Raw genomic sequence first — 110,557 nt, 5'->3', positions numbered from 1 at the left:
GATGATTGGCGACCGCCAGCAGGGGGTGTTTGCGCTGGCGGTGCGTCGCGTGTCCTCTAGTCGTTGATTCTCACCTGCGCGTTTCGCGCGGTCTCGTTCGGGAGGCGGCTAATGGATGAGTTGCATCGGTGTCTCGCCCTGACGTTCGACGTATTGCGTGGATGCGCAGTCGAACCAAAGCAGACAGCGTCCTTCCCACTCGCCATTTCGTTGTTTTTCCACCGATAGCACGGCGTCGGGTTCGCTCTGCCGGTCGTATTTGCCGGCCTGGTGTTCAAGCTCCTTGCGCTTGTTGCGCCAGACGACAATCAGGTTGTCGACCTGATCGATGATCGCTCCCGAGCCCTTGACGTCCATCTTCCCTGGCGCTTCGTTCTCGTTAGGTCCCTTGCGCGCATGGGCGACGAGGTGGATGTGGATGGAGTGGTCGCGTGCTGTCGTGCAGAGTGAATCCACAAATCGCTTCTGGCCCGTGTAGTCGTCTTCGGCCAGACCGCACTTCATCAAGGAGTCGATGACCATGTGCCGAACTGCACGTTGATCTGCGCAGTAGCGGACGACTCCCAGCATTTTCTCGGGGTGAACACTGCCCAACTGGTCGTAAAGCAGAAGGTCGTCGCCGGTGAAATCGTGAAAGCGAGTGATGAAGTCCGACGAAGGCTTCGGCCCTCCCGATGCCTGCCGTACCATTCGTGCGAGCGTCACGACCGGCTTCATTTCGAGAGAAGCAATGCAGACGCGCTCTCCCTGAGCCACGAGTGAGGTCGCCGTTTGGCCGAGCGCGAGGCTCTTCCCGTGGCCATTGATGCCTGACCACAGAGTTACCTCGCCGGGCCGGAAGCGCAGCTTGTCCGCCAGCTTGGGCCACGGCGGCGTTGCCCCGCGCGGCAGGTCCGGGTCGTGAAAGTAGCGATCGACCTCGTCCCGAAAATTCCTTGCCGGAACGACCTTGTGGTCGTGATCGGTGTCGCGGAGGTATTTCGAAAAGTCGATGACATCGCGATCGGTGACGAATTGCGTCATGCAGCCTCCCGTTGGAAAAGTGGGCCTGCACCAAACTCGCGCGGTTGGCCACATTCTTTGTGCCAGACCAGTCCGAGATCGTCGGGCAGCCAGTCGATTACTGACAGGCTGGTGGTCGTGGCGTAATCGCTCATGCGCTGGCAGAGCCTCACGACCGCGCCAGAGTAGTGTTTCGCGATGACCAAGACGTCCAGCGCGATGAACGGTCGCAGGTCGAGACGCTCGATGGGCGCCTTGTAATTGACGCCCACTTCGCAACCGCGAAGTCGGCCGCCGTCGCCAAAGAAGACGAACTGGATCGGGGGGCGCAGTCCTTCAATGCGGAGCTGGATCAGACTTTGGATGTTGACGATTTCGTTCCCGATGCTCATTTCACAGACCTCCCGCGAAGTAGTCGTTTCGAAGACCCCCGGTTTCTTCCACCTTGCCCACCCAAGCGGCATTGAATCCGCGCCATCCACGCTCGCAGCAGATGCGCAGCGCGTCTTCAAGGGTGACTTTCGCCCGCGTTGCCTCGCGCTCAATGCCCGCGATAGCGGTCATGCTGGGCGGAGCTTTCTGCTGCTTGCGCAGCGCGAGCCAGTCGTCGATCAACTCCTGGGGGACGCCTTTATCGCGGAGATGATGTGGAGCATCGAACGTTGTCGCGAGAGCGTTGATGCTCTTGCGGGCTGGCGTTTCATTACGTTTCATAACGGATTGGGTCGCATCGGCGCTATCCGTTGCGTGCATCGGTGCGACCCCTTCATCCTGCTTCTTGGGACCCGTCGCATGGGCACGAGCCGTCGCATCAGAGCTACCCGCGGTATCGGTGTTAGCCGTCACCCGTTCGACCGCAATCCGGTAGTGGCGGGTGGCGCCGGGATGGCCGCCGTATTGGTTCTTTTCGACGATGAGCAGGCCCTTTTCGATCAGGCTGTGCGTCACACGTCTAGCCTGCGACCGGCTGAGGCGGCACTTCTTTGCGATGGCACTCATTGAGGGCCAAGACTGCCCGATGTCGTTGCTCCAGTCCGCGAGTGCGAGGCAAACCAGAAGCTCGGATCCGGACACAGGAGCCAGATCCCAGATGGCTGAGAGGACTTTGATGGACATCTTCAGATTCCCGCTAAATCAGCCGCTTCGCGGACGAGGCGCAGGTACTCCTCGGGGCTAGTGGCTTCGTGCTTTGCATTGCTCTTGAGCAGTTCATAGCGCTCGTAGTCCGGAGCATGGCGCTCCAGTTCGCACGGGCCGTTCAGCTTGGTGACCTGAGCCATCTCGCTGGCGTTCTTTTGCGCGGACCCGCGACTCGTTTTCGTGGGCTGCATTGCGGCGAGGGCCATCACTGCTCCAGGCCGCTAGATGCCGCAGAGGAACTCTGTTCCATGGCGCGGCGCCATTCGGCGGCGGCCTCAACGCTGATGAGCGTGCGTGCGCCGACCTTCATGATGCGAGGGCCGCGCCCTTGCTTCAGCAGCTTGTAGAAGAAGACTTTGGTAAAACAGTGGGCCGCGCAGAACTGCGCGACCGAGAATGCGCATTGCGTCGCGCTCACTTGGGTGGGGGGGGAGTGCATTTGAGTGCTCCTGTGTGTATGGAGCACCCAGTTTCGAAACCGCGTATGTGCGGATCAAAACTCGTCAAAGAACTTTCGTTGTTCCGAAAAGCCTTGCTAGGACTGGAATTGGTCGCGCGGCGCTAGGTCCGACGCATATGTCTGTCTATAGGGTGGTCCGCGGGGACCAGTTATTTGCGTGCCTTCTTCGAGCGATGACCCCGAGGGCCGCAGATTCCCGCAGGCAGCATCTTCTCGATCGAACTGACCGATGGAGAGCCTCGTTCGGACTCGAAGCTAAAGCGTTGAGCCTTGGCGAGGATTCGTTCGGCTAGCTTCGTGCGAGAGTCGTCCGCGTGTTTCAATTCGTGGGCGATGTGTTGAACCCATTTTTCAAAGGCAAGGCGCGCGTTCCGTCCAGCGTTGAGGCGAGGTTCGTTACCTCGCCATTCATAAGATTCGGCCACAAGTTGGACGTTCGGATCCTCGACGCCGACGAGGCGGTGGTACCAGTTTTGATAATCTGCCAGCCGCGCTTGGTGAGCGCGATTCTCCGGTTCTGTCATTCCAACCGTCGACTGGTGCGACAAAGCCGAGACAAAAGTACGAAGTTCCTCACGGAATTGCGATTCGGACTCTAAGCTCGCCATCTCATTCTTGAGCTCTTGCAGCAGAGCGCGGGATGCCTGTTGCTCTGATGGAGGCAGAGCTGAAGTCGGGTTGCGTAGTGCGTAGCATTCGGCTGCAAGCTGTTGCCATCGATTCATCGCCTTGAAGGGATTTTCTTCGCACGCTTCCTCCCCCGAAGGCAGATCCTTTGCCGCTTGGGTAGTCTGCGCGGTCGCTGGTGTCACGACGTGGCGGTCCGTATTGACGACAGCTTCGAGTTCGGTCGTTGGAATTCGCAGATGGGAGCGATTCACCCGCGGCGATGCAGGCCCTGCAGTCAGCAGCGATATACCGGGTGCAGATTCGTACGGAACCTCCCATCGAGTGCCGGCGAGCGTTACGCTCCCATGCAGCATCAGTGTCTCGATCTGAGTAGTCGTGAGCCAACGAGCGACCCCGTCGGTAATGACCGGTGTATGGTTCCACGAGGGCTCAAGCGCCGAGCCATCCTGGAGATGCCAGATCAGTTCACCCTCTCCCGGTGACAGCCACGTCGGAATGACGGCGCCAACGCGCAGGGAGCCGTCGGCTGCCAACCCCATGACTTGCTCTTCGGTGAATTGTTGGTTCATCTGAGAACTTACTTGATCTGCGAACTGTGTGAGCGTAAGCCACTGAAAAGTCATTCTAAATTACCTTTATCTTTGCGAGCTGGAGGACGGTGTTTTCACGAATCAGGTGTCCGTAGTGGCGTTGAATCATCGCCACGCTGGTCCCTGCAATCCGTGCAACGGTCAATAAGTCCATTCCAGTTGCGACCATCTCGCTGATTGCCGCGTGGCGAAGGCTGTAGAAGACCGTATCGTCGGGCAACTCCGCCCGATTTCGCGCGATTTGCATCTCGTCGCGCCAGTAGTAGCGCGTCCAAGCCTGACCGTCCGCACGCGCGACCAGAGGTGCGGAGGCTGCGCGTCCGTGTGCCAGTTCCGTCAGCAGTTGTAGCGCATCCGGTGAAATGGGGATCGTCCTCCGTCCGGTCTTCCCCTCGATAGTCAGGAGGCCCGTCGGGTCGAGATCGCCGACCCTAGCACTAGCAATTTCGCCGATTCGTGCGGCGGTGAGCAGCGCCGCTTTGATGAGGTTCTGCAACTCGGGCGGAGAGGCTTCGAGGAGCCGCCTGCGCTCCTCGCGTGTCAGGAAGCGTTCGCGTCGTCTGCCGACACGTTCGAACGACTTCACGCGGTCCCATTGCGCCGTCGAACCGACGAGGCCCATTCGGTAGGCGAGATTGAGTGCTGCTTTCAGGGATGCGAGGTAGCGGTTTGCGCTGTCTTTCGCGCGGCGGCTGACGTCAGGGTCGTCCTCGTCCTCGTCGTTTGCTTCTGCCAGGCCGTTACGCCAGTCGGTGATATGGCTGGCTCGGAGTGCGTGTAACGGGATCTTGCCGATCGGCTTCCCGTACACAGTCCTTCGAAATCGCCCTTCGGCATCCTTGGCGGTACTTTCGCCTTTTTCCCGGCGTCGATCTTCGACATACCGCCTACACGCCTCAGTGACGTTGACGACCTCGGGAGATCCTACCCGGCACTGATCGAACCAGTTGCGCGCTTCTCGCGCGGCAGTGTCGTAGTCGGGTTGAGGTCCGAGTGCTTTATAATTCTGGTTTCCAGATTCGTCGCGCCACCGAGCTACCCAAGTCCCGGTGCCATCGGCGAGTTTGCGGAAGCCGAGGTATGCCCCTGTTTCGATGCGCGCCCAGTATGGTTCGCGCCGTGGTTCGAGGGCCTTACGGTCGGTCGATTTTTGAATGCCCCTAGTCATGCGAGTCTTCCGTACGGAAATGGTACGGAAAACTACCATGAACATGCGGAAACGACCATTTATATTGTTTCTGTAAAATCAAGGGTTTAAGTTTGTGAGTTAACTGCGATTAACCGTCTCCCTTTCCTTCACACGGCAGGGGTCACTGGTTCGATCCCAGTACCGCCCACCAACAGGAAACCCCGCGCACTGGCCCGGGGTTTTTTGTTTTCCGGAAAGCCATACGCGCAAGCCTGGAGTCAGTCCGATGTCCGTCCGCACCCGTTTCGCCCCGAGCCCCACTGGTTTCCTGCACATTGGTGGCGCGCGCACCGCGCTGTTCTGCTGGGCCTATGCGCGACGCCACGGCGGGCAGTTCATTCTGCGCATCGAGGACACGGATCTGGAGCGCTCCACGCCGGAAGCGGTGCAGGCCATTCTCGACGGCATGCAGTGGCTCGGGCTGGACGCCGACGAAGGGCCGTTCTATCAGACCAAACGCTTTGATCGCTACAAGGAGGTCATTGCGCAGATGCTCGAGGCCGGTACGGCCTATTACTGCTACACCACGCCCGCAGAGCTCGACGCGATGCGCGAGGCGCAACGCGCGCGCGGCGAGAAGCCGCGCTATGACGGCAGCTGGCGTCCCGAAGAGGGCAAGACCCTGCCGACGCCGCCGGAAGGCGTGAAGCCGGTCGTACGCTTCCGCAATCCGCGTGACGGCGTCGTGGCGTGGGATGACCTCGTGAAGGGGCGCATCGAGTTTGCCAACGAGGAGCTCGACGACCTCATCATCGCGCGCGGCGATGGCACGCCGACCTACAACTTCTGTGTGGTCGTCGACGATCTGGACATGCGCATTACGCAAGTCATCCGTGGCGACGACCACGTCAACAACACGCCGCGTCAGATCAACATCCTCAAGGCGCTGGGTGCCGAGGTGCCGCAGTATGCGCACCTGTCGATGATTCTCGGTGACGACGGCACCAAGCTCTCAAAGCGCCACGGCGCGGTCAGCGTCATGCAGTACGACGAAGACGGCTATCTGCCCGAGGCCGTCATCAACTACCTCGCACGCCTGGGCTGGAGCCATGGCGACGAGGAGATCTTCTCGCGCGGGCAGTTCGTCGAGTGGTTCGATCTGGATCACATCACGCCGTCGGCTGCGCAGTTCAACACCGAGAAACTGAATTGGCTCAACGCGCATTACATCAAGCAGGCCGACCCGGTTTATCTCGCGGGCGAAGTTGCCGCACGTCTGGCTCGACGCGAAGTGAATCCGGAAACCGGGCCGAAGCTCGAGGCGGTCGTTGCGCTTTACCGCGAGCGTGCCACCACGCTCAACGAACTGACCGACGCGGCCGAGCTGTACTGCGTTGAAATCCATCCGGACGCCGATGTGCTGGAGAAGCACCTGACGGACGCCGCGCGCACGGCGCTGGCAAGTCTCGCTAAACGCTTCGAGACGGCCGAATGGACTGCCGAGGCGCTGTCGGCCGCGATCAAGGACACCATGGCCGAGCACGGCCTGAAAATGCCGCAGGTGGCGATTCCGCTGCGCGTGGCGACCCTCGGCGTGCCGCAGACGCCGGCCATTGATGCCGTGCTGGTGGTGCTCGGCCGCGAGCGCACGCTCGCGCGCATGCGCCGCTACATGTGAGGCTTCAGTCGGCGTCCGCGGGGCGCCGACCGGCCGGGCGCAGGACGTAACGCGCCGGGTCCATGGCTTCGACCAACTCGCGTTCCAGCGGCAGCGGCTCGCCGTCCAACTGGCTTGCGAGCATTTCCGCGACCAGCGCGGACCACACGAGGCCGCGTGCGCCAAACCCGGACACCGCGTATAGCGCACGGTGACGCGGCACGCTGGCGAGTGTGCCGCCATGCGGCTGCGAGGCGTCCGGCACGGCGCCTACGATGGGCAGTCGGTCGGGTGAGGCGGGTCGGAAACCGACGCGGCCGCCAATCACTTCGGCCGTAAAGCCGGGCAGCATTGCCTCGAGCTTGTCGCGATTTTCGGCGTGGTCAGCCTCGCGCACCTCCGTGTCGTCGTCATCCACTGAGAACGTCGCGCCGACTGCGCGCAGGCCGTCTATGGCCGGGCTGACGTAGCCGCCACGGCAAACCATCACGTCGGGCGCCGAGCCGGGGGCTGCATCGAGCAGGCTGACCTGACCGCGGGCGGCCGCCACGGGAAGTGCCGATGCCTGCGCGATGCGCGTGATCGTTGCGCCGTTGGCGAGAATCGCGACCGGCGCGCGGGCGACCTCGCGGCCGTTTGCGTCGCGCGCGATCCATTCGCTGCCGGTGTCTTCCAGTGCAGCAACTTCGCAGGCAAAGTGGGTGGCAAGGTGCTCCGGCCAGGCGTCTAGGTTGGCGGCGCACAGGCTGGGCGGATTCACCCAGGCGCCTTGCGCAAACCACCATCCGCCGATGGCCAGAGGCCAGCCGGCGATCATCGAGGCCTCGTCACGGTCGACGAAACGCAGGACTTCCTGTGGCTCTTCGAGCGCGGCAACGACCTCGCGCTGCTTTGTCTGCTGCTTCTCGTCGCGCGCCAGATGCAGCACGCCACAGCGTGCCCAGCGAACCGGCAAAGCCAGCGCCGACAGCCGTTGCAGGTGACGCAGCCCATACAGCGCTCCGGCACGTGTGATGCGGCTCATGCGGTTGTCGTCGCGGCTGGGCAGGGCGCGCAGTACGCCGGCGTGATTGCCGGAGGCGCCTTGGGCGGGGCCGTCGGCGGCGTCGATCAGTGTGATGCGCCAGCCGCGTTCGAGCAGACGGTTTGCAATGGCGGTGCCGGCCAGTCCGGCGCCGATCACGATGGCCTCGCGCTGGGGCGCCGGCTTGGCTGTGCCGTGCCTGAAGCGGCCGGCCAGCATCTGGCCCTTGGCTGCAAAGCCGCGGCGTAGTACGCAGTCGAAGCCGGCCGCGACCAGCGAGCGCCGCAGGACGCCGCGTGCGGACCAGGTTGCCAGCGTGGCGTCAGGCGCCGCGAGATGAGCAAGGTGGCCAAACAGTTCGTCCGACCACATCTCCGGGTTGTGAGCCGCCGAGAAGCCGTCGAGATAGAAGGCATCGGCTTGCGTGTGAAGCTGCGGCAGCAGCTGACAGGCGTCGCCGAACAGCAGCGTCAGGATCACGCGCCCCTCGTCAAGATGCAGGCGGTGGAAGCCGGGTGTCAGTGGCGGCCACTGCGTAAGTAGTTCGGCCGACAGGGCTTCAAAGTCGCGGTGGAGGGCGTGCGCGCTGGCGAGGTCGTCGCGCGAAAAGGGGTGCAGTTCGGCCGAGACGAAGTGCAGGCGCTGACAGCGCGCCGGGTCGTCGCGCCAAGCCGCCCACGTGGCGAGGAAGTTCAGGCCGAGGCCGAAGCCGGTTTCGACAATGGTGAAGGTTTCGCGGTTCTTCCAGCGCTCCGGCAGATTGCTGCCGGCCACAAATACCTTGCGCGCCTGCTCCAGCCCGCCGCAGTTGGAGTGGTAGATGTCCTGATAGGTCTCGGACCACGGCGTGCCGTCGTCGCGAAAGCTCAGGCGGGCGGGGGTGAGGCGGGGCATGTCGTAAGGGTGAAATCAAACGGCCGCCCGGAGGCGGCCGTTTTGCTCAGTCGGCCTGCGGCCGCATCTGCGGGAACAGGATGACATCGCGGATCGAGGCGGCGTCGGTCAGCAGCATCACGAGGCGGTCGATGCCGATGCCGCAGCCGGCAGTCGGAGGCAGGCCGTATTCCAGCGCGCGCACGAAGTCGGCGTCGTAGTACATGGCCTCTTCGTCACCGGCCTCCTTGGCTTTGACCTGCTCGAGGAAACGCGCGGCCTGGTCCTCGGCGTCGTTGAGCTCGGAGAAGCCGTTGGCGATCTCGCGGCCGACGATGAACAGCTCGAAGCGCTCGGTGATCTCGGGGTTGGCGTCGTTGCGGCGCGCCAGCGGCGAGACTTCGGCCGGGTAGTCGATGATGAAGGTCGGCTCCCACAGCTGGGCTTCGGCGCATTCCTCGAACAGAGAGAGCTGCAGCGATCCAAGGCCGGCGTGGGCATGCGGCTCGACCTTGAAGTCGGCGAGCTTGGCGCGCAGCCAGGCGGCGTCATTGAGCTGGGCGTCGGTGAAGCCGGGGTTGTACTTGTGGATGGCCTCGACGATGGTCAGGCGCGCGAAGGGGCGCGACAGATCGAGTTCCTTGCCCTGATAGACGAAGGTCTCGGTGCCCAGCGCTTCGCGCGCCGAGTGGCGGATCAGGCCTTCGGTGAAGTCCATCAGCGTGCGGTAGTTCGCGTACGCCTCGTAGAACTCCATCATCGTGAATTCAGGGTTATGACGCGGCGAGAGGCCTTCGTTGCGGAAGTTGCGGTTGATCTCGAAAACGCGCTCGAAACCGCCCACCACCAGACGCTTCAGATACAGCTCGGGCGCGATGCGCAGGAACATTTCCATGTCCAGCGCGTTGTGGTGGGTGACGAAGGGCTTGGCCGCGGCGCCGCCGGGGATGGGGTGCATCATCGGCGTTTCGACTTCGAGGAAGTTGTGACTCGTCATGTAGTTGCGGATCGACTGCACCATGCGGCTGCGCGCCACGAAGGTGAAGCGCGTCTGCTCGTTCATGATCAGATCGACGTAGCGCTGGCGATATTTCTGCTCGACGTCTGTGAGGCCGTGAAACTTGTCCGGCAGCGGACGGATGCTCTTGGTGAGCAGGCGGATTTCGGAGCACTTCACGGTCAGCTCGCCGGTACGCGTCTTGAACAGCGTGCCCACCGCGCCGACGATGTCGCCGATATCCCAGTGGCGGAACTCGTCGTAAAGCTCCTCGCCGACGGCGTCACGCGCGACGTAGCACTGGATGCGCCCGGAAACGTCCTGAATGGTGATGAAACTGGCCTTGCCCATGACGCGCTTGAGCATCACGCGACCGGCCACGCGCACTTCGACCGGCGTGGCTTCGAGCGCTGCCACATCCTTGTCGCCGTAGGCCTCGTCGAGTTTCGCGGCAAGATTCTCGCGCGAGAAGTCGTTCGGGAAGGCGCGACCGGACTGGCGCCACGCAGCGAGTTTCTCGCGGCGCTCGGCGATGATGTGGTTTTCGTCCTGTTGCGGGGCGGGGGCGTTGGTCTCGTCAGTCATGTATTCGGGTGCTCGATTCGTGTGCGGGGCAACATGCCCCGAATTTGTGCGCGATGTCAGCCACCTGCAAGCCGTTCGCAGCACAATGCTGCCGGAACGACGCCGCAGCGGCTGTCGCGAGGCCGCAGATTGTGGCATGGCCGCACGTGCCGGGCAAATGCCGCGCGACATGCCGCCCGATCCGTCCGGCTTTGCGTTTGCGGCAGGTCGGCATAAAGCGGGCTTCAGGATTTGTGTGATCGATCCGTTATGCAGCGAGGTGGCCTGCACAGAGCCACACAGTCGGGGAGGGGGAGAACCGATGGAGCGTTTAGCGCGCCTGTATGAGTCGATCGAGCAGACCTTCTGGTACACGCTGTCCAGAAAGCTCTCGAGCATATTTCTGCTGTTCGTCATCGATCTGGTCTACGTCGCCATCTACTGGCAGATCAAGAGCGTCGTCGGCGCCCAGCTGGCCGCCGGCGAGGTCTCGCCCGACGTAGCCGCCAGTGTGATGTCGGCCCTGCAGGCCGGGCTTGTGGCGTTTGCGGTGGTGACGTTGGTCGCTCTGGCGATCACGCTGGGACAGGTTCTCTATCTGCGTCATCTGATCGTGCGGCCGGTGCGCGAGATCACGCTGATCTTCGACGAGATTGCGCGTGGAGAAGGCGACTTCTCGCAGGATCTGCCGCTGCGCACGCATGACGAATTCCGTGAGCTGGCGCTGGCCTATAACCGCTTTGCCGAAAAGATGCGGGCGCTGATCAGCGAAGTGCGCGGCATGAGCGTGACGATTGCGGCCGAGGGCGTGCAGGTCAAGACGCGCGTGGACCAGTCGGCGGGCGATGCGCAGGCCCAGGGCCAGATGACCGACACGGTATTCAAGGTCAGCACGCGCTCCACCGAGGCCATCAACAGCGTGACCGAGGGCGCACAGCAGATCTCGTTGTCGACGAACGCAAACCTGGGCAGTGCGCGCAACTCACTCGACGAGATGCGCGACATCGCCGGCAAGATTGCGGCCGTCAGCGACAAGGTGCAGCACTTCAACCGCACCGTCGATGATCTGTCAGCGCGCTCCGAGAGCGTGCGCAAGATCGCTTCGCTGATCCGCGAGGTTGCCGAGCAGACCAACCTGCTGGCACTCAATGCCGCCATTGAGGCGGCGCGGGCGGGTGAGGCTGGTCGCGGCTTCGCGGTCGTGGCCGACGAGGTGCGCAAGCTTGCCGAGCGCGTCAATCAAGCCACCGGCGAAATCGAGGGCAACATCAACGGTGTGATCGAGCTGGTCGGCACGACACGCGCCGAGAACGCCGTCATTTCCGAGTCGGTGGCGCAGACGCGCGACGTAGTCGAACGTTCGGCCGGGCAGTTCGAGCAGATGGTGGGTGACTTCGAGGCCACCGGCAGCCAGTTGCAGCAGATCGCCGCAGCGATGGAATCGCTGTCGGTGACCAATGATGAAGTGCACCGCAACGTCACCGGCATTCACGAGCTGTCCGGCAAGGTGGTGAGCAACATGGCGGCCTCGGAAGAGGGCACACGGCGCCTGTCCAAGGCCACCGAAGAGGTGCAGGAACTGGTCTCACGTTTCCGTATCGGGCGCGGCGCCTTCGAGCACGCGGTCGAGCGTGCGCGCGATTTCCGTGACCATGTCCGACACGAGCTTGATCAGATGCAGCAGGCCGGCATCAACGTCTTCGACCGCAGCTATCAGCCGGTGCCGAATACCGAGCCGCAGAAGTACAAGGTCGTGTGGGGCGACGAATTCACGCGCCGCTGTCAGCAGTTGCTGGAGACCTGCCTGGCCTCGATTCCGGGCTGCGCCTTTGCTGTGGCGGTGAACACCGACGGCTATCTGTCGGCCCACAACCTGAAGTTTTCGCAGCCGCTGACAGGCGACCCCAAGATCGATCTGGTCGGCAACCGGACCTGTCGCAAGTTCACCAACCCGGCCGAAACGCGCGCTGCGACCAATACGCGGCCACTGCTGCTGCAGACCTATCAGCGCGATACGGGTGAGGTGTTGTGCGACGTGATCATGCCGATCGACGTCGGTGGTCGCGTGTGGGGCAATGTGCGGGTCGGCATGCCGGCGTCCGTGTTGGTCACGAACTGAGGCTGCGCCGGGGCGCTTTGCGCGCCCCGGGCAAGGTCGAGGTCAGTCAGGCGAGGGCGCCGCTGGCCTCGGCCTCAGTGCTCAGGAGACTTTCTGTTCCGGCAAGACAATGTTCACTTCGAGTACATCGCAGTTGTCCTGCTTTTCGAGGTGTACCTTGATGTCGTCCAGATCCACTGAAACGTACTTCGAAATCACTTCGAGCAACTCGCGCTGCAGCGCCGGCAAAAAGTCGGCCGAGGCGGAGGCCCCGTTGCGTTCATGCGCAATCAGCACCGACAGACGGTTCTTGGCGATCGAGGCCGTCTTCTTCTTTTCGCCGAAGAGTTTGGCAAGGAAAGACATGTTACTTGCCTCCGAACAGGCGCTGCATGAGGCCAGGCCGGACGTAATCGACGAAGCGCAACGGGCGCTCTTCACCAAGGAAACGCGCCACCACGTCGGTGTAGGCCTCGGACACATCCGTGCCCTTGAGGTGGATGGCCGGCGTGCCCTGGTTGGAGGCATGCAGCACCGATTCCGATTCCGGAATCACGCCGATCAGCGGCACGCGCAGCAGCTCCTGCACGTCCTTGTACGACAGCATTTCACCGTCTTCCACGCGCTTGGATGAATAGCGCGTGACCAGCAGGTGCTCCTTGACCGGCTCGCGGCCTTCAGCGGCGCGGCGCGACTTGGATTGCAGAATGCCGAGAATGCGGTCCGAGTCGCGCACCGACGAGACTTCCGGGTTGGTCGTGACGATGGCCTCATCGGCGAAGGTCAGCGCCAGCACGGCGCCGCGTTCGATGCCGGCGGGCGAATCGCACACCACGTAGTCGAAGCCCATGTGCTCGAGCTCCTTGAGCACCTTCTCCACGCCTTCCTCGGTCAGCGCGTCTTTGTCGCGCGTCTGCGAGGCCGGCAGGATGAACAGGTTCTCGCAGTTCTTGTCCTTGATCAGGCCTTGATTGAGCTTGGCCTCGCCATTGATGACGTTGACCAGGTCATACACCACGCGACGCTCGCAGCCCATGATCAGGTCGAGGTTGCGCAGGCCGACGTCAAAGTCGATGACGGCGGTCTTGAAGCCGCGCAGCGCGAGGCCGGAGGCGAAAGCGGCACTGGTGGTGGTCTTACCCACACCACCCTTGCCGGAGGTTACGACGACGACTCGAGTCACGTTGATTCCTTCCAGATGTCTGGCTGCATCAGTCGAGTTGCAGCGGTTCGATGTTCAAAGTGTTTCCCTTGTCCCCGGCGGTCATGCGCACGAGCGCCGGCTTGCCGGCGATCGCAGCCGGAAGGCCCTGATCGAAGGTGCGGTACACCCCTGCGATCGAGACGATTTCCGGGCCGAAATTGGTGGCCATGATACGCGCACGGTCGTTGCCCTGGGCGCCGGCCAGCGCTCGTCCGCGTAAGGGACCGTAACAGTGGATGCTGCCGTCGGCGATGACTTCGGCGCCGTTGCTCATGCCGGCCAGCAGCACCAGGTCGCCGCCGCGCGCATACACCTGCTGACCCGAGCGCACCGGGCGGTCTACGAACATGGTTGCAGCGTTGCCGGCAGCGCTGGCGCGCGCGGGTTCGGGCGCCGGCGCCGGCGCGGGCTTGGGGCGCGGCGGCGGTTCGGCAGGGGCCGGGCGCGCTGCGGCGCCGGCTTGCGTGCTGATGGCCGCGTTGAGTTGCGCGAGCCCCGCCTGGCGGGCTGCAGCAAGGTATTGCTCGGGCAATTTGCAGACGCCGATCGGCTGCAGCTGGAAGCGGCGGAACAGACTCAGCAGACCGGCCCAATCGATGCGCTCGGGCGCGTCACCAAGGTCGGAAAAGTCGAGAATGGCGGCCTCGCCCGCGAAGAAATCCGGACGTCCGCCGAGCATCTTGTGCAGATCGTCGGCGAGCATGTCGGGGCGCGTTTCACGCAGCACGGCCACGGTCGCCCCGATCGATGCATTGCGGAATTCGATGGAGCGGCGGGATGGCGGGGTTTTCGACATGGGAAGCGGTGGCCGTAAAAGCTTGCGAGTCTAATGACGGGGGCAGATTCGGGCAAGGGTGCCCGAGCTGCGCGGTTCAGTGCAGAGTCGGTGCCTGGCCGTCGTCGTCGGCGAGCAGTGCTTCAATGTCGTCTGCATCATAGCGGTAGGTGTGGTTGCCCATGTCGTCATGCACGACGACTTCACCGTGCTCCTCGAGGATGGACTGCAGTTCGTCCCGGCCCAGGCTGCGCAGCATGTCGTCGACGCGGGCGGCGTCGCGCGGCCAATGGTGAATCACCGGGCGCGGCTCATACACCCTTACATCCTCTTCGGCGAACAGACGGCCAAGCAGCTGTTCGGCGTCGAGGCCGAGCAGTTCTTCCGGTTTCACGGTCGAGGCCAGGTGGTGCACTCGGTTCCAGCCGTCCGCATCGCGTTCGTCGGCGCCGGGCAGCTTCTGCAGGAACAGGCCGGCCGCCGTGTTGCCGTCGCAGGCCAGCCACAGCCCGGCAGGCTGTTGCTCCGACTGCGTCAGATAGTGCTCGAACACTTCGGCGATGCTCGCGCCTTCCAGCGGCACCAGGCTGCGGTAGGGCTCGCGCATGCTTTCCATGTCGAGCGAGAGCTGCATGCGGCCGTCGCCGACGAGGGCCTGCAAGCCGTCTCCGGTGATCGGCCCGTCGACCTTGGCCATCGCGCGCAGATTCAGGGTTTCCGGGCAATCGACGACGAGCAGTCGCAGCGGCCCCTCGCCGTGAATCTGGAAGGTGATGCGGCCGGGCTGCTTGAGGTTGCTGCCGACGATGACCGACACCACGCACATCTGTCCGAGCAGGGTCGCGACTTCCGGTGCGTAGCCACGGTCGGCCTGCAGCGCCTGCCAGACGTCGTCGAGGCGCACCACTGCGCCGCGGATATCGAGTTTCTCGAGCAGGAAGCGTTGAACCTGCGAGGCGGGCTTGTTCACGTTCAGTCTCCGCGTTGCGCCAGCGCGACGTCGAAGCGCATCGGGTCGAAGCCGATCAGCAATTCGCCGTCGGGCGTCTCCAGCACCGGGCGGCGGATCACGCTGGTGTTGGCCATCATCAGCGCAATCGCGCCGGCTTCGTCGGCGATCGACTGCTGCTTGGGGCTGAGCTTGCGCCAGGTCGTGCCGCGCGTATTCACCAGCGCCTGCCAGCCCTCGGTCTGCGCGCACCAGCGCGCCAGCGTGGCGGCGTCGATGCCGACCTTCTTGTAGTCATGGAATTCATAGGCGATACCGGCTTCGTCGAGCCAGGTGAAGGCCTTCTTCATCGTGTCGCAGTTCTTGATGCCGTAGATGCGAACGCTCATGGTGTTCCCCTGATATGGATGCCGATTTTACTTGTCACCGCGCAGTGCGCGCGCCAGTGCGTCGGCCATCGCGCCCTCGGGCTTGCGTTCCTGCTTGCGCTGAGCTTGCGGGCGCTGCGGCTGGGGTTGCGGTTTCTTGGGTGCTGCCTCGCGCGGTCTGTCGGCCGGTTTTGCTGCGACTTTGGCGACAGCCGGCGCTTCGGCCAGCTTCATGGTCAGCGCGATGCGCTTGCGTGGCAGGTCGACCTCGACCACCTTGACCTTCACCACATCGCCGGCCTTGACCACGCTGTGCGGGTCGCGCACGAAGCGGTCGGACAGCATCGAGACGTGCACGAGGCCGTCCTGATGCACGCCGATATCCACAAAGGCGCCGAAGTTGGTGACGTTGGTGACCACGCCTTCGAGCAGCATGCCGGGTTCGAGATCCGACACCTTCTCAATGCCGTCGCGGAATTTGGCGGTACGGAATTCCGGGCGCGGATCGCGGCCGGGCTTTTCAAGCTCGACCAGGATGTCGCGCACGGTCGGTTCGCCGAAGCGCTCGTCGGTGAATTCGGCAGGTTTGAGCTCGCGCAGACGCTGCGTATTGCCCATGACCTCGCGCACGCTGGCCTGCACGCGGGCGAGAATGCGCTCGACCAGCGGATAGGCTTCCGGGTGCACGGCAGAGGCGTCGAGCGGGTCGGCGCCGTCGCGGATGCGCAGGAAGCCGGCGGCTTGTTCGAAGGTCTTGCGGCCAAGGCGCGCCACGTCGAGCAGACTCTTGCGCGAGCGGAAGGGGCCGTTGGCGTCACGGTGTGCCACCAGATTTTCGGCCAGCGCCGGGTTGAGGCCCGAGATACGCGCCAGCAGCGGCGCGGAGGCGGTGTTCAGATCAACGCCAACGGCGTTTACGCAGTCTTCCACCACGGCGTCGAGCATCTTCGCCAAGCGGCTCTGGTTCACGTCGTGCTGGTACTGGCCGACGCCGATGGATTTGGGGTCGATCTTGACCAGTTCGGCGAGCGGATCCTGCAGGCGGCGGGCGATCGACACCGCGCCACGCAGCGAAACGTCCAGCCCCGGGAATTCGCGCGCAGCGAGTTCCGAAGCCGAATACACCGAAGCGCCGGCCTCCGACACCATGATGCGGGTGACGGGCAGCTCGGGGTGACGCTGCATCAGCTCGGCGACAAGCTGGTCGGTTTCACGCGAGGCCGTGCCGTTGCCGATGGCGATGAGTTCCACGCCATACACGCGGATCATTTCGAGCAGGGCGGCAATCGCCGGCTCACGGTGGCGGCGCGGCTCGAAGGGATAGACGGTTTCGGTGGCGACCAGCTTGCCGGTGGCGTCGACCACGGCCACTTTCACGCCGGTGCGGATGCCGGGGTCCAGGCCCATGGTCGGGCGGCTGCCGGCGGGGGCGGCGAGCAGCAAGTCCTTGAGGTTGCGCGCAAAGACGCGGATGGCTTCTTCCTCACTGCGCTCACGCAAGGCGCCGACCAGTTCCAGTTCCAGATGCAGCGAGATCTTCACGCTCCAAGCCCAGCGCACGGTCTCGGCAAGCCAGCGGTCAGCCGGGCGGCTTTGGTTGCGTACCTTGAAACGCGCGGCAATGCGCGATTCGCACGGGTGCGGCATGCCTTCTTCCTGCGGCACCTCAAGCGCCACGCGCAGCACGCCTTCGTTGCGGCCGCGCAGCAGCGCCAACGCGCGGTGGGACGGCATCTTTGCCAGCGGCTCGCGGTGGTCGAACCAGTCGCGGAACTTGGCGCCTTCGCTTTCCTTGCCTTCGATCACACGCGCCACGACGTCGGCGTGGGCGTTCAGATAGTCGCGCAGCTCACTGAGCAGCGTGGCGTCTTCGCCGAAGCGTTCGACGAGGATCTGGCGCGCGCCGTCGAGCACGCTTTTCACGTCCTCGAAACCCGCTTCCGGGTTCAGGTAGGCGGCGGCTTCGTCTTCCGGCGCGCGGCTCGGGTCGGTCAGCAGCAGTTCGGCAAGTGGCTCAATGCCCGCTTCGCGCGCAATTTGCGCCTTGGTGCGGCGCTTGGGCTTGTAGGGCAGGTACAGATCTTCGAGGCGCTGCTTGGTTTCGGCCGCTTCGATCTGCGCGCGCAGGGCGGCGTCGAGCTTGCCCTGTTCGGCTATGGAGTTCAGCACCGTGGCGCGGCGGTCTTCGAGCTCGCGCAGGTAGCCCAGGCGCTCTTCGAGCTGACGCAGTTGCGTGTCGTCGAGCCCGCCGGTGACTTCCTTGCGGTAGCGGGCGATGAATGGCACGGTCGCGCCATCGTCGATGAGCTTGACGGTGGCGATGACCTGGCGCGGCTCGACGCCCAGTTCGGCGGCGATGCGGTGTTCGATGGAAGGCAGCATGGCGGCGTGGATCAGAGTTTGACGAGGGTCTGACGGCCGAACCACGAGTCGCCGGCGTCGAGCATGATCTTGTTGCGCGCGGCGGCTGATTCCACGCACAGGAAGTGGCGGAAGGCGTTGGACGGCAGGTCGGCGAACTCCTTGCAGCGGTGCTCCCACGGGTTCCACACCACGATGTCCGGAAAGCCTTCGGTGTTGATGCCAATCGAGCGGTTGCCGTCGCGCAGCAGCAGCGTGCGCTCGACGTCGTGATAGACGCGGTTCACCTCGTCCTCGACAACGATCACGTCGCCGCTGTCGCGCTTGATGCGGTTCTCATCGGTGGCGTCGCGGTACTCATAGCCGTTGAGGCCTTCGAGGCGGACGTTCTCGACCTCGCGCACGGCCAGATAGGTGTGCAGCGCGGCGGTGAAGGCAAACGGCGAGTGGCCGGTGTTCTCGACCTCGAACTCGATGTCGATGCGCTCGCCGCCGATGGCCACCGTCAGCTCGGCTTCGAACATGCCCGGCCACATGGCACGCGTGCGTTCGTCGTCGGTGAGCTTGAGCGTGATGATGGCGAAGTCGTCCCCGCCGCGCTGCTCGGCCAGCGTCCACACCGAGTCGCGCGCAAAGCCGTGCTGCGGCAGCTTGCCGAGCTTGGAGAATTGCGGAAAACACACCGGCACGCCGCCGCGGATCGGCGTCTTGCCGTCATACACGGCCTCTTCCGACAGATAGAGCTGGTCCAGACCGTTGGCTGGCGCCCACGACAGCACCTGGCCGCCGAAGGGCGAAACCACGGCACGTGCGCCGTCTCCCGACAGAACGGTGATGACCGGCTGTCCCTTGAATTCGGTTTGCTGAATGCTGAAAGGCATGGCTTCTCTGTAGTTCGGGCTAGGGCATGCAGGGCGCGCATGATACATGGCGCGGCCGGGCGGGATGAATCGCAGGTCGGCTATGCAGCGCAGGTGCGCCGCAAGCACCGCTGCATGCCAGATGCGCCTTGCACATCCGGCTCAGGAATTATGTGCGTTCACGCAGATCAAGGCTGCCTTGCCGGATGGATGGATCATCCGGGTCCGGGTGCAGTTCGAATCCGAGTTTTTCGACGAAGTGCAGCATGCGCTCGTTGCTGGCCAGGAAGACGCCATCCATGCGCACGAAGCCGCGTTTGCGGGCGGTGTTGATAAGCAGGTCCATCAGGCGGCGGGCGACGCCGCGATGCTGCCAGGCATCGGCCACGACGACAGCGAATTCGCAGGAGTCACGATCCGGGTTGGCGGCATAGCGGCACACGCCGATCTGCGTTTCGCGGCCGTTGTCGACGGTGGTGGCAACGAAGGCCATCTCGCGGTCGTAGTCGATCTGCGTGAGGCGGATGATCATCGCCGGCGACAGTTCGCGCACCGTGTTCATGAAGCGCTGGTAGCGCGTCTCGGACGACAGGCCGCGCACGAATTCGGTGGTCAGCGAGGCGTCTTCCGGGCGGATCGGGCGCAGCGTCACATGCGTGTGGTCGGGCAACTCCCAATCCGTCACGAGGTGCGACGGGTAGGGGTGGATCGCCATGTGCTCATAGCGCCCCTCGGACGGCGCTGCCGGCGAGATCACGATGCGCGCGTCGAGCGCCACGGCTCCGAATTCGTCGACCAGCAGCGGGTCGATTTCGAGCGCAAGGATCTCGGGCAACTCGCAGACCATTTCGGATACGCGCAACAGCACGTCTTCGAGCGCCTCGCGATTGGCGGCCGGACGCGCCGCAGAGGCGTCGAGCAGCGGCGCGACCGCGGTGGCCTGCATCAGGTCGTGGGCAAGAAAATCATTGAGCGGGGGCAGCGCATGGGCGCGCGTGCCGCCAGCGCGTCGCCCGCCGGCGCCGAGTCCGATCAGTGGCCCGAACACCGCATCGGTCCGCGACGAGACGGCCAGTTCGCGGCCGTTGCTGCGCACCACCATGGGTTCGATGGCAACGCCGCGCAGGCGCGCTTCGGGGCTGCTGCCGGACACCGCTTCCATGATGCCGAGCCAGGCATTTCGCACGGCGTCCAGGCTCGCCACGCCAAGGCGCACGCCACCGGCGTCCGTTTTTGAGGGCAGGTCGGGTGAGTCGATCTTCATGGCCACCGGCAGACCGATGGCCTGCGCCAGTTCCACCGCCTCGTCCTCGCTGGTTGCAACGCGCGTTGGCGCGACCGGAATGCCGAAGGCGGCCAGACAGGCCTTGGATTCGGTTTCGGTCAGCACCGAGCGCGATTCGGCCAGCGCAGCGTGGATGACCCGCGTGGCCGTGCTGATGTCGGGCGCGTCGAGATGCGACAGCGGGCCCGGCACCTGCATCAGCAGCTTCTGGTTGCGGTAGTAGGCCGAGATGTGGCTGAACAGCTCGACGGCCGGCTCAGGCGTGCGAAAGGTCGGGATGCCGGCCTTGTGGAAGACGTCGCGGCTGTCGCCGACGTGTTGCTCACCGACCCAACAGGTCACTACCGGCTTGCCGGCATCGCGGCCAAGTTCGGCCACGGCGCGTGCGACGTGGGTGGGGCGGGTGGTGGCCTGCGGCGACAGTAGCACCAGCACGCCGTCTACGTTCGGCCCGTCGAGCACCGCGCGCAGCGCGTCGCGATAGGTGTCGGCATCGGCGATGCGCCCGAGGTCGACGGGGTTGCCGCCGTTCCAGCGTTCGCCGAGCAATGCGGTGAGCTTTTCGCGCGTCTGCGGCGCGAAATCCGACAACGGAATGCCCAGGTCGGCCGCGCGGTCGGCGGCCATGAAGCCCAGACCGCCGCCGTTGGTGATGATGGCCAGCCGGTTGCCGCGCGGGCGGAAATCCGAGAACAGCGCGCCGGCCGCAGCAAACAGCTGATTGAGGTTGTACAGCCGCACCACGCCGCAGCGTCGGATGGCGGCATCGAAGGCCGCATCACCGCCAGCGGGCGTGCCGACCAGCTCGTGAATGGCTGCGGCGACCTGCGGATTGCGCCCGGCCTTGAGCAGCAGCACCGGCTTCATGCGCGCGGCGGCGCGCAGCGCGGTCATGAAGCGGCGCGGGTCGCGGATGCGTTCGATGTACAGAAAGATGCTCTCGGTGCGCGGGTCGGCCACGAGGTAGTCGAGCACGTCGCCGAAATCGATGTCGTGACTTGCTCCCACCGTGGCCACCGCCGAGAAGCCGACGCCGTGCGGTGTCGCCCAGTCCATCACCGCGGTGGCCAGCGCGCCCGACTGCGACAGCAGGCCGATGGACCCGTTGCGCGGCATGGTATGGGCGATGCTGGCATTGAGCCCGATCTCCGGGCGGATCACGCCCAGCGCGTTGGGCCCGAGCAGACGGATGCCGTGACGGCGTGCCGCTTCACGCAAGCGGCCAGCGGCCTCGCGGCGCTGTTCCGGCGGGTCGACGAAGCCGGCGGGCAGGATGGCGGCGCGGATGCCGACGGCGGCGCAGTCGGCGAGCAGATCGGGCACTTCCTCGATCGGTGTGCCGATTACGGCCAGATCGATCGGGCCTTTCGCTTGAGCGAGGGAGCGCACGCAGGGCAGGCCATGCACGCTGGATGTATCGGTGGCAACGACCGTGATGGGCCCGCGGAAGCGGCCTTCACGCAGGTTGCGCACGGCGATGTTGGCGATCGAGGCCTCGTCGAAACAGGGGCCAATCACCGCCACGTAGCGCGGCTGGAACAGGGGGGCGAGATAGTGGGTTTCGTTCATGCGCCGAAATGATGCAATGCAGCGACCCATGATAGCGGACTCACGCCTCGGGTGCCCAACCCCGGCGGCGTTAGAATCACCTCTTCGCACATGCAAGTACGGAGGACGCCCATGAACGCTCTCTCTCAATCCACGCTTTTCCGCCAGCAGGCCTTTGTTGACGGCACCTGGATCGATGCCGACAGCGGTCGCAGCTTCGATGTTGTCGACCCGGCCACGCGCGAAGTCATCGCCAGCGTGCCCGATCTGGGGGCCGCCGAGACCGAACGCGCCATCGCTGCAGCCGATGCTGCGCTGCCGGCATGGCGCGCCAAACTCGCGTCCGAACGCGCGAAGCTGCTGCGCGAATGGTTTCGCCTGATCGTCGAGAACACCAACGAACTCGCCGCGATCATGACCGCCGAGCAGGGCAAGCCGCTGTTCGAATCCAAGGGCGAGATCGGCTACGCCGCCGCTTTCGTCGAATGGTTCGCCGAAGAAGCGCGCCGCATTGACGGCGAAGTCATCCCCACGCCGGCGGCCGATCGTCGCCTGCTGGTCATCAAGCAGCCGGTCGGCGTGTGCGCCGCCATCACACCGTGGAATTTCCCGTCCGCGATGATCACGCGCAAGGTCGCCCCGGCACTCGCCGCCGGCTGCACCGTGGTGGTGAAGCCGGCCGAACAGACACCGCTGTCCGCGCTGGCGCTGGCCGCGCTGGCCGAGCAAGCGGGCTTTCCGAAAGGCGTTTTCAACGTCGTCACCGGCGACGCCGCGACCATCGGGGGCGTGCTCACGGCCAGCCCGACGGTGCGCAAGCTGTCGTTCACCGGCTCGACCGAAGTCGGTCGCCTGTTGATGGAACAGTGCGCGCCGACCATCAAGAAGCTGTCGCTGGAGCTGGGCGGCAATGCGCCCTTCATCGTGTTCGATGACGCCGATCTGGATCAGGCCGTGAAAGGCGCGATTTCATCCAAGTTCCGCAATACCGGGCAGACCTGCGTGTGCGCCAACCGCCTGTATGTCCAGGCCGGCGTGTACGACGAGTTCGCGCGCCGGCTGGCCGAGGCGGTGGCCAAGCTCAAGATCGGCGCCGGTAACTCGGGCACCGTGCACATCGGCCCGCTGATCGACGATGCGGCGGTGGAGAAGGTCGAGTCGCATGTGTCCGACGCACTGGCCAAGGGCGCGCAAGCTGTTCTCGGCGGCAAGCGCCATGCGCTCGGCGGCAGCTTCTATGAGCCTACCGTGCTGATCGGCGTGACCAGCGCGATGCGCGTGGCGCGCGAAGAGACTTTCGGCCCGGTCGCGCCGCTGTTCCGCTTCGAGAGCGAGGAGGAAGTCGTGCGCATGGCCAACGACACCGAATACGGGCTGGCGGCCTACTTTTTTACGCGCGATGTCGGCCGCGTATTCCGCGTGTCCGAGGCGCTGGAGTTCGGCATGGTGTCGGTCAATACCGGCGTTTTTTCGAGCGAAGTCTTCCCGTTCGGCGGCGTCAAGCAGTCGGGTGTCGGGCGCGAAGGTGCGCGCGTGGGCATCGAGGAATATCTGGAGATGAAGTCGATCTGCATCGGGGGCATCGCGTGAGCGCGGCGCACGCACAACTGGCCGCTCCGTCGGCCTGGGTCGCGCGCTTTGCGGCACTGGTGCCGTCGGGCGCGAGCGTGCTTGACGTGGCCAGTGGAGGCGGACGCCATGCACGGCTTTTCGCCGCGCGCGGCTGCAAGGTCGAGGCGGTGGATCGCGACGCCGCGGCGCTGGCTCAGCTGCAGGGCGTAGCCGGCATCCGCAGCGAGGTGTTCGATCTTGAAGAAGAGACGTGGCCGCTGACCGGCCGCAGCTTCGACGTCGTGGTCGTCACCAACTATCTCTACCGCCCGCACTTCAACGCGCTGCTGGCCTGCGTCGCGCCCGGTGGCGTGCTGATCTACGAGACCTTCATGCTTGGCAATGAGCGCTTCGGAAAACCGTCGAATCCGGCCTTCCTGCTCGACCCGGACGAGTTGTTGCAGCGGGTCGCGGCGGGGTTTTCGGTGCTGGCCTTCGAACAGGGGGAAGTCAGCATGCCGAAACCGGCGATGGTGCAGCGCATCTGCGCGCAACGCGGTGCTCAGAGCGCGCTGCCGCTGATCCCGTAGGTCAGGTAAGTGCCGCAGGCGCGCACCTGACATTTGGCGGTTGTGCCGGGTATGGCGCTGGATGGCAGGTGCGCTGCGCTTACCTGCCCTACGAAGTCTTCACGATCTCTTGCGCCACGGCGGCAATGCCGGCGAGGCTCAGGTCATCGCTGACGATCTTGCGCGCCTCGGCGAAATTCACGTAGTTGTGGTTTTGCGAGCGCTTGTAGAGCGGGTCGTAGTGCTTGTCGATGAATTCGCCGAACAGTTCGGGCAGGGCGTGTGCGGCGGCCAATTCCTTCCAACGATCCAGCGTCTCGTTGCTCTGCAGCCCGCGCAGGCAGTCGATGCGCTGCTGCAGCAGGTCGACGTCATCACCCAGGTAGGCGTAGTCACGTACCAGAAATTCCAGCCGCGCATCGCGCGTGGCGTCGATGCTGACGCAGGGCGCGGCGCGCATCGCGCCGATCATTGCTTCGGGCACGTGAATGCGGCCGATCTTGCGGCTCTCGGCCTCGACATACACCGGGCGCTGCGGGTCGAGCGCCGACAGCGTGGTGAATAGCTGCGTCTCGAACAGCTTCTGCGGCGGCTGACCGCGGTCGGGCAGGGCGCCGAGCACCGAGCCTTTGTGGGCGGCGAGGTCTTCGAGGTCGACGACTTGTTCGCCAAGCTCCGACAGCGCTTCGAGCACGCGCGTCTTGCCGCTGCCGGTCGGGCCACCGACGATGCGCAGGTCGAACTTCTTCGGCAATTCATCCAGTTCGGCGATGACGTGGCGGCGCCAGTTCTTGTAGCCACCTTCGAGCTGGCAAGCGTCCCAGCCGACCATGCGCAGCCACGTCACGAAGGCACCGCTGCGCTGACCGCCGCGCCAGCAATACACCAGCGGGCGCCAGTTCTTGGGCTTGTCGGCGAACTTGTCTCGCAGGTGATGGGCGATGTTGTCGGCCACCATGGCCGCACCGACACGTCGTGCCTCGAAGGCCGACTGCTGTTTGTAGATGGTGCCGACAACGGCGCGCTGGTCGTTGTCCAGCACCGGGCAGCACAGCGCGCCGGGAACACGGTCGTCTTCGAACTCGGCCGGGCTGCGCGCGTCGATGACGTCGTCGAACGCGCCCAGATCGGCGACGGTGGCAGTGCCTTTTTTCATGGCTTGTGTGCGATTGGACAAGGGGCGGATTGTCGCATGCCCCTGCCGACTACCGCAGCATCGGCTCCAGCTTTGCCCACACCGTATCCAGAATGAGGCGCTGCGCCTCGGCCGTCGGGTGAATGCCGTCGGCCAGAAACAGTTCGGGCTTGTCGCCGAAGCCGTCGAGCAGGAAGGGCAGCAGCACCGAATCGGTACGCTCGGCCACGTCGCGATAGGTTTGCGCAAAGCGCCGGGTGTAGGCCGGACCGTAGTTCGGCGGCATCTCCATGCCGATCAGCAGCACGCGGGCTCCGGCCTGTTTGGCGGCTGTTATCATCGCTTCGAGGTTGTCGCCCATCAGTTGCGGGCGCAGGCCGCGCAGGCCGTCGTTGCCGCCCAGTTCCAGCACGAAGATGTCCGGCTTGTGCTGCGCAAGCGCAGCCGGCAGGCGGGTCAGCCCGCCGGAAGTGGTTTCGCCGCTGACGCTGGCATTGACGACCTTGTGCGGGAACCCTTTCTCCGTCAGCCGCGTCTGCAACAGCACCGGCCACGCTTCGCGCTGCGCAAGCTGGTAGCCGGCCGACAGGCTGTCGCCCCAGACCAGGATGGTGGCGGCCTGGGCGGCGCCCGAAATGATGACGAACAGGATGGTCGCAATGGATCGAAGCAGCATCGAAGTCAGTTCTCCGGTGATTGAAGTGAGCGGGCTGGCCAAACACGTGCCGGTTGCGGACGGCGACGGCGTATTGCGCATTCTCGACGATATCGCGTTCTCGGTCGGGAACGGCGAGTCGGTTGCCATCGTCGGCGCGTCGGGCTCGGGTAAGTCCACGCTACTGGGATTGCTGGCCGGGCTGGACGTTCCAAGCGCGGGTTCGGTCAAGCTGGCCGGCACCTCGATGTTCGACCTCGACGAAGACTCGCGCGCCGGCGTGCGCGCCGCAAACATCGGCTTCGTGTTCCAGTCCTTCCAGTTGCTGCCGGCGCTGACTGCGCAGGAGAACGTCATGCTGCCGCTGGAACTGGCCGGCGCGGACGACGCACAGGGCGTGGCGGCACAGTGGCTGGAGCGCGTCGGCCTGGCGGCCCGGCGCAAGCACTACCCCAAGCATCTCTCTGGTGGCGAACAACAGCGCGTGGCGCTGGCCCGCGCCTTCGCGCCGAACCCCAAATTGCTGCTGGCCGACGAGCCCACCGGCAACCTTGATGCCGCAACCGGCGCCGCCATCATCGAGCTGATGTTCGAACTCAACCGCGCTTCGGGCACCACGCTGATCCTCGTCACGCACGACGAGTCACTGGCCGAGCGCTGCTCGCGGGTGTTGCGCATGACGGCAGGGCGGCTGACCGAAGACGTGCCGGTTGCGGCTGCGCATTGATCGGGCCCAGGGTTAAACTCCTTGCAGCATGCCGCAACCACCCGGAGGCAACATGAGCAGCGAAGCCTTGCATCGCGTCCGTTCTGAAGCCCTGTCCTTGTCCGAGGCCGAGCGCGCCGCGCTGGCACGGGATCTGGTGTCGAGTCTTGATGCGCCGGGCGATCACGATGTTGCGGAGGCCTGGGATGACGAGCTCTGCTCGCGCGTTGATGCGGTGGAAGCGGGTGACGCCCAACTCGTCGATCGCACGGAGTTTGGCCGCAGGTTGCGGAGCAAGTCCGGGGGCGTCTGATGCGGCAGCTGCGCATCGTCGAGGCGGCGGTACGCGAGGCTGAAGAGGCGGCAGCCTGGTATGAACGCGAATGTCCCGGTCTGGGTGCCCGCTTCGCTGCCGCGCTTGAACACGCGCTGGAGCGCATCGAGCGAGATTTGGTGCCCTTGTCGCCGCTTGCCGGTCGGGCCGGGCGACGTGGCGCCAAGCGCCTCATCCTGAAGCGCTTCCCCTACGACATCGTGGTTTTCGATCACGGAGAGACCCGGGTCGTCGTGGCTTTCGCGCATCACGCCCGCAAGCCTGGTTACTGGCAACGACGCATCAGTTCTCGGGCCGGATCGGCTTGATCTTGAGTTGGTCGACAACCCAGCGCCACGAGCCATCAGCCTGACGACGTGCGACCTCGGCTGAGACGTTGCCGTTGGGCAGGCGCGAGACGGTGATCGCCAGATCGCCGTTGATGACCGGTGTCATCTGGTCGACCTGCGGGAATTCCCGTTTCTTTTCGAGGATGCCGGCGTAGAAGCGGCGGATCTCGTCGTGGCCGCTGGCCACCGGGTCGCCTACCGCCACTACGGCGTCGGCTTCGTACAACGACACCAGTCCATCCAGATCGCCGGCGTTGGCGCGCTCGACAAACAGGCGTGCGAGGTCTTCGGGGTTCTTGGCGTTTTGCATGTCTGCTCCTTCGGTTTCAGCGCAGGCGGCGGCCGGTGGCGTCGCTGACCGAGACTTGCACCGGAATGCCGGCCTGCACGCTTTCCGATACGGTACAGAATGGCTCGAACTGTGCCAATGCGCGATCAACGTGCGCCAGCGTGGAGGCGTCTGCGCCGATCTGCAGATGCACGCTGATGCCCTGCACGCGCAGCCGGCCGGCCGCGTTGCGTTCGACGTCGCATTCGGCGCTGGCGCGGATGCCGCCAGCGTCCTGACGGTACTTGCTGAGCGCGAAAAACAGGCTGGCCGCGAGGCAATAGGCCACGCTGGCCGCCAGCAGCTGCTCGGGCGCGGGGCCTTCGCCGTCGCCGATGGGCTGCGGTTCATCGACGCCCAGCGGCGGGAAGGCGGCGCCGAAGTCCACTTCAAAGCGATAGCGTCCGGTCTGGGTGATCTCGACGCGGGGTTTGTTCGTACTGTCCATCAGCTTGCATGTCCCAACGCGGCTGCGGCAGCCGCACACCCCGAGCGTACCGCGGATTCGAGGGTGGCCGGGTAGGGTGAATCCAGATAGTCACCGGCCAGCCACAGGCCGGGGATGGGCGTGCGCAGACCGGGGCGCTTCAGCCCAGGCGTGCAGGCGAAAGTCGCACGTTTCTCGGTGATGGTCATGGTCCATGCCGGCGCCGGAAGGCGGCACACGAGCTGGTTTTCGAGCTGCCGCAGCACGGCCAGCTCCAGTTCCTCGCGCGTCATCTCGCCATGCGGTCCGCTGGCGCTGATGACACAGGCGATCAAGCCGGGCTCGCCGTCAATTGCGCCGCGATCGAAGGCCCACTGTGCCGGGCCGCCCGACAGGCCGATCATCGGCGCAGGCAAGCTCACGCGATCCCCGAGCGCGAGATAGACGGTGGTGATGGGTTCGTGGCGCAGCGCGTCGAGGCTCTCGGCCAGCTTGGCGCCGGCGCCGGTCGAGCGAAGCAGCGTGCCGGCGTGATAGGGCGCGGTGGCGAGCACGACCTGGTCGTAGCGGCGCTTGTCGGACGAATCGCCAGCCAGCGCAAAGCCTTGTTCGCCTCGCAGGATGGCGGTGATGGTCGTGCCCGTTTCGAGCCGGCCGCGGCGTGTGGCGAGATAGCGCGCGGCCTGCACGGGGAACAGCTCGGTGAGGTCGGTGCGCGGGATCAGCAGTTCGCTGGCCGAGGCGCTGGAGCCGAGGCTGTCGCGCAGCACGTTGGCGAATACCTGGGCCGAGGCTTCATGCGTGTGGGTGTTGAGCGCGGCCACGCACAGCGGCGCCCAGATCAGATCGGTCAGGCGCGCGGTCTGCGTGGTTTCGCGCAGCAGATCCGCCACGCTGGTGTCGGGCTCGATGCGCCATGCGCGACGCTTGAGGTGCTTCATCAGCCGCAGCATGGCGCGGCGGTCGGTCCAGTTGAGCCCTTGTGCGCGCAGCAGGCCGACGGCCAGATGCAGCGGCGCCGGCAGTTTGGCCGCAACCAGTCGCAGCTCGCCCGGCGTCACGAGGGTGAGCGGCATGCGCAGCATGGATTTAGGGCTCTGGCCGGTGATGCGCATCAGCCGCGCCAGTTCGGTGTAGGCACCAATCAGGATGTGCTGACCGTTGTCGACGCGATGGCCGTCCTTGACCACCACCCGCGCGCGCCCGCCCAGCGTGTGCGAACGTTCGAACAGCGTCACCTGCGCGCCGCCGCGGGTTAGCTCGACCGCGCAGGCCAGCCCCGCATAACCGCCGCCGATGACCGCGATTTTCTGCATCAGCGGTTCTTCCAGAAGGCCTTGACCGCCAGCTTCAGCTTCAGCGAGGTCGGTAGCCTCGGCGGATCGCCGAGCACGCGATAGCCGCCGGCCACGATCTCATCAAGCAAGCGGCGGTAGATTGCCGCCATGATCAGGCCGGGGCGCTGGGCGCGGCGGTCTGCCTCGGGAAGTTCGCCGAGCGCACGCTCGTAGAATTCCTGGGCGCGCTGCGCTTGGAAGGCGAGCAATTCGGTCATTTGCGGGCTGTAGCGGCCGGCGAGGATGTCGTCCTCCGTCACGCCGAAGCGCGCCAACTCATCCTGCGGCAGATAGATGCGGCCGCGCCGCGCGTCGTCGCCGACGTCGCGCAGGATGTTGGTGAGCTGGAAGGCCATGCCCAGATCATGCGCGTAGCGCAGCGTGTGGCGATCGGTGTAGCCGAAGATCTCGGCCGAGAGCAGGCCGACGACGCTGGCGACGCGGTAGCAGTAGAGCTGGAGCTGGCTGAAGTCGGCGTAGCGGCTCTGTTCCAGATCCATCTCCATGCCGTCGATGATCTCCAGTAACTGCTCTTCGGGCAGGCGGAACTCGGCCACGATGTCGGTCAGCGCCTGACCCACAGGGTGCTGCGGCGTGCCGGCATAAACGCGGGCGACTTCGGCGCGCCATTCGTCGAGCTGGCTGCGCGCCAGCTCCGCATCGCTCGTCTCATCGACAACGTCATCGATCTCGCGGCAGAAGGCGTACAGCGCCATGATTGCGCGCCGGCGCGGCGCCGGCAGGCACAGGAAGCCGTAGTAGAAGCTCGATCCGCTGGCGGCGGTGCGGCGGCGGCAGTAGTCGTGCGGATTCATGCGGGAGCCTGCGTGAGAGCGCGCCAGCCGAGCAGCGGCCAGTCGAGTTTGCCCAGCGTGGGGCGGTGGCGGAAGACGTCGTAGCGTACGGCCTCAATGCGTTCGAGAATGCGCAGGCCTCCGGCCACGATGAGCCGCAGCTCCCAGCCGATGCGGCCCGGCAGCGCGCGGGCGAGCGGGGCGCCACGCAGCATCAGGTCGCGCGCGCGCCGTACTTCGAAGGCCATCAGACGGCGCCAGGCCTCGCTGTCGCGGCGGTGCACGAGGTCGTCTTCGCTTACGCCGAAGCGTTCCAGATCATCCTGCGGCAGGTAGATGCGCGGCTTGGCGATGTCGACGCCGACGTCCTGCCAGAAGTTGATCAGCTGCAAGGCCGTGCAGATGTCGTCCGAGCGGTTCAGCGACACCGCATCCCGCACGCCGTACAGGTGCAGCAGCAGGCGGCCCACCGGATTGGCGGAGCGACGACAGTAGTCGAGCAGCTCTTCGTAGCTGGCGTAGCGGGTCTTGACCACATCCTGCGCAAAGGCGCTGACCAGATCGCGGAAGGGCTGCAGCGGCAGGTCGAAGGCGCGCACGTTGCGTTCGAGGCGTTCGAACATCGGGCGCAGCTCGTCGTCGTTGGCCGGCATGCGGAACTCGATGGCGTCGATGCCGGCGTGGTACTCGGCGAGCTGGGCCAGCCGCGTGTCGGCGTCGGCATCGCCCTCGTCGGCTGCGTCGTCGGCGCCGCGCGCGAAGGCGTAGATGGCCTCCACCGGCTCGCGCAGGTGCTTCGGCAGCAGCAGGGACGCGACAGGAAAGTTCTCGTAATGATCGACCGGCATGGCGCGGCGAGTATACGCGAAGGGCGCAGGCCGCCCCATCATGCGAACATCGGCAACCATCCGCCACCGCGAGTGTCTGCAAGCCCATGCTCGAACTTGTCGATGTGTCCAAATCCCATTCCGCTGGCTCGGCGCTGTTCGCCGGGGTGTCGCTGCGCCTGGCGCCGGGCGAAGTGCTGGCGGTGGTCGGCGAGTCCGGCGTCGGCAAGTCCACGCTGCTCAACGGCATCGCCGGGCTGGAGCCGCTCGATGCCGGCACGCTGACGCTCGACGGCACGGCACTGCATGCGCTCGACGAAGACGCTTTCGCTCGCCTGCGACGCGAGAAGTACGGCTTCGTGTTCCAGGCCTTTCACGTGTTGCCGCACCTGAGTCTTGCGCAGAACGTGGCCTTGCCACTGTGGCTGCTCGGCGTGTCCGAGCGCGCATCGGCGCGGCGCGCGCGCGACATGCTGGGCCGCGTCGGGCTGGGCGAGCGTGCCGACGACTGGCCACGCACGCTGTCCGGCGGTGAGTTGCAGCGCGTGGCCATTGCGCGGGCGCTGGTGCACGGGCCGCGTCTGGTGCTGGCCGACGAGCCGACCGGCAACCTCGATCCGGAGCTGGCTGGCAGCGTGATCGATCTGCTCATCGACCAAGTGCGCAAGGCCGACGCCATGGCCATCCTGGTCACGCACTCGCTGCAGGCCGCGCGCCGCGCAGATCGCGTCGTGCGCCTGACGCGCGGCGGCCTGGTCGCGCAAGACCCCACATGAACGTGCCTGCGCTGTTGCGCGTGTTCGCCGCCAGCCTCGTGCGGCGGCGCCTCGCCACGGCGCTGTCGGTGCTGGCGATTGCGCTCGGCGTAGCGCTGGGCCTGGCCGTGCAGCTGATTCACGCCAGCGCCCTCGACGAATTCGGGCGCGGCATGCGTCTGCTGGCCGGGCAGTCCGACCTGCAGGCCGTCGGGCCGCGTGGCGGCTTTGACGACGAGACTTATGTGCGTCTTGCGCAAGCCCCGGAGGTGGGCGAGGCCAGCCCGGTGCTGGAGATTGAGGCACGGCTGGTCGGTCGCGAAGGCAGCCTGCGGCTGTATGGCGTCGACGTGTTTCGCCTCGCCGGCACCACACCGCGGCTGTTGCCGCAGTCGGCCGATGGTGTCGGGCGGCTGGCGGTGCTGGAGCCGGAGCGGGTGTTCCTGTCGGCCGCTGCGCGGGCGCAACTGGGGCTGGAAGCGGGCGATGTGCTGGAAGTGCTGTCGGGCGTCGAGCAGCGAAGCTTCACGGTGTCGGGCGGCGTGCCGGCCGCCGCTCAGGGCGAAGCCTTCGGTGTGATCGATATCGCCGCCGCGCAGTCGCGCTTTGGCCGCGTCGGCAAGCTGACGCGGGTCGATCTGCGGCTGGCGCCCGGCCTGAGCGTGGAGACGGCGCGCGAACGCCTTGCGCCGCTGCTCCCGGCCGGCGTCGAACTGCTCACGCCCGACGAGGGTGCGCAGCAGGCGGCCGGCCTGTCACGCGCCTATCGCGTGAACATGGCCATGCTGGCGGCCATTGCGCTGCTCACCGGCGGTTTTCTGGTGTTCTCGGCGCAGTGGCTGGCGGTGGTGCGGCGGCGCAGCCTGTTTGCATTCCTGCGGGCGATGGGCATGACGCGGGCAACGGTGGTGCGCGGGCTGGTGCTGGAGGGCGCAGCCATCGGCTTGCTCGGTGGCCTGTTCGGCGTGGCGCTGGCCTATGTTTTTGCCGCGGCGGCGTTCGCGCTGGTGGGTGCCGACTTGGGTGCGGGTTTTTTCGCTGCCGCGACGCCGCAGGTGTCGTTCCGTTGGTTGCCGGCCTTGGCCTATCTCGCGCTTGGCGTGGTGGTTGGCGCGGCTGGCGCCTGGCTGCCGGCGCGCGAGGCGGTGCGTCGGGCACCAGCCCGCGCGCTGCATGCCGGCGACGAGGCTGAAGCCTGGCGCGGCGGATCTCGCGGCGGCCTGGCGGCAGCTTGCGCCGGCCTTGCACTGTTGCTGTGCTGGTTGCCGCCGATCGGTGGCATTCCGCTGGCGGGGTATGTCGCCGTCGCCTTGGTGCTGCTTGCGGCCGTGCTGGTGTTGCCGGTCGTGGTGGTGTGGATGGTCGGCGCGCTGTCGCCCGTGGGCGGCGTCATCGCGCGGCTGGTGCGGCTGCGTCTGGCCGCCGCGCCGGGGCAGGCCGTGGTGGCGGGCGCGGGCGTGGTCGCCAGCGTGGCGCTGGCGGTGTCGATGGCGGTAATGGTCAGTTCCTTCCGCGTCTCGCTCGACGACTGGCTGGCGCGTGTGTTGCCGGCCGACGTGTATGTGCGCGCCTCTCCGTCATCGCAGAGCGGATTCCTGCCGCCGGAACTGGTCCGGCGTGTGGCGGCCCTGCCCGAAGTGGTCGAGGTGATTCCGCTACGCTACGACACGCTGCGCATGGGCGACGGGCGCTTTCCGATGACCTTGATCGCCCGGCCGGCCGATGGCGGCGCGGCCTTGCCGCTGGTGTCGCAGGTGGCGGTCGAGGGGCCGACGGTGTGGCTGTCGGAAGCCGCTGCCGACCTGCTGGGGCGCGCTCCGGGCGACCAGCTGACATTGCCGCTTGCCGGCGGTGAACATGTTTTCGTGGTGGGCGGCGTGTGGCGCGACTACGCGCGCCAGCACGGCGCGCTGGTCATCGAGCGCGATGACTGGCAGCGCATCGCCGGCGACGCCCTGAGCAACGACCTGGGTGTGAGCCTTGCGCCCGGCATCCGTGTCGCGCAGGCGCAGGCGGCGATTGTCGCGGCGCTGGACGGTGCGCCCGTGGAGTTCAACGACGCCGGCAGCATCCGCGCGACCAGTCTGGAAATCTTCGACCGCACCTTCCTCGTGACATGGCTGATGGAGGCCGTGGCCGTGCTGATCGGCCTGTTCGGCATCGTCACGACCTTCGCCGCGCTGGCGCTGGCGCGTGCGCGTGAGTTTGGCGTGCTGCGCCATCTCGGGCTGGAGCGCCGGCGCATCGGCACGCTACTGGCTGCCGAAGGGGCGCTGACGGCTTTGGCCGGCGTTGCGGCGGGCGTGGTGGCCGGGCTCGCGATTGCGCTGATCCTGGTGTTCGTCATCAACCGCCAGAGCTTTCACTGGAGCATGGATCTGGCCGTGCCGTGGGGCATGGTGGCAGTGTTTGCCGGCGTGCTCGTGGCACTGGCCGCAGTCGCGGCGCGGCTGGCTGGACGCAGCGCGATGCGCCAGCAGGCGGTGTTGGCGGTGAAGGAGGACTGGTAGTGAAGCGCGTGCTGTGTCTGCTGCTGACGTTGCTGGCCCTGCCGCTGCGGGCGGAATACCCGCCGGTGCTTCCGGGCGCGACACTGTCCTTCCCGCGCGACTTCGGCTCGCACCCGGAGCACCGCAGCGAGTGGTGGTACGCCACCGGCTGGCTTGTGGACGAGGCGGGCGTCGAGCGCGGTTTTCAGGTGACCTTTTTCCGCGTGCGCACGCGGATCGGTGAAGGCGACGCCAGCCGCTTCGCGCCGAGCCAGCTTGTACTCGCGCACGCGGCGGTGTCCGATCCGGCCGAGGGGCGCCTGCTGCACGCCGAGCGCACGGCACGGGCGATGCCGCCGCTGGCCGGCGCGGCAAGCGAAACCACGCAGGCCTGGATCGGCGACTGGATACTGACGCTGGACGGCCAGCGTTATCGCACGACCGTGCGCGCCGCGGATTTTGCCTTCGAGCTGGAACTGCAGGCCGATCGCCCGCCGCTGCTCAACGGCGAAGCCGGCTACAGCCGCAAGGCGCCCGATCCGCTCAACGCGAGCTGGTACTACAGCCGGCCTCAGTTGAAGGTGGGCGGCACGCTGGAACTGCGTGGCAAGGATCACGCGGTGAGCGGGCAGGCGTGGTTGGATCACGAATGGTCGAGCGAGATACTGCCCGAGGGCGCGCGCGGCTGGGACTGGATCGGCATCAACCTGCATGACGGCGATTCGCTGATGGCATTCCGCATGCGCGACGCGGCGGAAGGTGCCATGTGGGGTGCGGCCACGCTGAGCGATGCTGCGGGCGAATCGCAGACCTTCGGGCCCGAGGAAGTGCGCTTCACGCCGCTGCGACGCTGGCGCTCGCCACGCACGAACGCCGAATACGCGGTGGAGTGGGAGGTGCGTGTCGGCGCCCGGACCTTCCGCATCGAACCGCTGATGGATGATCAGGAGCTCGACAGCCGCAACTCGACCGGCGCGATCTACTGGGAAGGCGCGGTCCGTTTGAAGGAAAACGACGAGGAGGTCGGGCGCGGCTATCTGGAAATGACGGGTTACCGCGAGCGGCTGCGGATGTAGCGCAGCGCCGGCACTAGTCGCCGAAAGCGGCCAGCTTCTTCGGGTCAAGCAGCTTCACGTGCTTGCCGTGCACGTGGATCAGCCCGGCCTGCGACAGATCGGCAAAGATGCGCGACAGCGTTTCGGGCGTCAGGTTGAGGCGCGAAGCGATGGTCTGTTTGGAGGTGGGCAGGTCGAACTCCAGCGGCACTTCGGCGCTCTCGTCGCCGCTGCTCTGCAGCAGATAGCCGATCACGCGCTGCGTGCTCGATTGCAGGGAGTACGTCTCGACGTCCTGGATCAGACCGTGCAGGCGCATGGCCATGCCGGCCAGCAGCTTGCGGGCGAACATCGGGTCGCGGTCGATCAGTTCCGACACGATGCCCTGGCCGATGTGCAGCAAGCGCGTGTCGAGCACGGCCTGGGCAAACACGGGGTAGGGGCGGTCGAGCAGCATCACGGCCTCGCCAAAGGTCTGCATCGGGTGGATGACCTCGACGACTTTTTCGTTGCCCGCAGGCGAACTGATCGCCAGCTTGATCTGTCCCTCGATGACGAAATGAAAGCCCTGCGCCTGGTCGCCCCGGTTGAACAGCACCTGGCCGCGCGGTACGCACAGCTCGCGCGTGTGATGCGCAACGCTGGCCAGGTCGGCGTCGGAGAGCGCGCTGAAGAAGGCAATCTGACGCAGCATCACAGGTGAAATGCAGCTTGTGTTAGGTTTCATGCGTTTGTATTCGATGGCTGGTTTGATGCAGCCTAAGTCAGCAGTTCAGGAGGAACAACCGTGTATCAAGGGATCAAACATCTTCACATGCTGCTGGCCTTCGTCAGCATTCTCGGTTTCATGCTGCGCGGTGTGTGGATGATGAGCGGCAGTAGCCTGTTGCAGAAGCGGGTGGTGCGCATTCTGCCGCATGTCATCGATACCTTGTTGCTGCTGACGGCGCTGACACTGGCCGTGATGCTTGCGCAGAATGCCGTCGTTGCCGGCTGGCTCATGGCCAAGGTCACGGGTCTGGTGCTGTACATCGGCCTGGGCGTGGTAGCGCTGCGCCTCGGCCCGACCAAGGGCATCCGCGTCGCCGCGTTCTTCGGCGCCATCATCGTGTTCGTGTGGATCCTGTCTGTCGCGTTCAGCAAGAACCCGGCGGGCTTCCTGCCGCTGTGAGCAATTCACTGATCCCGCCGGCTGCGCCAGGGCTCGATGAGCCTCTGGAGATGCTGCATGCCTGTCACGAGCGCATCGGTGCGCAGCTCGCCACGCTCGGCCGTCTGGCGCAGTGGCTGCCCGAGCATGGCGCCGACGAGCAGGCGCAGCGGGCCGCGCGGGCAGTGATGCGTTATTTCGATCTGGCAGCGGTGAATCACCACCTCGACGAAGAGAAAGATTTGCTGCCGGCCATGCTGGATGCGGCCGATGCCTCCGAGCGAGCACGCCTGCAAGCGCTGGTCGATCGCATTCTTGCCGAGCATGCCGAACTGGTTGCAAAGTGGGGCGAGGTGCGTGCTTTGCTGGTGCGCATTGCCAACGGCGAGCGCGTGGCGCTCGGCGAGGCGCTGGTGCTGCATTTTGCAGCCGCCTACGAAACGCACATCCGTTTTGAAGAAGAGGAAATCCTGCCCTGGGCCGAGCGCTTGCTCGGTGCCGAGGCGGTGAACCGCATCAGCGTCAACATGACCGATCGACGCCGCGCGCCAACCCCTCCCGTGGATTGACTCGCATCAAGGCCGGCTCCGAAGTGGCGCCCGACAATCGGGCTACATCACCGGAGAGCCCGAATGCACGGCCTGACCCACCCTTCACTGCGTAGTCATTGCAGGCATGCAGCACTGCCTGCCGCAGTCGTGCGCACTCGGCGCGTCGCACACCTGATTGTGGCGGTGCAGACATGAATGTGCTCCTCGACCTGCGCGACCTTCCGCCGCCACAACCCTTTGAGCGCGCGATGGAGGCGCTGGCCGATCTGGCAGCTGGCGACACGCTGACGCTGGTGCTGAATCAGCTACCCCACCCTGTATTGCGGATTCTCGAGCGCGACGGTCATGGCTTCGAGTGGCAGGACGACGGCGCGGGGCGCGTTGTTGTTCGCATCGCCTCGGCCGGCGCCGAACTGCCTGAAGGAGAATGACATGAGCTTGCTTCGTGTTGAGGTGCCCGCAGCGTCCCCCGAGCCGCAGGAGCCGTCGTGGAACGCCTTTCTGTCGTTTGCTTTCCGACCCTTCTATTTGCTCGCGGCATTGCAGGGCGGGGTCTTCGTGCTGGCCTGGGCGTTCGGATTGAACCCCAGCGAGGCGCTGCCCGGATTCCTGTGGCACGGCCATGAAATGGTGTGGGGCTATGCCGGCGCGATCATTGTCGGCTTCCTGCTGACCGCGGTGGCGACGTGGACCGGCCAGCCGCCGGTGCGCGGCCTGCCTTTGGCGCTGCTGGTCGCGCTGTGGCTGGGTGCGCGTGTGGCGCTGCTCGCCGTGCCGCAGTCGGCGCTGCCGGGCGCGGTTCTGTCCGTTGCGTTCTTCGTCGTCGCGGCGGCTTTGCTCGCGGCGCCCGTCTTGCGTAGCGGCAATCTCCGCAACGTCGTTCCGGTGCTGTTGCTGCTGGCCTTCGGTGGCGCCAACGCCGTGTTCCACGCCGGCGTCAGCGGGGCGCTGGCGATCGATCTGCGCGCCATGCTGCATGCCGGGTTGCTGCTGGTGGCGACGGTGATTTTCCTCATGGGTCTGCGCGTGATTCCGTTTTTCACGGCCAGACGGCTGCAGGTCGAGCAGGTGCCAAACCATGTGGCGCTGATCGTCGCCGGCATTGCGCTGCCGTTCCTGATGGCGCTTGCCGTAGGTGTCGGCGCGCCGCTGTGGTTGTCGGCAGCGCTGGGGGTGGCCGGCGCATCGGCCAACCTGATCTCGATGACGCGCTGGTGGCATGCCGGGGTGATGCATGAGCCGATGCTATGGGTGCTGTTCGCCGGCTTCGGCAGCACAGCTGCAGGGGTGTGGCTATATGGCGTCACGCTGGCATTGGCGCCGCAGTATCTGAGCGGTTCCGTGCATCTGATCGCAGTCGGCGGCATCGGCGTGCTCACGCTGGGCATGATGACGCGCACCGCGCTGGGACATACAGGCCGCGCCATTGCCGCTCCACCGCTGATGCCGCTGGCGTTCGCGCTGATGATCGTGGCTACCGCCTTGCGTCTGCTGTCGGTGTATTGGGGCGCGCTGCACGATGTACTCGTGATGGCCAGCGGTGTGTGCTTTGCGGCAGGGCTGGCGCTGTTCGTGGTGCGCTTTGCGCCGTGGCTGATTCGCCCGCGTGCGGGCAGTCATTAGTGCAATGGTCAGGCGATGTGCATCGGTCCGCGCAATTGCCCGAACCGCGGCGCTGATTGTCACTGTCTTGGGAGGCCTGGTCATTCGGCGGAAGAGGTCTTTTCGCCTGATGCCCTGCGGGAAATCCGGGGGGCATGTGCCGGGCCTGATCGGTTATGCTTCTATCACTTTGTGATCAGGTTGTTGAAATGAAAAACGACTCGATTCCGCTCGCCGAGATTCAGGCACTGGCGGAATTCCGCTACCAGCTTCGCTGCTTTCTGCGTTTCTCTGAAGTGCTGGTGCGCGATTACGGCATCACGGCGCTGCAGTATCAGATGCTGCTGCAGCTGAAGGGTTTCCCGGGGCGACAGTGGGCCAACGTCGGCGAACTGGCCGAGCGGCTTCAGTCGCATCATCACGGTGTGGTGTCGCTGGTATCGCGCTGCGAGAAGATCGGTCTGGTCGAGCGCCGCACCGGGCGCGATGACGCGCGCAACGTCGAGATCCATCTCACGCCCAAGGGTGACGAACTGATCGTGCATCTGTCCCGACTGCACCGCGATGAATTGCTGGCCAGACGCGACGTGTTTGCCGTGCCAACCGTTGCCGACCTGCAGGCCGGCACCATCCGGCGTCGCGTGGTCGAGGGCGATACGCCGGTCTGATGCCGGATCGAGGGCGCTTCGGGCGATCTAAAGCTGCTTTGGATGTGTCGGGCGACAGCCGGTGAAATTCTTGCTGTACGCCACAAAAGGAAACGGCGCCGCGGACTGAAGTCCGCGGCGCCGTTTCTTCGATGCTGGCCTGATCAGGCCAGCATTACGATCGGGAACAGCACGATGCCGGCCAGCGCAACCCAGGTCAGGGCGCCGTAACCGATGACGCGGAGCGACACCTGACGCGGGCACACCACGTGTTGGGCGACAAGCACGCTGCGGATGCCGTGACGGATCATCACCGCCGAGGCGATGAAGCCGAGCAGCGCGACACCTGCGGCTACGCTGATGCTCGACGACATCAGGCCGAGCGAGGAAATCCACAGTGGCAGCGGGGCAATCGCGGACACCAGGAAGGCGCCGTTCATGTCGCTATGGCCACCCTTGGCGCGCACCGAAGCGTCGACAGCCCAGCTCATCAGGAACACGGCCAGCAGTTCGGAAACCAGGAATACGGCGGCGATCAGCTCCCACATGCCTGCTTCGATGGCGGGGAAGTGCGTGGCGCCGATGGTGTTGGCGGCCAGCAGGATCATGGCCGGCGGCAGCAGCGTGAAGGGCAGGGCTACGTTGGCGAAGGTACGCGTGGTCGACGGACGGTCGGCCATCAGGGCCTGCCAGCCGGCGCGGGGGGAAATCAGCAGGGAGGGAATCTGGGACAGGTTCATCTCGTTTCTCGTTTGAGGCCCTTGCCGATACACGCTCGCTGCGTATCGGTGGCAGCGCGGCTGGCCGTTCCTTGTGGGAAGCGGATCGTCGCGCCGGGGCAGTGATTGCCGGAATTCCTGAGTCGCGATGGCGTTCGAGCTATACGCCTTTAGTACTAGTTCTAAAGTCACACTTCGCGAGCCGTGCGGAGGTTAACGGAAAGCGCAGAGTCTTCCCTTGACCTTGATCAAGGATGCTCATATTCGGCACCCTGAAATTCTGTCCGAAGGCGGCGTCAGAGGCGCGTTTGCCGTCGGCCGACATGCCCGGCCCTGCTCGCCGTGTCGCAAGACTGGCGCAATCGCGTCGGCGCGCGTGCGAGAGCGGATTCCCGGGCTGACGACATGGGTGAATACCGGCGTGGACCGGCTTACCATAAGCGGGTCGCGCCGCATGCCGGCGTACTGGATTGCACCTTCCGGAGAGTTTCCGCATGACACGTACCGTACTCATCCTCGGCTCTGGCCTGGCCGGTTACAGCCTGGCGCGCGAACTGCGCAAACTTGATCAGGATTCCCGCCTGGTCATCGTCAGCCGCGACGCGGCCGGGTTCTACTCCAAGCCAATGCTTTCGAACGCGCTGTCCGCCGGCAAGACGCCGGCATCGTTGGTCATGAAGCCGTGCGAGCAGATGGCCGATGAGCTCAATGCAGACATTCGCCCGCGCACAGAGGTTCGCAGTATCGACGTGGCTGAACGTCGGGTCGGCTTGTCGGACGGTAGCGGTATTCGCTGGGACGAGCTGGTCCTGGCGCTGGGAGCCGATCCCATCCGCTTGCCGCTCGAGGGCGATGGGGCGGAAGACGTGATGTCGGTGAACGATCTGGACGACTTCACGCGCTTCAGCGAAGGGCTTGTCGGCGCCAAGAAGGTGGTCTTGCTCGGCGGCGGCCTGATCGGCTGCGAGTTTGCCAACGATCTGCTCGCGCGGGGTATCCGCCCGACCGTGGTGGACGTGGCCGACCAGCCGCTGGGGCGCTTGTTGCCGGCAGAAGCGGCGAGCTTCTTCAGCCAGCGCATGGAGGATGCAGGCGTGATTTTCCGCCTCGGAGCCAAGGTGAATGCTGTGCAAAAGGCTGAAGGCGTCTTTCGTGTGCGCGTGTCGGATGGCAGCACGCTCAATGCTGACGTGGTGCTGTCGGCCGTTGGTCTGCGTCCGCGCACGGCGCTGGCCGAGCGTGCCGGCTGCACGGTGGGGCGCGGTGTCGTCACGGACCGTTATCTGGCGACCAGCATCGAGCACATTCATGCCATCGGCGACTGCGCCGAGGTCGATGGCCGCAGCCTGCCCTACGTGATGCCCATCATGCATCAGGCACGTGCGCTGGCAGCTACGTTGAGCGGAACTCCGACCGCCGTTCAATATCCGGTGATGCCGGTGCTGGTGAAGACGCCGGCGTGTCCCACCGTGGTTTGTCCGCCGCCGTCAGATGCGCACGGCGCCTGGCGCGTCGAGCGCGACGAAGAAGGTGTGAGTGCTCTGTATGAGAACGAGGGCGGGGCGCTGTTGGGCTTCGCGCTGCTTGGCAAGGCCACGGCGCGCCGCCAGGAGCTTGCGGCGCGGGTGTCGGCCTGAGCGCTGGTCACTCACCGCCTCATGGCCGGTCGACCGGAGCGCCGGCCAGCTGCAGCCGATGCCGGCGACGTGTTGTTGGCGTAATGGCAGCCCGGCGTGGACAAAAAAAGGGGCGGCCATTGAGGCCGCCCCGAACAATCCTTCCCATGGAGGCTATCGACCGGGGGTGGGGAATTGGGCCGAAGCGGGAAGGAGAGAGAGCTTGTCCGGCCGTGCCGATGCGTGCGGGAGGAAGTCGCACGGACCCGCTGCCAGAGCCGTTGAGGCGCGGATTATGTACTACTTTGGTCGTAGTTCGCAAGAGGCTGTTTTTGGCACTGCGGAGAGCGTTGTGACGCTGGGGAATCGCTGCGTTGCGCGGCGTCCGGCCGGCGGAGGTTTGTCCGCTCGCGACCCTCTTTGATGCTGCCGCGGCTAGCAGCAGTGGTGCGCCGGAAGGGACTCGAACCCCCACGCCTTGCGGCACTGGAACCTAAATCCAGCGTGTCTACCAATTCCACCACCGGCGCGCGGCGCGAAGCATAGCATGCTGTCGCGCCACGGTCGGAGTGGTCGGAGTCAGAGTTTTTCGATGAGTTGCTCGGTCGCCGTGATGTTTTCGCGGTGGGTCTCGAACATTTCCTGCAGGCCTTCGCGCATGTGCGCATAGGGCACGCGCGGCAGGGCCTTGCCGACTTCGCGGGCGACCCAGCCCTGACCGCGGTTGAGAAAGGCCAGACGCTCGGCCTTGCCCTCGACGGCAAGAGCCTTTTCGGCAAAGGAGCCGGTGTTGGGGCTGACTTCGGCGCCGAGCTCGCGCAGATAGTCGAACATCAGCTTGCAGTACTTGCCTTCATCGCGACGCGAGGCAACGATGAGTTCGACGGCCGGAGCGTTGCCGTTGAAATCTTTCTCGTATTCGGTCAGCACCTTGACGCCGGCGCGCTCGCATTCAAGCAGGGTGTTGAAGAGCTCGATCAGCTCCGCGTCGGTCATCGGGGTGGTGTTGGCTGCTTCATTGCTCATGGTGTCCTCCGGTTGAGGGTTCAGCCTTGCGGGGTCTCGCCGTGATAGAGCGCGGAGACCAGGTCAGTCTGGGTGACGATGCCGACCAGGCGTTGCTCGCCATCGACAATCGGAATGTGGTGGCGCCCGCCACCAGCAAGCTTGGGCACCAGCACCGCAATGTGTTCGTCGGCGCCGGCTGTTTCGGCCGGGCTGGTCATGATGTCGCCAACGCAGCCGGCGCCCGGCACGCTGTTGCGTTCGAGCAGGCTGTTGAGTTTGGCACGTACATCGGGTGAGCCGTTGAGCCCGGCGTGTTCGAGCAGGTCCACCTGGGTGACGATGCCGACGATGGCATCGGCGTCATCAACGACCGGCAGTGCCTGGATGCGATGCTCGTGCATGCGCGACCAGGCGTCCACCAACGGTGTGTCAGTGCGCGCGGTGACGAGGTCGCGCGACATGATGTCGCGACACCGGATCTCGCCCATGCGCCGACGCCAGGCTTCCAGCTCGGTCTGCTGAAGAAGGACGCCGAGCTCACTGGGGCTGACGTCAAGCACCTGCTTGTAGCGTTCCAGCACATTTTCCAGATCAGCCTGCGTGAAGCCCAGGCGTTGGCCGGGAGCTGTATCGGTTGTCTTGTGCGGATTCGCCTCCGGGCGTGCCGGCAGTGGCGGATAGCGCCGCCCCGTGAGGTTGTTGTAGAGCAGGCCGATTGCCAGCAGCAGCGCGGATTCAAGTCCGACCGGCACCAGTGCCCAGTAGTAGCCCTGCTGCAGCACGGCCTCGCCGCCCAGTACCGTGGCCAGCGCCACGGCGCCGCCCGGTGGGTGCAGGCTGCGGGTCAGGAACATCACGGCGATCGCGCCGCCGACGCCGACGGCTGCGGCCGTGGCGACATTGTCGAACAGCAGCAATGCGGTCACGCCGACCACGGCCGACAAGGTATTGCCGCCGACGATGGGCCAGGGCTGGGCGAGCGGACCGCTGGGCACGGCAAACAGCAGCACCGCGGAGGCGCCCAACGGGGCGATCAGCATCGGCAGTTGCGGCGTGTTGCCGATCAGCCAGTAGCTGGTGATGCCGGTCGTGAAAATGCCGATGAGTGCGCCGACGCAGGCGCGCAGGCGCTCGCGGCCGTCGGCCGTGATGCGGGCCGGCTTGAAGGCGGCGAGCCAGTCTCTCAGGGCAGTCATGGACGCTCCTCGCATGCGTTCAGTTCAGATGGCCGACCAGTGAGGGGCCAAACACCTCGCACTGGATGCGTTCGTCGGTAATGCCGCGAGCGCGCAGCGCCGCACGCTGCTGCTGCATGAAGGCATCGGGGCCGCACACATAGTAGCGGCCGTCGGCTGGGAGCACGGCGGCGTCGAGCGTCGCAAGGTCGATGCGGCCGCTGTGCGTGAAATCGTGGCCGGACTGATCTTGCGGGCGCGGCGATTCGTACCATACAAGGGTGTCGATGGCTGCGTTGTCGCGGGCCAGCGTGTCGATCTCGTCTTTCATCGGGTGATGCTCGCCGTCGCGTGTGGCATAGAGCAGCGTCACCGGGCGCCGCGGCCAGCGGTCCTGGCTGCTGTGCAGCATCGACAGTAGCGGGGTGATGCCGATTCCGGCAGCGATCAGCACAAGGCGTTCCCCGGCGTGTTCGCCGAGCACGAAATCGCCGCAGGGCACGCTCACCTCGAGCAGATCGCCAACTTTGACGTCGTCGTGCAGCACGTTGGAGACCGAGCCGGCCGCTTCACGCTTGACGCTGATGCGCCACATGTCGTCCTGCGACGATTGCGACAGGCTGTACTGGCGCGCCTGACGCAGGCCCAGCGCATCGACGTGCAGCGCGACGCTGATGTATTGGCCGGGCTGGAATGGCGGCAGGCTGCCGCCGTCGAGCGCTTCGAGCCAAAACGAGGTGACCGTGGCGCTCTCGGTGACCTTGCGCGCAACGCGCAACGGCATGAACTGGCCCGGCTCGATGCCGTTTTCGCGGTACATGCGCGCTTCTTCGGCAATCAGGGCGCCGGCCAGCAGGCCGTAGGCTTCGGCCCAGGCGTCGATCAGTTCCGGCGTGGCGGCGTCACCCAGGGTTTCACCGATGGCCGCGAGCAGGTTCTCACCAACGATGGGGTAGTGCTCGGCGCGCACGCCGAGGCTGACGTGCTTGTGCACGATGCGGCTCACCACCGGCGCCAGTGCGGCCTGGTTGTCGATGTTGGCTGCGTAGGCATACAGCGCGCTGGCGAGCGATTGCTGCTGTGCGCCGGATTGCTGGTTGCCCATGTTGAAGACGTTGCGCAGCTCCGGATGTTGCTCGAAGAGGCGGCTGTAGAAGCGGCGCGTGATGTGCTCGCCGTGCTCGCGCAGCACCGGCACCGAGGCGTGGATCATGTCACGGGATGAAGAAGACAGCATCGGGACTCCAGGTTGAATCGTTCGGGGGGCAAATCAGCCCGGCAGTTGTAGCGTCACGGGCTTGGCAAGGTGCATTTCGCGGATGCGTGCGGCCGTGGCGCCGGTGGTCAGTTCCGGCAGCGTGTGGCGGTTCATGTCCTGATAGAACGCGTCACGCCCCTCGTCCAGCACGCCCTTGAGGCGGCATGCGCCGCGCAGCCCGCAGGGCGGTTCAGCACAGTTGATCAGGGCTGGATGACCTTCAAGCTCGCGCAAAACATCGCCCAGCCGCAGCGCCGTGTCGCGCACCGCAAGACGGATGCCGCCATTGCGACCGGGGCGGGAAGACACCCAGCCGAGGTGTGCGAGCCGCGTAACGACCTTGTTGAGGTGGTTGACCGGGATGTCGAAGCGTCGCGCAATGCTGTCGGTCGTGACGCGCTCTTCCGGATCAAGCGCGTGCAGGTACATCAGTACGCGAAGTCCGTAATCGGTAAAGCGATTGAGTTGCATGGCGGCACGTCTGCTTAGGTGAGGTCACAGGCTAACACAATATAACGCATATTACATGCGCCAATTAAGCGGCTTGCCGAAGCCGGCGCGTCAGGCGGCTATAATCCCGGTCCAATTTGCTGTCCGGAGTATTCCGTGTCCGATCGTTTTGCCGTCCTGCCGCAATATCTGCTTCCCAAGCGAGCCCTGACGCGTTTGATGGGCAGGCTCGCCGGACTCGAAGGCGGGCGCGCGACCACCGCCGTGATCCGCTGGTTCGTGCGTCGATACGGGGTGAATATGGCCGAGGCCGCCAACCCCGACGTGGCCAGTTACCGCAGTTTCAATGAGTTTTTCACGCGCGCCTTGCGTGATGACGCGTGCCCGCTGGCGCCGGCCGATTTCGTTTGCCCGGTCGATGGTGCGATCAGCCAGTGCGGCCCGCTCGACGGCGAACGTCTGGTCCAGGCAAAAGGGCACGACTACACGGCCACGGCGCTGCTCGGCGGCAATCGCGAACTGGCCGCAGAATTTCGTGAGGGCAGCTTCGCCACGCTATATCTGAGCCCGCGCGACTACCACCGCATTCACATGCCGTGCCAGGGCCGCCTGCGCAGCATGATGCACGTGCCGGGCGACCTGTTTTCGGTCAACCCGCTTACCGCACGTGCGGTGCCGGGGCTGTTTGCACGCAATGAGCGGGTGGTTTGCGTGTTCGATGGCGAACATGGCCCGTTCGCGATGGTGCTGATCGGCGCCACGATTGTCGGCAGCATCTGCACGGTCTGGCACGGTGTGGTCAATCCGCCACGCCCGGGCGTGGTGCGTGAGTGGTCCTACGCCAACGGCGAGGTGACGCTGGAGCGCGGCGCCGAGATGGGGCGTTTCCTGCTCGGATCGACGGTCGTGATGCTGTTTCCGCGGGATGTGCTGGTGTTGGCTTCCGAGTGGGAGGCCGGTCGCGCGGTACGCATGGGCGAGGCCATGGGGCACGCGGTGCCGGTGCAGCTTCAAAGCGGCTTCTGAATGCGCCGGCTCTGGATGGCTTGATATGTCACCACAGCCCAGTAACGACAACTAATTGACGGTCACGAGCGCACTTCGATGTGTGCCTGCCATACGCTGCGTACAATGAGGTAAGCATGTCGTTGGAGCAAATGCCGTTGTTGTCATCGTCTGCGCCTGATTTCACCCGGCTTGTGTTTCGCCTGCTGCTGGCGGCCTGTGTGGCGCCGGCTTTTGCTCAGGCCGACAGTTCCTATGGCAAGGCGCATCTGTCCGGTTTCGGGTCGTTCGCGTTTTCGCACGACAACACCCGCGGCGTCGCGATGACGCGCGACACCACCCAGCCTGCTTCAGCGGGAACGGACAGCTCGTTCCGCAGTGATTCCATGCTCGGTTTGCAGGCCGGGTATCGCTTTTCTCCCTCGCTCGAGGTCGTGTCCCAGGTCGTTGCGCGTCACCGCGCCGACAATACGCCGCACTCCATGATCGACTGGGCCTACGTAGCCTGGCGCCCGGTCGAAAATATTGACCTGCGGGTCGGGCGGGTAGGGGTGGATGCGTTCATGCTCTCGGACTATCGAAACGTCGGCTATGCGCAGCCCTGGGTTCGACCGCCCCGCGAGTTCTACGGCCGGATCCCTCTGCACTCGCTCGACGGTATTGATGCAGCATGGCGCTTCGATGCGGCCGGCATGCAGTGGACGGCCAAAGTGCAACTTGGGCGTGCCGACTCCGATCTGCCGCTGGGTGACGATGATTACTACACGCTGCGCGTCCGGAGTTTTCACGATTTCACCTTGCACGCCGAGCGCAACGATTGGCAGTTCAAGCTGGGCTACGCGGCGTTTCGCATCGCAAATGAACCGGATGTCGGGGCGCTGCGGGCTGCGCTCGACGGGATCGCGGCCGGGCCTCCGGGCGCTGTCAGTGCCGAAGCCGGCGCTCTAAGTTCCGACCTGTGGTTGAAAGGCGCGAGGGTTCGCTACCTGTCGCTGGGTGCGGCCTATGACGATGGTCGCTGGCAGATTCAGGGTGAAATAGCCCGTGTGTTGGCCGACAGCAAGGTGGTCGCAATTGGCACCGGCGCCTATCTGAGCGTGGGCTATCGGATCGGCAGCGTAACGCCCTATGCCGTGATTGCGCGCTTTCGCCCGCAGCGCTCGGAACGCAGGGCGATCAGTGACTGGAGCGGGCTGGGCCCCGGCGGGCCGGCCTTGCAGAACGGCGCCGTGGCGGTGTTCAACGCCACGCGCATCGATCAGCGCACGCTATCCCTCGGCGCGCGCTGGGATTTTGCCAGCCGCGCAGCGCTCAAGCTGCAGTGGGATCGCAGCATCGTGGATGCCCGCGGCTACGGCCTGTGGCAGGTGGACAGTTTGGCGGGCGGCGATCGCAAGCGGTCGATTGACGTGCTATCGGTTTCACTGGATTTCGCGTTCTGATCATGGCGATGTCCTGGCGCACCCTGATCCTCTCAGCAGCCTGCAGCAACCTGTTGCTGGGCGCCGGTGCGGCCTCGGCCGACGTGTTCGTCATCGTCAATGCAGCAGCACCGCAAACGCGAGTGGACCGCGACCGTGTCGAAAAGCTGTATTTCGGGCGATCGAGAACCTTTGCGGACGGCGACCAAGCCCGCGTTGTTGATCGGCCTGATTCGCCCTTGCGCGAGCGCTTTTACCGCGCACTGGGCGGCATGTCGTTGCCGCAGGTGAATGCGTACTGGGCGCGCTTGAGCTTTACCGGCCGCGTGTCACCGCCCGTGGTGCAGGAGACCGACGACCAGGTTGTGGCGGTCGTGCGTGCCGAGCGAAACGCCATCGGCTATGTCGCCAGCGAGCCAACTGACCGCTCGGTGCGCGTGATCCTGCGACTGGAGTGACCATGAAGCTGCCTCCCGGACGATTTCTCGAACAGCGTCTGCTCCGCACGATGGCGGCAGCATCGTTGGTATTTGCCTTGATCGGCGGAAGCTTGCTGTACTTCTACGGCTATTCGCAGGAGCAGACGCGCAGCCGCAATACGCTCGACAGTCTGGCTGCGACGGTGCGTTCATCGGCGCAGATTGCGGTGTATGTGCAGAACGACGTGATTGCCGAGGATGTCACGCTGGGGCTGTTGCGCAGTGATGCGATCGTCGCCGTGGCACTGGAGTCGAACGAAGGCTATCGCTTTGTCAGCTGGGGCAGCGACGGTGAGGGCGACTGGAAGGAGCGCGACGAAATGGCGTATGCGCTTTTCTCGCCTACCGCGTCGGAGCTTCGCGTGGGCACGCTGCGCATCCTGACCGACTCGGGTCTGCTGGCGCAGCGCGCCAGGGAAGCCGCGCTCAAGCAGATCCTGCTGTTGATCGCACAGATGCTTGCACTCGCCTTGATCGGTGTGATCGCTTTCCGTCGGCTCGTCGTGCAGCCGTTGTCACGGCTGACCGGGCAGTTGAAGCGTGTCGGCCCCGGTGCGGGCGAGCGCTTCACCGTGCCGGCAGGGCATGACAACAGCGAGATCGGCCTGCTGGCCGGAGAGCTGAACCGATACCTGGAAACCAACGAGGCGGCGATCGCATCCGAGCGGGAGCTGCGTCAGCGCGTCGAGTCCATCGAGGCGCACTACCGGCGCATCTTCGAGTCTGCCAGCGTGGGCGTCATGGTGCTCGGTCTGGACGGACGCCTGATCAACTGCAATCCGGTGATGCGCGAGCGCATCGACCGTCTCGGTGCCTTGACCGAGGGCGACCAGTTCATGCTGTTGTTCAAGCGCCCGGACAAGGCCAGAAAGCTGGTCGAACAGGCGTGTCAGAGCGGTGAAGTTGCTGCCGCCGATCTGGAACTGGCGGGCACTGGCGCACAGTGGGTGCATTGCCTGTTGTCGGTTTCGCGCGGCGAGCACGGAGATTTCGCGTTCATCGAAGTGGTGGTGTACGACGTGACCTCGCGCCGCGAGCGCGAGGAGATGGCCCTGCGCACGGCCGAGCGTGACCCGCTCACCGACCTGGTCAACCGGCGCGGCGCCGAGGCCTATATCGACCGTGCCATCGACGAAGCACATCGCAATCGCACCGGCCTGAGCCTGCTGTACATCGATCTCGACGGTTTCAAACCGGTCAACGACATGCACGGCCACGCTGCCGGAGATGCCGTTCTGGTCGAGCTGGCCTCCCGCCTACAGGGCATCTTGCGGCGCTCGTCCGATCTGGCGGCGCGGTTGGGCGGCGACGAGTTCGTGATCGCGGCATACGACTGTCACAAGCATGATGACGCGGTGAAATCGCTCGCCACGGCAGTGCTCGAGGTGATGTCCCGGCCAGTTGCGCTGCCCGACGGCACCAGCGTGATCGTGAGCGCCAGCGTCGGGGTGGCGGGCTATCCGGAAGACGGAGAGCACCGGGCAGAACTGATGTTCGCTGCCGACCAGGCGATGTACGTTGCCAAGCAGGCCGGCCGCGGCTGCTACGCGCTGGCCGGTTCGCCGCAGGCTGCCAATTGTTGAGGCGCTTCAGCCGCCGATGCGCAGCGGCGTGAACTCGGTCAGAAAGCGTGACATCTCGTCGGCCGGCAGAGGCCGACTGACCAGATAGCCCTGAATGATGTCGCACTTGAGGGCCCGCAACTGCGCGGCCTGGTCCATGGTTTCGACCCCTTCGGCAACGACATCCAGCCCGAGGCTGTGGCCCAGTGCGATGACGGCTTTGACGATGGAGGCGTTGCCGTCGTTGCTGGTCATGTCGGTAACGAACGACATGTCCACCTTGAGCTTGTCGACCGCCAGCTGCTGCAGGTAGCCCAGCGACGAGTAGCCCGTGCCGAAATCATCAATGGCGATGTGCAGCCCGAGCGCCTTGAGCGCGCTGAGCGTCTCGAAGGAATGTGCCCGATCAGCGATGACGGCGGTTTCGGTCAGTTCCAGTTCGAGATGTGCGGCCTCGATGCCGCAACGCGCAAGTGCCGTGCGCCAGACATCGGGAAGCTGACCGCGCGTGAGTTCAACCGCGGAGACGTTGATGGCTATGGTCGGCACCCTGATGCCGGCATCCTTCCAGCTGCGGATCTGTCGGCAGGCCTCGCCAAGCACCCACGCGCCGATCGGCACGATCATGCCGTTCTCTTCGGCAAACGGAATGAAGTCGGCCGGAGAGATCATGCCGCGCTCGGGATGTTCCCAGCGCACCAGCGCTTCAAGCCCGGTAATGCGGCCGGTTACGACGTCCACCTGGGGCTGGTAGTGCAGGCACAGTTCGCCGCGTTCGGTGGCCTGGCGCAGGTCGGCTTCGAGCGTGAGCCGCGCGCGGGCGCGCTGCGACATCTCCGGGGAGAAGTAGCGCATCATGCCGCGCCCCTGCACCTTGGCCTGATGCAGCGCGGCGTTTGCGTTGCTCTGCAGCTCTTCGGCATCGTGCCCGTCTGCGGGATACAGCGCGATGCCGATGCTGGCATTGGCGTAGATGGTCTTGTCACCGATTCGGAAGGGTTCGCTCAGCACTTCGAGCAGCTGCTGCGCACGCAGGTCGGAGGAGGGCGCGCCTTCGTGCAGTTCGATCAACGCGTCGAATTCGTCGCCGCCGACCCGCGCCAGCGTGTCGCCATCGGGCACCACGCTGCCCAGACGGCGCGCGACCTCGATCAGCAGTTGGTCGCCGATGCTGTGGCCGAGGCTTTCGTTGATGGTGGTGAAGTTGTCCAGATCGAGCAGCAACAGCGCGAACTGACTGCGGTTGCGCTCGGCGCTGCGCACGGCGTGCTGCAGCAGCTCGGCGAACAGCACGCGGTTGGGCAGGCCGGTGAGCGAATCGCGATGTACCAGGGTGCGGTACTTCTCTTCGCTGACCTGCAGCATGGCGGTGCGCTGCGACAACAGGTCTTCAAGGAAGCGACGCAGTTGCGAGAGCTCCAGGTGATGGCGAATACGGGCGCGCACTTCGTCGATATCGAAGGGCTTCGTGATGTAGTCGGCCGCGCCGAGCTCAAAGCCGCGCACCTTCTGGTGGGTGGCGTCGATGACGGTGACAAAGATCACCGGCAGGCGCGCCCCCAAGGGCGTGCTCTTGATGCGTCGGCACACTTCGTAACCGTCGATGCCGGGCATCACGATGTCGAGCAGCACGAGATCGGGTGGCGTCGGGCCGTTGATGATGTCGAGGGCCTTGGTGCCGTTGCCGGCCACCATCACGCGATAGTCGTCGCGCAAGGCTTCGAGCAGTTCGTGCACGTTCTCGGGAATGTCGTCGACGACCAGCAGGCTTGGCGGGCTGTCGAGTTCGGTCGGTGCGCTGATGTCGAACATCACCGGATTGCTGCGGAAATTGCGCAGCTCGAGCTGGGTGCGCACGCGCACGCGCAGCAGGTCCGGGTTGATCGGTTTGGTGACGTAGTCGGCTGCGCCCATGGCGATGCCGCGTGCCTCGTCGGCAGCGTCGGACAATGCGGTGACAAAGATCACCGGAATGTCGGCCGTGTGAGGATCGATCTTGAGGGCCGCGAGCACCGAGTAGCCGTCCATGCCGGGCATCTTGATGTCGAGCAGCACAAGATCGGGGCGCGGCTGGCGCTGGGCAAGTTCCAGCGCTTTCTCTCCGCTGGTGGCCGCGAGAATCGCGTAGTCGTCTCGCAGCACGTTCATCAGTGCATGCAGGTTTTCGTGCACGTCGTCGACGATGAGGATGCGGGGTCGGTCGTCTTGCGGAGAAGTCATCAGCGGGATTGTTCGGTTGAAGGGGCGTCGCGCAGCTCCGCCAGCAGTGAGAGTGCGCCGTCGATGTCGAAGACGTCAACGCGCTCGTAGAGTCGGTCCGCGAGCTCGGCCTGCGCGCTGCCGACGAGGCCAACACGCAGTTCGGTCAGCAAAGGTTCGGCTGCGCCCAGATCCTGTTCCAGGGCCTGACCCAAGCGATCCAGCAGATCCCGCCGGGCGGCCTCGTCGAGCGGTCGTGCGGGCGCGGTCAGGACTGGGTCGGGGCGGCTGCGCGACAAGGCGTCGATCTCGTCCATGGTTGCGCGCAGCAATGATTCGGCGTGCTCCAGTTGCGCAGTCTGGGGTTGATGGTTTTGTTTGAGCAAGTCGTCGATGGCGCTGATGCAGGCATGCAGTTCGGTCGCGCCGACGTTGCCCGTGACGCCCTTGAGCGCATGGCAGAAGGTTTCGGCCTGGTGGGTGCCGCGCGACTCGATCAGCCGTCGCAACTCAGCCGCTGCGTTGGCGTAGTGCTCGCGGAAGCGGCGCAGCTGGCGCAGGTAGGCGTCGGGTTTGCCGCCGATGCGGCGAATGCCTTCGCGTACATCGAGCGTTGTCAGCAGCAGGAATTCGGGCGGAATCGTGCTGCCGCCGCGCGGCGCTGCCGCAAAGTCATGGCCTGAGGTCGGGCGTACCGCGTGCGCCAGCACGGCCATCAGGCGGTCGGGCGCGATCGGCTTGGTGATGTGGTCATTCATGCCGGCAGCGCGGGAGGCTTCGGCGTCGCTGGCCATGGCCAGCGCCGTCATGGCGATGATTGGTAGCGTAGCCAGACGCTCGCGGCCCTTTTCATGAGCCAGGGCACGAATCTGCCGTGCAGCCTCGAGCCCGTCCATGACCGGCATCTGGATATCCATCAGCACGGCGTCGTATTCCTGCGTGCGTATGTGTTCGAGAGCGTCCGCCCCGTTGACCGCCGTGTCCACCTCCATGCCCTCGCTGCGCAGCAGTTCGGTGGCAAATTCACGGTTGATCTCGTTGTCCTCGACCAGCAGCACGCGTGCGCCGGCCAGTCTGCCCGAGGTGGCCAGATCGGGCGCATGCGCTTGCTGTGTGCGGCCGAGGATGCGACCGCGCCCAAGCACGCTGAGAATGGTGTCGAGCAAGGTGGAGGGCGACACGGGCTTGACCAGAAAGCCATCCACGCCGGCCTGTTCGGACAGACGCACGACTTCCTCGCGGCCGTAGGCGGTGACCATTACGATCTTGGGGCGTACGGCCGCGTGTGCTTCGGAATGGATGCGACGCGTGGCTTCGTCGCCATTCATGCCCGGCATTCGCCAGTCCATCAGCACCAGATCCCAGCCGGGCGCATTGCTGGAGCAGACCATGTCGATTGCTTCGGCGCCGCTGGCTGCGGTGCCGACGTCGACGTGGAAGAAGCGCAGCATGCCGGCGAGAATCTCGCGCGAGACTTCGTTGTCATCAACGATCAGCACGCGGATGCCGCGCAACAGCGGGCCGACTTCCTCGACGAGTTCGGTTTCGCGGGTGTTCGGCACGCTGCCCAGCTCGACCGTGAAACTCATGGTCGTGCCCTTGCCCGGTTCGGAATCTTCCACCCAGATGCGCCCGCCCATCAGTTCGACGAGATTCCGGCAAATGGCCAGGCCGAGGCCGGTGCCGCCAAAGCGGCGCGTGGTGCTCTGATCGGCCTGCGAGAACTTCTCGAACAACTGGGCCTGCACGTGGGGCGTCATGCCGATGCCCGAGTCGCGCACGCTGACCTGCACGGTGATGTGTCCGTCGCGTTCCTCAAGTCTCCGGAAGGCCAGCTCGACCTCGCCTTGTTCGGTGAACTTGATGGCGTTGCTGCACAGATTGAGCAGGATCTGCCCGAGGCGCAGAGGGTCGCCGATCAGTCGAGCCGGAATTTCCGGGTCGTAGCGAATCAGGAATTCGATGCCCTTGTGCTCGGCCTGGTAGCTCACCGCATCGGCCAACTGCTCGAGCACGCCGTCGAGGCCAAACTCGATGTCTTCCAGTTCGAGCTTGCCGGCCTCGATCTTCGAAATGTCGAGGATGTCGTTGATGATGCCGAGCAACGAGTGCGCCGCGCCCTGGGCCTTGTTCAGATGCTTGCGCAGTTGCGGAGGCAGATCACCCTTGAGGGCGAGATACAGCATGCCGAGGATGGCGTTCATCGGCGTGCGGATTTCGTGACTCATGTTGGCGAGGAAGTCGCTCTTGACGCGGCTGGCGCGCTCGGCTTCTTCCTTTGCCAGGCGCAACTCGACGGTTCGCTCCTCGACCTGGCGTTCGAGGTTGGCGCGTTCGAACTCCAGTGCCGTGGCGCTGGCCCGCAATTGCCGCGTACGCAGATCAACCTGGCGTCGCAGCAACATGCTGGCCGCTACCAGCAACAGCAGCCCACCCACCAGCCCGGCCAGCGACATCTGCACCCAGCGCGGCACCAGCACTTCCGGAGGGGCCGCCATGGCGTTCTGCAGCGCCGAGAAATACACCGAGCCGCCGTCGCGGCGCCAGCGTGCAAGATGGTGATCAAGGCGGTCAAGCAGTTCGGGGTTGGCACCCTTGTCGGTGGCGAAATACAGCGTCGAGGGCAGAAAAACGATCGGCGTTTCGACCAGTCGGTAGCGCGCGCCATTGCGGGCGGCGAAAAAGCTGTTGGTCACGACTGCGTCGGCATCACCACGCTCGACGGCTTCGTAGCCCTGTTCCAGCGAGTCGACCAGCACGGGGCGGAACTCGATGCCGGCGCTGATCAGCAACTGCTGCAGGAAGCCGAACTGCACGCCGCCGCGTAGCAAGGCGACGCGCGCGTCTTGCAAATCAGACAAACCGGTGATGTCACGGAAGGGGTGCGAGTACACCTGCGACCAGCTGCTCGCCACCGACATGCGATGAAAGTCGAAGCGCTGTGCCCGCTCGGCGGTGAAGGCAACGTCGGGCATCAGATCGAGTTCACCGTTTTCGAGCATGTCCAGGCAGCGTGACCAGTCGCATGAAACGTAGTTCAGCCGCCAGCCTTCGGCGCGGGCCGCGGCCTGGAGCAGTTCGACGAAGAGTCCTGCCGGCGTGCCGTTGGCATTGGTGAATACTTTCGGCGGGTTTTCGTACAGCCCGACGCGGACGTCACGTCGTGACGAGGCGGAGAAAGGAACGTCCCACGCAGAGACGATCAGCCCGACTGCCAGGGTCATGACGAACAGGAGCGCAATCCCTTTCTTCATGCTGCGTCGCGTGCGGACAAAGTCATTGCGGCATCCGGCTTGAGAACGGTTTGAAGGCTGGTTCGTGCGCCTGCATCATGCCGCTAAACGTTGCCCATGGCCAGTTTCAGCGAAGTGATGCTTCGGGACTTCAGGCTCTTAGCATACGCCTGTGACCGTTTCATCAGTGTTGCTGCGCGGTGCGAAAGTTCCCGCTTGTCATGATGGATCGGAGCCATCTGAGAATAAAATCACACTTGCTCGGGCGTCATGGCGGGCCGCCCGTGCAAGCGCTCAGGCAGCGTATTCGCTGCGGTTGCGTCCGGCTTCCTTGGCGCGGTAGAGCTGGCGATCGACCCGGTCGAGAAAAACCTGCGGGCTGTCGTCGGCATCCGGCTGGATGGTGCCGACACCGAGACTGATGGTGACGCACGGCGAAACGGCAGAGCCTTCGTGCGGGATGCCAAGCCCCAGCACTACGGTGCGCAGGCGTTCGGCCACCGTCAGCGCGGCAGCGGCGTTGGTTTCAGGCAGCACCAGAACGAATTCTTCGCCGCCGAAGCGCGCCAGGAAGTCTCGCGGGCGCAGTGCGGCCTCGCTTAATGCAGTGGCCACCTGGCGCAGGCAATCGTCACCGGCCAGGTGGCCGTAGCGGTCGTTGTATTCCTTGAAGAAGTCGATGTCGAGCATGACCAGACTGAGCGGTTTGCCAGAGCGTCGAGCGCTGGTCCACTCGCGCTCAAGTACGGTGTCGAGCATGCGACGGTTGGCAACGCCGGTCAGCCCGTCCTTGAAGGACAGTTCCTCCAGTTCGCGCTGCAATCGCAATACGTGCTCTTCCGTGCGCTTGCGCTCGCTGATGTCGAACATGAACCCGATCAGGGCTTCGACCTCGCCTTCGGGTGTGCGCAACACGTGCACCACGTCGCGTATCCAGATGTAGCTGCCATCGGAACGCAGGGCGCGATAGTCCGCTTCGTGATCGTTGCCTTCCTGAGAGTGCGATACGCAATAGTTAACGACCCAGTCACGGTCTTCCGGGTGCATGCGCGCGGCCCAGTCGTCCACGCTGCACCAGCTCTCCGGGCTCCAGCCCAGGAGTTCGCCGATCTGCGGGCCGACGTAGGTGAAGCGCAGCGTCTTCCAGTCGATCCGCCAGGGGATGGCGCGGGTGGATTCGAGCAAGGTCTTGTAGACCGCGTTGTCTTCTTGAGGGGTGTCGGCCATCTGCTATTCGGCTCAAATGGGATTCGGCGCTGCGGTATTAACCCAGTATATGCCCGGTGGCGCCGACGCCCTAAGGCGTGCGTGGGCCAGTCGCCTCGCTGATCCGGACGGTAGCTATTTCCGGAATGACTTCCGGCCCGGCAACTCGAGTGATGGTATTGCAGCTGATACGGCTGATGGTTTCACCGCTCGTGCGTGGGAAAGCGGGTCTGCTGGCCGGATCGACGGCCTCATCACTGCCGCAGGGCTGGGTGATGCGCCATTTTTGTGTAACGGCCTACGTCCTAGCGGCCTCCGGCCAGGTCAATGAAGCTGCCCGTGGTATAGGACGCGTCATCCGAGAGCAGCCAGACGATGGCCTGAGCGACTTCTTCGGGCGTGCCACCGCGGCCCATCGGCAGGCTTGGGGCGATGCGATCAACGCGTCCGGGCTCGCCGCCGCTGGCGTGGATGTCGGTATGGATCAGGCCAGGGCGCACGGCCGTGACGCGGATGCCCTCGGCGGCGACTTCGCGCGACAGGCCGATGGTCAGCGTGTCGATGGCGCCCTTGCTGGCGGCGTAGTCCACATACTCGCCGGCCGCACCCAGCCGCGACGCCATGGACGAGACGTTAACGATGGCGCCGCCGTGGCCGCCATGGCGGGTGGACATGCGGCGCACGGCCTCACGCGCGCACAGGAACGGGCCGATGACGTTGGTGGCGAACATGCGCTGCAGACGCGCAGCATCGAGTTCGTCCACGCGGCACTGGGTTTCGAGCGTGCCGGCGTTGTTGACCAGCGCGGTGAGCGGGCCGAGTTCGGCGTCGACCGCCCGGAACAGCGCCTGCACTTCGTCCTCCCTCGCGACGTCGGCTTGAACCGCAATGGCTATGCCGCCGCCGCGCCGGATGTCGGCAACCACGGCTTCGGCCGAAACGGCGTCGTGCCGGTAATTCACGCATACCGCGAAGCCGCGGGTGGCGGCGAGCCGCGCCGTGGCGGCGCCGATGCCGCGGCTGGCACCGGTAATGAGGGCGATGGCTGGCATTGCAGGTCTCCCGGTGGTGGCTTACCAGTGCGGCGGAATCTCGTCTTCCGGGCGCGACGGCGCTGAAGACGGCAGCGTCTTGAACTGCTGCGCCATCTGTCGCACATGCGCGCGCAGCAGGTCGAGTTCCTGCTGCTGGCGCCAGACAGTACGGTTGAGTTCGTCGAGCTGATCCTCGGCCGCCATGAGCTTGATTTCGATGTTGTTGATGCGCTGTTCCATATCCGTGTCTTCCATCGTGTGGCCAGCATGCTACGGCAAAGCGTCGTGCATTCGCGACAGGCGCTATTGTGTGTGCATTCCACCAGAGGCTACCGCACACCATGACCACCGACCAGATCATCGTTCTGGGTATTCTGCTGGCAAGCATCGCCATGTTCTTGTGGGGGCGCTGGCGTCACGACATGGTGGCGATTGCCGCCTTGCTGGCCTGTGTGCTGGCAGGGCTGGTGGCGCCTGGCGAGGCCTTTGCCGGATTTGGCCACCCGGCCGTCGTGACCGTTGCCTGCGTATTGGTGTTGAGCCGTGCCCTGCAGGCGTCCGGCGCAGTGGATGCGCTGTCGCGCCGGGTCCTGCCGGCCAACGCCGGGCCGACACTGAGCATTGCCGCGCTGTGTTTTCTGGCGGCGGCTTTGTCGGGCTTCATGAACAACGTCGGCGCGTTGGCGCTGCTGATGCCGGTGGCCATCCAGCTTGCAGGCCGGCTCGGCCTGCCGCCCGGCAAGGTGTTGATGCCGCTGGCCTTCGCGTCGATTCTGGGCGGCACTACAACGCTGATCGGTACGCCGCCCAATCTCATCGTGTCGGGCTTCCGCGCCAACCAGGCCGGGTCGACCGGCTACAGCATGTTCGAGTTCACAGCCGTCGGCTTGCCGCTGGCGCTGGTTGGCGTGCTGTTCATCGCGCTGCTTGGCTGGCGTCTGGTGCCGCGTCGCGAGCATGCCGGGGCGGAAAGCTTTGACACCGGGGCCTATTTCACCGAGGCGCGCGTGCCGGCAGGCAGCAAGGCCGACGGCATGCGCCTGCGCGAGATCGAAGTCGAACTGGACAACGCCGATGCACAGATCGTCGGCCTCGTCCGCAATGAAGTGCGCATGACCGCCCCGAGCGGCGGATGGGCAGTGCGCGCTGGCGATATTCTCATCATCGAAGCGGAGGCCGATGGCCTGGCAGACATGCTCTCGCGTCTCGGGCTGGAACTGGAGGAGGCTGTCGAGCCCGAAGAGGCCGCCGCGACCGATTCCCCGTCCTCCGACCCTGACGACGCTGACGAGCCCGCGCCACGCAGCGACGAGGTGGTGTTGATGGAACTGGTGGTGCGGCAGGAATCGGCGCTGGCCGGGCGCAACGCCGTCGACATCCAGTTGCGATCGCGTTACGCCATCAATCTGCTGGCCGTGTCGCGGCAGGGCCGCGACTCGCGTTCGCGCCTGCGCAGCCTGCGTATTCGCGAAGGGGATGTATTGCTGATGCAGGGGGCACCCGAATCGATCTCGGAGTTCGCGTCCGACTACGGCTGCGTTCCGCTCGCGTCGCGCGAACTGCGCATTCCTGATCGGCGCAAGGTGATCACTGCGTCTCTGATCATGCTGCTCGCGGTGGCGGTGGCTGCGTTCGGCTGGCTGCCGGCAGCGGTATCGTTTGCCGCTGGCGTGCTGGCAGTCATGGCGTCGCGCACCATCTCGCCGGCTCAGGTCTATCACGCTGTCGACTGGCCTGTGGTCGTGCTGCTGGCCGCACTGCTGCCGGTGGCGGGCGCCATGCAGGCTACCGGCGCCGCCGATCTGGTCGCGCGCCTGTTGCTCGACAACGTGGCGCGCGGCGATGCGGTAATCGGCCTGATCGTGATCCTGATCACCACCATGGTACTCACCGACCTCATGAACAACGCCGCGACGGCTGCGGTGATGGCGCCCATCGCGCTCGGCGCGGCCCTACAGCTTGGCGTGAACCCGGACACCTTCCTGATGGCGGTCGCCATCGGCGCGTCATGCGCATTTCTGACGCCCATTGGTCACCAGAACAACACGCTGATCCTGGGCCCGGGCGGTTTTCGCTTCGGCGACTACTGGCGCATGGGCCTGCCGGTGGATGTCATTGTGATTGCGTTGGGGGTGCCGTTGCTGTTGGTGGTGTGGCCGCTGGGGGGCTGAGTTTCCGCTGACCGGCCAGATGTCACCGGAACGAGACGTTTGGGGGCTCGTCTTCGAAGGTTGAAGAAATCGATGCAGGCGTTTGCGCTCTCCAGTGCGTCGCGAACAAGATGCGGGGGCGAAACGTATTTGATGAAGGCGCCGGATGAGTCCACGCCGGTACCCGTGAAGTGCAGCGGAATTTGCATTCTTCGTGCAAATTCGAACATGCCGAGTTCAACCCGGAAATACTCGCCTTGTCCGGCCAGTCGCCGGTCGATCGTGCAGGAGATGACTCGTCCGTCCAGCAGCGCACGACGGGTTCGGGCGAGACTCAGCGGTCCGCCCGGCACGACCTGCAGCTGCGGGTAACGTTTGCGCAATCGAGTGCGAGGGGCAGCGGACAGCAGAGTGACCGGCAAACCCGCGCGCAACAGCAGTTCGGTGGTCGAAGGGTAGCCGGCGTGCACTGACAGCACGATGCTGCCAGAGTTAATGCTGCTCAGCGCCTCTGCATCCTGTTCGCTGCCGGGAACGATGCGCGGTAGGTAGGGGCGGCGGTGCGTATCCAGCTGTTTGGCCAGCTCCGAAAGCAGTAGCTCTTCGGGGAGCCGTCGAAAGTCGTCCTCGCAGAGTTCTCCAAGGCGCGCAACGAAGCTGCGGGCTGACAGCATCGCCCACGCACAGTCAAATTGCCTTTCCGGGGAGGAAAATGGGTGCAGTACGCGAGCCAGTCCGATAGCGGACCCGCAGAGCCGACGATAGAGCAGGCGGGCGGTCGTGCAGTTCACGGGAACAGGATCTGTCCGATTTCGCGGAGGGTGGTGTCGTTGTCGATGTCGGTCATGTCTACATCGATCTTGAATTCGTTCTCGATGGCCAGCACGAGATCGAGCAGGCCGAGAGAGTCCAGCCCGGCTTCGGCGATCTTCGTATCCATTCCATCGGGCAGACTCTCTGCGCCGCAGAAATTCGTGACGAAATGGGTATAGCGCTCGTATTGAGGGGTCATTGTGCAGCCTTGTATTGTCTGAAAACCGCGGCAACCGGGATGTCCGGAACCAACTGTGACCAGTCGATGGTGTTGTGCCGTTCTCGCAGCACGTGCAGGAAGGCGTCGGCAATCGATAGTGCGAGCGCCTGTCCGGCGCACCGGTGAGATCCAGCACCAAAAGGCACTCCCTGAGTGTTTCCGGCCGACTGCGGATCTCCGTTCGCGTGGTGCAGGAGCAGCAACAAGTGATCTCCCGCCTGAATCTCACAACCGTCAACAACGGTATCGATGCGCGCCACGCGGCCGATGTAGTTTACCGGCGAGGTAACCCGAAAGAGCTCACTTGCCGACAGTGGCGCGATGCGCTGTGAGCGTTGGGCGGGATCGTCCGCCGCGAGCGAGTGCAACATGGCTACGAGGGCGCCGATGAGCGGATCGCGGCCTTGCAGTACATAGCTGAGCCGGATGGCTGAAGCTGCAGCGGCGTCATCGACCTCTGTCGCAGCGGCCGAGGCCGCGAGAAAATCCGCAATCTGCCGTGACTTCTGCGCCAGCTTGCGAGGGTGGTGGACATGTTCGAGCAAGGTGTTGTTGTCGGTCTTGAGCCGTTCATAGGCCTGTGGGCAGGTATTTTTGTTGGTGACTGCGCGGCTCAGGACATCGTCAACGAAGGGGGCGACGAGATCCGTCACCAAACTGCGCATTGCCTGGTCGCGCACTCGATCGAAATGCACGCTTGCGATGCGGCGAAACTCGGGTCCGTGACGCTTCAGCGTGGCGCCGTAGTCGCCGAGAAAGCGCTTCCTGCGCGAAGTATGTTCCTGACCGCTTGCCTGCATCGGGTTGTCGCGCAGGAAGCGGTACGCATCCCCCACGTCAAGTCCGAAGTGCTCGCCGATTGTTTGCACGGCCTGAGCAATTGGTGACGGTGCGAACCTGCTGTCATCCGAAAGAATGGTCTTGCAGGCGCTCATGCTCGTCACGATATGCGCACACTCGCTGCCGTCACGCAAGGTCTCGATACCCTCCGGATCGGACGGAGGCTGTGGCCTGACGACATCGCCACGATTGGCGGCATGACGCGTCAGCTTCTTGTAAATCAGTGCATTGAGCATGGTTCGCGGGGGTGTGCTTCGGTGGCGGTTTTCGTCGCTAAGTCGTGCATCCTACGCCATGGGGCGGGCTTTGCCCGGTGCGCGTGATCAGGCTGCCTGCGCTGCCTGGTTCGTCCCATCCGGGATATCCGGAGACGCCGCAGCCGGTGCTGCTCTGAAGCAGCTTTCCGCATGTGCGAGCGTTCTCGCAATGGCTTCCACACACAAGGCCGTGCTGACCGCGTCGCTGCCCCAAGCGGGTTCGGTCGTATCGTGGGCTCTGAACCACGCGCTACGCGGCCATCTGCCGTCAGGGCGTTGCGCTGACAGCAGATGGGGCAGTGCATGCTCCCAGTGCTGTCCTGCATTTGCCGCCAACCATTGCGCACGGGCGAGCAGGTCTTCTCCGGCGGGCTCGGTTCGCAGCTCTTGCGGAAGCGAGTCCGGCGCGAAGCCGGCGCGCTCGGCTGCGTAGGTGACGGTCATTGGTGAGGGGTAGTAGCGCGTACCGCTGCGGTCACGGTATATCTGGGAAAGTATGCTCATTCGCTCGCGCAGGTTCAGCGCTTCATTCAATTCGGTGAGCGCCAGAGCGACATTGCAATTCACTACCGCATCGTCGTGATGGCGTTGTTGCCAGGCAGGGTCGTCGGTGGCCCACGTGCGGAATGGGCGATTGTCTCCCCGCCAGAAGCTTCTCAGCAGCTCGACGTCTGAGGGGTGAGGTGAGAGGCCGCCGAAGCGCAGCAAGCAAACGAGCGCACAGGCGATAGAATCGGCATCATCCGGGATGTCCAGTTCCGGGTCGAAATTCCAGCTGTTCCGCTCGTTGCGCTGAGCTGCGATGTAGGCCGCGGCCCGGCGCGTGACATCGCGCGGCAGCAGGGCGCCCACCGCCAGCAGAACGCAACTCGTGCTGAACAAGGCGTGACAGAGGCGTGGTGGCTCGGTAGAAGACCAGTACAGCAGCGGGAAGCTGCCATCGGGCGACTGCATTGCCTGCAGCGAGTGCAGGCCTGCATCCCGCGCGTGGATCGCGGCCTGCAGGTCAAAGTCGGGATGGCCGGCGGTTCTCAAGGGGAGCACAGTGCGCCTGTCTCTGGCCGGCTTCAGGGCACTCTTGCGCATGCGTCGCAAGGTCTTGAGTTCCTTGCGCAACGGCCCGTTGAGCCATAGCCCTGTCAATGCTAGAAGGACCCAAAGCTCGTGATCACGCGTAAACAACATGATCGCCAGGGCAATGGGCCAGTAAACATGATGAAGGTCCTCGAGCAGCAGATAGCCATTGGCCGAAAATCGCTTGTTGCGTTCCTGCGGCAGCAGGACGTACTGCAGGCCAAGCCAGGCTGCATAGAAGACCGGCAATGCGAACAGCACCGGCTCAGGGTGGAGCACGGGCATCAGGAGCAAGGCGGAACCCGTGCTTGCAAGTTCCAGAGGCCAACCAATGAGCTGTTGCAGCCGGGTTAGATGCTCTTTTCCGTAGGTTGTCGCGGAGGTCGTTACGCCGGTCCGCATGTCGGCATCAAAGTCGGCGATCTGATGCGCCACGATGTAGCGCAGGCCGACGAACAGCGAAGACAGCGTGATCAACACCGAGACCGCATCCCATGCATGCATCGCTTGAAAGACAAAGGCGGCCGGCAAGGTGCGCTGCGCCAACGCGGACGCCAGCAGTCCGATGAAACCACGCTCCTTGAGGCGGAAAGGGCGCAGTGAATAGCACGCACTCGCGGCAAGACTCGCAAGTGCGATGACGATTACATCGACTCGTGCCTGGTATATCCACAGCGTGCCCCCAAGGCTCAGAGCGAAAACCCCGAGCACCAGATTGCGGCTGCGCGCGCGACTGATGGACGACAGTGCGTTGATCTTGCCCGCAGCAGCATCGATCTGGCGATCACTGCAGGAGTTCGCCAGATAACCGAAGGCGCCCAGGCTGAGCGCGGTCCCCAGCATCGCGAGAATGCTTGCAAAAGCTGCTTCGGGCGGCTGCGGATTGACGAGCAGTCCGTAAAATATGCACACGAAGAGCGGAGCGATCTTGGAGATCCCCCACTCGTTCCAGCGGAACAAATCCAGAAGGCGTGTGTGCATGGTGGTCCAGCAGCAAAAGCTGCATCCCGAGGCGGGTGAGGCGCGGATTCTACAGACGTTGTGATGTCGGTCGTGCGCCATGTAAGGAAATGTTGTTTTGCGTCCAATTCTCAAATGCGGCAGGCGTGAATCACGCCTCGGCTTGCCATCCGCAGACACGGTTGCGGCCAGACTGTTTGGCCTTGTAGAGCGCCTGATCGGCTTTCTGCAGCAAAGATTCGATGTCGTCACCGGGCATGCTGAAAGCCACGCCCATGCTGGCGGTGACCGAGAAGGCGTGTTCGCGGTGTTCGATCGGGGTGGCCTCCAGCGTGACGCGCAGACGTTCGGCCAGGGACAGGATGGCTTCGGGAGGGGTGCCGAGACAGCTGATGGCGAACTCTTCGCCGCCGATGCGGGCGGCGATGTCGCCATTGCGGATGTGCCCGGCAAGCAGGCCGGCGGTCGTCCGCAGGGCCACGTCGCCGGCGGCGTGACCGAAACTGTCATTGATGGCCTTGAAGTGATCGATGTCCACGCTGATCAAGGCCAGCGGCTGTTCTCCACGTTCCGCACGCGCCAGATCCCTTTGCAGCGCTTCGAAGAACGAACGCCGGTTGGGCAGCCCGGTAAGCGGGTCGGTGCGCGCCTCGGTTTCAGCGCGTTCGCGTGCCAGTTCAAGTTCGCGGGTGCGGCTGCGCACCTGGGCTCGTAATCGCAGGATATGCGTCACCATGGCCAGGGTCACCAGAACGATCATTGCCGCGGCAATCTCCAGTCGGTGCTTGCTAAGCGCCTCGACGAAGTCTGGTTGATCGTTGGGCGTGTAAATGAAGTCAGCCATGTCGATCGGCCGCTCCAACTGCCCTTGGGCGCGGAACATGGTTTCGATGCGGCGCCAGCGCTCTTCGTTCATGTAGCCGATGGGCACCACGTTTGGCAGGATCAGGTCGATGATCCGCCGCGCTTCGAACGTAAGGTGTTCACGCGAACGCCCTTGGGTGTTGTATTCACGGAAGATCAGCTCGACGATATCTTCCGGGTGGTCCACCGCGTGGCGCCAGCCCTTCGCCGTGGCCTCCACGAAGCGACGTACGCCCTCGGGGTCTTGCTCGATCTGGTTCTCGGTGGTGATCAGCAGGTCGCCGTAAAAATCCACTCCGTAATCGCTCGGCGAGAAGGCCCGGTGGGGAATGTCGAGCTGAGACAGGGTAAAGGGCTCGTTCGTCGTATAGCCGTTGTAGGCGTCGGTGCGGCGGTCGATGAGCGCGGCCACGTCGGTGTCGGCCGGGAGCAGGGTAACGGTGTCGGCTGGTACGCCGGCAGCTTGCAGCATCGACATCAGCTCTGCGTTCAGGTAGCCGCCTTGTAGCATCACGCGCTTGCCGCGCAGATCGTCCAGTTCATCGACGTCCGAATCCTCGAGCGTCAATAGCACCGACGGGGACTTCTGGAAGAAGGCTGCCAGTGCCACGATCGGCACGCCGGTGGAGCGATAGAGCAAAACCCCCGAATCACCGACCGCATAGTCCACGCGACCGCCGACCAGTTGGTCGATGGGCGTCACCCCTTGGCGGTGCTCGAAAAGGCTTACCTCGAAACCGGCTTCACGGTAGAAGCCTTGCTCGATGGCAGCGTAATAGCCGGCAAACTGGAACTGATGCGTCCATTTGAGCTGAACGCGAACACTCTGCAGCCCGGAGGGCTGCGCCAGGCCAGTGAGCGGGCAGATCAGCAGCCAGAGCCACACCAGACAGCGGCGTGGCTCCAAGCTCAGACAAACGCACGGAATCTGCATCGACCCGCTCCAGGCCCTGCGGGGCCGCTTCATATGGGTTCATGGTGCCCGATTCGTCGCAGTGCATGCGGCGACATGCCGTGTCAGTTGGAAGATCTACCTACAGTCTGTGGTGTGCATGCCACGGCACGGCCGCCGGTGATGGATCAGGACAGATCCATCACCATGAGGCAGGCCTGTTCGCCATAGCTTGGGCCGGGCATTTCGGCCAGGGTGCGAAAGCCCAGCTTCGACCAGAAACCTTCCGAAGCCTGGATGGAAACGAGCAGCGCCGTGCCCTTGCCATGCGCCATCGCGCGGTCGAGGACACGCTGCGCCAGTTGTCGGCCTACGCCGCGTCCGGCCAGTTGCCGTGAAATCGCCAGATCATGCAGGAACAGCACGTCCCCGTCCGAGTCGGGCGGCAGTGCCTGATGCAGCTTCGGGGCCTGTAGCGAATGCCACGCATGTGCCAGCACATAGGCAGAAACCGGCTGCTCGCCGTCGCGATGGACAAAACAGAACTGCGGCGAATGCAGCCATTTTCCACGCATCACGTCGAGCGATTCGGGTTCGACTGCGCTGTAGACCTCGCGCTGAATGCGCAGGATGTCGGGCCAGAGGTCGTCAGTGATGGGGGTGATCATCATGCGTCTGCTGCGCTGGGGAAGAGGTGAACCAAATGCAAAAGGCGCACACCTTTGGGTGTGCGCCTTCATTTTTCCGCCGGTCAGGCCAGCTTGAGCGGGGTAGAGGTCAGCCGCAAGTGCCGACCGCACCGCAGGCGGTGCAGAAGTCGCAGCCGTCCTTGCGGATCACCGAGTGGTTGCCGCACTCGGAGCACTGGCCGCCCTGCATCACTTCCGGGTCGCTACCCTTGTGCGGGGCTTCGAGGATGCCCATTTCGCGGGTCGGATAGCCTTCTTCATTGAGCACGCCGAGCATGGCGTAGCGGTGGATGATGAGGCGGGCCATGTAGGCCACCGTGCTCGGGAAGTTCTGCTGGCGGCGCGTACCCGGCACGAAAGCCATGAAGTCGCCCAGCGGTTCCGGGTAGCTCAGCAGCTTGCGCAGCTTCATGCCGATCCAGGCCGGGTCCATCACGCGCATGTCGAGCGCGAGGATGCGCGTCAGGCCGTCGAGGGCGCGCGGGTAGTTGCCGGACAGCCACACCGAGTACGGGCGGGTGACGCCGTCGGGCAGCGTGATTTCCTTGAGGCCCAGCACGAAGTCTTCATTGGTGGCCGGGTTGGCGATGTCGACCGTCCAGGACAGCGTGCCGTCGGTGCCGGTTTTCGGCTCCTGCAGGCTGAACAGGGTGTCGAGCACCGGCGTCGGGGCGTCGCCTTCCAGCGCCTTGAGCTTTTCGCAGCGGTGACGCACGACCTGGGCGAAGGCCGAGACCACGCCCGGGAACATCTTCTTCTCGCCATGCGGCGGGAAAGGCATTTCGAAGGACTTCTCGCCGATGGTCTGGGCCAGCGTCTCGAGCTTGAGCTTGAGCCAGCCGCGGTCGTTGGCACGCATGTCCATCGACAGCGTCTTGGCCACCGCGCCGAGGCCGCGCGGCTGGTCGGCGCCGTTCACCCACACTTCAAACGGGAAGGCGTCGTGGCCCTTGGCGTCGGTGGTGAAGTTGCCTTCGCTGTCGCGCTCGATGTGGCCGACGAACAGCGCGAACTCGCCCTGCGGGCTGTTGAGCATGTAGGTCCAGGCCATGTTGCCGTCCGGCATGTCGGGGCGGCCGGGCCAGCGCAGGCTGGACAGCACCGGTGCGGGCAGGCTCTTGATCGACAGGCGGCGGTTGGGGTCGGTGAGTTCGACGTCCTGCGGCTGCTTCTGCTCTTCGGTCGGGGTCACAGACAGCACCGAGCCCAGCACGCTGTTCGGGCGATAGGTCGCCAGACCCTTGAGGCCAGCCTTCCAGGCGCTCATGTAGAGGTCTTCGAAGTCGGCGTAGGGGTAGTCAGCCGGCACGTTCACCGTCTTGGAGATGGACGTGTCGACGTACGGAGCAACGGCCGCGACGATGTTCTTGTGCGCTTCGGCCGAAATTTCCAGCGCGGTGACGAAGTACGGCGGGAGCTTGGTGACGTCGCCTCCGCCATGCTTGTACAGACGCCATGCGTAGTCTTCGACGGCGTATTCCTTGAAGGTGCCGTCGGCCATGCGCTTGCGGCGCGTGTAGGTGTAGGAGAACGGCGGCTCGATGCCGTTGGAGGCGTTGTCGGCAAAGGCCAGCGAGATCGTGCCGGTGGGCGCGATCGACAGCAGGTGCGAGTTGCGGATGCCGTGCTTGCGGATCTTCTCTTTCACGTCGTTGGGCAGGCGCGAGGCAAAGTTGCCGCCCGACAGGTACATGTCGGAGTTGAACAGCGGGAAGGCGCCGCGCTCGACGGCCAGCTCGACCGAGGCGAGATAGGCGCGGTTGCGCATGTACTCGGCGATCTTGGTGGCCATGGCGCAAGCGTCCGGCGTGTCGTAGCGCAGGCACAGCATGATCAGTGCGTCGCCCAGGCCGGTGAAGCCCAGGCCTACGCGGCGCTTGTTCTGCGCTTCGCGGTGTTGCTCTTCGAGCGGCCAGTGAGTGGCCTCGAGCACGTTGTCGAGCATGCGCGTGGAGACGTCAACGACCTTGCCGAAGCCGTCGAAGTCGAAGCTGGCCTTGTCGGTGAACGGATTCTTCACGAACGGGGTGAGGTTGATCGACCCCAGGCAGCAGCAGCCATACGGCGGCAGCGGCTGTTCAGCGCAGGGGTTGGTGGCCTCGATGGTCTCGCAATAGTTCAGGTTGTTGTCCTGGTTCATGCGGTCCAGGAACAGGATGCCCGGCTCGGCGTGATCGTAGGTCGAGCGCATGACCTGGTCCCACAGGTCGCGTGCGCGCACCTTGCGGTACACCCACATGCCGTCGTCGCGCTGGTAGGCACCGGCTTCGCGCAGTTCAGCGGTCGGTTCGGCCTTGTGAACCAGCTCGACGTCGGTGTCTTTCTCGACCGCCGTCATGAACGGGTCGGTCACACCCAACGAGATGTTGAAGTTGGTGAGGTCGCCCTGGTCCTTGGCGTGGATGAAGTCCTCGATGTCCGGGTGGTCGCAGCGCAGCACGCCCATTTGCGCGCCGCGGCGGGCACCGGCGGACTCGACGGTTTCGCACGAGCGGTCAAACACACGCATGTACGACACCGGGCCGGAGGCATTGGACTGGGTGCCCTTGACCATTGCGCCTTTCGGGCGGATGGAGGAGAAGTCGTAGCCGACACCGCCGCCGCGGCGCATGGTTTCAGCGGCCTGGGCCAGTGCGGTGTAGATGCCGGGGCGGCCATCGACGGACTCGGTGACCGAGTCGCCGACCGGTTGCACGAAGCAGTTGATCAGGGTGGCGGCGAGCTTGGTGCCGGCGGCGCTGTTGATGCGGCCTGCGGGCACGAAACCGTTTTCCTGCGCTTCGAGGAACTTGGCTTCCCAGTGAGCGCGTTTGTCTTCTTTTTCAACCGCGGCGAGGGCGCGCGCAACGCGGGCGCGCACTTCGGCGATGCTGGTTTCGCCGTTCTTGGCGTACTTCTCGACCAGCACTTCGGCGCAGATTTCCTGCTCTTTCAGCGTGCTGGCATCGGCGCGAATCGCGGCGGGGGCGGAGTTCTTGGCGCTCATGATTTCGGGAGGGCTCCATGTTTGTTGCGGGACAGACCGAAGCATAGCCCCTGAATGCGCTTTCTGCAAAAAATTAAAAACACGTAAAAACAGTAACTTATGCGTTCCAACGGTATGCGCCACAGTGGTGCGCAACTAGATGTAGTAGTACTTTTGTAGTGCATTTCGGGGCTTAAACGCAGCAAATTCAAGGTGCTTCCGCTGGGTTTCTCAAACGAAAACGGCCGTGACGGACCGCGAAAAAATTTGCAGCAAGATGTCTCCAGGTGTGTCTCGGGCGCAACGTCGACTCACTCGGGGGGCGTGTGCCGCGGCGGTGCAAAGCGGATCACCTGACGTTCCGGTATTTCGGGTTGCAGCGTTACATGGCCGATACCGAAGTGTTCGCGCAGCAGCGCCTGCAGACGCCGCAAAACCTCGGGCCAGTCTTCACCGCGCATCAGCACGATGTGCGCCGACAGCGCGGTCTCACGCGAATCCAGGCTCCAGATGTGCAGGTCGTGCACCGAAGTGACGCCTTCGATGCTGGCCATTTCCGTGCCAACCGTATCCAGCGAAATCCGCGGTGGCACCCCGTCGAGCAGGGTATGGGTGGCCTGGCGCAACAGACGTAGTGTGGCGGCCAGGATCAGGCCGCAGATCAGCACCGACAGCAGCGGATCGATTGGCGTCCAGCCGGTGAAATGGATCACTGCCCCGGCAATCAGTGCGGCCACCGAGCCAAGCAGGTCGCCCATCACATGCAGCAGCGCCGCACGCGTGTTGAGGTTGGATTCGCCGCGCGACAGCAGCCAGGCCACGATCACATTGACCGCCAGACCGATGGCCGCGACCAGCATCACCGCCAGGCCATCCACAGCGCGCGGCGTCGTCAGTCGCTCGACGGCGTGCCATACGATGATGCCGACCACGATCAGCATGGCCAGCGCGTTGACGAAGCCGGCCAACGTCTCGACACGGCGCAGTCCGTAGCTGTGCGTGGAGCTGGCAGGCAGGACGGACAGGCGCGCGGCTACCGCCGCCAGCGCCAGCGCCATGCTGTCGGTAACCATGTGGCCCGCATCCGACAAGAGAGCCAGCGAGCCGGACCACCAGCCTGCCACGGCCTCCACGATGGCGAAGCCGAGCGTGAGCAGCAGCGCAAAAGTCAGGACGCGTGAGGAGGCGTTGTGGGCGTGGTCGTGGTGATCGTGGTGTTCATGACCGTGAGCGTGATCATGGTGGTGGTCGTGGTGATGCGCCATCGGAGTATCGTTCTCGTGGAATGGGCGAGCCTGAGCTCGCGGCCCTAGGGGAGGCTACATGATGCGCATCATCAGCTGGAACATTCAATGGGGGCGAGGCGCGGATGGCCGCGTGGATCTCGCACGCACGGTGGAGGCGCTGCGCGCGCTGGGGCCGGCCGAGATCATCTGCCTGCAGGAAGTCACGCGCGGCTTCGTTTCGCTGTCAGGCGAGCCGGATGACGAGGTGGCCGTGCTGTCTGCCGCTTTCCCGCAGCACGAGGCGGTGTTCGCGGCGGGAGTGGATGTGCCGGGTGAAAGCGGCGGGCGCGGTCAGTTCGGCAATCTGCTGCTGTCGTCGCTGCCGGTGTTGCAGATACTGCGCCATGCCTTGCCGTTTCCGGCCGACCCGAAGGTGCCGGGTATGCCACGTTGCTGTCTGGAAGCCGTGGTGGATTCGCCCTTCGGCCCGCTGCGCGTGCTGACCACGCATCTTGAGTACTACTCGGGGCGTCAGCGCCGCGCGCAGATTGCCGCGCTGCAGGCACTGCAGCAGGAAGCCTCGGAACATGCCGTGCAGACGACGCGTGGCAAGGACGGGAACCCCGCCTTTGCGGCCCGCCCCCGCCCCGAGCAGACCGTGCTGTGCGGGGATTTCAACATGGAGCCGTCATCCGACGACTACGCTGCAATGGAGGCACCACGATCTCCGTGGCGGGATGCGTGGCGCGTTGCGCACGGAAGTGGACCGCACGCAGCCAGTGTCGGCCTGCACGGCGCCGACTGGCCGGGTCGCCAATACTGCTGCGATTACTTCTGGGTGTCCGCGCCGCTGGCGACGCGCGTGCGAGATGTGCGTGTGGATGCCGTCACTCCGGCATCCGATCATCAGCCGCTGGTGCTCGATCTGGCGTAGGGCTTCAGGCCGGCGTGTGTTCGGCGTCCAGCGGTTCGATCAGGTCGCGGTAGGCGTGCCAGGTGGCGTGACCGACGATGGGCATCAGCACGACCAGCCCGAGGTGGAAGGTCATGAAGCCGATCAGCGTGAAGCCGACGATGATGATGGCCCAGACGATCATGGCCATCGGATTGAGCAGCAGCGCGCCGACACTGCCGAGCATCGACGACACCGCGTCCTGGTTGCGATCGAGCATCAGCGGCAACGAACACAGGCTGAAGGCGAAGGCGACCGTGGCGAAGATCAGACCAACCCCGGTGTAAATGGCAAGAAACTGCAGGTTTTCAGCGACCAGAAGTTGCTTGAGAAAGCCGGACAGGTTGGGCATCTCGGTGGTGTAGAACAGCGCAAAGATGACCAGCGAGGCTCGCGCCCACACGATGAACACGATGCCCAGCACGACGGCGAATATGCCGATGTTGCCGGCGTTGCGTTTCCATACCGTGAGAGTGGGCGTCAGTGAACAGCCTTCGCCACGCTCGTGGCGGCGACTGATCTCGTACAGGCCCATGGCCAGAAAAGGCCCGAGCAGCAGGAAGCCGGAGGTCACGGCCATGGCGTACTCGTAGGCATGCTCGAAGACGAAGGTCATCAGCAGGCCCATGCCGGCAAAGCAGAAACCGTAGAACAGGCTCGGCACCGGGCAGCTTTTCAGATCGCCGATGCCGCGGGCGATCCAGCGAAAAGGCGCGGTGGCCGGGATGTTTCTGGGGCGCGGAAAGGGCAGGCCCTCATCCTCACCGTTGGCAGCGTTGCCGGATTGCGACATCTCTCCCTCCTGTTGGCGTCGAACCATTTTTGTTTTTTGTGTTCTTCTACAGTAGCGGGCTCGGCATACGCTCAGGCTGAATCGCCTGGTTCGACGATGCGTTCTAGGGCCGTCATGCGGTCCTTCAGTGCGAGCTTTCTTTTCTTCAGACGCCGGAGCATCAGCACGTCGTCTATCGGAGTCTCGGCAAGTCGCGCGATGGCGGCGTCGAGATCGCGATGTTCTTCACGCAGTTGTTCAAGTTGTAGACGCAGTACGCCGAGTTCTGAATCTGTCTCGCTCATGCTGCGATGATCCGGCTGGCCTTGACGCCTGCTATGGTAGGCGTGCACCGGAGCGATGACAACATGGTTCTTGGAACATTGGAGGGACTTGAAAATACGCCGCGCGGCGTCATCTAGTAAGCTGGAAGTAAGCTTGATGTAGTCCGAGCAGTTTCACCTGACCACAGTGAAAGGAGTGCCAAAATGATGCGAATCGTTTGCAATAGCCCGGATCTTTATGTGGTCGACTATCCCGCCATCGACGCCGTCGAAGTTATCGACAAGCGTGTCGGCAGAGGTGTGCTGATGCGCGACGAGGCGGCCCAGCGCTTCCGCGCCGAACTCGAGGAATGGGCCGAATCGGCCGATCCCGACACGCTCGAATCCTTCATCTGCCACTACGGCGCCTTGATGACGCAGAACGCGATCTATCATTGACGCCCCATCTACCACCTGACGGCAGGGCATGAGCAAGGCATTCACCAAGGAAAACGACGGCGACGAGGACGAGCAGGATGTCCCCGCCGCCGTTCGTCTGCCGCCAGGCACCAAGAACTACATCACCCGACGTGGTTACGATGTGTTGCGTAACGAGCTCGAAGAGCTCGTCAAGCGCGAGCGTCCCAAACTCGTGGAGGTCGTTGCCTGGGCCGCAGGCAACGGCGATCGCTCCGAGAATGGTGACTACATCTACGGCAAGAAACGCCTGCGCGAGATCGATCGCCGTATCCGTTTCCTGATCAAACGCATCGAAAGCGCAGAAGTCATCGACCCCGAATTACAGACCGGCAACGATCAGGTGTTCTTCGGCGCGACCGTCACCATTGACGACGTTGAGGGCGGCAACGAACAGACCTGGCAAATTGTCGGCGTGGACGAAACCGACGCCAGCAACGGCCGCATCAGCTGGATCGCGCCCTTGTCGCGCGCGCTGATCAAGGCGCGAGAGGGCGATGTCGTGCGCTTCGTCAGCCCGGCCGGGCCGCGCGAGATCGAGGTGATCGAGGTGCGTTATATCTGAGGGCTTGAAATCCGCGCGGTAGCGCCCATATCGCATCCGTTGATCAACTCACGGAGTCGAAGGGATGTCCCAGACCGCCACCGCGCAAACGCATGCTTTTCAGGCCGAGGTGAAGCAGCTGCTTCACCTGATGATCCATTCCCTGTATTCCAACCGCGAAATCTTCCTGCGCGAGCTGGTTTCGAACGCTTCCGATGCGTGCGACAAGCTGCGCTTCGAGGGGCTCGACAATGGTTCGCTGTTCGAGAATGACGCCGAACTGAAGATCCGCGTGGGCTACGACAAGGCCGCCCGCACCGTAACGGTGTCGGACAACGGCATCGGCATGAGTGCCGATGAAGTCGTTTCACATCTGGGCACCATTGCCAAGTCGGGCACCAAGGAGTTTTTCGGTCAGCTCACCGGCGACCGCCAGAAGGATGCCAATCTGATCGGGCAGTTTGGCGTGGGCTTTTATTCGGCCTTCATCGTTGCCGACAAGGTCACCGTGGAGACGCGCCGCGCAGGCTTGCCGGCTGCGGCTGGTGTGCGTTGGGAATGCTCGATGACCGGCGAGAGCGCCGGCGAATATTCCACCGAGCAGATCGACAAGGCCGATCGCGGCACGACCATCACGCTACACCTGCGCGAAGACCAGGACGACCTGCTGTCGGGCTGGCAACTGCGCAGCCTGATCCGCAAGTACTCCGACCACATCGTCCAGCCCATCGTGATGAAGAAGGAAGAGTGGGATCAGGACAAGAGCGAGCAGGTCGTGACGGACGAGGATGAGACCGTCAACCAGGCCAGCGCCTTGTGGGCCAGATCGAAGAACGACATCACCGACGACGAATACAAGGCCTTCTACAAGCACGTCGGCCACGATTACGACGAGCCGCTCGCCTGGGCGCACAACCGCGTCGAAGGCCGGCACGAATACACCCAGCTGCTGTACGTGCCGCAGCACGCGCCGTTCGACCTGTGGGACCGCAATGCACGCCATGGCGTGAAGCTGTATGTGAAGCGCGTGTTCATCATGGACGACGCCGAGAAGCTGTTGCCGACCTATCTGCGCTTCGTACGCGGGGTAGTGGATTCGGCCGACCTGCCGCTCAACGTCTCGCGCGAGATCCTGCAGGAGAGCAAGGACATCGACACCATCCGCGCGGGCTGCACCAAGCGTGTGCTGGGCCTGCTCGAAGACCTGGCGACCAGCGACGAGGCGGCCAGCCAGGAGAAGTACGCAAGCTTCTGGAATGAATTCGGCAAGGTGCTGAAGGAGGGCGTCGGTGAAGACGCCACCAACAAGGACAAGATCGCCGGGCTGTTGCGCTTTGCCTCGACGCAGGCCGACACGCCGGACGAGCTTGTCTCGCTTGCTGACTACATCGGCCGCATGAAGGAAGGGCAGGACAAGATCTATTACGTCACTGCCGAGACCTTCAACGCCGCGAAGAACAGCCCGCATCTGGAAATCTTCCGCAAGAAGGGCATCGAGGTGCTGTTGTTGTCCGATCGCGTCGACGAGTGGGTCACCGGCAACCTCACCGAGTTTGACGGCAAGGCGCTGGTCTCCGTCGCCAAGGGCGGCCTCGATCTGGGCGAGCTGGAGAACGAGGAAGAGAAGAAAGAAGTCGAGAAGGCCGCCGACGAATTCAAGGAACTCCTCGAGAAGATGCAGACCAGTCTTGGCGAGCGTGTGAAGGAAGTGCGTGTAACGCACCGTCTGACTGATTCGCCGGCGTGCCTGGTGGCGGATGAGCACGACGTAGGCATGAATCTGTCGCGCATCCTCAAGGCAGCCGGTCAGAACGCGCCGATGTCCAAGCCGATCCTCGAGATCAACCCGACACACCCGGCGGTGCTGCGCCTGAAGCATGAGGAAGCCAGTTTTGATGACTGGGCGGCAGTGCTGTTTGATCAGGCCCTGCTCGCCGAGGGCGGGGCGCTGGATGATCCGGCGACCTTCGTCAAACGCATTAACCAGCTGATGCTGGCGATGAGCGGGAACTGACCCGCTGCACGATCAAAAGGCCGCTTGCGCGGCCTTTTTTATTTGCGGGGTTCCGTATCCGGAGCTTCCGACGGCGCCTCCGGTGAGGCGTCCGGCGGAGGCGGCGTGGGTGGCGGCGCGTGCTCGCGCCTGACCTCGGCTTCGGTCCGGCGCAGCAAAGGATAGGCCAGTGCCTGATACAGCGGCACCGGTGACACGGTGCGCGCGATGGCGTGTGCAATCACCGAGGTTGCCATCAGCGGCAGCAGCATGTGGTGGTTGTCGGTCATTTCCATGACGATCACGAAGGAGGTGATCGGCGTCTGCGTCATCGCCGACAGGAAGGCCACCATGCCCAGCGCGAGGATGGCCGAGGCCTGCTCCGGTGGCAGGAACCAGGCCACGTTGGCGCCCAGACCCGCGCCCACCGCGACGGCTGGCGCAAAGATGCCTCCCGGAATGCGGCTGACGAAGACCAGCCAGATCACGAACATCTTCGCCAGCAGGAAGTACATTGGCAGCGGCGTGATGCCTTCCAGCGCGTTCTTGGTCTCGTCGTATCCGGTGCCGTAAGTCAGGCCACCGCTGGTCAGGCCCACCAGGGCCGTCGCCAGACCACAGCCGGCGGCAAAGAGGACCGGCCGGTTGGTGGAGAACTCGCCGAGTTTCCCCGGCAGACCGCGCGAGGAGGCGATCAGGATGCGGCTGAACAGTCCGCCGAACAGTCCACCGAACAGGCCGCACAAAATGATGGGCCAGATGCCGGCCGGCCACTGCAGGGTGGCTGGTGTGGAGCCGAAATAGGTGTAGCCGCCCAATACTGCCAGCGACATCAGACCGGCGAAAATCACACTGGTCAGAGTGGTGTTGTTGGCCTGAAAGGCGCGGTAGCGGCACATTTCCTCGATCGCGAACATGATGCCGCCGAGCGGGGTGTTGAAGGCAGCAGCCACGCCGGCGCCGCTGCCCGCGACGATCAGGTCGCGGCTTGATGCAATGCGGTTCTTGCGCCGTCGGCCGTAGAGCGCGTGCATGATTGACGCGCCGATCTGCACCGAGGGGCCTTCGCGGCCCACCGAGGCCCCACACAGCAGCGCGCCCAGCGTGAGGAACACCTTGGCGATGGCAATGCGGATGGACAGCAGCTTGCGGCGAATACCGCGATTGTCGGTAAGCGATGCGGCAATGGCTTGCGGGATGCCGCTGCCGAGCGTGCCGGGAATGAAGGTGCGCGCAATCCACACCAGCAACGCAAAGCCTGCCGGGGCAACAAGCAGCGTAAGCCACGGCATGTTGGTCATGACTTCGCGGTGCACCGCGATGGCCAGCTCGGCGCCGATGGCGAAGAGAATGCAGATCAGACCGGCGAACAGCGCGCCGAATACCAGCAGCAGTCGTTGGCGCCAGCGATGCAGCGACAGCCACGGCATGGCATAACGCAGGCCGCCTCGCCGGAAGTGGCGCCACGCGCGGGTTGAGGTGATGCGGAGCTGTTTCATCAGAAAGCGTGTTCCGGCTGCGGGCGACGATGCGGATGTGCGGCTTAAACGTTACGATACGCGGAATGCCGCACGGCGCAACGCAGGTGCCGCATTTCCCGCCCCGTCCAGCCTTCGGAGTGTCATTCATGCCACGCAAAAGCGCATCCTCAAGCGCGCCTTCGACCCCTGCCGCATCAGCCGTTGTTTCGCCGCTGTCGGTTTTGCAGCGCTTTCGGGTGCTGATCCGCACTGCGCAACGCCACTCGCAGTGGATCGAGCGGCAGAGCGGGGTGACCGGTGCCCAGTTGTGGGCACTGCAGGAGTTGTCCGAGAAGCCGGGCCTGCGCGTGGGCGAGCTGGCCAACCTCATGGCGCTGCACCAGTCGACCGCGTCGAACATGATCGACCGTCTCGAAACCGAAGGGCTCGTGCGCAAGGAGCGCACGGCGGCTGATCAACGCGTAGTGCGTCTGTATCTGACGGACAAGGGCAGCGATCTGCTTGCGGCTGCGCCGTCTCCCGCGCGGGGGGTGTTGCCCGAGGCTTTGCGCATGCTTGCGGTCGACGACCTCGCCCGGTTGCAGGGCGATCTGGACGTGCTGCTACGCCAGATCAAGGCCATGGATGAGGGCTTCGGCATGCAGCCTTTGCCGTTTACTGAGTGACTGCGTCGCGGGCGATACGTCAGCCAGCTTGAGCGTCCGCTTCACGGATTGACGTCAAGCGCCCACCACAGGGCCTGCATGTAGGCGTCGGCGGCATTTTCGGTGCTTAGCTGACAGTCGCTGGCAAGGCGACCGATGCATTCGGTGTCGCCCTGTTCCCATGCAATCGCCAGATCCAGCAGGCGTGCGTGCGGGCCGGTATCGTCGAGTACGGCGCTGCGAATGTCGTCGGCCACTGCCAGGGCGTCGAGAGCCTTGTGCAGGTCGGCTTGCATGACGACGTCGACGAGCGACAGCAAGCCGACCAGAAACAGCGTTTCCCCGTCGCGCCCGGTGGCATCGCCGAGCAGTTCCATCATGCGTGCACGTACCAGCGCCGACTCCAGCGCCGCATGCGAGCGCCCATCCGGCGTGCAGCCGGAGAACACGGCCATCATCACCCAGCGCGTCAGTCGCTTGCGACCGACCAGATGCAGGGCTTCCTCGATGGATTGCACTTCGCGCGGCAGGCCGCCGGCAGCCGAGTTGGCATAGCGCAACATGCACAGGGCGATGGCCGCGTTGCGTTTGAGCAGGGTGACGATACGTTGATTGTCGTCATCGCCGCGCAAAGCGTCGAGCAATGGCCGGGCGTTGGCAATGTCCGCGTCGAGTTCGCGTGCGGCCCATTCTTCGCGGCGCGTGATAAACGGGCCATGAAACCAGGTTGTGCCAAGCGAATGGAAGAAATGAAAGTCGTCGAGGCTCTCGAGATTGAGCGCCAGGACCTCGATCGGCCGGCCTTGTCGCTGCAGCGCGGTGAACAGGCCTCGAACGCCTTCAGGATCGCAGCCGATGCTGTCGGTGACGATCAGGTCAACGACACCCAGCAAATGTGCGGGAATTTCGTCGGCACGCCGGGCATGCAGCGCAATGCGGAACCCTGCGCCACGTAGCGCGTGGATCTGCGGCAGCAAGGTGGCGGCCGCGGGTAGCGGTTCACCGGCAATGCTTTCCAGCGCGAGCACCGAATTACGTGGTGGCAAGCGCCGCACGCTGTCGTGTGCGAGGAAGGAATCGGGTAGTTCGACTACCGCACTTCGATGCCCGAGCAAGCGCGGCACGTCGGCCTGCAACAAGCTGCCGGTGAGTACTTCGGCATAGACGTGATGCACTACGCGGCTGCTGCGCCGGATGCGGTTACGAGTGCTTTCGCGCAGCATGAAGCGATAGCCGGCAATGCGCTGGTCGCGCCCGAGCAAGGCCTCCCGACACAGCAGGGTAGACGTGATTCCGGTCTGTTCCGGTGCCGTAGAGGCTCCCGTTTCGCGCAAGGGCGCATGACGGTTCAAGTCGTCGATGCCCTTGCTCTCAGCCTGCGCGGGGGCTCGTCGAAACCACTGGAACAAGCTTTTGAACATGCGCAATCGTTGCCGGTGAATGTGAATAGTCAGTGTATACAAACGTGGATCGCCAAGCGCTTCAATCGGGCGCACAGGAACGCTTTCCCACGTCGCCAGTGGCATTTCCGCAAATCGGCCATGGGTGTGGAACGCAGGCAACAACCGTTTGCAAACGGTCTTGCCCGCGACGTATCATCCTGACGCATCAGGGGGTTAGAAAGAGAGAATAAAAGCAGGGCACCAATAAGAATCAATCCACAACAGAGGGAGATCGTATGGTGGGGAAACGTATATTGATTGCCGTAGGGTTGGCGCTGGCATGCAGTTCAGCCGTCGCGACCGAAGGCAATCCGGAGGCCGCGAAAGACAAGCTCTCGATGTGTCAGGGCTGTCATGGCATTCCGGGTTACCGCACGGCATATCCGGAAGTCTATCCGGTGCCGCTGCTGGGCGGACAGCACGCCGAATACATCGTCAAGGCCCTGCAGGCCTATCGCGACGGTACGCGCAAGCACCCCAGCATGGTGGCGATCGCCCGCAGTCTGAGCGATCAGGACATGGCCGATCTTGCGGCCTACTATGCCCAACCGGAGAAGTGAGACGATGAAGGCTTTCGGCAAAGTTTCCTGCCTGGCGGCCCTGGTTTTCGCCGCCTCGATTCCTGCCCATGCCGGCGATGCCGAGCGCGGCAAGACCCTCTCTACCACGTGCGCGGCCTGTCACGGCCCCACTGGCACGAGTCCCGCCCCGGCTTTTCCGAACATCGGTGGCCAGATCCCCGAGTATCTTTACCGCGCATTGCTCGATTACAAGCTGGGCAATCGGGAAGACCCCATCATGACGGGGCAGGTGGCCAACCTCAGCAAGCAGGACATGAAGGATCTGGCTGCGTATTTCGGTTCACAGAGCGGCCTCAAGCAGAAGCGCTGAGGCTTAGGCAGTCAGAGAGATTCGCCGCACACCGCCGCAAGGCGGGTGCGGCTTTTTCATGCGTACTGTGTGCCGAGCAGTAGCGGTAGCGGGCAGTCCAGTGCCTGACATGTCGCGCGCAGCAACTCCAACTCCGTGGCGGTGACGTGTCCGTCGTGGAGCACCGCCGCCGCGCAGGCTTCGACCAGCTTGCGGCGAAACACCGGCTGCGTCGCAGACAATGCATCCAGCGCACGGTCGAGTTCCTCAATGGGAAAGCGTGCGGGCTGATCGTCGAACTCAGCGCGCTCGTCGAAAGGCGTCAGCTTGCGGGCCGCATCGAACGCGGCGCGGGCAGCAGCCTCGTCGGCATGTCCGGCACGCGCCAGCAGGGCAAGCAGTGCGTAGGCGCCCGTGCGCAGCGCGGCAGGGCTTGGACGGGCCTCGTGGCGGACCGCATGATGCGGCAGCAGTGCGGCTTTCAGCAGTCGGCGCGCGACGTATTCAAAGCTTGAGGTGCGGCCGTCCGCGCGAATCAGCGCATCTGCCAGTGCGACGACGGCCTCGCGATCAGCTGGGCGCAATTCGCGCAGCGCCGGCAGCGCCAGATCAAGCAGGGGGAGACGTTCGCCGGCTGGCAAGCGCGTGAGCGTGCCGGCGACGTGTTCACAGCGCTGACTGGACTCTTCGCCCAGTTGCGCCGCGATCTCGGCCAGCTGCTGCCTGCGAATGTTTTCGTGCCGCGACAGCAGCAGCGCGAACATGGTGGCGCGCGCGCCATGGGGTGTATGCAGCGTGTCCATCAGGCCATCGGGCAATCCGGCGATCAGCGCGCTGCCGGCGCTGACATCCAGCGGAGAGACAGTGCCGACACTCGCCCCGACTGATTCAGCGCTCAGGCCCGAGATGCCCTCGGGCAGCGGACTCGTGCTGCTCGACTTGGCAGCCGTGCGTTCCTGAATGCGCTTGCGCGTGCGAAACACCGGGTCGATGCGCCGAATGCGTTCGTCGATGGGCGGATGGGTTGCAAGAGCCTTCGAGAAGCGCGAGCCGGTGCCGAAGAACATGTGGCTGGCTTCCTCCGCGCGCGGATGCTCGACGCTTGATCCGATGTCCGCGATGCGCGCCAGCGCCCCGGCAATGCCGGAAGGATTGCGCGTGAACTGTACGGCCGAAGCGTCGGCGAGGAATTCGCGCTGGCGCGACACACCGGCCTTGATGACTTTGCCGCACAGGGTGCCGATGTAGCCGGCGATGACCAGCACCAGACCACCGACTGCGAAAGCGCCGCCGTTGCGCCCGCCGCCGCGCGCGCCACGCATCAGCGTGCGCCCGGCCAGGGTGAGCAGCAGGATGCCGTGCAGTACGCCGACCAGCCGCAGGTTGAGCCGCATGTCGCCATTCAGGACGTGGCTGAACTCGTGCGCGATGACGCCTTGCAGCTCGTCGCGCGAAAGCTGTTGGAGCGTGCCTTTGGTGACCGCCACAACGGCTTCGTTCGGGGTTGCGCCCGCGGCGAAGGCATTGATGCCGGCCTCGGCGTCAAGCACGTACACCGGTGGCGCCGGAATGCCCGAGGCGATGGCCATTTCCTCGACAACATTGACCAGGCGACGCTCCAGTGGGTGCGTCGTCGAGCGCTCGACCAGCCGACCGCCGAGTTCTTCGGCAATGCGCGCGCCGCCGCTACGGGCCAGCACCGCAATCTTGTAGGCGGAGCCGCCGGCAATCACGCCGCCGACGCCGAGTAGCACGACCACGAAGAGCTCAAGCTTCCACGGCGAGCCGGGGTTGAACGGATCGCTGGTGAAGAAATGCAGAGCCAGCGCAGTGGTGACGTAGACGGTGGCGATGATGCCGATCACCGCCAGCGCAAACCACAACAGCAGCCAACGAGAGCTGCGCCGCGCGTGATCCTGGGCCGAAAAGAAATCCACGGCGGTCAGGAGCCGAAGTTCACCTGCACGTTCTCGCGCGCTTCAAGCTTGTCCATCTGCCATTGCTGGGCGGAGCGGAAGCCGAAGGTGTTGGCGACGATACCGTCCGGGAAGGACTCGCGCTTGATGTTGTACGACATCACCGAGTCGTTGTAGGCCTGTCGTGCGAAGGCGATGCGGTTCTCGGTGCTGGCGAGCTCTTCCTGAAGCAGGGCCATGTTCTCGTTGGCCTTGAGGTCGGGATAGGCCTCGGCGAGTGCGAAGAAGCGCCCGAGTGCGCCGCCCAGCACGCTTTCGGCCCCGATCAGCGCGCGCATTGCGCCGCCATCGGATGGATCGGCTTCAGCGTTGCTCGCGGCGGCCTTGGCTGCGTTGCGTGCCTGGATCACGGCTTCGAGCGTTTCGCGCTCGTGCTGCATGTAGGCCTTGGCCGTTTCGACCAGGTTCGGGATCAGGTCGTAGCGACGTTGCAGCTGCACGTCGATCTGCGAGAAGGCGTTGCGTACGCGGTTGCGCAGCGCGACGAGACCGTTATAGATCGCGATGACATAGACGATCAGCGCGACGAGGATGGCGAGGATGATCCAGGTGGTCATGCGCGGGCTCCCGCAGAAGTGGACTGAGTGCGAATCCTAACCCGTAAAGCGTGACGGTGGCATGGTGATCGCGCGTCAGTCCACCTTGTCTCGGAAGTCGCACAGCTCGCGCACGATGCACGCACTGCAGGCGGGCTTGCGCGCCGTGCACACATAGCGCCCGTGCAGGATCAGCCAGTGGTGAGCGTCCTTCAGGTAATCCTTGGGGATGCGGCGCATCAGCGCGTCTTCCACGGCGCGCACATCCTTGCCGGGCGCTAGCCCGGTGCGATTCGACAGGCGGAAGATATGCGTGTCGACCGCCATTACCGGATCGCCGAATACGGTATTGAGCACCACGTTGGCTGTCTTGCGGCCGACGCCGGGCAGGGCTTCGAGCGCCTCACGATCGTGCGGCACTTCGCCGCCGTGGCGTTCCAGCAGCAGGCGCGACAATGCAACCGCGTTCTTTGCCTTGTTGCGGAACAGACCGATGGTGCGGATGCACTCGGCCACACCTTCCTCGCCGAGTGTCAGGATGTCTTCGGGTGTCGGCGCCAGCGCGAACAGCTTGCGGGTGCAGATGTTCACGCTGCGATCGGTAGCCTGGGCCGAGAGCACCACGGCCACCAGCAGCTGGAAGGGCGAGCCGTATTCCAGCTCGGTGGTCGGGTTTGGGTTGGCCTCGGCCAACCGCCGGAAGAACTCGCGGATTGCCTCGCGCTTCATCCGTTGGCGATGGCTTCTTCCGCGTCGGCTGCCGGCGGAGCGGCCCGGGGCTTGCGTGCGACGGCGCGGGCGTTGATCCAGTTGAACAGCGCGATCAGGCAGCCGAGCGTGAAGAACGCGCCCGGCGGCAGGATGGAGATGAGAAAGCCGCTGTAGTCATCGCCGAAGACGTTGATGTGCGACAGCGACGGAATGATCATGTCGATGCCCGAGAACAAGGTGCCTGCGCCAAGCAGTTCGCGCGTACCGCCGAGTACAGCGAGCACCCACACCAGACCGAGGCCCATCATCACGCCATCAATGGTGGAGGAAATGGCGTCGTTCTTGGCGGCATAGGCCTCGACGCGCGCCAGCACGATGCAGTTGGTGACGATCAACGGAATAAAGATGCCGAGCACCAGGTACAACTCGTGGAACCAGGCGTTGAAAGACAGATCGACCACCGTCACCAGCGCTGCGATGACGAGGATGAACACCGGGATGCGGATTTCGTAAGGGATGAAGTTTCGCAGGCCGGCGATGGCCAGGTTGGCCACCGCCATCACCAGCACCGTGGCCAGCCCGAGACTGACGGCGTTCACCATGGTGGTGCTCACCGCGAGGATGGGGCACAGGCCGAGAAGCTGCACCAGGCCGGGGTTCTGTTTCCACAGGCCGTTGTAGCTGGTATCGCGGAATCGTTGCCAGTCCATGTTGGCTTCCTTGCTCAGAGGGTGCTGCCGGCCGGGGCGTTGAAGAGGCGTTCGCGGTTGGTCGTAACCCAGGCCAGGGCGCGACCGGTGGCGTCCGTTACGGCGCGGGCACTGATGGTGGCGCCGATGCGGTAGTCGAACTCTCCGCCGTCACGGCCAACCTTCCAGTCATTGATCGGTACTTCGTCCAGGCTGCGGCCCGCGAACTGGCTGATCCACGGCTCGGCTCGTTTGCGGTCCTTCTTCGGGTCGATGTAGTCGCCCAGACCCGGCGTTTCGCCGTGGGCCGTGACGCGAACACCCGAGACGCGGCCGTCGTTCGTGATGGCTACGGCGAGCTGGATACGGCCGGCATATCCATCCGGCGCAATGGCCTCGACGACGACAGCGACCGGTTCGCCGGCCAGGCGTGCGCGCCAGGCCGTGCCGCCGCGCTCCAGGCCAAGTTCGGCGACGGCGCCCAGTTGCACGAAATCTGCCAGCAGATCGTTGTCGTAGCTGCCGCGCGGCAGGATCTCGTCAATCAGCCGCATTTTTTCGGCCTGCTGCGAGGCAGCAATGGTCGGAGCGGTGGCCGTGTACGTCAGTGACATCATCGCCGTGAAGGCAATGGTGAACACCAGCATGATGCCCGCCGTGCGGAGCGCGGTGCGCACGGCGCCATAGCGCGGGTCGACGCTCATTTGCCGCCTCCCTTGTGACCGAACACCGCAGGTTGGGTCTTCATGTCGATCAGCGGCACGCACATGTTCATCAGCAACACCGCAAAGGCGATGCCTTCTGGAAAGGCGCCAAAGGCGCGGATCAGGTAGGCGATCAGGGCGATTCCGGCGGCAAAGATCAGTTTGCCGCGCGGCGTTGTCGCACCCGACACCGGGTCGGTGACGATGAAGAAGGCGGCCAGCAAGGCGCCCCCGCTGGCCAGATGAAACAGCGGGTCGGCAAAGCTCGTCGGATCGACGGCCCAGAACAGCGTGGCGATCAGCGCCAGCGCGGCCAGGAAGGCCGCCGGCATGTGCCAGCTGATGATGCGCTGCTGCATCAGCCACAAGCCGCCCGCCAGATAGCCCAGACCGATCCATTCCCAGCCGCGTCCGCCGAACAGGCCGAAGGCCTCGCGCTGCATCACGCTGGCAACCGTCGCGTCGCCCGCGCGCAGTCCCGTGCGCAGCGTGTCGAGCGCGGTGGCGCCGGTGATGGCGTCCAGCTCACGCGCGCCACCCAGGATCAAATCAAGTTGGGTAGCGAAGTCCACGCTGCCGGCCGGTGGCCACTGCGACATCAGCGAGGGATAGGCCACGATCATCACGCAGTAGGCCACCATCGCCGGATTGAACGGGTTCTGTCCCAGTCCGCCGTAAAGGTGTTTGACGGCAGCGATGGCGATCACCACACCCATCACCGTCATCCACCACGGCACGATGGGCGGAAAGCACAAGACCATCAGCCAGGCCGTGACGATTGCCGAGAGGTCACTGACCGACGGCAGCACGGCGCGCTTGCGCAGCTTGAGAACCGCAGCTTCGGCTGCGACGGCAACGATGCTCGCGATGACCAGGTTCACCAGAATGCCGGCGCCGATCTGCCAAGCGTAGATCGCCACGCCGGGCAGCAGAGCCAGCAGCACGCGGCCCATCACGCTTTGAACACTTGCGTTGCTGCGGATGTAGGGTGAGTGGATCATCGTTCTTCCTGCTCCCGCTCGGCGCGGCGTTCTGCAGCACGTTCCAGCGCCGCGGCAATCAGCGCCTTCTTGGCGTCACCATCAGCGGCAGGGGCCGCTTCCTGCGCGTCCTGCGCTTGCTCTGGCTCATCGCCGGTAACGTGCTTGCGCCGCGTCTCGATTTCGGCGATCTCGGCCTGCACGGCGGGCGGAAGATTGTCGGTGTTCTTCGCATCGACTTCAGCTTTCTGAGCTTTGGCGCGCGCCAGCGCGGCGGCGACGAGGGCCTTCTTGGGGTCGTCATCAGTCGCCGCGGCCGGAGCGTCGCTTCCGGCTGCCAGCTTGGCTTTCGTCTCTGCAGCCTTGGCTGCGAGCTTGGCGGCTTTCTCGGCTTTCTCGCGTTCCTGGCGGTAGTTGCGGAACTCGAAGCGGTCGCGCGCCTGATCGGCGGCGCGGCTTTCGCGCTCGCGCGCCCAGATCTCGCTCTTCGAGAAGCGGAAGTAATCGACCAGCGGGATGTGTGACGGGCACACATACGAGCAGCAGCCGCATTCAATGCAGTCGAACAGGTGGTATTCCTGCGCCTTGCCGAAGTTGCGCGAGCGCGAGAACCAGTACAACTCGAAGGGCTGCAGATCCGCCGGGCAGGCCTCGGCGCACGCGCCGCAACGGATGCACGGCAACTCGGGCTCGGGCGGCGGAAACAGCTCCGGCGAGGCGGCGATGATGCAGTTGGTGCCCTTGACCACCGGTACGGACAGATCGGGCATGGCGAAACCCATCATCGGCCCGCCGAGCAGATAGCGGTCGGTGCCCGGCTTGGGGCCCGCCAGCGACAGCAGGTCTTCGACCGGCGTGCCGATCGGGACTTCCCAGTTGCCCGGGCGTTCGACGTTGCCAGTGAGGGTGACCACGCGCGAGATCAGCGGCTCGCCCAGATCGAAGGCGCGATGCACGGCCTCGGCCGTGCCGACGTTGAAGCACTGCACGCCGAACTCGCTGCCGAGCTTGCCGTGCGGAATCTCGATGCCGGTCAGCACGCGGATGAGCTGCTTTTCGCCGCCGGCCGGATATAGCGTCGGTACCGGGATGACAGCCGGTGCCGGATCAAGCTGTGCGGCAGCCTCACGCATCGCAGTGATGGCCTCGGGTTTGTTGTCTTCGACGCCAATCAGGATGCGCTCGGCGCCGACGAGCTGACGCAGGATCTCGGCGCCACGCAGGATGGCCGGCGCGCGTTCGCGCATCAGGCGGTCATCCGAGGTGATCCACGGCTCGCATTCGGCGCCGTTGAGGATCAGCGTCTTGACCAGCCGTTGGGTGCCGACCTTGATGTGGCTGGGGAAGGCCGCGCCGCCCATGCCGACGATGCCCGAGTCGCGCAGGTGGTCGAGCAAGGCCTGGCGGTCGCCACAGCCGCATGTGGCGAAATCCAGCGGCTTGCGTTCGCCCCAGCGTTCCTCGCCGTCGGGTTCGATGACCACACAGCCGGTCGGCAGGCCCGACGGGTGCGGCATGACATGGTCGGTGACTTCGACCACAACGCCCGAAGTCGGCGCATGCACGGCCGTGCCGAGCACGCCCTCGGCCTCGCCGATGCGCTGGCCCTTGAGCACTTTCTGCCCCGGTTCCACGATGCAGCGCGCGATTGCGCGGGTGTTGTGACGCAGCGGCACGATTAGGCACGCGGGCAGCGGCGCCTGTGCGATCGGTGCGGTGGCGGATTCGTTCTTGTGAGTGTCGGGTTTGACGCCGCCGTTGAAGCCGAAGAGTTTTCCGATCATGCCGCCTGCTCCAGCTTGAATACCGGATAGCGCCACTTCCAGGTCTCCACGGTTTCGGGAACAACTTCCATCGAGATGCAATCGACCGGGCACGGTGCGACGCACAGCTCACAACCGGTGCACAGCGGATCGACCACGGTGTGCATCTGCTTGGCTGCGCCAACGATGGCATCTACCGGGCAGGCCTGGATGCACAGTGTGCAGCCGATGCAGATCTGCTCGTCGATGAAGGCCACCGACTTGGGCTTTTCGACACCGTGAGTCTCGTCCAGCGGCTTGAATTCGCGTCCGAGCAGGTCGGCCAGATGGCGGATGCCTTCCTCGCCGCCCGGCGGGCACTGGTTGATGTCGGCGTCGCCATTGGCAATGGCCGTGGCGTAGGGACGGCAGCCGGGGTAGCCGCATTGGCCGCATTGCGTCTGCGGCAGAATTGCGTCGATCTTGTCGACCAGCGGGTCGCCTTCGACCTTGAAGCGGATCGAGGCCCAGCCCAGTGCGGCGCCGATCACGACGGCCAGGCCGGTCATCACGAGGAGGGCGGTCAGCATCGCGCGGCCCTCACTGGAAACGGTCCAGACCGGCGAAACCCATGAAGGCGAGACTCATCAGGCCGGCAGTGATCATGGCGATGGCCGTGCCGCGAAACGGCAAGGGCACGTCGGCGCCGTCCAGGCGCTCGCGGATGCCGGCGAACAGTACCAGCGCCAGCGTGAAACCGATCGATGAGCCAAAGCCGAACAGCAGCGATTCGAGAAAGTTGTGCGACATCCCGGCGCTGAGCAGCGGCACGCCCAGCACCGCGCAGTTGGTGGTGATCAGCGGCAGGTAGATGCCCAGCACGCGATGCAGCAGCGGGCTGGTCTTCTCGATGGCCAGCTCGGTGAGCTGCACGATGGCGGCGATGACGACGATGAAACACAGCGTGCGCAGATACGACAGGTCGTTCGGCGTCAGCAGGTAGCGGTCAATCAGGTAGCCGCTGCCCGCGCCGAGCGTCAGCACGAACGTCGTGGCCGCGCCCATGCCGATGGCGGTTTCGAGCTTCTTGGATACGCCCATGAAGGGGCATAGCCCGAGCATGCGCACGAGGACCACGTTGTTTACGAGGACTGCGCCGATGATGAGGAAGAAGTAGCTGGTCATTGTGTGGGCCGGGATGTGAGTGGATTATCCCGCGAGGGAATTAGGCACTCAACCCTGTCACGGTTATAGGAATATTCCGTAATGGCCCGTTCGGCCGCGGCCGGAGACCGCAAGTGCTTGCGCAGGGAGGGGCTCAGGCACCTTCCAGGGCGGCCGCATCGGTGACATCGGCAGTGCGTCGCACGCATTCGCTGACCAGCGCCGGGCCACGGTACACCAGCCCGCTGTAGAGCTGCACGAGCTGCGCACCGGCATCGAGCTTGGCGCGGGCATCGTCGCCGCGCATCACGCCGCCTGCGGCGATGATCGGCACTTCTCCGGCGAGCAAATTGGATAGCTGCCGCACGACTTCGGTGGACGCTTCGAACGCCGGCGCGCCCGACAGGCCGCCCTGTTCGTTGGCGTGGCTCAGGCCGAGCACGCGTTCGCGCGAAATCGTGGTGTTGGTCGCGATCACGCCATCAATGCTGTGGCGGCGCAATGCGTCGGCGATGACCTGGATCTGCTCGCGCTCGAGATCGGGCGCGATCTTCAGCGTCAGCGGAACGTAGCGACCGTGCACGTCGGCCAGTTGCTGCTGGCGTGCCTTCAGTTTGCCGAGCAGGTCATCGAGTTCGCCGGCGCCCTGCAACTGACGCAGGTTCTGGGTGTTCGGCGAGGAGATGTTCACCGTGACGTAGCTGGCGTAGGCATAGACCTTGTCGAGACAGGCCAGATAGTCATCGGCAGCGTTCTCGATCGGCGTGTCGAAGTTCTTGCCGATATTGATGCCGAGCACGCCGGTGTAACGCGCGCTGCGCACGTTATCGAGCAGGGCATCGACGCCGTCGTTGTTGAAGCCCATGCGGTTGATGATTCCGCGCGCCGAAACCACCCGGAACATGCGCGGCTTGGGGTTGCCCGGTTGCGGTCGCGGTGTGATGGTGCCGATTTCGATGAAGCCAAAGCCCAGCCGGGCGAGTCCGTCGATGGCCGCACCGTTCTTGTCCAGACCGGCGGCCAGTCCGATGCGGTTCGGAAAGCGGATCCCCATGACATTGACGGCGCCTTCATCAGGCACTTTGGCCGTCGGCAAGACACGCCCGACAAGACGCAGCGACTTCATCGTGAAGTCGTGAGCCGTTTCGGGCTCAAGCGCAAACAGCAGGGGACGAACGAGCGAATAGCACATGTGAAAGTCTTGTCTGGACCGGGCCGGTCAGTCGGCGAGCAGCTCGTCGAGCGCAACCCAGTAGCCGTCAACACGCCCTTCGAGGGGGCGGAAACGGCTCTTGTAGGTCATTTTCGGGCTCTCGCGAATCCAGTAGCCGAGGTAGAGGTAGGGCAGATCGAGTCTGCGGCAGGCTTCAATCTGCCAGAGGATGCCATAGGTTCCGTAACTCGCGTTGGGAACATCGGGATCGTAGAAGGTGTACACCCCCGAAAGGCCGTCGAGCAGGCGGTCGATCACGCACACCATGCGCAGCACGCCGTCCTCGCGAAACTCGACCAGATGGGTGTCGATATGGCTTTGCAGCAGGAACTGGGTGTACTGCTCGCGGTTGTCCTGATCCATGCCGCCACCGGCGTGCCGTGCCGCCTGATAGCGCTGGTACAGGTCGTAGTGCTCTTCGTTGAACTGCAGGCTGTGTTCGACCGTGGTCAGTTCGCAATGCCGTTTCAGCGCGCGGCGCTGCGCGCGGTCCGGATGAAAGAGCCCGACCGGAATGCGCACCGGCACACAGGCGCGGCAGTTGTCGCAGTGCGGGCGGTAAGTGAATACGCCGCTGCGGCGAAAGCCGTTGCGCACCAGTTCGCTGTAGATCGGGGTGTCGATCAGATGACCCGGCGTCGCCACCTGTGAGCGCGCCACGCGGTCTGGCAGATAGGAGCACGCGTAGGGCGCCGTGGCGTAGAACTGGATCAGGGCGTACGGGTAATCCTTCTGCATGTGTCTGAAGCTATCCCTTGAAAAGCCCGGCTGCAGCATCGGCGGGCCAGCGTCCGGGGGGCGGCCCATCGTCTGCATGCAAGACGATTTGCCGGCAAAACTCCGCACGCGGAATTTCGCGAGCCCCGAGGGACACCAGATGCGCCGTCGTCATCTGGCAATCTATCACGGCGAATTTCAGCGATTCAAGATGGCGCGCCAGATGCGCCAGACAGGCTTTGGAAGCGTCGGTGACGTGGCTGAACATGGATTCGCCGAAGAACACCCGCCCGATCGCCATGCCATAGAGCCCGCCGACCAGGTGTCCGTCTTCCCAGGCTTCGACGCTGTGGGCGTAGCCCAGTTCATTCATGTGCACATAGGCGCGCTGCATTTCGGGCGTGATCCAGGTGCCTGCAGCGCCGTGACGCGGGCCAGCACAGGCGTTGATCACATCGGCGAAAGCCGTGTCGAGCCGGATTTCGAAGCGTCCGCGGCGCAAGGTCTTGCGCAACGAGCGCGAGATGCGGATTTCAGACGGATGCAGTATCAGCCGCGGGTCGGGGCTCCACCACAGCAGCGGCTGGCCCTCGCTGTACCACGGGAAAATGCCCCTCCGGTAGGCGGCCAGCAGCCACTCGGGATTAAGTGCGCCCCCGGCGGCCAGCAGGCCGGGCGGGTCGTCGAGCGCAGCCTCGACCGGCGGAAACACGGGTTCGCCGGCCAGCCACGGGATCATGCCGTGATGCAGCTTTGCAGCGCGTTGAAGGGCTGGGCGTGCGCGGCGATGTCGGCATCCTTGTGGAAGGTGACGACGTGTTCGGCGTCGAGCCGGATGCCGATGTGTTCGCCGATGGCGTGGTTATGATGGCTCGGCACCAGGGACAGCACGCGCGTGCCGCTTTCGAGTTCCAGCGTGTACAGAATGTCGGCCCCGCGAAAGGCCTTCTTCAGCACCTTGGCCTGCAGCGTGCTGTCGTCGTCATGCACGACGTCGTCGGGACGCAGTAGCACCTCGACGCTGCACTGGCGCTCGCCGCTGTCCGGGTTGATCCGGCATTCGGTCGGAATTGCGCTGGCCAGCAGACCCAGGTCGGTACGCACGTGATGGTCGTCCACGACCTCGCCAGCCAGCAATACCCCCTGCCCGATGAAATCCGCGACGAAGCGGTTGCACGGGCGGTGATACAGGTTGTACGGCGTGTCCCATTGCTGGATGCGCCCTTCGTTCATGATGCCGATCTCGTCGGCTACTGCGAACGCCTCGTTCTGATCATGTGTGACCATGATGGCGGTGATGCCGGTGGCCTTGATGATGTCGCGCACCTCGTGCGAGAGCCGCTCGCGCAGTTCCACATCAAGGTTGGAAAATGGCTCGTCGAGCAGCAGCAGGGCGGGGCTGGGGGCCAGCGCGCGGGCCAGCGCCACGCGCTGTTGCTGGCCGCCGGAAAGCTCGTGCGGATAGCGCTCGCCCTCGTTGCGCAGGCCGATCACGGCCAGCATTTCGGCGACGCGTGCGTCCCGCGTCACGGCATCCATGCCGCGCAGACCAAAGCCGATGTTCTGCGCCACGGTCAGATGCGGAAACAGCGCGTAGTCCTGGAACACCATGCCGATGCGGCGCTGCTCAGGCGGCAGATGCACGCCGGTGCTGCTGACGATCTGGCCATCGAGGCGAATTTCGCCCGAGTCGACGCGTTCGAACCCGGCGATGCAGCGCAACACCGTGGTCTTGCCGCAACCCGAGGGTCCGAGCAGACAACCGATGCTGCCTTCGGCAAGTCGCATCGACAGGCGTCGCACCACCGGCACGGTGTCGTAGGCGAGTTCGACGGACTGGAGTTCGAGGTGGGACATGCGCGCTGCCTGGTCGGGCCGCACCGTGTGGGTGCAGGCGTGTTGGGATCGAGAATGCGATCAATTATAATTTTGAAACCACATACCGTGCAGGCTCTTCTGCCGGTCACCTCACAACGGACTGTCGATGCACCGCAGGAATTCCGTAGCGCGCTTTCTTCCCGACAGATCCCCGCTCACCTGGACTGCGCTGCTGGTTGCGGCGCTCATCGCCATGCCGGTGCTGTCGGTGTTCTCCAACGTGCTCGTTGGCGGCACCTCCGACATCTGGTCGCATCTGGCCTCAACGGTTCTGCCTGACTTCATCCGCAATACCGTCGTGCTGTGCATCGTCGTCGGACTCGGCGTGGCCAGCATCGGCATCGTCTGCGCATGGTTTACGACCATGTTCGAGTTTCCCGGCCGGCGCTTCTTCGAGTGGGCTCTGATCCTGCCGCTGGCCATGCCGGCCTACGTCATGGCCTATGCCTACACTGATTTCCTGCAATTCGTCGGGCCGGTGCAGAGCGCCTTGCGCGAGTGGTTCGGCTGGCGCGCTGGCGACTACTGGTTCCCGCCGATCCGCTCCACCGGCGGCGCAGGGGTGATGTTCTTCTTCGTGCTCTATCCCTACGTCTATCTGTTGGCGCGCACGGCTTTTCTGGAGCGCGCCTCGGGCATGCTCGAAGCCGGCCGCTCACTCGGCCTCGGTCCGTGGCGCTGTTTCTTTCAGGTCTCGCTGCCGCTGGCGCGCCCGGCCATCGTTGCCGGCACGGCGCTGGCATTGATGGAAACCCTGGCCGATTACGGCACCGTGTCCTACTTCGGCGTGCAGACCTTCACCACCGGTATCTACCGCGCCTGGTTCTCGTTTGGCGACCGCGCCGCGGCCGCCCAACTGGCTGCGCTGTTGCTCGGATTCGTGATTCTGGTGCTGGTGCTTGAACATGCCAGCCGGGGGCGGGCGCGCTTCAACAACACCTCCCGCCAGGGCGGTGCGCCGCTGCGCAGCCGGCTGCAGGGCTCGGCTGGGTGGGTGGTAGCGCTACTGTGTTTTCTGCCCTTGCTCTTCGGCTTTCTGCTGCCGGGCGGGCTACTGCTCGACATGGCGCTGAGTGAGGGAGATGCGCAGTTCGGCCCGCGTTTTCTGGCGCTGGCGCGCAACAGCTTCGTGCTGGCATCCGTGACGGCGCTGATTGCGGTCGGGCTGGCCGTGCTGCTGGCGTACTCCGCGCGGTTGTCGCGCTCCGACGTGCCACGCGCGGGCAACCGGATTGTCGCGCTGGGCTACGCCGTGCCGGGCTCGGTGATCGCCGTCGGCGTGCTGATTCCGGTTACACGGGTCGACAACTTCATTTCCGAAACCTGGCTTGAAATGTTTGGCGTCAATCCGGGCTTGTTGATTACCGGCGGCATTGCGGCGCTGGTCTATGCCTATCTGGCGCGCTTCCTGTCGGTGGCACTGCAGACCGTTGATGCGAGTCTGGGCAAGGTCACGCCGAACATGGATGACGCCTCACGCATTCTCGGCTACGGACGGCTTGCGACGCTGTGGCGCGTGCATATACCGATGCTGCGCGGCAGCCTGTTGACCGCGGGGTTGCTGGTGTTTGTTGATGTCATGAAAGAGCTGCCGGCCACCCTCGTAATGCGGCCGTTCAACTTCGATACGCTCGCGACGCAGGCCCACACGCTGGCTGCGGACGAGCGACTGGCCGAGGCCTCGACTGCTGCGCTGACCATCGTGGCGGTGGGGCTGGTGCCGATGTTCGTGCTGTCCAGGCAGATCGTCAGTAGCCGACGGGCGCGGCGTGCGCGCGTGCCATTGGGGACAGCGGCACGACCGAACCCGGCGTGATTGCTTAGTTTTCGACCCTGAAGCCGACCTTCAGCTTGACCTGCCAGTGAGCGATCTTGCCGTCGGTGATGTGACCGCGGATTTCGGTGGTCTCGAACCAGTCCATGTTGCGGATGGATTTCGACGCGGTTTCGACGGCATTGCGGATGGCGTCATCGACCCCGGCGGTCGAGGAGCCCACGAGTTCGACGAGTTTGTAGACGTGTGCCGACATGGATAGCCTCCAGGTAGGTTTCAGGGAGCCTCCAGTATAGAGCCACAAAAAAATCGGGGCGCCGCAGCGCCCCGATTGCATGTTGCAGGCTTTTTCCGTTCAGCGCTCTGCCAGGCGCAACTCGACGCGGCGGTTGCGTTGCTGAGCTTCACTGCTCGTACGCGAATCGATCGGGTGGTTGTCGGCATAGCCGGTGCCGGCCAGCCGATCGGCCGAAATGCCTTGATCGACGAAGAATCCGAGAACGGCCTGAGCGCGGGCCGTGGTCAGTTCCTGCTTGCTCGTGAAGCGAGTGTTGAGCGGGCTTTGCTCGTCGACGTGCGCGTCGACACGCATGATCCAGTCGACCGACGTCGGGAATTTCTGTGAGGCCGCCTTGATTGCTTCCGCGATGCGTCGCATGTTGCGCAGCCCGGCCTCGCTGAACAGGTCGGAGCCACGTTCGAACAAGCCGTCCGCCGGCATGATGAAACGCTGGTCGATGGAGTCGGCACCCGAGCCGGTGCCCAGCGCGGCGCGCATCTGCTCATACAGTTCGTGACGCAGCACCGGGAAGGGCTTTTCCGGCGGCGGCGGGGGCAGGGTCTGGACGATGCGCACCTGACGTTCCTGTTCGGTGCGGATGCGTTCGCGCTCGGCTACCTCGGCGCGCAGGGCTTCGAGATCCTGTTCGGCCTTGTCAGCGCGTTGCGTGTTGCTGGCTGCGTCGGCCTGGGAAGTGGACAGCGCGGTCTGCAACTCGCCGATACGCTGCTCGCGCGCGGCAAGCTCACTGCGGCTGGTCTTCAGCGACTCTTCGCTCTTCTGCAGCGCTGCGCTACGTGCCGCCAACTCGGCTTCGAGGGCTTTGGTCCGGGTTGCAAGCTCGGTCTGCAGAGCATCGCGCTGGGTGCGCGTGGCGGCCAGATCGCGTTCGAGCTCGGCCATGAGCTTGCGCCGGGCTTCCAGTTCGGTGTTGGCCGTAGCCAGCGCCTTGGCGGAAGTGTTCAGTTCGGCGCGTGTGCTGTTGAGCTGCCCTTCGAGCTCCTGGATGCGAGCATCGCGTTCGGCGAGCGTCTTGCGGGTCTTGGTCAGGGCCTCGTCGATCTGCACGATGCTCTGATTGCGGATGGCCAGATCGGCCCGCGCGGCAGCTACGTCCTGCTTGGCGGTTTCGACGCTGGCACGTGCGGCAGCCATCTCGGATTCACGGTCGGCGAGGCGCGTCTTCAGCGCTTCGATCTCGGCTTGCGAGCCCTGCGAGCTGGCGTTGAGCCTTTTTTGTGCCTCGGCCAGCTCACCGCGCAGGCGCTCGACCTCGTTCTCGAGCTCGCGGTTGCGCTCTTCCATGGCGGCCACGGAAGCCGAGATGTTGAAAGCCAGCCCCGGTTGAGTGGCGGTGTTCTGCGCAACCTGGAAGGTCGCCCCGGCGCGTTCTTCAGCAGACAGGGCCGGCGCGCTTACAAGCGTTCCACCGAAAACAAGCAGTGCGCCGAGCGCCGTTGCGGAAAGCGACGGAAACGCCGGTTTGCCGACGAATCCGGGCCTGGAATCGAGGCCGCGAGGGGCGGTCAGTTTGGCCATGAGATGACTCCGTTCAAGGTGACTTTCTTGGGTCAGACGTCCTGCAGCGGCGCAGGCTCGGGGGCAGCAGCGAGTGTATCCCGAAAACATTCGGTAACTTTATATGCGAGTGTCTAGTGCTCGTCATTTCAGGCAATCAACAAAGGTTGTTGCGTTGGTGCAACCCTTAGGGTGGCGCGGTCGGGAACCGCCGCCGCGTCGATCGGGTCGCAGTGCAGTCAGCGCACTGTCGCGCTCAAGGAGGATTCATGATCGTTTCGACCCTGCTGTCTTTCGGCGCACGCAGCTTGTGCGTGCTTGCGTTGTGCACGGCGGTTGCGGCGCAAGCGGCGCAAGCCGTGCGCGTGGTCGAGGTCGCGCGCGGGCTGGAGACGCCGTGGTCACTGGCCTTCCTGCCGGACGGGCGGATGTTGGTCACCGAACGCGCCGGACGCCTGCATGTGGTGAGCGCCAAAGGCGAAGTGTCGGCGCCGATCGAAGGCGTGCCGAAGGTGCATGCGCAAGGGCAGGGCGGCCTGCTTGATGTGGTGCTCAGCCCGGATTTCGCCTCCGACCGCCGCATCTTCTTCAGCTATGCCGAACCGACTCCGGGTGGTGCGCGCACCGCCGTGGCGAGTGCGCGGCTCAACACCGAGGCTCTGCGTCTGGAAGACGTGCGCGCCGTGTTCGCGCAGCGTGATGATCCAGGCGGCGGACATCATTTCGGTTCGCGTCTGGTATTTGCCCGCGATGGTTCGCTGTTCATCACGCTCGGCGATCGCAACACGCAGCGCGAGAAATCGCAGGCGCTGGACAGCCATCTGGGCAAGATCGTGCGGGTCATGCCGGACGGCTCGGTGCCACGTGACAACCCTTTCGTCGGGCAGCGTGGCGCTTTGCCGGAGATATGGTCTTACGGCCATCGCAATGTGCAGGGCGCCAGCCTTCACCCTGAAACCGGTGTGCTGTGGTCGCACGAGCACGGCCCGCGCGGGGGCGATGAGCTGAATATCGGCAAGGCGGGCGCCAACTACGGTTGGCCGGATGTGACTTACGGACGCAACTACGTCACCCGGCTGCCGTTTGGCGAGGCCACTGAGCGCGAAGGGGTCGAGTCGCCGGTGCATTACTGGGTACCGACGTCGATCGCGCCGTCCGGCATGGCCTTCCACACCGGCAAGGCTTACCCCGAATGGAAGGGCGATCTGTTCATCGGGGCCCTGAGCGGCCAGATGCTGGTGCGGCTGGAGTTGGATGGAAGCCGGGTGGTGGCCGAGCACCGCTTGCTCGAAGAGCCGGGTTTTCGCATTCGTGACGTGCGGGAAGGTCCAGACGGCAAGCTTTATCTGCTTGATGAATCGAACGGCCGTATCCTGCGGCTCGATCCCGCCCGCTAGGGCCGCGCGTCAGCGCAAAGTCTTGCGAAAGCCTGCAGCCAGCTGCCACGAACGGCGTTCTTCGCTCGATGCGGTATAGCGGCTGGCTTCGTCGTCATCCATGGCCAACAAGGTGTCGAGCATGCGGGCGAGGTGGCCGTGCTGCGGCAGGGTGGGGCCGAGGTAGAGCACTGCGTCGCCACGCTGAATCATGACCGTCGGGAAACTCTCGATCTCGAGCGCCTCCGGCCACTCCGGCTCGTCTTCGATATCGATCCAGTGAAAGCGCGCGCCGGGGTGCTGTGCCGACAGCGTTTCAAAGCCTTCGCGATAGTCACGGCAGACGCCGCACCATTCGGCACACAGGCACATCACCAGGGTGTCGGACGTGTTGGACATGAGGTCAGTGGCAGTGATCAAAGGGGGCGAAGCAGCCTATCAGCGGCGCCGTCCCCGAACAATTGATGCCGGGTTATTTGCTTATTTCGATGCCGCCGCAACCGGCCGGCGGTGCATCAGCAGCAGCGGTACGCCGGCGGCCAGCACCACCAAGCCCAGCAAGGCCCCGGCGCCAGCGTATTGCACGCTCGACCACAACAGGCCAAGGCATACCGCAGCAAACAGCAGCGGCGGCAGCGGATACAGCGGCACGCGGAACGGGCGCGGGCGCTGAGGGTCGCGGTGGCGCAGCACCATCAGGCCGATGGCAGTGAGGAACATGAACAGCCAGAACACCGGTGCCGTGTAGGCCACCATGGCTTCGATGCCATTGCGGTTGAAGGCGCCGAAGGCGATCAGCACGAGGGTGATGACGCACTGCACGGCCAGCGCCCGTGCCGGCGTCGAACCGCGGTCTTTCCAGGCCGCCAGAAAATGCAGCTTCGGAATGTCCCGCCCCAGGGCGTAGTACACACGGGCGCCGGTGAGAATGGTGGCGTTGATGGTGCTCAATGCCGCGATACACACCATCAGCGACAGCCCTGCTGCTGCAGCTTCGCCAAAGGCAATTCTCATCAGGTCAGCCCCCACCGCCTGCGACTCGCGCAAGCCCTGCAGGCCGAAGATGTGCAGGTAGGCCAGATTGGCCACCAGATAGACGACGGTCACCACTGCCGTACCGATCAGCAGCACGCGCGCCATGTTGCGATGCGGATCGCGCAGTTCGCCCGACAGATAGGCGGCCTCGTTCCAGCCCCCGTAGGTGAGCAACACGAAAACCATGCCCATTCCGAGCATGCCGGCCGGGTTGCCCGACAGCCCGGCGGATTCGATCACCGTCTTTGCCGGTACCTCGGTGGCCACCACGCCGGCTGCAACGACTGCCAGCAGCGCAATTACCGTGAGTGCACTGAATACGACCTGAATGCGTTTCGAGCCATGCGTGCCGGAGATGTTCAGCGCCGTCAGCACGGCGACGGCAAGTGCCCCGTGCAACGCGACACCCCATGGGCCGATTGGCACCAACTGGTTGGCGTACTCGCCGTAGATGAAGGCCACGGCCGCGATCGAGCCGGTCTGTATCACCGAGCCGCGCGCCCAGGCGAACAGCAGGGCCACGAATGGCCCCCAGGCGCGATGCAGGAAGTGATATTCGCCGCCGCTGTGCGGCCACGCCGAACCGAGTTCGGCATAGCACAGCGCGCCCAGCAGCATCACCAGCCCGCCGGCCAGCCACAGCCCGATGTAGGTGCTCGGGCTGTCGCTGAACTGCGCGACCAGCGGTGGAAAGCCGAAGATGCCGATGCCGATCACGACCCCGACCAGCACTGCCACGCCGTCCACAACAGAAAGGCCGGCGCTGGGGCCGGCCGTCGGGCAGTCGCGCCCGTCGTCAGATGCGTTTTGCATGCCAGCCTTCGATCACGCCTTTACCCGACAGCGGGGAGATGGTGTCGCCGTCAACATGACCGAGATAGTGCTCGTCGGCGATGCTGAAACGGATCACCGGGCCTTCAATTTCGGAGAAGACCACTGGTACGCTGCGCCCGTCCACGAGGCCCATTCCCTCGATGCGCTGGAAGGTCTGCTTGAAGCCGACGGAGAAGCCCGAGCCGTCGGTCTTCTCCACCTGCCAGTTGCCGCTGACGCGGGCCGGCACGATCCACTTGTAGATGTAGCGTCCCTGTACCTTGCGCCATTGGTCCGGCACCCAGTCGGCCATGTCGAAGGAATGCGATACCACGCGCGTGCCGGGGCGCAGCTTCTCCAGGATGATCGGGCGCAAGTCGAGGTTGATCGACGGCAGCAGATACATGGTCAGAACGTCGACCTCGGAGAAGTCCATCTCGTACAGATTGCCCTGCACGAAGCGGACGCGATCCTCGACGCCGGCCTTGCGCGCATTTTCATTGGCTTCGGCAATGCGCTCGGGGTCGATATCGACCCCCATGGCTTTCTTTACATCCCAGTCCCGCGCCGCGGCGACAACGATGCGGCCGTCCCCGGAGCCCAGATCGATCACGTAGTCATGCGGCTGCACATCGGCCATTTCAAGCATCCGGTACACCGCCGCGTCGGGCGTCGGCACATACGGTACGTCGAGCATCACGGGCAGGTTGTCGCGCGCTGGTTCGCCGGATGGTTCGGCGATGTCGGCAAGGCTGCTGCTGCATGAGAGGGCGAGGGCAAGTACTGCGGCGATCTGCCACTTTGGCGTGTCAGGAATGAATCGGTGCATGCGTCTTCTCCGGTATTGTTGTTCGCACGGACTGTCACTGTCGGCGACCCGGGTCCCCACCCGTCGCCGGCAATGCTTTCGCAGAGTAGCAGATCACCCTGTCGTACAAAGGGTGATCTGTCTGGCGGCGCGGCTTGTGCTGCGCGCTTGCCGCATCAAGCTGCTTGGCGCACATTACACGCGAGCTTCAGAATGTTTTACGGAGAAGTGGTTCCATGATTCCTGCACGACGTTTTGCCCTGCTGGCTGCGGGCGCAGCCCTGCTGACGGCCTGCTCAGGCAAGGGCGATGTGGCCTTCGAGCCGCCGGTGTTGTCCTTGTCGTCTTTTGGTCTGGTGCCGAGCGATGGCAAGGCGCCGCGCATTGCCATCGGCCTGCGCGTGGTCAACCCCAACAGCACGCCGCTGCGCCTGCGCGGACTGAGCTACACCGTGGCGCTGGAAGGCCACCGCATGATCACCGGTGTGACTTCACGGCTGGCCGAAGTGCCGCCGTATGCGGAAACCGAGGTTGAACTGAATTCGCCGATCGACCTGATCAGCAGCATCCGGCTGTTCAACGAACTCATCAACACGCCGGGGCGCGACCGCCTGAAGTACTCGCTCAACGCGCGCCTCGACATCGACGGCATGCTCGCCCCGCTGCGTCTGATCGAAGACGGCGAGCTGATCTTCACGCAGCTCGACGTCGGGCCCTGATCAGCGCAGGGTGACCAGCTCTTCCGCGCTGGTCGGATGAATCGCCAGGGTGTCGTCAAAGTCGCGTTTGGTGGCACCCATCTTCACGGCCACCGCGAAGCCCTGCAGCATCTCGTCAGCACCTTCGCCGATGATGTGCACACCGACCACGCGCTCTTCGGGGCCAGCGCAGACGAGCTTCATCGCCGTCTTCGGCTTGTGTTCGGTGACGGCGAAGTACATCGGCGTGAAGCGCGTGGCGTACACCTTCACGTCGTCGAATTTCTCCCGTGCTTCTTCCTCGCTCAAGCCCACGGTGCCGATGGTCGGGTGGCTGAAGATCACGGTCGGGATGTTGCTGTAGTCGAGTCTTGAGTCCGGCTGGTTCAGAAACAGCCGTGCCGCAAGGCGCCGCCCCGCGGCAATCGCCACCGGGGTGAGCTCGGCTGCACCGGTAATGTCGCCGATGGCGTAGATGCCCGACACGTTCGCGTTCTGGAAGGCGTCGACCGGAATCGTGCCGTCGTCGTTTGCCTTCACGCCGGCCACCGGCAGCTCCAGGCCAGCCGTGTTGGCACGCCGGCCGATGGCCCACAGCACACAATCGACGTCGACGCTGCCGGCCGTACCGCAATCGACGCGTAGGCTGCCATCGGCCTGGCGTTCTACCGCAAGCGGCTGCGAGCGATAGCGGATGTCTACGCCGTCGTCGCTCATGCGCGTAGCCAGTTCCTCGCGCAGCATGGCGTCGAAGGGGCGCAGCAGGCGGTCGCCGCGCGAGAGCAGCGTGACCTCACTGCCGAGCGCACGGAACACCCCCGAAATCTCCACCGCGATGTAGCCCGAGCCGACTACGGCCACGCGGCGTGGCTGGTGCTCAAGCGCAAAGAAGCCGTCCGAACTGATGCCCAGATCGGCACCGGGAATATCCGGAAAGACCGGCTGGCCGCCGGTGGCGATGGTGATGTGCGGCGCGGTGAGGCGCCGACCGTCGACCTCGACGGTGCGGGCGTCGACGAAGCGTCCGTAGCCGCGCACCACGGTAACGCCGGATTTCTCCAGCAGGCTGGCATAGATGCCGTTGAGGCGTTCGATATAGGCGTCGCGCCGCGATTTGAGCACAGCCCAGTCGAAGCTCGGCGGTACGAACTCGAAGCCGTATCCGGGTGCATCGTGGAATTTGCTGGCGATGTCGGCGGCGTACCACATGACTTTCTTGGGCACGCAGCCGACATTTACACAGGTGCCGCCGAGCCGTCCGGCTTCCACCAGCGCGACCTTCGCGCCGTACTCGGCCGCGCGCCGCGCCGTGGCCACGCCACCGCTGCCACCGCCGATGACTACATAGTCGAATTTTTCCATGCTGCCGCTCTGTATTGCGATGCGGAACATGCTATCACCGGGCGGGGCAGGCGGCCGCCGTCAGGCGCTTTCAGCCTCGATCAGGCGGAAGTCGAGTGCGTCGAACTCGTCGCGCAGATCGGCGCCGAACTCGGCCATCATGTCGTCGTCCGGGTCGTGGTACCAATGCGCCACCACGCGCGCACCTTCCTCCGCGCGGCGCTGCAGCATGCCGACCAGGTTGCGGATCAGCTTGGTGCTCGAGCTGTTGAAGTAGCGCAGGTTGAAGTGGGCTTCCACGCCGTCGTTGGCCGCGGGCGTCGAGAGCAGGGATTCGAGCTGGTTGCGCACCGGCGCGTAGAAGGCCATGGCGTTTTCGGGGTAGGACTCGCCCGACAGTTGAAAGCTCACCTTCGAGGGGTCGAAAACCACCTCAGGCGTTTCCTTGGTAGCGGGGATGCGTACGACACTCATGGTGTTCTCCTTGAATTAGATGATTGCGCGCAGGTGGAAGTCGGCACTGTCCGGCTCACCCGCAACGGGGACGATGCTGTAGTCGATGGGCTGACTTGCTTCGCGCGCCAGCGTCAGAAAGCCCAGGCCGGCGCCGCGACTGGTGGTGTCTGTGGTTTCGTGTTCGTCATTGCGCAGCTGCGCGCGATAGGCCGCCTTGATCTCGTCGAGCGTCATCGCGCGCACGGCCTCCAGCCGGTAGCGCACGCGGCTGATCTGGTCGCCGCACACGCGGTTGCAGGCCACGACGGAGAACTGCTCGGCCGCTCGCATCACCGTCAAGGTGCCTTGCGGCCCCAGCTGGCCGTCGCTGCGCGGGGCGTAATGCAGCATGTTTTGCGCCATTTCCACGAAGGCCGAGAACACGCGTCGCGCCACGCGGCGGTCCGGTGCGCTGTCGCCAAGGCGTTCGCGCACGGTGTCCGACAGCGTGGCGACCACGTTGCCGTTCAGCTCGCCCGAGAAATGCAGCAGAACGTGCTGCGCAGCCGCTTCGGCGCGGAAGCGTTCGATGGCTTCGGTAGACATGTTGGCGGTCCTCACAGACGGAAACCGATGGCGCTGACATCGTCCTTGCGCGGCTCGCTGCCCTGGTATTCGCGCAGGTCGGAGCGCAGGCCTCGGGCCTGTTGCGACATCGGTGTATCGCGCAGGCGCTTGAGACAAACGCGCACGCGGCGCTTGCCGAAGGCGATGCGCTTTTCGCCACCGAGCTGGTCGAAGATGCCGTCGGTGAACAGATACACAGCCGAGCCGCGCGGCAGCTCCAGCTCGTGGTTCTTCCAGGTCTGGTCCATCGGTACGCTGGCGTAACCCACGCCTTCGCGGTCGCCGTCGAGTACGGTGAAGTCCTCGGCCGTTGGCGCCAGGGCGAACAGCGACATGTGGGCGCCAGCGAAGGTCAGCTTGCGGGTGCGTCGTTCGATCCAGCACAGCGCGGCGTCCATGCCGTCGTCGGCGTGATGGATGTCGTTCACGTTCTCGTGCTGCCCCATCGCGTTCTTGACGCGGCGGTGGATGTCGGCGAGCAGGGCGCCCGGATCGCGCGCACTCTCGGCATTGATCGCGCCCTGCATGAAGGCGCTCATGATGAGCGTCATGAAGGCGCCGGGCACGCCATGGCCGGTGCAGTCGAACAGGATCACCAGAAAGCCGTCGTCGAATTCGCGGAAGTGATAGAGATCGCCGCTGACCGTGTCGCGGGGCTCCCAGATCAGGAAATGCTCGGCCAGGCATTTGCTCAGACCTTCGCGCGAGGCGCGCGATATCGAGCGCTGGATAACGCTGCCGTAGTCGATCGACTCCATGACGATGCGGCTCTTCTCTTCCTGCATGCGCGAGATCGCGGCCAGCACGTCCTGGGCGCGGCCCATGCCGCGGTAGTAGCCATTGAGCGTGATGATGAAGCCGTCGGCCAGTGCCTTGTCGCCGAAATCCAGAATGGTGGCCGACAGCGCCTGCATGGTCGTGGCCTGCTCAATGATGAGCGGGTGCTTGTCCATGAAGGCGATGCAACTCTTGTGCTGATACAGCTCACGGGCGAACGGGCGGGCGAACTCTTCCATGAACAGGTGGCGGTTGATCAGCCCGACGGGGCGACCGTTGTCGACCACCGGCAGGCTGGCCAGCCCCGCATCGGCCTTGAAGCGGCGGAAGACGTCGAGATTGGTGACGTCGGGCGAAATCGAAGGGGTTTCGGCAACCAGATCGAGGGCGGTGTCGCTGAACACGACCGGACGTTCGGGGGCCACAGGCATGAGTGCTGCGGCAGCGCTGCTGTGCATTCTGGAAAGCTCCTGACAATTCTTGTAGTGACCCAGGCCGGCTTGATCGCCGCTCGGGTGGCCGCGCAGAGATTAGGGGAGCAAGGTTGCAGGCGCGTGACGCGACGATGGCGGGACCATTTCCGCCAGCAGCAGACGAATTGCGACACGGCTAAGATGGGCCCATATCCCAATGAAAGCGGAGTCGGCACATGTCGTCTGAAATGTTTGGTTCTGATGCCTTTTCACCGCGGGAAATCGCAGCCAAGGTGGAGAACGTCGGTGTCCGCAAGGCCCGCCTGCCGCTGCTGACAATGTGGATGCTGGCCATGCTGGCTGGCGCCTTCATCGGCCTCGGTTCGATGTTCTTCACCATCGTGCGTGCCGACCCCACGCTTGGCTTTGCCGCCGCGCAGGTGCTCGGCGGTCTGGTGTTCTCGACCGGCCTGCTGCTTGTCGTGGTGGCCGGCGCCGAGCTGTTCACCGGCAACAACCTGATCGTCATGGCGTGGGCCGACGGCAAGATCACCACGCGCGAAGTCCTGCGCAACTGGAGCGTGGTGTGCCTGGGCAATCTGGCCGGCGGGGTGGGGCTGGCCGCGCTGGTCTTCCTGTCCGGACATACCAACGCGCACGGCGGGGCGATTGCCGAGGCAACCATGAAGATCGCCGTCACCAAGGTCGAGCTGCCGTTCTGGAACGCCTTTTTCAGCGGCGTGCTGTGCAACGTGCTGGTGTGCATGGCGGTGTGGATGGCGACCGGCGGCCGCAGTGTGATCGACAAGGCCGTCGCCATCGTCTTTCCGATCTCGGCCTTTGTGGCGGCGGGGTTCGAGCACAGCATCGCCAACATGTACTTCATTCCGCTGGCGATGCTGCTGCAGACCTTCGGATCGGTGGCGGAGACCTGGCCGGCCGTCACGGTTGCAGGATTCATCGGCAACCTTGTGCCGGTCATCCTCGGCAACCTCGTGGGCGGCAGCGTGCTGGTCGGGCTGGTGTATTGGGTGACGTATATCCGCGGACGCAACGATGCCGATGCTTCGTGACCTCTTCGCGTATGCCGTTCAGGAGTCGCGTGTGCTGATCCGTTCGATGCTGGCTGTGTGCGCCGTGCTGGGTTGCGGCAGCTCGGTTGCGGTGACGCCGGTTCTGTCCGGCGACGTCGGCCGGCTTGAGTGCCGCGACGCGCTCACGCTCGCCCACGCGATGTTCGACTCATCCGCGAACCGCCTGTATGCGCCAATGACCTTTCCGGCGGCAATGCAGAGCACTCTGGTGCTCGGTGCGCCGGACCTCGATATCTCAGGTGGTGATGCGCTGCAGGCGAGCGACGATTTCGACAAGATTCCACAGGCCATCCGCAGCACCTACTGGGCGCAGCATGCGCAGCAAGGCCGTCGGCTGGTCGTCAGTGAATCCGCCCACGGCTGGCGCGGCGACACCTATACCGTCCATGTAATCGACGAGGCGGTGACGCCGGACGAGTTCCTGCGCTCGCCCTCCGCAGCGCCCGTCATCGAACATGCCTGGCGGCCGCCGGCCGTGTTCCGCTCCGGCGCCTCGGGCGCACTGTGGTTCGTCGATGTCGGGCAGCCTTTCGAAATCTGGCCCGACTGGCTGATTTTCGCGCTACCGGCCGAGCAGCCAGTCTGCCGGGTACGTTTCCGCGATCCGCTGAAGGGGCCGGCCGAGTTCCTGCCGGACCCCGTTCGGGCCTTGCTGCCCTTGCTCGACCAGGCCATCGGCCCCGGTACCGATGAAGGCACTTTGCAGCAGACGGCGCGCCTGCGACTGCGCGTGCAGCACGTGCTGGCGAATGCCGCCCTGCGCCCCTGGGCCGTGTCGGAAGCCGATGCCTACAACACGCGCGAGACGGTCGACGCCGGCCTGCACGCCTGGTCGCGCGAAACGCCCGAGCAAGCCGAAGTGCACGGTGCGTTGCTTGCAGACCTGACCGCCGCAGAACAAGCCCTTGCGAGGCATTACGCGACGCAGTTTGAGTTACCGCCGGATCAGGCCAAAGCCCTCGCAGCCTGGATGCTGGACGTCGTGATTCGCGCCCATTTTGTTTTCCCGCGCAACGCGGCCGTGACGGGGCACGCTCGACCGAACCCCTGGCCGGGCGGGTCGGCCGCGCGCGAACAATGACTGTGACACTTCACATTCGCCCGGAACAACCGGCTGACACCCCTGCCATTGATGCCGTGACACGCGCGGCTTTTGCCGGTCTTGCGCACGCAACGCAGACCGAGCACGAGATGATCGCAGCGCTGCGGGCGTCCGATGCGCTGGCGCTTTCGCTGGTAGCGGAAGAGGGCGGTGCGGTGTTGGGCCACATCGCGTTTTCGCGCGTAGTCATTGCTGGGCGCAGCATCGGGTGGTTCGGACTCGCGCCGGTATCGGTGCTTCCCGAAGCGCAGGGGCGCGGCATCGGGCGCGCGCTGATCGACGGCGGCCTTGAGCATCTGCGCAACATTGGCGCCGTGGGTTGTGTGGTGCTTGGCGACCCGGCGCTCTACCAGCGCTTCGGCTTCCGCCATGCGCCCGGACTGGTGTTGCCGGGCGTGCCTCAGGAGTATTTCCTCGCTCTCACATGGAACGGTGGCATGCCGCAAGGCGAGGTGCGCTTTCATGAAGCCTTCGACATCACCGCCTGAGTGGCTGGCAGCACGCATGGCCTAGGCGGGTGTCGGCCGGTACGCGAATCGCTTCCCATACGAATGCGCTGTTATCGTGGGGCGCATCAGCGTCGCCCGGGGCCTGAGCTGAACGTATCGCGTGGAATCACTGTCCTCAACCCGGGCGGCTGGCCTGTTCCAGGTCCGGTGACCGACAAAGCAGAGGATTGCCATGAACCACACACATCGTGACCAGCCCGGCGCCGCGCAGGAAGATCCTCTGGAGAAGCGACGCACGCCCAGTGGGCTATCCGATCGAATCGCTTTCGGGCTGACCAAGTTCCTGCGCTTCATCGCCGACAGCTTCTTCGCCAAGCGCTATGGCCATCGCGCCGTGGTGCTGGAGACGGTCGCCGGCGTGCCGGGCATGGTTGGCGGTATGGTGCGTCACATGCGCTCGCTGCGTCGTCTGGAAGATGACCGTGGCTGGATTCACACGCTGCTGTCCGAAGCCGAAAACGAGCGCATGCACCTCATGACCTTCATCGAGATCGCGCGCCCGAACTTGCTGGAGCGCGCGATCATCCTCATCGCGCAGGGCGTGTTCTTCACCAGCTTCTTCACGCTGTACGTGCTTTCGGGGCGTACGGCGCATCGACTGGTCGGCTATTTCGAGGAAGAGGCGGTCTACAGCTATACCGAGTACCTGGCCCAGGTGGACGGCGGGGCCATCGAGAACATCCCCGCGCCGCGCATCGCCATCGACTACTGGAAACTGCCGCCCGACGCCCGCCTGCGCGACGTGATCATCGCCGTGAGAAATGACGAGGCGGAACACCGCGACGTTAACCACGAATTCGCCGACAGTTTCGATCGGCCCCAGGCCTAGCCGGGGCGCAACCCACTCAACGCACGAGCCAGCCCTGTCGCGCCAGGGCCTCCGATACCCCCTCGGCAATCACGGCATAGCCTCGCACATTGGCGTGAATGCGATCTGCGCGAAGCTCGTCGCTTGAGAGCACATCGGCAACCACCCCGGGCACCAGAGCCAGGGAATGCGCCGCAACAAGCTCGGCATACAGCACGTGGTCCGACAGGCTGCCCAGCAGCCCAATACCGGAAGGTTTTGCGGGAATCGCGACGATGCCTACGTGCTGTGTGGCCGCGCGGCTTGTGCGGATCATGCTGTCGATATTGTCGCGGGTGACCTCCGGTGGCACGCTGCGCAGGAAATCGTTGCCGCCGATGGCGATGATGACGGCCTGCGGCTGATGTTGCGTGATCAACCCGTCAAGGCGCCGTAAGGCATCGGCCGAGGTGTCGCCGGGCACGCCGCCGTTGACCACCTGCCAGCCCGTGCGCTGCGCGAGGCCTTCCGGCCAGCCGCTGCCGCGAGGCGCGCCGGTGCCGGCTACCAGACTGTCGCCGATGACCAGCACGACCGCGTCGCGGGGCAGGGGCGGGAACTGCGCAAAGTCTTCTTGCCCGCTGCACGCACTGAGCAGCAGCGCAAGAAGCGAGATCAGAACAGCCAGGCGCTGCACAGGGCGGCTGAAGGAAGGGATACGGAAGGCAGTGGTCATGGCAGATCGTGGCGGTTTTTTTTGGGATGATGCCTGATCATCGGAGCAATTCGTCAAGGCGCAAAGCCGTGAGCGCCGCGGAAGGATTACACTCGCGCACCCGCGGCACCCATGTGGTGGTGTCGCACCCCCGTATTCCACCGGATCATCGCGATGAAGAAAACCGACCTGTACAAGAGCCTGAAACTCAAGATCGACGGCCAGATGAAGAACGCTGGCACCCCTGACCGCTTCGGCCAGGCGGGCGTGCCCGACCGCAAGGAGCAGCGTCGGCTGGATCAGGAGAAAGGGCTGATTCCGTTTGCCGTGAAGATCGAATCGACCCTGGCAGCCGAGCTGCGCACCGCCGCTCAGGCGCGGGGTGTCGAGCTCAACGAACTGGTCGGCGAACTGCTGCGCAAGGGCCTCGCCGGCTGATTGCGGTCAGTCCTGCAGCAAGTCCAGTACGTTCTCCGGCGGGCGCCCGATCACGGCGCGCTCGCCGCTCACGACGATGGGCCGTTCGATCAGCACCGGATGGCGCACCAGCGCGTCGAGCCAGTCGTCTTCGCTCATGGTCTTGTCCGCGTATTCGGCCTTGCAGACTGCTTCGCCGGTGCGCACGAGTTCGGACGGCTGCATGCCCAGCTTGGCGAGCAGGGCGACGAGGTCGTCGCGCGACGGCGGGTTATCGAGATAGCGGATGACTTGCGGCGTAATGCCGCGCTCTTCCAGCAGCGCGAGTGCGCCGCGGCTCTTTGAGCAATGGGGGTTGTGGTAGATCAGCATGTATTCAGAAGCGACGGGGAACGGGCGCCGGTGCGCGTGGCTCCCCGCCGGCTGCTTCTATCAGTCGTTGCGTGCGGTGACTTCGAGCAGGTGGTAGCCGAACTGGGTCTTGACCGGGCCCTGAACTTCGTTGAGCGGGGCCGAGAACACGACTTCGTCGAACTCACGAACCATCTGGCCGCGGCCGAAGCTGCCCAGTTCGCCGCCACGACGGCCGGACGGGCACTTGGAATGCTCCATGGCGAGCTTGATGAAGTCTTCGCCGTTGGCGATGCGCTCTTTCAGTTCGAGGCACTGGGCTTCGGTGTCGACGAGGATGTGACGGGCGGCGGCTTGGGTCATGTGACAACTCTCCGGGGTGTTGTGCCGGTCTGGCCGGCGTTGAAATCAGAATTCGACGTGTACGGCCCTGGCTGAGCGCAGGGCTTTTTCTTTTGCGGCTTCGACCGACTCATCCAGCGCAAGGGCCACGCCCATGCGGCGACGGCCGTGCACGGCCGGCTTGCCGAACAGGCGCAGCGAGGTATCCGGCTCGGCCAGCGCGGCTTCGAGATTGCCGAACGCGGTCTGCTCGGAGTCGCCCTCGACCAGGATCACGGCAGAGGCCGAAGGGCCGTGGAAGCGCACGGACGGAATCGGCAGGCCCAGAATCGCGCGGGCGTGCAGCGCGAACTCGGACAGATCCTGCGAGATGAGTGTTACGAGCCCGGTGTCGTGCGGGCGCGGCGAGACTTCGCTGAACCACACCTGATCGCCCTTCACGAACAACTCCACGCCAAACAGGCCGCGGCCGCCCAGGGCATCGGTGACGGCCAGCGCGATGCGTTCGGATTCGGCCTTCGCCTTGTCGCTCATGGCCTGCGGCTGCCAGGATTCGCGGTAGTCGCCGTCTTCCTGACGATGGCCGACCGGCTCGCAAAAGCTCGTGCCGCCGACATGACGCACGGTCAGCAACGTGATCTCGTAATCGAAATCGACAAAGCCTTCGACGATGACGCGGCCCTTGCCTGCGCGGCCGCCTTCCTGCGCGGTTTCCCACGCTGGGCGCACATCGGCGGTCGAGCGAAGCACGCTCTGGCCCTTGCCGGACGAGCTCATTACCGGCTTCACAACGCACGGAAAACCAACAGCTTCCACGCCCGCGGCGTAGTCCTCGAAGGTGTCGGCAAAGCGGTAGGGCGAGGTCGGCAGGCCGAGCTCTTCCGCAGCCAGGCGGCGGATGCCTTCGCGGTCCATCGTCAGTTGCGTGGCGCGGGCCGTCGGCACCACGGTGTAGCCCTCGGCCTCCAGCTCCACCAGCGTTGCGGTGGCGATGGCCTCAATCTCCGGCACGATGTACTGCGGCTTTTCCTGCTCGATGACGGCGCGCAGTGCCGCGCCGTCGAGCATCGAGACTACGTGGCTGCGATGCGCCACCTGCATGGCGGGGGCGTCGGCGTAGCGATCAACGGCAATCACCTCGCAGCCCAGGCGCTGCAGCTCGATGGCGACTTCCTTGCCAAGCTCGCCCGAGCCGCACAGCAGCACGCGCGTGGCGGTCGGGGAGAGCGGGGTTCCGATTCGGGTCATGCGAGCGCTCAGCGCGTGATCGGCTTGTAGCGGATGCGCTTGGGCTTGGCACCTTCCTCACCCAGGCGCTTCTTCTTGTCTTCCTCGTATTCGCGGAAGTTGCCTTCGAAGAAGGTCCATTGCGAGTTGCCCTCGGCGGCCAGGATGTGCGTGCAGATGCGGTCGAGGAACCAGCGGTCGTGCGACACGATCAGCGCGCAGCCAGCGAATTCCAGCAGGGCGTCTTCGAGTGCGCGCAGGGTTTCCACGTCGAGGTCGTTGGACGGCTCGTCCAGCAGC

Annotated in this window: 111 protein-coding genes and 2 tRNA genes (2 of these 113 cut by a window edge); 38 read left to right on the top strand and 75 right to left on the bottom strand. The window is 64.7% G+C overall.

Going from position 1 to position 110,557, the window contains the following annotated elements:
• Positions 1-67, top strand: the 3' end of a protein-coding gene (locus AC6H0N_RS07960; protein ID WP_497573561.1) for a CIA30 family protein. Its footprint begins 434 nt before the window's first position; the window shows 67 of its 501 coding nt (coding positions 435-501); its start codon lies beyond the left edge, outside the window; it ends in the stop codon at positions 65-67.
• Between the two features lie 41 nt (positions 68-108).
• On the opposite strand, the gene AC6H0N_RS07955 is transcribed toward AC6H0N_RS07960, so the two are convergent.
• The 7 genes from AC6H0N_RS07955 to AC6H0N_RS07925 form a co-directional block, all read right to left on the bottom strand.
• A complete protein-coding gene (locus AC6H0N_RS07955; RefSeq protein WP_497573560.1) occupies positions 109-1,023 on the bottom strand; it encodes a DnaB-like helicase C-terminal domain-containing protein in 915 nt (304 codons plus the stop codon).
• Entirely contained in the window at positions 1,020-1,394 is a 375-nt protein-coding gene (locus tag AC6H0N_RS07950; RefSeq protein WP_497573559.1) for a hypothetical protein, read from the bottom strand. The genes AC6H0N_RS07955 and AC6H0N_RS07950 overlap by 4 nt, the downstream gene beginning before the upstream one ends.
• Before the next feature lies 1 nt (position 1,395).
• Complete coding sequence (locus AC6H0N_RS07945) at positions 1,396-2,118, bottom strand: helix-turn-helix domain-containing protein (protein WP_497573558.1); 723 nt, start codon at positions 2,116-2,118, stop codon at positions 1,396-1,398.
• Positions 2,119-2,120: 2 nt separating this feature from the next.
• Positions 2,121-2,348, bottom strand: coding sequence for a hypothetical protein (locus AC6H0N_RS07940; RefSeq protein WP_497573557.1), 228 nt, complete (start codon positions 2,346-2,348; stop codon positions 2,121-2,123).
• Complete coding sequence (locus tag AC6H0N_RS07935) at positions 2,348-2,581, bottom strand: hypothetical protein (protein WP_497573556.1); 234 nt, start codon at positions 2,579-2,581, stop codon at positions 2,348-2,350. Before AC6H0N_RS07935 ends, AC6H0N_RS07940 begins: the two co-directional genes overlap by 1 nt.
• Before the next feature lie 170 nt (positions 2,582-2,751).
• Positions 2,752-3,855 (bottom strand): hypothetical protein, encoded by a 1,104-nt coding sequence (locus AC6H0N_RS07930; RefSeq protein ID WP_497573555.1) that lies wholly within the window; start codon positions 3,853-3,855, stop codon positions 2,752-2,754.
• Between the two features lies 1 nt (position 3,856).
• Positions 3,857-4,990 carry a tyrosine-type recombinase/integrase gene (locus tag AC6H0N_RS07925; RefSeq protein WP_497573554.1) on the bottom strand — a complete coding sequence of 378 codons (1,134 nt, stop codon included), beginning with the start codon at positions 4,988-4,990 and terminating at the stop codon, positions 3,857-3,859.
• 82 nt (positions 4,991-5,072) lie between these two features.
• Here AC6H0N_RS07925 and AC6H0N_RS07920 point away from each other — a divergent pair.
• Positions 5,073-5,162 (top strand) — tRNA-Ser (locus AC6H0N_RS07920).
• Positions 5,163-5,237: 75 nt separating this feature from the next.
• Complete coding sequence (gene gltX / locus AC6H0N_RS07915; protein ID WP_497573553.1) at positions 5,238-6,629, top strand: glutamate--tRNA ligase; 1,392 nt, start codon at positions 5,238-5,240, stop codon at positions 6,627-6,629.
• Between the two features lie 4 nt (positions 6,630-6,633).
• Here the strand turns inward: gltX and mnmC are convergent, their stop codons facing one another.
• Positions 6,634-8,526, bottom strand: a complete 1,893-nt coding sequence (gene mnmC / locus AC6H0N_RS07910) for a bifunctional tRNA (5-methylaminomethyl-2-thiouridine)(34)-methyltransferase MnmC2/FAD-dependent 5-carboxymethylaminomethyl-2-thiouridine(34) oxidoreductase MnmC1 (RefSeq protein ID WP_497573552.1) — start codon at positions 8,524-8,526, stop codon at positions 6,634-6,636.
• Positions 8,527-8,572: 46 nt separating this feature from the next.
• A complete protein-coding gene (gene lysS / locus AC6H0N_RS07905; protein ID WP_497573551.1) occupies positions 8,573-10,087 on the bottom strand; it encodes a lysine--tRNA ligase in 1,515 nt (504 codons plus the stop codon).
• Between the two features lie 301 nt (positions 10,088-10,388).
• On the opposite strand from lysS, the gene AC6H0N_RS07900 reads away from it, so the two are divergent.
• The gene (locus tag AC6H0N_RS07900; RefSeq protein WP_497573550.1) at positions 10,389-12,185 is read left to right on the top strand and encodes a methyl-accepting chemotaxis protein; all 1,797 of its coding nucleotides are present in this window, start codon (positions 10,389-10,391) and stop codon (positions 12,183-12,185) included.
• An 81-nt stretch (positions 12,186-12,266) separates the two neighbouring features.
• Here AC6H0N_RS07900 and minE read toward each other — a convergent pair whose 3' ends face one another.
• The 8 genes from minE to AC6H0N_RS07860 all read right to left on the bottom strand — a co-directional run bounded on the left by minE (position 12,267) and on the right by AC6H0N_RS07860 (position 21,535).
• The gene (gene minE, locus AC6H0N_RS07895) at positions 12,267-12,530 is read right to left on the bottom strand and encodes a cell division topological specificity factor MinE (RefSeq protein WP_497573549.1); all 264 of its coding nucleotides are present in this window, start codon (positions 12,528-12,530) and stop codon (positions 12,267-12,269) included.
• Position 12,531: 1 nt separating this feature from the next.
• Entirely contained in the window at positions 12,532-13,347 is an 816-nt protein-coding gene (gene minD / locus AC6H0N_RS07890) for a septum site-determining protein MinD (protein ID WP_497573548.1), read from the bottom strand.
• A gap of 28 nt (positions 13,348-13,375) precedes the next feature.
• The gene (minC, locus tag AC6H0N_RS07885) at positions 13,376-14,164 is read right to left on the bottom strand and encodes a septum site-determining protein MinC (protein WP_497573547.1); all 789 of its coding nucleotides are present in this window, start codon (positions 14,162-14,164) and stop codon (positions 13,376-13,378) included.
• A 76-nt stretch (positions 14,165-14,240) separates the two neighbouring features.
• Positions 14,241-15,119: an Hsp33 family molecular chaperone HslO gene (hslO, locus tag AC6H0N_RS07880; RefSeq protein ID WP_497573980.1), complete on the bottom strand. Its 879-nt coding sequence runs from the start codon at positions 15,117-15,119 to the stop codon at positions 14,241-14,243.
• Positions 15,116-15,481 carry an ArsC family reductase gene (locus tag AC6H0N_RS07875; RefSeq protein WP_497573546.1) on the bottom strand — a complete coding sequence of 122 codons (366 nt, stop codon included), beginning with the start codon at positions 15,479-15,481 and terminating at the stop codon, positions 15,116-15,118. Before AC6H0N_RS07875 ends, hslO begins: the two co-directional genes overlap by 4 nt.
• 27 nt (positions 15,482-15,508) lie before the next feature.
• On the bottom strand, positions 15,509-17,842 hold the full coding sequence (locus AC6H0N_RS07870) for a Tex family protein (RefSeq protein WP_497573545.1): 2,334 nt from the start codon (positions 17,840-17,842) through the stop codon (positions 15,509-15,511).
• Positions 17,843-17,853: 11 nt separating this feature from the next.
• A complete protein-coding gene (locus AC6H0N_RS07865) occupies positions 17,854-18,702 on the bottom strand; it encodes a D-hexose-6-phosphate mutarotase (protein ID WP_497573544.1) in 849 nt (282 codons plus the stop codon).
• 148 nt (positions 18,703-18,850) lie between these two features.
• Positions 18,851-21,535, bottom strand: a complete 2,685-nt coding sequence (locus AC6H0N_RS07860) for a bifunctional acetate--CoA ligase family protein/GNAT family N-acetyltransferase (RefSeq protein ID WP_497573543.1) — start codon at positions 21,533-21,535, stop codon at positions 18,851-18,853.
• 111 nt (positions 21,536-21,646) lie between these two features.
• Between AC6H0N_RS07860 and AC6H0N_RS07855 the strand changes: the two genes are divergently transcribed.
• The gene (locus AC6H0N_RS07855) at positions 21,647-23,104 is read left to right on the top strand and encodes an NAD-dependent succinate-semialdehyde dehydrogenase (RefSeq protein WP_497573542.1); all 1,458 of its coding nucleotides are present in this window, start codon (positions 21,647-21,649) and stop codon (positions 23,102-23,104) included.
• Complete coding sequence (locus AC6H0N_RS07850; protein ID WP_497573541.1) at positions 23,101-23,655, top strand: class I SAM-dependent methyltransferase; 555 nt, start codon at positions 23,101-23,103, stop codon at positions 23,653-23,655. Before AC6H0N_RS07855 ends, AC6H0N_RS07850 begins: the two co-directional genes overlap by 4 nt.
• Before the next feature lie 88 nt (positions 23,656-23,743).
• Here the strand turns inward: AC6H0N_RS07850 and mnmH are convergent, their stop codons facing one another.
• Together mnmH and AC6H0N_RS07840 are read right to left on the bottom strand one after the other, a co-directional pair.
• A complete protein-coding gene (gene mnmH, locus AC6H0N_RS07845; protein ID WP_497573540.1) occupies positions 23,744-24,790 on the bottom strand; it encodes a tRNA 2-selenouridine(34) synthase MnmH in 1,047 nt (348 codons plus the stop codon).
• A 49-nt stretch (positions 24,791-24,839) separates the two neighbouring features.
• Complete coding sequence (locus AC6H0N_RS07840; protein WP_497573539.1) at positions 24,840-25,445, bottom strand: arylesterase; 606 nt, start codon at positions 25,443-25,445, stop codon at positions 24,840-24,842.
• Between AC6H0N_RS07840 and AC6H0N_RS07835 the strand changes: the two genes are divergently transcribed.
• Genes AC6H0N_RS07835 through AC6H0N_RS07825 form a run of 3 tightly spaced genes read left to right on the top strand, consistent with a single transcriptional unit; the run spans position 25,429 to position 26,772 of the window.
• On the top strand, positions 25,429-26,151 hold the full coding sequence (locus tag AC6H0N_RS07835) for an ABC transporter ATP-binding protein (protein ID WP_497573538.1): 723 nt from the start codon (positions 25,429-25,431) through the stop codon (positions 26,149-26,151). The two genes, AC6H0N_RS07840 and AC6H0N_RS07835, sit on opposite strands and share 17 nt — an antisense overlap.
• A gap of 52 nt (positions 26,152-26,203) precedes the next feature.
• Entirely contained in the window at positions 26,204-26,443 is a 240-nt protein-coding gene (locus tag AC6H0N_RS07830) for an addiction module protein (RefSeq protein WP_497573537.1), read from the top strand.
• Complete coding sequence (locus AC6H0N_RS07825; RefSeq protein ID WP_497573536.1) at positions 26,443-26,772, top strand: hypothetical protein; 330 nt, start codon at positions 26,443-26,445, stop codon at positions 26,770-26,772. The genes AC6H0N_RS07830 and AC6H0N_RS07825 overlap by 1 nt, the downstream gene beginning before the upstream one ends.
• On the opposite strand, the gene AC6H0N_RS07820 is transcribed toward AC6H0N_RS07825, so the two are convergent.
• The 5 genes from AC6H0N_RS07820 to hpnC are packed head-to-tail and all read right to left on the bottom strand — an operon-like array spanning position 26,747 to position 30,527.
• On the bottom strand, positions 26,747-27,103 hold the full coding sequence (locus tag AC6H0N_RS07820; RefSeq protein ID WP_497573535.1) for a YybH family protein: 357 nt from the start codon (positions 27,101-27,103) through the stop codon (positions 26,747-26,749). The two genes, AC6H0N_RS07825 and AC6H0N_RS07820, sit on opposite strands and share 26 nt — an antisense overlap.
• Before the next feature lie 16 nt (positions 27,104-27,119).
• Positions 27,120-27,569: an OsmC family protein gene (locus tag AC6H0N_RS07815; protein ID WP_497573534.1), complete on the bottom strand. Its 450-nt coding sequence runs from the start codon at positions 27,567-27,569 to the stop codon at positions 27,120-27,122.
• A complete protein-coding gene (hpnE, locus tag AC6H0N_RS07810) occupies positions 27,569-28,864 on the bottom strand; it encodes a hydroxysqualene dehydroxylase HpnE (protein ID WP_497573533.1) in 1,296 nt (431 codons plus the stop codon). The genes AC6H0N_RS07815 and hpnE overlap by 1 nt, the downstream gene beginning before the upstream one ends.
• Complete coding sequence (hpnD, locus tag AC6H0N_RS07805) at positions 28,864-29,700, bottom strand: presqualene diphosphate synthase HpnD (protein ID WP_497573532.1); 837 nt, start codon at positions 29,698-29,700, stop codon at positions 28,864-28,866. Before hpnD ends, hpnE begins: the two co-directional genes overlap by 1 nt.
• Positions 29,697-30,527 (bottom strand): squalene synthase HpnC, encoded by an 831-nt coding sequence (gene hpnC / locus AC6H0N_RS07800; RefSeq protein WP_497573979.1) that lies wholly within the window; start codon positions 30,525-30,527, stop codon positions 29,697-29,699. The genes hpnD and hpnC overlap by 4 nt, the downstream gene beginning before the upstream one ends.
• Before the next feature lie 86 nt (positions 30,528-30,613).
• Here hpnC and AC6H0N_RS07795 point away from each other — a divergent pair, with 86 nt between their 5' ends.
• The 3 genes from AC6H0N_RS07795 to AC6H0N_RS07785 are packed head-to-tail and all read left to right on the top strand — an operon-like array spanning position 30,614 to position 34,826.
• Positions 30,614-31,282, top strand: coding sequence for an ABC transporter ATP-binding protein (locus AC6H0N_RS07795; protein ID WP_497573531.1), 669 nt, complete (start codon positions 30,614-30,616; stop codon positions 31,280-31,282).
• Positions 31,279-33,771 carry an ABC transporter permease gene (locus tag AC6H0N_RS07790; protein WP_497573530.1) on the top strand — a complete coding sequence of 831 codons (2,493 nt, stop codon included), beginning with the start codon at positions 31,279-31,281 and terminating at the stop codon, positions 33,769-33,771. Before AC6H0N_RS07795 ends, AC6H0N_RS07790 begins: the two co-directional genes overlap by 4 nt.
• On the top strand, positions 33,771-34,826 hold the full coding sequence (locus AC6H0N_RS07785; protein ID WP_497573529.1) for a lipocalin-like domain-containing protein: 1,056 nt from the start codon (positions 33,771-33,773) through the stop codon (positions 34,824-34,826). Before AC6H0N_RS07790 ends, AC6H0N_RS07785 begins: the two co-directional genes overlap by 1 nt.
• Before the next feature lie 13 nt (positions 34,827-34,839).
• On the opposite strand, the gene AC6H0N_RS07780 is transcribed toward AC6H0N_RS07785, so the two are convergent.
• Complete coding sequence (locus AC6H0N_RS07780) at positions 34,840-35,532, bottom strand: Crp/Fnr family transcriptional regulator (protein ID WP_497573528.1); 693 nt, start codon at positions 35,530-35,532, stop codon at positions 34,840-34,842.
• A gap of 60 nt (positions 35,533-35,592) precedes the next feature.
• Between AC6H0N_RS07780 and AC6H0N_RS07775 the strand changes: the two genes are divergently transcribed.
• The 5 genes from AC6H0N_RS07775 (at position 35,593) to AC6H0N_RS07755 (ending at position 38,776) form a co-directional block, all read left to right on the top strand.
• A complete protein-coding gene (locus AC6H0N_RS07775) occupies positions 35,593-35,976 on the top strand; it encodes a SirB2 family protein (RefSeq protein ID WP_497573527.1) in 384 nt (127 codons plus the stop codon).
• Positions 35,973-36,524 carry a hemerythrin domain-containing protein gene (locus tag AC6H0N_RS07770; RefSeq protein ID WP_497573526.1) on the top strand — a complete coding sequence of 184 codons (552 nt, stop codon included), beginning with the start codon at positions 35,973-35,975 and terminating at the stop codon, positions 36,522-36,524. Before AC6H0N_RS07775 ends, AC6H0N_RS07770 begins: the two co-directional genes overlap by 4 nt.
• Before the next feature lie 173 nt (positions 36,525-36,697).
• The gene (locus tag AC6H0N_RS07765; RefSeq protein ID WP_497573525.1) at positions 36,698-36,937 is read left to right on the top strand and encodes a DUF2249 domain-containing protein; all 240 of its coding nucleotides are present in this window, start codon (positions 36,698-36,700) and stop codon (positions 36,935-36,937) included.
• Between the two features lies 1 nt (position 36,938).
• A complete protein-coding gene (locus tag AC6H0N_RS07760; protein WP_497573524.1) occupies positions 36,939-38,129 on the top strand; it encodes an NnrS family protein in 1,191 nt (396 codons plus the stop codon).
• A gap of 188 nt (positions 38,130-38,317) precedes the next feature.
• Positions 38,318-38,776, top strand: coding sequence for a MarR family winged helix-turn-helix transcriptional regulator (locus tag AC6H0N_RS07755; RefSeq protein WP_497573523.1), 459 nt, complete (start codon positions 38,318-38,320; stop codon positions 38,774-38,776).
• A 143-nt stretch (positions 38,777-38,919) separates the two neighbouring features.
• Here the strand turns inward: AC6H0N_RS07755 and AC6H0N_RS07750 are convergent, their stop codons facing one another.
• Positions 38,920-39,495 carry a YIP1 family protein gene (locus tag AC6H0N_RS07750; protein WP_497573522.1) on the bottom strand — a complete coding sequence of 192 codons (576 nt, stop codon included), beginning with the start codon at positions 39,493-39,495 and terminating at the stop codon, positions 38,920-38,922.
• Positions 39,496-39,968: 473 nt separating this feature from the next.
• Here AC6H0N_RS07750 and AC6H0N_RS07745 point away from each other — a divergent pair, with 473 nt between their 5' ends.
• Positions 39,969-41,111, top strand: coding sequence for an NAD(P)/FAD-dependent oxidoreductase (locus tag AC6H0N_RS07745; protein WP_497573521.1), 1,143 nt, complete (start codon positions 39,969-39,971; stop codon positions 41,109-41,111).
• A 424-nt stretch (positions 41,112-41,535) separates the two neighbouring features.
• Here AC6H0N_RS07745 and AC6H0N_RS07740 read toward each other — a convergent pair.
• From AC6H0N_RS07740 to AC6H0N_RS07720, 5 genes are all read right to left on the bottom strand, one after another.
• Positions 41,536-41,620, bottom strand: a tRNA-Leu gene (locus AC6H0N_RS07740).
• A 49-nt stretch (positions 41,621-41,669) separates the two neighbouring features.
• Positions 41,670-42,116: a DUF6306 domain-containing protein gene (locus AC6H0N_RS07735; protein ID WP_497573520.1), complete on the bottom strand. Its 447-nt coding sequence runs from the start codon at positions 42,114-42,116 to the stop codon at positions 41,670-41,672.
• Between the two features lie 20 nt (positions 42,117-42,136).
• Entirely contained in the window at positions 42,137-43,294 is a 1,158-nt protein-coding gene (locus AC6H0N_RS07730; RefSeq protein ID WP_497573519.1) for an HPP family protein, read from the bottom strand.
• A gap of 19 nt (positions 43,295-43,313) precedes the next feature.
• Positions 43,314-44,510, bottom strand: a complete 1,197-nt coding sequence (gene hmpA, locus AC6H0N_RS07725; RefSeq protein WP_497573518.1) for an NO-inducible flavohemoprotein — start codon at positions 44,508-44,510, stop codon at positions 43,314-43,316.
• A gap of 33 nt (positions 44,511-44,543) precedes the next feature.
• Positions 44,544-45,002: an RrF2 family transcriptional regulator gene (locus AC6H0N_RS07720; RefSeq protein WP_497573517.1), complete on the bottom strand. Its 459-nt coding sequence runs from the start codon at positions 45,000-45,002 to the stop codon at positions 44,544-44,546.
• A 135-nt stretch (positions 45,003-45,137) separates the two neighbouring features.
• Here AC6H0N_RS07720 and asd point away from each other — a divergent pair, with 135 nt between their 5' ends.
• The 4 genes from asd (at position 45,138) to AC6H0N_RS07700 (ending at position 49,469) form a co-directional block, all read left to right on the top strand.
• Positions 45,138-46,007 (top strand): archaetidylserine decarboxylase, encoded by an 870-nt coding sequence (gene asd / locus AC6H0N_RS07715; RefSeq protein WP_497573516.1) that lies wholly within the window; start codon positions 45,138-45,140, stop codon positions 46,005-46,007.
• 116 nt (positions 46,008-46,123) lie between these two features.
• Positions 46,124-47,428, top strand: coding sequence for a hypothetical protein (locus AC6H0N_RS07710; protein ID WP_497573515.1), 1,305 nt, complete (start codon positions 46,124-46,126; stop codon positions 47,426-47,428).
• Positions 47,429-47,436: 8 nt separating this feature from the next.
• Positions 47,437-47,865, top strand: a complete 429-nt coding sequence (locus tag AC6H0N_RS07705; protein ID WP_497573514.1) for a hypothetical protein — start codon at positions 47,437-47,439, stop codon at positions 47,863-47,865.
• A gap of 2 nt (positions 47,866-47,867) precedes the next feature.
• Positions 47,868-49,469, top strand: coding sequence for a diguanylate cyclase domain-containing protein (locus AC6H0N_RS07700; protein WP_497573513.1), 1,602 nt, complete (start codon positions 47,868-47,870; stop codon positions 49,467-49,469).
• A gap of 6 nt (positions 49,470-49,475) precedes the next feature.
• On the opposite strand, the gene AC6H0N_RS07695 is transcribed toward AC6H0N_RS07700, so the two are convergent.
• The 5 genes from AC6H0N_RS07695 to AC6H0N_RS07675 form a co-directional block, all read right to left on the bottom strand.
• Positions 49,476-51,668 (bottom strand): EAL domain-containing response regulator, encoded by a 2,193-nt coding sequence (locus AC6H0N_RS07695; protein ID WP_497573512.1) that lies wholly within the window; start codon positions 51,666-51,668, stop codon positions 49,476-49,478.
• Complete coding sequence (locus AC6H0N_RS07690; protein ID WP_497573511.1) at positions 51,668-54,901, bottom strand: hybrid sensor histidine kinase/response regulator; 3,234 nt, start codon at positions 54,899-54,901, stop codon at positions 51,668-51,670. Before AC6H0N_RS07690 ends, AC6H0N_RS07695 begins: the two co-directional genes overlap by 1 nt.
• Positions 54,902-55,174: 273 nt before the next feature.
• Positions 55,175-56,107: a GGDEF domain-containing protein gene (locus AC6H0N_RS07685; RefSeq protein WP_497573510.1), complete on the bottom strand. Its 933-nt coding sequence runs from the start codon at positions 56,105-56,107 to the stop codon at positions 55,175-55,177.
• A gap of 284 nt (positions 56,108-56,391) precedes the next feature.
• A complete protein-coding gene (locus tag AC6H0N_RS07680) occupies positions 56,392-57,138 on the bottom strand; it encodes an SDR family oxidoreductase (RefSeq protein ID WP_497573509.1) in 747 nt (248 codons plus the stop codon).
• Between the two features lie 21 nt (positions 57,139-57,159).
• Positions 57,160-57,360 carry a SlyX family protein gene (locus AC6H0N_RS07675; protein WP_497573508.1) on the bottom strand — a complete coding sequence of 67 codons (201 nt, stop codon included), beginning with the start codon at positions 57,358-57,360 and terminating at the stop codon, positions 57,160-57,162.
• 101 nt (positions 57,361-57,461) lie between these two features.
• Here AC6H0N_RS07675 and AC6H0N_RS07670 point away from each other — a divergent pair, with 101 nt between their 5' ends.
• Positions 57,462-59,291 (top strand): SLC13 family permease, encoded by a 1,830-nt coding sequence (locus AC6H0N_RS07670; protein WP_497573507.1) that lies wholly within the window; start codon positions 57,462-57,464, stop codon positions 59,289-59,291.
• On the opposite strand, the gene AC6H0N_RS07665 is transcribed toward AC6H0N_RS07670, so the two are convergent.
• The 8 genes from AC6H0N_RS07665 to AC6H0N_RS07630 form a co-directional block, all read right to left on the bottom strand.
• Entirely contained in the window at positions 59,204-59,944 is a 741-nt protein-coding gene (locus AC6H0N_RS07665) for a hypothetical protein (RefSeq protein ID WP_497573506.1), read from the bottom strand. The genes AC6H0N_RS07670 and AC6H0N_RS07665 overlap by 88 nt on opposite strands.
• Positions 59,945-60,057: 113 nt before the next feature.
• On the bottom strand, positions 60,058-60,282 hold the full coding sequence (locus AC6H0N_RS07660) for a phosphopantetheine-binding protein (protein ID WP_497573505.1): 225 nt from the start codon (positions 60,280-60,282) through the stop codon (positions 60,058-60,060).
• Positions 60,279-61,379, bottom strand: coding sequence for a cytochrome P450 family protein (locus AC6H0N_RS07655; RefSeq protein ID WP_497573504.1), 1,101 nt, complete (start codon positions 61,377-61,379; stop codon positions 60,279-60,281). The genes AC6H0N_RS07660 and AC6H0N_RS07655 overlap by 4 nt, the downstream gene beginning before the upstream one ends.
• Before the next feature lie 87 nt (positions 61,380-61,466).
• Positions 61,467-63,455 carry a UbiA family prenyltransferase gene (locus tag AC6H0N_RS07650; protein ID WP_497573503.1) on the bottom strand — a complete coding sequence of 663 codons (1,989 nt, stop codon included), beginning with the start codon at positions 63,453-63,455 and terminating at the stop codon, positions 61,467-61,469.
• A gap of 130 nt (positions 63,456-63,585) precedes the next feature.
• Positions 63,586-65,232: a diguanylate cyclase gene (locus AC6H0N_RS07645; RefSeq protein WP_497573502.1), complete on the bottom strand. Its 1,647-nt coding sequence runs from the start codon at positions 65,230-65,232 to the stop codon at positions 63,586-63,588.
• A gap of 146 nt (positions 65,233-65,378) precedes the next feature.
• Positions 65,379-65,861, bottom strand: a complete 483-nt coding sequence (locus AC6H0N_RS07640) for a GNAT family N-acetyltransferase (protein ID WP_497573501.1) — start codon at positions 65,859-65,861, stop codon at positions 65,379-65,381.
• 106 nt (positions 65,862-65,967) lie between these two features.
• Positions 65,968-68,865: an adenosylcobalamin-dependent ribonucleoside-diphosphate reductase gene (locus AC6H0N_RS07635; RefSeq protein ID WP_497573500.1), complete on the bottom strand. Its 2,898-nt coding sequence runs from the start codon at positions 68,863-68,865 to the stop codon at positions 65,968-65,970.
• A 290-nt stretch (positions 68,866-69,155) separates the two neighbouring features.
• A complete protein-coding gene (locus AC6H0N_RS07630; protein WP_497573499.1) occupies positions 69,156-70,109 on the bottom strand; it encodes a cation diffusion facilitator family transporter in 954 nt (317 codons plus the stop codon).
• Positions 70,110-70,170: 61 nt separating this feature from the next.
• On the opposite strand from AC6H0N_RS07630, the gene AC6H0N_RS07625 reads away from it, so the two are divergent.
• Complete coding sequence (locus AC6H0N_RS07625) at positions 70,171-71,004, top strand: endonuclease/exonuclease/phosphatase family protein (RefSeq protein ID WP_497573978.1); 834 nt, start codon at positions 70,171-70,173, stop codon at positions 71,002-71,004.
• Positions 71,005-71,008: 4 nt separating this feature from the next.
• Here the strand turns inward: AC6H0N_RS07625 and AC6H0N_RS07620 are convergent, their stop codons facing one another.
• A complete protein-coding gene (locus AC6H0N_RS07620; protein ID WP_497573498.1) occupies positions 71,009-71,815 on the bottom strand; it encodes a DUF2189 domain-containing protein in 807 nt (268 codons plus the stop codon).
• A gap of 71 nt (positions 71,816-71,886) precedes the next feature.
• Positions 71,887-72,099, bottom strand: a complete 213-nt coding sequence (locus tag AC6H0N_RS07615; RefSeq protein WP_497573497.1) for a YdcH family protein — start codon at positions 72,097-72,099, stop codon at positions 71,887-71,889.
• Between the two features lie 183 nt (positions 72,100-72,282).
• Between AC6H0N_RS07615 and AC6H0N_RS07610 the strand changes: the two genes are divergently transcribed.
• The 3 genes from AC6H0N_RS07610 to htpG all read left to right on the top strand — a co-directional run bounded on the left by AC6H0N_RS07610 (position 72,283) and on the right by htpG (position 75,092).
• Positions 72,283-72,516 carry a DUF3567 family protein gene (locus AC6H0N_RS07610; protein ID WP_497573496.1) on the top strand — a complete coding sequence of 78 codons (234 nt, stop codon included), beginning with the start codon at positions 72,283-72,285 and terminating at the stop codon, positions 72,514-72,516.
• 28 nt (positions 72,517-72,544) lie between these two features.
• The gene (greB, locus tag AC6H0N_RS07605) at positions 72,545-73,099 is read left to right on the top strand and encodes a transcription elongation factor GreB (protein ID WP_497573495.1); all 555 of its coding nucleotides are present in this window, start codon (positions 72,545-72,547) and stop codon (positions 73,097-73,099) included.
• 64 nt (positions 73,100-73,163) lie between these two features.
• On the top strand, positions 73,164-75,092 hold the full coding sequence (htpG, locus tag AC6H0N_RS07600) for a molecular chaperone HtpG (protein WP_497573494.1): 1,929 nt from the start codon (positions 73,164-73,166) through the stop codon (positions 75,090-75,092).
• A 38-nt stretch (positions 75,093-75,130) separates the two neighbouring features.
• On the opposite strand, the gene AC6H0N_RS07595 is transcribed toward htpG, so the two are convergent.
• A complete protein-coding gene (locus AC6H0N_RS07595; protein WP_497573493.1) occupies positions 75,131-76,570 on the bottom strand; it encodes a chloride channel protein in 1,440 nt (479 codons plus the stop codon).
• Between the two features lie 128 nt (positions 76,571-76,698).
• Between AC6H0N_RS07595 and AC6H0N_RS07590 the strand changes: the two genes are divergently transcribed.
• Positions 76,699-77,217: a MarR family winged helix-turn-helix transcriptional regulator gene (locus AC6H0N_RS07590; RefSeq protein ID WP_497573492.1), complete on the top strand. Its 519-nt coding sequence runs from the start codon at positions 76,699-76,701 to the stop codon at positions 77,215-77,217.
• Positions 77,218-77,258: 41 nt separating this feature from the next.
• On the opposite strand, the gene AC6H0N_RS07585 is transcribed toward AC6H0N_RS07590, so the two are convergent.
• Positions 77,259-78,617: an EAL and HDOD domain-containing protein gene (locus AC6H0N_RS07585; RefSeq protein ID WP_497573491.1), complete on the bottom strand. Its 1,359-nt coding sequence runs from the start codon at positions 78,615-78,617 to the stop codon at positions 77,259-77,261.
• Positions 78,618-78,874: 257 nt separating this feature from the next.
• Between AC6H0N_RS07585 and AC6H0N_RS07580 the strand changes: the two genes are divergently transcribed.
• Positions 78,875-79,198: a c-type cytochrome gene (locus tag AC6H0N_RS07580; RefSeq protein WP_497573490.1), complete on the top strand. Its 324-nt coding sequence runs from the start codon at positions 78,875-78,877 to the stop codon at positions 79,196-79,198.
• A gap of 4 nt (positions 79,199-79,202) precedes the next feature.
• Positions 79,203-79,529: a c-type cytochrome gene (locus AC6H0N_RS07575; protein WP_497573489.1), complete on the top strand. Its 327-nt coding sequence runs from the start codon at positions 79,203-79,205 to the stop codon at positions 79,527-79,529.
• A gap of 56 nt (positions 79,530-79,585) precedes the next feature.
• On the opposite strand, the gene AC6H0N_RS07570 is transcribed toward AC6H0N_RS07575, so the two are convergent.
• The 13 genes from AC6H0N_RS07570 to AC6H0N_RS07510 form a co-directional block, all read right to left on the bottom strand.
• Positions 79,586-81,445: a M48 family metalloprotease gene (locus AC6H0N_RS07570; protein WP_497573488.1), complete on the bottom strand. Its 1,860-nt coding sequence runs from the start codon at positions 81,443-81,445 to the stop codon at positions 79,586-79,588.
• Between the two features lie 5 nt (positions 81,446-81,450).
• Positions 81,451-82,041: a LemA family protein gene (locus tag AC6H0N_RS07565; RefSeq protein ID WP_497573487.1), complete on the bottom strand. Its 591-nt coding sequence runs from the start codon at positions 82,039-82,041 to the stop codon at positions 81,451-81,453.
• A gap of 75 nt (positions 82,042-82,116) precedes the next feature.
• Positions 82,117-82,749 carry an endonuclease III gene (nth, locus tag AC6H0N_RS07560; RefSeq protein ID WP_497573486.1) on the bottom strand — a complete coding sequence of 211 codons (633 nt, stop codon included), beginning with the start codon at positions 82,747-82,749 and terminating at the stop codon, positions 82,117-82,119.
• The gene (gene rsxE / locus AC6H0N_RS07555) at positions 82,746-83,441 is read right to left on the bottom strand and encodes an electron transport complex subunit RsxE (protein ID WP_497573485.1); all 696 of its coding nucleotides are present in this window, start codon (positions 83,439-83,441) and stop codon (positions 82,746-82,748) included. The genes nth and rsxE overlap by 4 nt, the downstream gene beginning before the upstream one ends.
• Before the next feature lie 14 nt (positions 83,442-83,455).
• Entirely contained in the window at positions 83,456-84,124 is a 669-nt protein-coding gene (locus tag AC6H0N_RS07550) for an RnfABCDGE type electron transport complex subunit G (protein ID WP_497573484.1), read from the bottom strand.
• Positions 84,121-85,125 (bottom strand): RnfABCDGE type electron transport complex subunit D, encoded by a 1,005-nt coding sequence (locus AC6H0N_RS07545; protein WP_497573483.1) that lies wholly within the window; start codon positions 85,123-85,125, stop codon positions 84,121-84,123. The genes AC6H0N_RS07550 and AC6H0N_RS07545 overlap by 4 nt, the downstream gene beginning before the upstream one ends.
• Positions 85,122-86,888, bottom strand: a complete 1,767-nt coding sequence (gene rsxC / locus AC6H0N_RS07540; RefSeq protein ID WP_497573482.1) for an electron transport complex subunit RsxC — start codon at positions 86,886-86,888, stop codon at positions 85,122-85,124. Before rsxC ends, AC6H0N_RS07545 begins: the two co-directional genes overlap by 4 nt.
• Entirely contained in the window at positions 86,885-87,436 is a 552-nt protein-coding gene (gene rsxB, locus AC6H0N_RS07535; RefSeq protein WP_497573481.1) for an electron transport complex subunit RsxB, read from the bottom strand. Before rsxB ends, rsxC begins: the two co-directional genes overlap by 4 nt.
• A gap of 10 nt (positions 87,437-87,446) precedes the next feature.
• A complete protein-coding gene (gene rsxA, locus AC6H0N_RS07530; protein ID WP_497573480.1) occupies positions 87,447-88,031 on the bottom strand; it encodes an electron transport complex subunit RsxA in 585 nt (194 codons plus the stop codon).
• Between the two features lie 133 nt (positions 88,032-88,164).
• A complete protein-coding gene (locus AC6H0N_RS07525; protein ID WP_497573479.1) occupies positions 88,165-89,202 on the bottom strand; it encodes a quinone-dependent dihydroorotate dehydrogenase in 1,038 nt (345 codons plus the stop codon).
• Between the two features lie 27 nt (positions 89,203-89,229).
• A complete protein-coding gene (locus AC6H0N_RS07520; protein WP_497573478.1) occupies positions 89,230-89,961 on the bottom strand; it encodes an arginyltransferase in 732 nt (243 codons plus the stop codon).
• Between the two features lie 10 nt (positions 89,962-89,971).
• Positions 89,972-90,679 (bottom strand): leucyl/phenylalanyl-tRNA--protein transferase, encoded by a 708-nt coding sequence (aat, locus tag AC6H0N_RS07515; RefSeq protein WP_497573477.1) that lies wholly within the window; start codon positions 90,677-90,679, stop codon positions 89,972-89,974.
• On the bottom strand, positions 90,676-91,797 hold the full coding sequence (locus AC6H0N_RS07510; RefSeq protein ID WP_497573476.1) for an ABC transporter ATP-binding protein: 1,122 nt from the start codon (positions 91,795-91,797) through the stop codon (positions 90,676-90,678). The genes aat and AC6H0N_RS07510 overlap by 4 nt, the downstream gene beginning before the upstream one ends.
• A gap of 127 nt (positions 91,798-91,924) precedes the next feature.
• On the opposite strand from AC6H0N_RS07510, the gene AC6H0N_RS07505 reads away from it, so the two are divergent.
• On the top strand, positions 91,925-93,634 hold the full coding sequence (locus tag AC6H0N_RS07505) for an ABC transporter permease (RefSeq protein WP_497573475.1): 1,710 nt from the start codon (positions 91,925-91,927) through the stop codon (positions 93,632-93,634).
• Between the two features lie 4 nt (positions 93,635-93,638).
• On the opposite strand, the gene AC6H0N_RS07500 is transcribed toward AC6H0N_RS07505, so the two are convergent.
• Positions 93,639-93,848, bottom strand: a complete 210-nt coding sequence (locus AC6H0N_RS07500) for a dodecin (protein WP_497573474.1) — start codon at positions 93,846-93,848, stop codon at positions 93,639-93,641.
• A 99-nt stretch (positions 93,849-93,947) separates the two neighbouring features.
• Positions 93,948-95,411: an OmpA family protein gene (locus AC6H0N_RS07495; protein ID WP_497573473.1), complete on the bottom strand. Its 1,464-nt coding sequence runs from the start codon at positions 95,409-95,411 to the stop codon at positions 93,948-93,950.
• 248 nt (positions 95,412-95,659) lie between these two features.
• Between AC6H0N_RS07495 and AC6H0N_RS07490 the strand changes: the two genes are divergently transcribed.
• On the top strand, positions 95,660-96,787 hold the full coding sequence (locus AC6H0N_RS07490) for a PQQ-dependent sugar dehydrogenase (RefSeq protein ID WP_497573472.1): 1,128 nt from the start codon (positions 95,660-95,662) through the stop codon (positions 96,785-96,787).
• Between the two features lie 9 nt (positions 96,788-96,796).
• Here AC6H0N_RS07490 and AC6H0N_RS07485 read toward each other — a convergent pair whose 3' ends face one another.
• The 3 genes from AC6H0N_RS07485 to AC6H0N_RS07475 all read right to left on the bottom strand — a co-directional run bounded on the left by AC6H0N_RS07485 (position 96,797) and on the right by AC6H0N_RS07475 (position 99,443).
• Positions 96,797-97,165 (bottom strand): thioredoxin family protein, encoded by a 369-nt coding sequence (locus AC6H0N_RS07485; RefSeq protein WP_497573471.1) that lies wholly within the window; start codon positions 97,163-97,165, stop codon positions 96,797-96,799.
• 81 nt (positions 97,166-97,246) lie between these two features.
• The gene (locus AC6H0N_RS07480; RefSeq protein ID WP_497573470.1) at positions 97,247-98,614 is read right to left on the bottom strand and encodes an APC family permease; all 1,368 of its coding nucleotides are present in this window, start codon (positions 98,612-98,614) and stop codon (positions 97,247-97,249) included.
• Positions 98,598-99,443, bottom strand: coding sequence for a methyltransferase domain-containing protein (locus AC6H0N_RS07475; RefSeq protein WP_497573469.1), 846 nt, complete (start codon positions 99,441-99,443; stop codon positions 98,598-98,600). Before AC6H0N_RS07475 ends, AC6H0N_RS07480 begins: the two co-directional genes overlap by 17 nt.
• A 215-nt stretch (positions 99,444-99,658) precedes the next feature.
• Between AC6H0N_RS07475 and AC6H0N_RS07470 the strand changes: the two genes are divergently transcribed.
• Complete coding sequence (locus AC6H0N_RS07470; protein ID WP_497573468.1) at positions 99,659-100,141, top strand: LEA/WHy family protein; 483 nt, start codon at positions 99,659-99,661, stop codon at positions 100,139-100,141.
• Here AC6H0N_RS07470 and gorA read toward each other — a convergent pair whose 3' ends face one another.
• The 4 genes from gorA to AC6H0N_RS07450 are packed head-to-tail and all read right to left on the bottom strand — an operon-like array spanning position 100,142 to position 103,758.
• Positions 100,142-101,512 (bottom strand): glutathione-disulfide reductase, encoded by a 1,371-nt coding sequence (gene gorA, locus AC6H0N_RS07465; RefSeq protein WP_497573467.1) that lies wholly within the window; start codon positions 101,510-101,512, stop codon positions 100,142-100,144.
• A 30-nt stretch (positions 101,513-101,542) separates the two neighbouring features.
• Positions 101,543-101,935: a DUF1987 domain-containing protein gene (locus AC6H0N_RS07460; protein ID WP_497573466.1), complete on the bottom strand. Its 393-nt coding sequence runs from the start codon at positions 101,933-101,935 to the stop codon at positions 101,543-101,545.
• A gap of 15 nt (positions 101,936-101,950) precedes the next feature.
• Positions 101,951-102,502, bottom strand: coding sequence for a SiaB family protein kinase (locus AC6H0N_RS07455; RefSeq protein WP_497573465.1), 552 nt, complete (start codon positions 102,500-102,502; stop codon positions 101,951-101,953).
• 11 nt (positions 102,503-102,513) lie between these two features.
• The gene (locus tag AC6H0N_RS07450) at positions 102,514-103,758 is read right to left on the bottom strand and encodes a SpoIIE family protein phosphatase (RefSeq protein WP_497573464.1); all 1,245 of its coding nucleotides are present in this window, start codon (positions 103,756-103,758) and stop codon (positions 102,514-102,516) included.
• A 191-nt stretch (positions 103,759-103,949) separates the two neighbouring features.
• Here AC6H0N_RS07450 and AC6H0N_RS07445 point away from each other — a divergent pair, with 191 nt between their 5' ends.
• The 4 genes from AC6H0N_RS07445 (at position 103,950) to AC6H0N_RS07430 (ending at position 107,247) form a co-directional block, all read left to right on the top strand.
• A complete protein-coding gene (locus AC6H0N_RS07445; RefSeq protein WP_497573463.1) occupies positions 103,950-104,786 on the top strand; it encodes a formate/nitrite transporter family protein in 837 nt (278 codons plus the stop codon).
• On the top strand, positions 104,770-105,888 hold the full coding sequence (locus AC6H0N_RS07440) for a hypothetical protein (protein WP_497573462.1): 1,119 nt from the start codon (positions 104,770-104,772) through the stop codon (positions 105,886-105,888). The genes AC6H0N_RS07445 and AC6H0N_RS07440 overlap by 17 nt, the downstream gene beginning before the upstream one ends.
• Entirely contained in the window at positions 105,885-106,397 is a 513-nt protein-coding gene (locus tag AC6H0N_RS07435) for a GNAT family N-acetyltransferase (RefSeq protein ID WP_497573461.1), read from the top strand. Before AC6H0N_RS07440 ends, AC6H0N_RS07435 begins: the two co-directional genes overlap by 4 nt.
• A 193-nt stretch (positions 106,398-106,590) precedes the next feature.
• Positions 106,591-107,247 carry an alternative oxidase gene (locus AC6H0N_RS07430; RefSeq protein ID WP_497573460.1) on the top strand — a complete coding sequence of 219 codons (657 nt, stop codon included), beginning with the start codon at positions 106,591-106,593 and terminating at the stop codon, positions 107,245-107,247.
• A 16-nt stretch (positions 107,248-107,263) separates the two neighbouring features.
• Here AC6H0N_RS07430 and AC6H0N_RS07425 read toward each other — a convergent pair whose 3' ends face one another.
• Positions 107,264-107,941 carry a GDSL-type esterase/lipase family protein gene (locus tag AC6H0N_RS07425; RefSeq protein ID WP_497573459.1) on the bottom strand — a complete coding sequence of 226 codons (678 nt, stop codon included), beginning with the start codon at positions 107,939-107,941 and terminating at the stop codon, positions 107,264-107,266.
• A 153-nt stretch (positions 107,942-108,094) separates the two neighbouring features.
• Between AC6H0N_RS07425 and AC6H0N_RS07420 the strand changes: the two genes are divergently transcribed.
• Positions 108,095-108,358, top strand: coding sequence for a hypothetical protein (locus AC6H0N_RS07420; protein ID WP_497573458.1), 264 nt, complete (start codon positions 108,095-108,097; stop codon positions 108,356-108,358).
• Between the two features lie 6 nt (positions 108,359-108,364).
• Here AC6H0N_RS07420 and arsC read toward each other — a convergent pair whose 3' ends face one another.
• The 4 genes in view from arsC to ettA are tightly spaced (at most 60 nt apart) and all read right to left on the bottom strand, a layout consistent with a single transcriptional unit that may run on beyond the window.
• Positions 108,365-108,709, bottom strand: a complete 345-nt coding sequence (gene arsC / locus AC6H0N_RS07415; protein ID WP_497573457.1) for an arsenate reductase (glutaredoxin) — start codon at positions 108,707-108,709, stop codon at positions 108,365-108,367.
• A gap of 60 nt (positions 108,710-108,769) precedes the next feature.
• Complete coding sequence (locus AC6H0N_RS07410; RefSeq protein ID WP_497573456.1) at positions 108,770-109,051, bottom strand: peptidylprolyl isomerase; 282 nt, start codon at positions 109,049-109,051, stop codon at positions 108,770-108,772.
• Positions 109,052-109,096: 45 nt separating this feature from the next.
• Complete coding sequence (purT, locus tag AC6H0N_RS07405; protein WP_497573455.1) at positions 109,097-110,278, bottom strand: formate-dependent phosphoribosylglycinamide formyltransferase; 1,182 nt, start codon at positions 110,276-110,278, stop codon at positions 109,097-109,099.
• Between the two features lie 8 nt (positions 110,279-110,286).
• Positions 110,287-110,557 carry the 3' portion of an energy-dependent translational throttle protein EttA gene (gene ettA, locus AC6H0N_RS07400; protein ID WP_497573454.1) on the bottom strand. It continues 1,394 nt past the right edge of the window, so the window shows 271 of its 1,665 coding nt (coding positions 1,395-1,665); its start codon lies off the right edge, out of view — the gene reads right to left on this strand; the stop codon is at positions 110,287-110,289.

It is taken from the genome of Pseudazoarcus sp. NS34 (assembly GCF_059703725.1).
This window is presented reverse-complemented; position numbering and strand designations above follow the sequence as displayed.

Coding starts and splice junctions, on each gene's coding strand:
- AC6H0N_RS07955 (WP_497573560.1), bottom strand. CDS start 1,023: ATGACGCAATTCGTCACCGATCGCGATGTCATCGACTTTTCGAAATAC.
- AC6H0N_RS07950 (WP_497573559.1), bottom strand. CDS start 1,394: ATGAGCATCGGGAACGAAATCGTCAACATCCAAAGTCTGATCCAGCTC.
- AC6H0N_RS07945 (WP_497573558.1), bottom strand. CDS start 2,118: ATGTCCATCAAAGTCCTCTCAGCCATCTGGGATCTGGCTCCTGTGTCC.
- AC6H0N_RS07940 (WP_497573557.1), bottom strand. CDS start 2,348: ATGGCCCTCGCCGCAATGCAGCCCACGAAAACGAGTCGCGGGTCCGCG.
- AC6H0N_RS07935 (WP_497573556.1), bottom strand. CDS start 2,581: ATGCACTCCCCCCCCACCCAAGTGAGCGCGACGCAATGCGCATTCTCG.
- AC6H0N_RS07930 (WP_497573555.1), bottom strand. CDS start 3,855: ATGACTTTTCAGTGGCTTACGCTCACACAGTTCGCAGATCAAGTAAGT.
- AC6H0N_RS07925 (WP_497573554.1), bottom strand. CDS start 4,990: ATGACTAGGGGCATTCAAAAATCGACCGACCGTAAGGCCCTCGAACCA.
- gltX (WP_497573553.1), top strand. CDS start 5,238: ATGTCCGTCCGCACCCGTTTCGCCCCGAGCCCCACTGGTTTCCTGCAC.
- mnmC (WP_497573552.1), bottom strand. CDS start 8,526: ATGCCCCGCCTCACCCCCGCCCGCCTGAGCTTTCGCGACGACGGCACG.
- lysS (WP_497573551.1), bottom strand. CDS start 10,087: ATGACTGACGAGACCAACGCCCCCGCCCCGCAACAGGACGAAAACCAC.
- AC6H0N_RS07900 (WP_497573550.1), top strand. CDS start 10,389: ATGGAGCGTTTAGCGCGCCTGTATGAGTCGATCGAGCAGACCTTCTGG.
- minE (WP_497573549.1), bottom strand. CDS start 12,530: ATGTCTTTCCTTGCCAAACTCTTCGGCGAAAAGAAGAAGACGGCCTCG.
- minC (WP_497573547.1), bottom strand. CDS start 14,164: ATGTCGAAAACCCCGCCATCCCGCCGCTCCATCGAATTCCGCAATGCA.
- AC6H0N_RS07875 (WP_497573546.1), bottom strand. CDS start 15,481: ATGAGCGTTCGCATCTACGGCATCAAGAACTGCGACACGATGAAGAAG.
- AC6H0N_RS07870 (WP_497573545.1), bottom strand. CDS start 17,842: ATGCTGCCTTCCATCGAACACCGCATCGCCGCCGAACTGGGCGTCGAG.
- AC6H0N_RS07865 (WP_497573544.1), bottom strand. CDS start 18,702: ATGCCTTTCAGCATTCAGCAAACCGAATTCAAGGGACAGCCGGTCATC.
- AC6H0N_RS07860 (WP_497573543.1), bottom strand. CDS start 21,535: ATGAACGAAACCCACTATCTCGCCCCCCTGTTCCAGCCGCGCTACGTG.
- AC6H0N_RS07855 (WP_497573542.1), top strand. CDS start 21,647: ATGAACGCTCTCTCTCAATCCACGCTTTTCCGCCAGCAGGCCTTTGTT.
- mnmH (WP_497573540.1), bottom strand. CDS start 24,790: ATGAAAAAAGGCACTGCCACCGTCGCCGATCTGGGCGCGTTCGACGAC.
- AC6H0N_RS07835 (WP_497573538.1), top strand. CDS start 25,429: ATGGATCGAAGCAGCATCGAAGTCAGTTCTCCGGTGATTGAAGTGAGC.
- AC6H0N_RS07840 (WP_497573539.1), bottom strand. CDS start 25,445: ATGCTGCTTCGATCCATTGCGACCATCCTGTTCGTCATCATTTCGGGC.
- AC6H0N_RS07830 (WP_497573537.1), top strand. CDS start 26,204: ATGAGCAGCGAAGCCTTGCATCGCGTCCGTTCTGAAGCCCTGTCCTTG.
- AC6H0N_RS07825 (WP_497573536.1), top strand. CDS start 26,443: ATGCGGCAGCTGCGCATCGTCGAGGCGGCGGTACGCGAGGCTGAAGAG.
- AC6H0N_RS07820 (WP_497573535.1), bottom strand. CDS start 27,103: ATGCAAAACGCCAAGAACCCCGAAGACCTCGCACGCCTGTTTGTCGAG.
- AC6H0N_RS07815 (WP_497573534.1), bottom strand. CDS start 27,569: ATGGACAGTACGAACAAACCCCGCGTCGAGATCACCCAGACCGGACGC.
- hpnE (WP_497573533.1), bottom strand. CDS start 28,864: ATGCAGAAAATCGCGGTCATCGGCGGCGGTTATGCGGGGCTGGCCTGC.
- hpnD (WP_497573532.1), bottom strand. CDS start 29,700: ATGAATCCGCACGACTACTGCCGCCGCCGCACCGCCGCCAGCGGATCG.
- hpnC (WP_497573979.1), bottom strand. CDS start 30,527: ATGCCGGTCGATCATTACGAGAACTTTCCTGTCGCGTCCCTGCTGCTG.
- AC6H0N_RS07795 (WP_497573531.1), top strand. CDS start 30,614: ATGCTCGAACTTGTCGATGTGTCCAAATCCCATTCCGCTGGCTCGGCG.
- AC6H0N_RS07790 (WP_497573530.1), top strand. CDS start 31,279: ATGAACGTGCCTGCGCTGTTGCGCGTGTTCGCCGCCAGCCTCGTGCGG.
- AC6H0N_RS07780 (WP_497573528.1), bottom strand. CDS start 35,532: ATGAAACCTAACACAAGCTGCATTTCACCTGTGATGCTGCGTCAGATT.
- AC6H0N_RS07765 (WP_497573525.1), top strand. CDS start 36,698: ATGAATGTGCTCCTCGACCTGCGCGACCTTCCGCCGCCACAACCCTTT.
- AC6H0N_RS07760 (WP_497573524.1), top strand. CDS start 36,939: ATGAGCTTGCTTCGTGTTGAGGTGCCCGCAGCGTCCCCCGAGCCGCAG.
- AC6H0N_RS07755 (WP_497573523.1), top strand. CDS start 38,318: ATGAAAAACGACTCGATTCCGCTCGCCGAGATTCAGGCACTGGCGGAA.
- AC6H0N_RS07750 (WP_497573522.1), bottom strand. CDS start 39,495: ATGAACCTGTCCCAGATTCCCTCCCTGCTGATTTCCCCCCGCGCCGGC.
- AC6H0N_RS07745 (WP_497573521.1), top strand. CDS start 39,969: ATGACACGTACCGTACTCATCCTCGGCTCTGGCCTGGCCGGTTACAGC.
- AC6H0N_RS07735 (WP_497573520.1), bottom strand. CDS start 42,116: ATGAGCAATGAAGCAGCCAACACCACCCCGATGACCGACGCGGAGCTG.
- AC6H0N_RS07730 (WP_497573519.1), bottom strand. CDS start 43,294: ATGACTGCCCTGAGAGACTGGCTCGCCGCCTTCAAGCCGGCCCGCATC.
- hmpA (WP_497573518.1), bottom strand. CDS start 44,510: ATGCTGTCTTCTTCATCCCGTGACATGATCCACGCCTCGGTGCCGGTG.
- AC6H0N_RS07720 (WP_497573517.1), bottom strand. CDS start 45,002: ATGCAACTCAATCGCTTTACCGATTACGGACTTCGCGTACTGATGTAC.
- AC6H0N_RS07710 (WP_497573515.1), top strand. CDS start 46,124: ATGTCGTTGGAGCAAATGCCGTTGTTGTCATCGTCTGCGCCTGATTTC.
- AC6H0N_RS07705 (WP_497573514.1), top strand. CDS start 47,437: ATGTCCTGGCGCACCCTGATCCTCTCAGCAGCCTGCAGCAACCTGTTG.
- AC6H0N_RS07700 (WP_497573513.1), top strand. CDS start 47,868: ATGAAGCTGCCTCCCGGACGATTTCTCGAACAGCGTCTGCTCCGCACG.
- AC6H0N_RS07695 (WP_497573512.1), bottom strand. CDS start 51,668: ATGACTTCTCCGCAAGACGACCGACCCCGCATCCTCATCGTCGACGAC.
- AC6H0N_RS07690 (WP_497573511.1), bottom strand. CDS start 54,901: ATGAAGAAAGGGATTGCGCTCCTGTTCGTCATGACCCTGGCAGTCGGG.
- AC6H0N_RS07685 (WP_497573510.1), bottom strand. CDS start 56,107: ATGGCCGACACCCCTCAAGAAGACAACGCGGTCTACAAGACCTTGCTC.
- AC6H0N_RS07680 (WP_497573509.1), bottom strand. CDS start 57,138: ATGCCAGCCATCGCCCTCATTACCGGTGCCAGCCGCGGCATCGGCGCC.
- AC6H0N_RS07675 (WP_497573508.1), bottom strand. CDS start 57,360: ATGGAACAGCGCATCAACAACATCGAAATCAAGCTCATGGCGGCCGAG.
- AC6H0N_RS07670 (WP_497573507.1), top strand. CDS start 57,462: ATGACCACCGACCAGATCATCGTTCTGGGTATTCTGCTGGCAAGCATC.
- AC6H0N_RS07665 (WP_497573506.1), bottom strand. CDS start 59,944: ATGCTGTCAGCCCGCAGCTTCGTTGCGCGCCTTGGAGAACTCTGCGAG.
- AC6H0N_RS07660 (WP_497573505.1), bottom strand. CDS start 60,282: ATGACCCCTCAATACGAGCGCTATACCCATTTCGTCACGAATTTCTGC.
- AC6H0N_RS07655 (WP_497573504.1), bottom strand. CDS start 61,379: ATGCTCAATGCACTGATTTACAAGAAGCTGACGCGTCATGCCGCCAAT.
- AC6H0N_RS07650 (WP_497573503.1), bottom strand. CDS start 63,455: ATGCACACACGCCTTCTGGATTTGTTCCGCTGGAACGAGTGGGGGATC.
- AC6H0N_RS07645 (WP_497573502.1), bottom strand. CDS start 65,232: ATGCAGATTCCGTGCGTTTGTCTGAGCTTGGAGCCACGCCGCTGTCTG.
- AC6H0N_RS07640 (WP_497573501.1), bottom strand. CDS start 65,861: ATGATGATCACCCCCATCACTGACGACCTCTGGCCCGACATCCTGCGC.
- AC6H0N_RS07635 (WP_497573500.1), bottom strand. CDS start 68,865: ATGAGCGCCAAGAACTCCGCCCCCGCCGCGATTCGCGCCGATGCCAGC.
- AC6H0N_RS07630 (WP_497573499.1), bottom strand. CDS start 70,109: ATGGCGCATCACCACGACCACCACCATGATCACGCTCACGGTCATGAA.
- AC6H0N_RS07625 (WP_497573978.1), top strand. CDS start 70,171: ATGCGCATCATCAGCTGGAACATTCAATGGGGGCGAGGCGCGGATGGC.
- AC6H0N_RS07620 (WP_497573498.1), bottom strand. CDS start 71,815: ATGTCGCAATCCGGCAACGCTGCCAACGGTGAGGATGAGGGCCTGCCC.
- AC6H0N_RS07615 (WP_497573497.1), bottom strand. CDS start 72,099: ATGAGCGAGACAGATTCAGAACTCGGCGTACTGCGTCTACAACTTGAA.
- AC6H0N_RS07610 (WP_497573496.1), top strand. CDS start 72,283: ATGATGCGAATCGTTTGCAATAGCCCGGATCTTTATGTGGTCGACTAT.
- greB (WP_497573495.1), top strand. CDS start 72,545: ATGAGCAAGGCATTCACCAAGGAAAACGACGGCGACGAGGACGAGCAG.
- htpG (WP_497573494.1), top strand. CDS start 73,164: ATGTCCCAGACCGCCACCGCGCAAACGCATGCTTTTCAGGCCGAGGTG.
- AC6H0N_RS07595 (WP_497573493.1), bottom strand. CDS start 76,570: ATGAAACAGCTCCGCATCACCTCAACCCGCGCGTGGCGCCACTTCCGG.
- AC6H0N_RS07590 (WP_497573492.1), top strand. CDS start 76,699: ATGCCACGCAAAAGCGCATCCTCAAGCGCGCCTTCGACCCCTGCCGCA.
- AC6H0N_RS07585 (WP_497573491.1), bottom strand. CDS start 78,617: ATGTTCAAAAGCTTGTTCCAGTGGTTTCGACGAGCCCCCGCGCAGGCT.
- AC6H0N_RS07580 (WP_497573490.1), top strand. CDS start 78,875: ATGGTGGGGAAACGTATATTGATTGCCGTAGGGTTGGCGCTGGCATGC.
- AC6H0N_RS07575 (WP_497573489.1), top strand. CDS start 79,203: ATGAAGGCTTTCGGCAAAGTTTCCTGCCTGGCGGCCCTGGTTTTCGCC.
- AC6H0N_RS07565 (WP_497573487.1), bottom strand. CDS start 82,041: ATGACCACCTGGATCATCCTCGCCATCCTCGTCGCGCTGATCGTCTAT.
- nth (WP_497573486.1), bottom strand. CDS start 82,749: ATGAAGCGCGAGGCAATCCGCGAGTTCTTCCGGCGGTTGGCCGAGGCC.
- rsxE (WP_497573485.1), bottom strand. CDS start 83,441: ATGGACTGGCAACGATTCCGCGATACCAGCTACAACGGCCTGTGGAAA.
- AC6H0N_RS07550 (WP_497573484.1), bottom strand. CDS start 84,124: ATGAGCGTCGACCCGCGCTATGGCGCCGTGCGCACCGCGCTCCGCACG.
- AC6H0N_RS07545 (WP_497573483.1), bottom strand. CDS start 85,125: ATGATCCACTCACCCTACATCCGCAGCAACGCAAGTGTTCAAAGCGTG.
- rsxC (WP_497573482.1), bottom strand. CDS start 86,888: ATGATCGGAAAACTCTTCGGCTTCAACGGCGGCGTCAAACCCGACACT.
- rsxB (WP_497573481.1), bottom strand. CDS start 87,436: ATGCTGACCGCCCTCCTCGTGATGACCGGCCTGGCCGTCGTGATCGGC.
- rsxA (WP_497573480.1), bottom strand. CDS start 88,031: ATGACCAGCTACTTCTTCCTCATCATCGGCGCAGTCCTCGTAAACAAC.
- AC6H0N_RS07525 (WP_497573479.1), bottom strand. CDS start 89,202: ATGTGCTATTCGCTCGTTCGTCCCCTGCTGTTTGCGCTTGAGCCCGAA.
- AC6H0N_RS07520 (WP_497573478.1), bottom strand. CDS start 89,961: ATGCAGAAGGATTACCCGTACGCCCTGATCCAGTTCTACGCCACGGCG.
- aat (WP_497573477.1), bottom strand. CDS start 90,679: ATGATCCCGTGGCTGGCCGGCGAACCCGTGTTTCCGCCGGTCGAGGCT.
- AC6H0N_RS07510 (WP_497573476.1), bottom strand. CDS start 91,797: ATGTCCCACCTCGAACTCCAGTCCGTCGAACTCGCCTACGACACCGTG.
- AC6H0N_RS07505 (WP_497573475.1), top strand. CDS start 91,925: ATGCACCGCAGGAATTCCGTAGCGCGCTTTCTTCCCGACAGATCCCCG.
- AC6H0N_RS07500 (WP_497573474.1), bottom strand. CDS start 93,848: ATGTCGGCACACGTCTACAAACTCGTCGAACTCGTGGGCTCCTCGACC.
- AC6H0N_RS07495 (WP_497573473.1), bottom strand. CDS start 95,411: ATGGCCAAACTGACCGCCCCTCGCGGCCTCGATTCCAGGCCCGGATTC.
- AC6H0N_RS07490 (WP_497573472.1), top strand. CDS start 95,660: ATGATCGTTTCGACCCTGCTGTCTTTCGGCGCACGCAGCTTGTGCGTG.
- AC6H0N_RS07485 (WP_497573471.1), bottom strand. CDS start 97,165: ATGTCCAACACGTCCGACACCCTGGTGATGTGCCTGTGTGCCGAATGG.
- AC6H0N_RS07480 (WP_497573470.1), bottom strand. CDS start 98,614: ATGCAAAACGCATCTGACGACGGGCGCGACTGCCCGACGGCCGGCCCC.
- AC6H0N_RS07475 (WP_497573469.1), bottom strand. CDS start 99,443: ATGCACCGATTCATTCCTGACACGCCAAAGTGGCAGATCGCCGCAGTA.
- AC6H0N_RS07470 (WP_497573468.1), top strand. CDS start 99,659: ATGATTCCTGCACGACGTTTTGCCCTGCTGGCTGCGGGCGCAGCCCTG.
- gorA (WP_497573467.1), bottom strand. CDS start 101,512: ATGTTCCGCATCGCAATACAGAGCGGCAGCATGGAAAAATTCGACTAT.
- AC6H0N_RS07460 (WP_497573466.1), bottom strand. CDS start 101,935: ATGAGTGTCGTACGCATCCCCGCTACCAAGGAAACGCCTGAGGTGGTT.
- AC6H0N_RS07455 (WP_497573465.1), bottom strand. CDS start 102,502: ATGTCTACCGAAGCCATCGAACGCTTCCGCGCCGAAGCGGCTGCGCAG.
- AC6H0N_RS07450 (WP_497573464.1), bottom strand. CDS start 103,758: ATGCACAGCAGCGCTGCCGCAGCACTCATGCCTGTGGCCCCCGAACGT.
- AC6H0N_RS07445 (WP_497573463.1), top strand. CDS start 103,950: ATGTCGTCTGAAATGTTTGGTTCTGATGCCTTTTCACCGCGGGAAATC.
- AC6H0N_RS07440 (WP_497573462.1), top strand. CDS start 104,770: ATGCCGATGCTTCGTGACCTCTTCGCGTATGCCGTTCAGGAGTCGCGT.
- AC6H0N_RS07435 (WP_497573461.1), top strand. CDS start 105,885: ATGACTGTGACACTTCACATTCGCCCGGAACAACCGGCTGACACCCCT.
- AC6H0N_RS07430 (WP_497573460.1), top strand. CDS start 106,591: ATGAACCACACACATCGTGACCAGCCCGGCGCCGCGCAGGAAGATCCT.
- AC6H0N_RS07425 (WP_497573459.1), bottom strand. CDS start 107,941: ATGACCACTGCCTTCCGTATCCCTTCCTTCAGCCGCCCTGTGCAGCGC.
- AC6H0N_RS07420 (WP_497573458.1), top strand. CDS start 108,095: ATGAAGAAAACCGACCTGTACAAGAGCCTGAAACTCAAGATCGACGGC.
- arsC (WP_497573457.1), bottom strand. CDS start 108,709: ATGCTGATCTACCACAACCCCCATTGCTCAAAGAGCCGCGGCGCACTC.
- AC6H0N_RS07410 (WP_497573456.1), bottom strand. CDS start 109,051: ATGACCCAAGCCGCCGCCCGTCACATCCTCGTCGACACCGAAGCCCAG.
- purT (WP_497573455.1), bottom strand. CDS start 110,278: ATGACCCGAATCGGAACCCCGCTCTCCCCGACCGCCACGCGCGTGCTG.